This window comes from Vibrio sp. AK197 (genome assembly GCF_053903115.1).
Window position 1 is genome coordinate 979,014 of record NZ_CP096430.1, and the last position, 114,733, is coordinate 1,093,746.

Genomic DNA, 114,733 nt, shown 5'->3' on the forward strand with positions numbered 1-114,733 from the left:
AAAGGACAATTCACGACTGGATACGAACCACTTTTAGAAAGCGCTTGGGATAGCCACTGTTGTAGTAATCGGTTTCGGTGACGCCAAAGTGGCGCTTGGATGACGAGCTATGAATAAAGTGCAGTTTGCCTTTGCCTACTTGGGTAATAATGCCCGCGTGACCAGGACGGCGAGTACTAGGGTCAGTGCCTGTAAAAACGATTAAATCGCCGACTTTCGCTTGAGTAATCGGCACCGCTTGATCGAACATGGTTGGGTAGGAGGCTGTGGTTCGTGGCACATCAATATCAAAATGACGATAGACATATTGAATATAACCAGAGCAATCAAAGCCTTTGGGAGAGGTACCTCCCCACACATAACGGGTGCCTAGATATTGACGAGCATACGACACTAACGCGCGTTGTTGCTGTGATTGAGGCGATGCGTATAAAGATAACGTTTGAGGCGCTTGCGCAGTGGTGTTACTGGCAGAGCTACAGGCTGACAGTAAGCACAGCGATGAAAGCAGCAGTGTTGAGTGTTTCATAGTTGTCTGGTGTGTTTTATAAAATCGAATTCAATGTAACATGTCGTTCTGTAACTGGCTAACCTGAGTGTTAAATTTGACACAGCCTTTACTCAGTAAGGCCTAATGTGTGACTGGTCACTCACTACAATGTGAATCGCTCCCTAGCTACTGACAAAAAAGAGGGAAGCGCATGCTTCCCTCTTGAGTCGGTTAGGTGGACTTAATAATTTAATGAATGACGTTTTTCAAACACGGCCACAGACCACGCGGGAACATTGACGAAACCGGATGCCGAAACACTGGCTTGAGCGCCGTTGTAGGCAATCGAATCACTGCCGGCAGCGCTTTGAATGCTGGATAGCTGGTAATCGCTGGCATCAAAGCCGGCAAAATCCTCCAAAGCGTCAGGGCTGGCATTTAGTACCACCAATACACCATCGCGCTCCGCATCAATGTTTGCGTCGTACAAAGCCGCACTATTATCAATACTCATCACGATAAGTCCGGGTGTTTGCTCACTGCCGGTATTGTGAAATTGAACCCGCTCAATGATGTCACTCCCATAACCGAGCGTGAACAAACCTGAGCTACTGCGTAGCGCGACGAGCTCTTGGAAATAGTGATCCATTGCATCAATGTCGGCAGCTTGCGGCGTGGCGTTTTCACCCGCTTGCGTCAGGATATTTTCAATCAGTGCCCAGTTCGCACTGTCCTTATCTTCTCGAGGAAGGCCGACATTCCAGTTATTGGTCTGCTTGGTGAAGTCGACATAGTTATACCAATCACCGGAATCGTAAGAGTCACGCTGCATGGATTTAGAACGGAGTAATTCACTCCCCATGTGGATAAAAGGCACGCCTTGACCCAGTAATGAGGTGGCTAAAGAGACCGCTTGCATACGAACACGAGTTTCTATCGATTGCTCGTAACCAATCTTATATTGGTTATTATCCCAAAGGGTTTGATTATCGTGCTTTGACACGTAGTTTTGAATTTCCCAAGCATCCTCAGCATAGCCTGCGGGTTGCCCGTTATAGTCGAGCTCTTGGCCCGTAATATGGGTATCAGTGCTATCTATCATTGGGAAGGCTTTGAGGTTACCAGCCATACCAAGACGTACGAGATCGGCGGAATGAAGCGCACTTGCTTTAACACTATCACTTTGCGTATTGAGATCATTGACGGCCACATACGCACCGTTACCAAAGCCCTGGTTTTGACGGATGGTGTCACCTTCATCAAATGGGCCGCCGCCACGTACGGCATCGCGTAAACGGTCAGAGAAGGAACCAATACCTGTACCGCCAAGGTTCGCTTGAGTGGCTTGTACGAACATACGGTCGTTTTCTACCTCACCAAAGTTCCAGCCTTCACCGTAGAAATACACGCTTGGGTTTTCGGCTTGAGCTGCCGCGAGAGTATGTTGAATTTGCGTCAGTGGATGGTGGCCCATTAAGTCCCAGCGGAACGCATCAATTTTGTAATCACGCGTCCAGGTAGCAATAGAGTCATCAATCAACTTGGCAAACATTTTATGCTCAGGGGCGGTGTTCGAACAGCAGGTCGAGTTTTCTACCACACCGGAGATTTCATTTAAGCGTTGATAGTACCAAGGCACAATGCGATCAAGTACTGATTTATCTGCCACGCCCGCTTCATTGGTGTGGTTATAAACCACATCCATAACCACATTCATGCCGATGTCCTGCTTAATGGACATCACCATCTGGCGGAACTCGCGAATTCGCGTCATGCTGTCGGCATCGCTGGCATAAGAACCTTCTGGTACCGTGTAATGGTAAGGGTCGTAACCCCAGTTATAACCATCGACATCGCGAACATAGCCGTTAAGGCGTTGAATAATCGCGTTACTGGAACTGTCTTGCGCTTTGAGGCTGGCAAATACCTCTGCCAGCGTATCGGCGCTTGAGCAGTAATTGCCAAGGTCGCTGTCACTGCTGACATCGCTATTGAGTTCACACAGCTTGCTAAATGGCGCATCAATATTGGCGACTTGGTCCGGATCTTCATTGATGGTGGCGATATCGAACGCTGGCAACAGATGTAAGTGCGTCACACCAGCGGTGGAAAGTGCTTTGAGATGTTCTACTGGCACACTGTCAGTTTGGCTAAAGGCGGCGTATTTGCCACGAGCTGCGGGAGCGGTAGATTCATCACGTGACGAAAAATCGCGAATATGCGCTTCGTAAATCACCATTTTGGCTGGATTATCTTGGCTGTGTGGTGCACTGACATTATCCCAATTCGCGGGTTTAAGTTCTGCGCGAGACAGATCTACCACTTGGCTCAATTCCGAGTTCATTGACAGACTCAGAGAGTAAGGGTCGGTGACTTGATAGGTTTCTAGTTTATCAGTGGCTGGGTGATATACCGTGACTTGGTAACGGTAGTAATCTCCATGTACCAAGGCGGTATTCTCGACCACCCAGCTACCCGACGCGCTATCAAAGTTCATGGCAATCGGGGTCATGGCATTTTTGTCGCTATCAAATGGGATTAAACTTACCGATTGCGCAGTGGGTGCCCATAAACGAAAGCTCGTGGTGTCATCACCATTGATGATTGCGCCGTAGCTGAGCGTGGTCGCGACGTCTGCATATAACGCGTCGAGTGCACTGGCCGTTTGCACTTCGGTGGCCAGTATTGTCCCCGAGGCATCACTGGCCACGGCAATCAGTTGGCCTTTCAAGAGATCATTTAAACTCATGGTTGAGTTAGCAAAGTCAAAATCAAAACCTATAAAATCACTACTAAGCTGAGGTTTTTCTGTTTGCCAGTTGGCTGCGGTTTGCTGCGTTGAACGAATGGAAAAATCTGCGTTTTCGACTTGTTTGGTTTGTGGGTTAAACGCCAGCATCGCGTCGGGTGAATAGTATAAGGTTACCGATGTCGCGTCTTTGCTATTTATCAGCAATACGTTGTCATCGGCAAAGATGGCACTGGCGCCAGAGAGTTCCACTTGGTTACTTGGCTTATGGGCGAGAGGTTGGTAATACACTTTATCAGTGCCCTTAAAAACGAAACCGATATTGCCGATGGCGGTTGTGTTGTCGAATTCAAATTTTAGGTCAGCGGTTTGATAATCGCCATTACTGCTATTCGTGGCGATCATGTTAACGCAGTTATCGGTGCCATTGACCGGAATATCCCAGTACAGACCGTAAGTCTCGCTTTGTCCCGTTGGCGCAATGCCTGGCCATGAGGTGTCTGTGTCCGCAAAGTTATCGCAGGTCTCGTTGTTCCAAATATGCAGAGTGAAAAATGCGTCATCACCATCAGGAGTATTGAAATAGACACGCGCTGTATTGGCGGGAATGTCACTGGTGGCGATAAGTTCTGGATAGACGGCTTGTACTCCCTCTTGGGTATAGACCGAATTGTCGTCGCCTACTTGAGTTAGGTCGAGGCGCGCATCGTAGTCACCAAGTGGCTTTTCTTGATCGATTCTCGGAATGAAATTAATGCATTGTGTTGCTTCATCGGCGTACTCAAGCTCCCAATAAGCACCAAATTGACTGTCAATCCCGTCAGGCGTAAGCCCAGTCGACCAGTCTGAAGCATTAGGGTCATCACCGACATACGCCGCGCAGTTGTCATTATTCCAGACATAAAGGGAGGCGCCATTATAGGCACCGCTGCCATTGTCACGCGCTGCAATGTCACCATTGGCTTTGTAATACACCTTTACGCTGGCAGTGGTCGTTGGTGGTTGAAGTGTTTCATTGTCATCAGTATCGGAATTACAGCCAAGCAGCAAAAGCGGCGTCATCAAAGGGATTAAGGCTTTGGCGGTGGCAGATAAATAAAATGGTCTCACGTCGATTTTCCTTATCGTGTTGTTATCAAGTTTATTGTTTTGAATGTGCTACAAACGGAAATCGTTATGTTCAAGCCTGAAGGCTTAACGCAAAAATACTAATCAGGATGGAGGCTGACAGATTGTGAGAGGTTTCATTAAAGATTTTTCACTCTGTTAAAAAACGCTTAAGAGCTAGGCGTGTCACGTTCTGTAGGGGAAGACGGAAGAGGACGCTGTTACAAAAATAATAATCACTGAAAACTTTGTTTTGAAAAGGATAATTCTAGCTGATGGTTGGGCAGAGGGACGCTGTCGTGGGGTCTACAATTAACGGGTCAGATCACAGGCTTTATTTCTATCGAAAATTAAGGTGAGTATTCAGGTCGAATCTCGGTCACAATTTGACCGAGATGTTAGATGAGATCTTATGATAACGGCACGTTATGCGGCGCTAAACAACTGCTGGTGGAGGCGCTGTGCATGGATGTCGGTCATGGCAGCGATGTAGTCGCAGATAATTCGCATGCGTTGAGATTCACTGTCCGCTGCTCGCCATTTCAGACGAGGTTGTTCTGGTAGCAAACGTTCGGCATTAGAGCTTAACGCGTCAAATAAATCCATAATGATTTGTTGTCCGCGATATTCGACAACTTGAATCTCAGGAATTTGAATCACTTTCTGACTTACAAATTGTTTGAACACTTCGAGGGCGTCAGCCATATGTGGCTCTAAATATGCGTTGAAAGCCAGTAAATCACTATCAAAAGGGGCATCGACCGGTTTTACGCTAATGCTGGTCAATAGGGCATTGACGATTCCGCCAATGGCATCCTTACGTTGGTGATGTTTACCGGAAAACAACATGTCACTGATCGAGTCGATATGCTGTTCAAACCATGGGGCTCCGATATCGACTAACTTAGCCGCGCCGTGCTCTTGCCATTGCCCACGGTTAACGAGGCCCATAACTATTGCGTCTTCCAAATCATGTACGCCATAAGCAATATCATCCGCTAATTCCATGATTGAGCAGTCGAGTGATTTAAACCGAGTGCTACTATGAGCCGTTGAGGCCAGTGGGTTGGGGAGCAGCTCGCTGATGCGCTGTTTATCGCCATCAGTTAAAGGTTCGAGAACCCAGTCAAATACTTGCCTATCAATATCATACAAACCTTTCGCTGGGGCCCATTGCTGCGGGTTTAAATGGCGTTGGTGAGCGAGGGCTTGAGGTTGAATTTCAGCGCGGGTTTGACTCAGTAGCGCGGGGTATTTGATTAACCCAAGCAGTGAGCGCCGAGTTAGATTCATACCGTGATGTTCAGTATAGGGCTCAAGCAACGTGACGATGCGAAAAGTCTGCGCATTACCTTCAAAACCGCCATGTTCGCGCATCATATAGTTGAGGGCGATTTCTCCCCCGTGACCATAAGGCGGATGCCCAATATCGTGGGCCAAACACAAAGAATCAATCAAGCTATCGCTTGGCAGCAACGTACGAAACTCTGGCTGCTTCTTCTTTATTTGAGCCACAATCCCGGTGCCAAGTTGTGATGCCTCGAGAGAGTGGGTTAAACGAGTTCGGTGAAAGTCGCTATCTGCAGCCCCATGGACTTGAGTTTTCGATTGCAGGCGACGAAAGGCAGCCGAGTGCAGAATACGCGCTCGGTCACGGTGATAAGGACTACGGTGATCATCGCGGCGAATTTTATGTTCATCATCGTGGCGTGATTGCCATAAAGGGTTAATCTCGAACGTCACTCAATTCTCCTTATGTGATGGGCTCAATGCTTAACTGATCTCATCAAGTGATAACTCAAAGCTTGGGGCAAAGGTATTGAGAAAGTAATCCATCTCATCACTCCAACGCTCTTTTAATGTTACATCCAAGCGCTTTTTCGCTAGAGCATATTCATGATTGCCCGCGCTCAGTTCTTCTAAACATTTCAAATACGCACATATGGTGTCGGCTTGTTTGACGATGTCTGCGTCCTGAGGGTCAGCTTGCTTCGCGATTAAAAACGGCGCAAAGTCATCTTGAAACTCTTGAGGCAACATTGAGAGCAATTTGTGCTCGGCTGCCGCTTCAATCTTTTTGTATTCTTTGGCGATGTCGGGATTATAGTATTTCACAGGCGTCGGCAGATCGCCGGTCAGTACTTCGCTGCTATCATGGTACATCGCCAAAATAGCAATGCGCTCAGGGTTGAGTTCACCGTTAAACTTTTTGTTCTTAATCAGCGCCAGTGCATGGGCAACAAAAGCGACCTGCAAACTGTGTTCTGAGACATTTTCTTTGGAAATTGAGCGCATCAAGGGCCAGCGTTGAATCAGTTTCATACGGGCAAGGTGAGCAAAAAAATGACTTTCTTTCATGATAATCGGCGTCCTTGAAATTGAATGCATCATAGTGACAACAGCCGTTTCGGCATCAATGGTCATTTTGTTCTAAACGAAAATGGGCGCATCAGGTTATAACCAAGATGCGCCCATTTAGCCTAACACGTTAAGTTACTGACGATAAGTCGCTAAAAAGCGCTCAAAGCGGCTTATCGCGACTTCAAGATCTTCGACGTGCGGCAAGGTGACGATGCGGAAGTGATCCGGTTTGGGCCAGTTAAAGCCTGTACCTTGCACCAACAGCACTTTCTCCTGAACTAAGAAGTCGAATACCATCTTTTGGTCATCAACAATGTTGTATTTCTTGGTATCAATTTTTGGGAATAGATACATCGCCCCTTTGGGTTTAACACAGGAGACGCCCGGGATCTGATTAATCATTTCCCATGCTTTGTCACGCTGTTCTAACAGACGACCGCCCGGCAGAATTAATTCATTGATGCTTTGATACCCTCCAAGGGCGGTTTGAATCGCATGCTGCATGGGCACATTGGCACAAAGACGCATTGACGCCAAAATATCGAGCCCCGCAATGTACTTTTGTGCCAGATGTTTTGGCCCAGTTAAGAACATCCATCCGCTGCGAAAGCCGCAAACACGGTAGGCTTTTGATAGACCGTTAAAGGTCATGACCAACACATCTTCAGTCAATGACGCAAGTGGTGTGTGGGTAGCGCCATCGTAGAGAATTTTATCGTAGATTTCGTCGGCAAAAATGATCAAGTTATGCTGACGAGCAATTTCGATGACGTCCAATAAGAAGTCTCGGCTGTATACTGCGCCTGTGGGGTTATTCGGGTTGATTAAGACAATGCCACGTGTGTTTGGAGTAATCTTCTTTTTAATGTCATCAAGATCAGGATACCAATCCGATTCTTCATCACACATGTAATGCACCGCATTGCCCCCAGATAACGCGACCGAAGCGGTCCACAGAGGGTAGTCAGGAGCAGGGACCAGCATTTCGTCGCCGTTATTGAGTAGGGCTTGCATCGCCATGACGATCAACTCAGAAACGCCATTACCGACATAAACATCTTCTACATCTAACGAACGTATCCCTTTACGTTGATAGTGTTGAACGACAGCTTTACGCGCAGAGTAAATGCCTTTTGAGTCAACATATCCTTGTGAGGTTGGAAAATTACGGATGACGTCGACCAAGATTTCGTCCGGGGCGTCAAAACCAAATGGGGCGGGATTCCCGATATTCAGTTTTAGTATTTTATGCCCTTCCTCTTCCATACGTTTAGCATGTTTGAGTACAGGTCCTCTAATGTCATAGCAGACATTATCGAGTTTTGACGACATCCCGATATTTTGCATTGCTCTACCTGTTATATTGCTGAATTTACTTTATTAAGCTACACCAAAAAGAGTATTTTTAGAATAAAAATCTGAATCAAGTCATTATTTTTTAGAATATAAATGGTTTTATTATCTAGGTGGTAAATAAAACCTGCGTAATAGCCTTGATTTGCAAAGGGTCTATTAATAGAGTAATCATCTTATCTTGTTAAAGTGCAAAGCATACGAGGTTGACTTGCCTTACTTTTATCAAGCGGTCAGTGCACTGATTCAGCGAATTGAACGAGCCAGTGTTGGCGCCAATCGCCTAATTCAAAACATTGAACAGACGCCAGATTTCTCATTTATTGATTGGCTCGATGCCCAACCCATCTTTCCTAAATTTTATTGGCAGTCGCGTGATGGTCGAGAAACTGTTGCAGCATTAGGTCAGTTACATACCTTCACCACGCCGTTACCCGCTTATGCCATTTTGGCGGAAGGGCAGCGTGTTTGGGGAGGACGATCGTTTGATGGGCAAACCGAAAAAAACCGCCGCTGCATGGCCTCATTTTTCTTTTTACCTCAGATAGAATTAATCAGCCGTGATGGTGAATGCTTTTTGGCCGTCAACTTAACTTCGGATTTTGAACGGACACTAGATGGCCTACGTCAATTAAGGTTTGAGCTGAGTTCAGCGCCATTACAAGCCAGTGAAGTGCTCAGTGTCACTCATATTCCAAACCAACCGCAATGGCGTGAACTCGTCGGGCAAGTACTGGATGGCATAGAGCAGCAACAATTTAAAAAAGTTGTGCTAGCGAGAAAAACCAGTCTAGAACTCAAATCACCGATTCGTGCGGCGCAGTTGCTTAAAGCGAGCATAGAAAGAAATCGTGACAGCTTTCATTTTTTAATGGCGCTGGACGATAAATTGAGCTTCCTTGGTTCTACGCCAGAGCGTTTATACCAGCGGCAAGGAACAGAGCTCTATACCGAAGCGTTAGCGGGAACCATTGGTCGCGATGCCGATCTGGAGCGCGATACACAACTGGCGAATTGGCTCACTCAAGACAGTAAAAATGTCAATGAAAACCAGTACGTGGTGGATGACATTATTGAACGCTTAACGCCTCATGCCATTGATATCGATGTTGAGTCGCAACTGCAGTTGGTTAAACTGCGTCAAGTTCAACATCTTAAACGTAACATTCATGCGACGTTAAAGCATGGCGTAAACGGCGTACAACTGCTTAGTGCATTGCAGCCTACCGCTGCTGTGGCGGGTTTGCCGCGTGACGCTTCTATGGCGTTTATTCACCAGCATGAGCCTTTTGCTCGTGGCTGGTACGCAGGTTCCATGGGCTACATTAGTCACACTGAAGCGCAGCTTTGTGTGGCGATTCGTAGCGCATTAGTGGTGGATAACCAAGTGCAGTTATTTGCTGGCGCAGGCATTGTTCCCGGCTCGGTAGCCGAACATGAATGGCAGGAGCTCGATAATAAAACATCAACGTTGCTGTCATTGATTACAGAGCCTGACTATGTTGGAGAGCCTTCATGAGTGGAGAGCAAGCGACTTTAAATCGAATTTGGGCCAAGACGTTATTGGAAGAGTTGGCACGTTCGGGCGTTCGTGATGTTTGCTTGGCGCCAGGATCACGTTCAACCCCCCTAGCACTGGAAGCCAATGCCAACCCTAAGCTGACGTTGCATACGCATTTTGATGAGCGCGGTCTGGGCTTTTTAGCTCTGGGTTTGGCGAAGAGTGCGCAGCAAGCTGTGGCGGTGATTGTCACATCCGGAACCGCAGTAGCCAACTTATTGCCAGCGGTCGCCGAATCCGGATTAACGCGCGAAAAGCTCGTATTATTGACTTCAGACAGACCCGTTGAGTTGGTCGGCTGTGGCGCCAACCAAGCCATTAATCAGACCGATATATTTTCGTCACATGTCACCGGCGCTTTATGTCTTCCAAGCCCGACCACACAAGTCAGCCTCAATTGGTTACTGACGTCGGTTGATGACCTGGTGCATCGTCAGTCTCGAGAAGGCGGTGCTATCCATATTAATTGCCCTTATCCCGAGCCATTATATTCTCGCCATGAGCAGGAGTACTTTAGTGATTATGTAAAGGCGGTCGAGCGTTGGCAGCAAAGCGGAGCTGCTTATAGTTGCCAACAGATCGCCGCAGCAAAGGCGCCGCAATGGTCGAGTGATTACGTCCACCGCCGCGGCGTGATAGTTGTCGGCAGTGTGACGTTGACGCAAGGCATACAGGCGTGCGAACTGGCGAAAAAACTCGGCTGGCCAATACTTTGTGACCCGCAAAGTGGCGTTGGTAGTGAGTGGGGGCATTTTGATTTGTGGCTACAACACGCTCACGCTCGCCAGCAGTTGAGTGAGGCGGAAGTGGTGTTACAACTGGGTAGTCGCATCGTCTCTAAGCGCCTAACGCATTGGCTCGCCGAGCAAATGACGCAGCGTCACTGTGAGTACATATATGTCGCGCCAGAACTAGAACGCAATAACCCCTCTCACTTAGCGCAAGCGCATATCGTTGCTAACATTGAACCGTGGATTAAACAGGCCATTTTGGCACTTTCACGTTATGAAAAACCGGTTCAGCAAGGGTGGGCCGATGAGCTGAAATCCCTTTCCCATGATATTGGACATATGGCGCGTTTGTCGCTGTGTACTGAGCGTGAACTCAGTGAAATTGCGGTGGCTTTAAAAGCCACAGAGCTTGAAAAAGACACCTTAGTGTTTGTCGGTAACAGCCTCTTTGTCCGTTTACTTGATATGTTTACGGTTTGGCCTGGCATGTCGGTATACAGCAATCGCGGCGCATCGGGGATTGATGGTTTGATTGCTACAGCAGCGGGTGTTCAGCGTCACCAAAAACAGCCTATGGTGATGTTTGTGGGTGATACGTCGCTGCTTTACGATCTGAATTCATTGGCACTAATGCGCCACCCTCCACAACCCGTCGTCGTGGTGGTGCTTAACAATGATGGCGGCGCGATATTTGATTTGTTGCCAGTGCCTGATGAGCAGCGCCAAGCGCTATATCAAATGCCGCATGGGATGACATTTGAGCATGCCGCTCAGCAATTTGGTTTAGCTTATTGTCGCCCTGAAACGGTCTCTCATTATCAAAGTGCTGTGGATAGGCATCTTTACCACGGAGAGGGCACGTTATTGCTTGAGGTGATGACTCCGCCTCAACAAGCTGCACAGCAGATACACCAACTGATGAGCCAGATTGATGCTTTATAGTCATTTTCAATGCGCTCAACCCGGGCAGCCTGTTGCCGTATTTCTACATGGCCTCTTAGGGAGTAGTGACGATTGGCAAACGAGCCTTAACCAGTTGGCAACGACCAATAAATTAACGATTGATCTTCCCGGTCATGGACAGAGCCAAGCGGTTGCGTGCGAGGGTTTTGACCACTGTTGTCAATTGATACAACAAGCGATTTTGCAACATGTTTCGCCGCAAACACCCGTTGCGCTCGTTGGGTATTCTTTGGGCGCTCGTCTTGTGATGTATGGCGTGGCATTTGAGCGTTTTTCGCGCTTAAACCTTCAGCTTTTACTTTTAGAAGGGGGCAACTTCGGGCTCAAAACTGATCAGCAGCGAGAGGAACGCTGGCGCAATGACAAAGCGTGGGCTAAGCGTTTTGAAGGCGAACCCATTGAACAGGTTTTAAACGACTGGTACCAGCAACCGGTATTTAGTTCATTAAACCATGAGCAAAGACAAATCTTGGTTGCGAAACGGAGTGCTAACCTAGGCGTCTGTATTGCAAACATGCTTTGTTGTACCTCATTAGCGAAACAACCGAATTTATTGACACAACTGCAAAGCATTTCTATTGCAGCACATTATATTTGTGGCATAAAAGACAAGAAATTCTCTGCAATGGCAGAGCAAAGTGGTCTGTCTTATAGCCAAGTGGCGAACGCTGGCCATAATGTTCATCAAGAACAACCTCGTGCGTTTGCCCATCTGATTTTTCAACATCTTCAAGCTATTTCTTCATCGAGCTTGAACCAGACAAGAGAATAACCATGGCACAAACAGTCGGTATCACAGAAGAAGAACTTTACGCGCCCGTTGAATGGGTTGATCATAGCTCAGATTATCAAGATATTTATTTTCACAAGTCGCCTGACGGTATTGCCAAAATCACCATTGCTCGTCCTCAAGTCCGTAACGCTTTCCGTCCTCAAACAGTGAAAGAGATGATTCAAGCTTTGGCGGATGCGCGCTATGATGAACAGGTTGGTGCGATTATTTTAACCGGACTGGGTGAAGATGCGTTTTGTTCTGGTGGTGATCAGAAAATTCGCGGTGACTACGGCGGTTACCAAGATGATTCGGGCACCCATCATCTAAATGTCCTCGATTTTCAGCGTCAGATTCGTACGTGCCCTAAACCTGTGATTGCTTCCGTAGCTGGTTGGGCGGTTGGTGGCGGGCATGTATTACACATGATGTGTGATTTGACCATCGCAGCAGAGAACGCAAAATTTGGTCAAACAGGGCCAAAGGTCGGGTCGTTTGATGGCGGCTGGGGCGCGTCTTATATGGCGCGCATTGTTGGTCAAAAGAAAGCGCGTGAGATTTGGTTCCTATGCCGCTTTTATGACGCCAAAGAAGCTCTTGAAATGGGCTTGGTCAACACGGTTGTCGCACTGGAAGATTTAGAGAAAGAAACGGTACGTTGGTGCCGTGAAACATTGCAACATAGCCCAATGGCGATTCGCTGTTTGAAAGCGGCATTGAACGCAGATTGTGATGGACAGGCAGGGTTACAAGAACTCGCAGGGAATGCGACGATGATGTTCTATATGACCGATGAAGGCCAAGAAGGGCGCAATGCCTTTAATGAGAAACGTCGTCCAGATTTCAATAAGTTCCCTCGTAACCCTTAAGCTAGGTAGACACAAACCTTTACAACCATAAATTGAACCGTGACCGCTTTGTTGCTCTAATCAACTTACAAGGGAAACGGTTCGTTTAACGGGTAGGAACAGAGATGAAATCAGCTAAACTCTACCGTTATCGATTACCGATGGATAGCGGAGTGATTCTTCGAGACACACGGCTCGAGGAACGTGTCGGTTACGTTGTTGAATTGACACAAGATGGCGATGTCGGCCGAGGTGAAATAGCGCCTTTACCGGGGTTTAGCCAAGAAAGCTTAGAGCAAGCGGGTATTCAGGCCCAAGAGATGGCAGAGCTTTGGGTACGAGGTGATGACTTAGATTTAGAGTCAATGCACCCTAGTGTGGCGTTTGGGTTGTCGATGGCGATGCTTGAGTTGGAACAAGGGCTGCCGCTTGATGGCAGCTATCGCAGTGCGCCATTGTGTTATGGTGATGCCGATGACTTAATACCGGTACTGAGTACGCTGTCAGGGGAGTGCGTCGCTAAGATTAAAGTGGGGCTTTACGAACCTATTCGTGACGGTATGTTAGTCAATGTGCTGCTTGAGGCGGTGCCTAAGTTGATGCTGCGCCTTGATGCGAATCGAGCATGGACGCTAGAAAAAGCGCAAAAATTTGCCAGTTACATCACGCCTTCACGTCGTCAACGTATTGCGTTTATCGAAGAGCCGTGTAAAAGCCCAGGAGATAGCTTAAGTTTCGCTATAAATACCGGCATTGCGATCGCTTGGGATGAAACCCTGCAGGAAGCGGTACGTGATGAAGAGTTTAGCTTAGAAGATCTCACCGGCGTAAAAACGATTGTTATCAAACCGACGCTGATTGGTTCGGTACTGCGTTGTATCACTTTAATAAAACGTTCGCGTGATTTAGGCATTCAGCCCATCATTAGCTCTAGCCTTGAATCCAGCTTGGGCTTGAACCAACTCGCTCGCTTGTCGAAATGGTTATTGCCTAATGTCACTCCGGGGCTGGATACCGCGCAGCTGTTTCAGGCTCAGCTTGAGGTGCCGTGGCCTAATAGCCCACTCCCAGTTTGTGCGCTCAATGAACAAGAGTTACTTTGGCAATCTTAATGCAACCTCAGCAAAATCCTTTCGAATTTTGGGCATCACAACGTGGTGATGCCTGCGCATTAGTGACGCCCAATGAGCGCATCAGTTGGCAGCAGTTAGCTGGGCATGTAAGCAGTATTGCCAGGCAACTAGCAGAGCAAGGTGTCACAGCAGGCAGTGTGGTGACCTTAGTCGGGAAAGACTCACAGCAAATGCTGTGGTATTTACTTGGCGCTATGCATCTTGGCGCGATTACGGCGCTCACCATGCCCCAACCTAAGTCACTACTAAAGGATAAACTCGACGCTTTGTATAAGCATGACCAGGCGCAGTGGCGCTGGTTAGATGCCAACGCAGAACGTGAGGCGCAGCTGTGTTCCACATTACAGCCATTGCTATGGACGGACTCATTACCTCACGTGACGTCTAATTATTGTCTTGATGCACTCGCTACGATCGTCTTTACGTCAGGCTCTACGGGGCGTCCGAAAGCGGTGGCGCACAGTCACGCTCAGCATTTTGCGTCCGCCAACGGTCTATTGCAAAAGTTTGCTTTTACCTGCGATGATACTTGGCTACTCAGTTTACCGATTTACCACGTCTCGGGTTTGTCGATCATTTATCGTTGGCTGGCAGCAGGGGGCTGCCTGAAATTAGCTTCAGGCGACTTACATCAAGATATTCAGGATGCGACGCACGCCTCTTTGGTTCCCACCCAGCTTCAGCGCTTACTGACAAGCTCAACCCCTCTCAAGTTAACCCATGTTTTGCTTGGTGGCGGGCATATACCAACAGAGCTGGCTGAGCGGGCGAATGCATTGGGCGTTCAAACTTGGATAGGGTACGGCATGACAGAGGCGGCCTCGACCATCAGTGCAAAAGCGGTGGATGGGCAAACGGGTGTTGGTGATGTGCTGCCAAATCGCCAAGTGAAAATTGAGGGTAATCATATCTTTATCGGTGGTGATACGTTAGCCAGCGGCTACTATTTCCAAGGCACGCTCCGCTCACTTCGTTCAGACAGCGGTTGGTTTGCCAGCGGCGACCTCGGAAAGTGGCAAGCAAATCAGCTGCATATTATTGGTCGCGCCGATAATCTGTTTATCTCTGGCGGCGAGAATATACATTGTGAGGAAGTTGAAGCCGCGCTGGTTGGGTTTCCCAAGGTGTTGCAAGCTTTTGTTGTTCCAATTGAAAGTGAAGAGTTTGGAGCGCGCCCGGTTGCGATTCTTGATGCGGCATCATTACCACCGCGAGATAAACTTGAAGCGTGGTTACATCATCATTTGGTAAAATTTAAATGGCCGGACCATTACTTTTTGATGCCAGAGGCTCTGAAGCAAAGTGGCATTAAGGTTTCTCGTCAGGCGCTTAAGCAGTGGCTTAACGAAACAACCGAGTTTGAAGTTATTTCTTAGTTCAAAAATGAATTTGTACCAATATAACTTGTATTCATAATAAGCGTATATATTAGCTTGTTATGGGTATAAGAAATGAAATGGGCGATAGTCACTGCGATCGTATTACAACTTGTCTTAGCCAGTTTGACGCAAGGCTTACCGCGTTCTTTGGCTGAGCTAAGTGGGTTTGTATTACTTTTAGCCATCGTACTTGAGCGCCAGTTTTCAGGTAAAACAGCCCGTTAATTTTAACGGCTCAACCGAGCATAATCCAAGCCAGTGAACTGAGCGATACACTGACCCATAGCCCCACTCCGAGCACTAGAGGCTTAACGCCCGCGCCCCGCATCTTTTCCACCGAAATACCACAGCCAATCAAAAACAAGCAGATGATCAACGCGCGTTTTGAAACGGAAAATATACTTTGATACAACGTTGAGAATTGTGGCCATTGATCACTTACGATGATCGCCAGCGCATAAAAAGCGATAAAGTATGGGAGCACCCATTTTTTTCTATGGCTTCGAAATAACACGGCACTGATCAGAGCCACTGGGATGATCCACAGGGCGCGTGTCAGCTTTAATGTCGTCGCTGTGGTTAGGGCTTGCTCGCCATAAGCTGATGCGGCGCCGACGACGGAAGAGGTATCGTGAATGGCGACTGCAGCCCAAGTGCCAAATTCAAGTTGAGACATGCCTAAAGCATGACCGATGACCGGGAATACAAACAGCGCGACAGAATTGAGAATAAACACCGTCGCTAAGGCCAGCCCCATTTGATCGTCCTTCGCATTGATGGCAGGGGCGACGGCTGCGATAGCGCTCCCTCCACAAATCGCCGTACCCGCAGAGATAAGGTAGCCTGTCCGTGATTCTAACTTAAGCCATTGGCTCATAAAGTAACCGAGAATCAGTGTGCCTGTGATAGAGATGAGAATTAAGCCAATACTGTCAGTGGTAACCGTTAGAGCTTGCTGCAAGGGAACGCCAAAGCCTAGCCCAATGATTGAGTAACTAAGCAGCTTTTTGGTAATAGCGGTGACGGGAATACGCGCTGGTACTTGCTGGGTTACAGAGAGTAAAAAACCGATTAATAGTGCAGATGGCGAACTGGCGTAGGGCGTGAGGCAATAGGCTAACGCTAAGAGAAAAGGAATGAATTTAATATTATTCGCCATAAGTGACACTCGCATCAAAGAGGAAGTAAGTGTAACAATGTGGCGTTAATATAAAATCTGATAATTCTGAACCAGCGTTCAGATAAACTGAACGCTGGTGTTGTTCTACAATCAGTGACTTTATCGCCAGTCACCACGCAAGGCCGCAACCTTGTACTGCATGACGCTGGTGGTCGCCTGACTAGAATCGACTGGCTGACCGGCCTCGATTTCAACTTGTGAACGGCGAAGCCTTGGGCAACCGCAACAAGCAGAGCCGTTTTTACGGCTAAAGTAGCTACCCCATAACCCTTTGATGGCGATTGGAATTACTGGTACTGGGCTGCGTTTAAGAATGATATCCATGCCGCGCATAAAGGGATGAACCTCGCCATCAGGCGTCAGTCGACCCTCTGGGAAAATACACACAATATGACCTTGATGGAGTGCTTCTTCGACTTGGGAAAACGCTCGGCGAATCGAACTTTGGCGCTTGGCCGAAATTGGAATAACGCCAGCACGTTTTAAGAAACGGCGAATCGGGGGATAATTGGCGTAATCCTCTTCCATCACAAAACGAATCAGACGCGGGCAAACGGCACTCAACATCAGCGCATCCATATAACTGACATGATTACACACCAGCAGCGCACCGCCTTTTTCTGGAAGGTGATGCAGGTTTTTGTGTTTTACCCGGTAGAGGGTATGAGTTAACACCCACACCAGCAAGCGAACGACAAACATTGGGACGCTAAAAAAGAGCAGAGCGGTGACCACCAAATTCAGCCCGGCAAGTAACAAGAAGAGCTGTGGAATAGATAACCCAATGACACTCAAGCAGAGAATGCCAAATACCGCGCTCATCACCATAAACAGCGAGTTATAAATATTTAAAGCCGCCACGACTTGCGCGCGTTCGGTTTCTTTCGAGCGATACTGCATCAGCGCGTATAAAGGAACGATGAAAACGCCCCCAGATGCTCCGAGTAGCAATAAGTAGGCAAACACAGGCCACAATGTGCTGTCACTAATAAACTGCGCAAAACTTGTGTAACTGGGTACATGTTCGGGAACGGATGCCGCCATCAACCCACCGAATAAGGTTATACCAAGGCTTCCAAGCGGTACGACGCCGATTTCAATTCGGTGATTGGAAATTTTATCACAGGCCAAAGACCCGACGGCGACGCCAACGGAGAACAGGGCAAGCAAAAACGAAACCGCGCTTTCACTGCCATGCAGATACAATTTAGTAAAGTTTGGAAATTGGGTTAAATAGGTCGCACCAAGAAACCAAAACCAACTGATTGCCATCAATGACCAAAAGACTGCTCGGTCTGATTTTGCAATGCTCAAGGTTTGACGCGTTTGCGCGATAGGACGCCATTTAAAGTCAATGTCAGGTGCACTGGCTGGCGCTTTTGGGATCTGTCGACTGGCGATATAACCAAGCAGCGAAAACAAAACCACCGCGCCTGCGGCAATATATTGTGCATAGTGCGCCGAAGCAATAACCCCAGCCCCAAGCGTCCCTAGCAGTATCGCGAGAAATGTGCCTGTCTCGACAAGTGCATTACCGGGAACCAGTTCCTTTTCTCCTAACTGTTGAGGGAGAAGGGCATACTTAACCGGGCCAAAAAAGGCGGATTGGGTTCCCATCAAAAAGAGTAAGAGAAGCAAAATGACATAGCTTTCGGTTAAAAAGCCAATGGCACCAAGCAGCATAATTCCAATCTCTGCGAGCTTAACTTTTCGAATAAATCCGGATTTTTCGTATTTGTCTGCCAGTACACCTGCAGACGCTGAAAACAAAAAGAATGGCAGGATAAATAACCCAGCTGCAAGATTGATAAATAGGTTACTGGACATCGACAAAGCCTCTGCGCTTGCAAAGGCAACGAAAAGAAGTAAAACGTTTTTAAAAATATTGTCGTTAAAGGCACCAAGAAACTGAGTAATAAAATACGGCAGAAAGCGGCGCTGGGTAAGAAGAGAGGGTTTTGATTCCGCCATGATGCGTTACCAATGTCGCAGGTAGTTAGACAGCAAATTTTCGATTAGCTCTTTGCCATTAATTGGCTCAGCCGCAAAAAATTTATCATCAACGCTGAGTAGCGTAATTCCATGAACACCAGACCATAGCACGCGACTCGCTTTGAGTACTTCTTGCTCTGAGTGCGACGGACCGAGCATACGTAACAAGCCTTCCAACATATTGGTCATATTTTCAATGCGATTTGCTTGCCACTCTGGCAATTGATCACCATTCATATTGTGTTCAAAAATCAGTTGCCAACGGTAGGGGTGCTTTTTCGCGAAATCATGGTAACAATAAGCGAGTTCATATAAAGCAACGCTTGGGTCGGTTTGCTTTGAGGTGACTTTTTGGGCTTCCTTGGCTAATTCGTCGACAGTTTGTGCAACAACATGTAACAACAACAAGTTGTAATTCCCAAATACATTAACCAAAGTGCTGGGGACGTAGCCAATCATATTTGCTACTTTACGCAGACTCAGTTCGTGGTAGGAGTGAGAATTCAAAAAAGTTTTTACCGTATTAAGTGTCAGAGCGATCAACTCTTCCCTTGTGTGATCGTTTCTTCTAGCCATGATCCCAAGTCATTAATGAACAATGTTCAATATAGTAAAGAGCAGCGGATACAAGCGTCAACCAATTCGCTTTATTATTTGCAATATTCTGATACATCTATCTAAGAATCCCCGGTTTTATTCCATCAACTAACTGGCTATGATGTCGATGAACCTGCTCTATTCTGAAGGAATTACATGAAACGTCTTTTTTCTTTTGTCGCACTGCTTATGATTGCAGTGGTATCTGTCCCACATGCTGAAGCAAGGAAACTTGGTGGTGGGAAAAGCTTTGGTAAAGCGTTTAAAACCGCGCCTGCACCTAAGCAGTCTGCGCAAAATACCAGTACTTTAGGTAACAATAAAGCGGCTACAAATTCAACATCAGGGAAGAGAGGTCTGATGGGCGGTCTGCTTGGCGGCTTATTAGCAGGTGGTTTGTTGGCTGCGTTCTTTGGCGGCGCATTTGAAGGTATTCAGTTTATGGATATCCTTATCATCGGTTTGATCGCGTTCTTCATCTTCAGAATGATGCGAGGCACATTAGCGGCGAAGCAGAGCAGTATGAATCAGCAGCAGCCTGCTTTTGGTGGTGCGCAGCGTCAATATGAGCAGCCAAATGTGCACAATTTTGAGCAACCTGCAGGTTCTGCAAGCACAGGCTTTGGCGCACAAACCGATGTTCCCCACAACTACCCACCAGGGTTTGATCAAGCGGCTTTTATCAATGGGTCTCGCGAACACTACCGAATTTTGCAGGGAGCGTGGAACTACAATCAGCTTGAGACACTAGAAGAATATATGTCGCCAAGTCTGTTTGAAGAACTGAAACAAGAGCGAGCAAAATTGGATGGTGAGCAGCACACTGACGTTATGTATGTGGACGCAGAAATTGTCCGTGCAGATTATGACGCGAATAAAGCGCAGTTAAGCTTGCAATTTACCGGACGTTACGCTGATAAAGTCGAAGGTATTGAAGAAGATATCACCGATGTGTGGCATTTAGAGCGTGATTTAACCGTGCCAAATGCACCATGGTTGATTGTTGGCATTCAAGGCTAATCGCGCAAGGCCTAACGTTTATAAAGCCTCGCTGATGCGAGGCTTTTTTATGTTCCAGACTACCGATGGCGGTGTTCAACCGTTATGATGGAATGATAAATACATCATCAAAAGGAAGTAACGTGCCTGACTTTAAATATCAACAACTATCTCAACAGCAGCAGGACCAACTCGACGCAGCGGTATTTCGCCGTTTACTCGCGCATCTTGATGACAATAAGGATGTACAAAACATAGACTTAATGATCTTGGCGGGTTTCTGCCGAAATTGCTTCAGCAAGTGGTATCAAGCGGAAGCGGAGAGTCAAGGTCTCGGCCTCGACCTTGATGACGCACGAGAGCGCGTGTACGGCATGACTTACGACGAGTGGAAACAAAACCATCAGCCGCCAGCAACCCCTGAGCAGTTAGCGGCCTACGAAGCAAAACAAAACCGATAGTCACTGTCGCTGGCGAAAGATATTGGCATTGATGATTTCCAATATATCATCAATGCCAAAATAAAAATCATAACGCAATTTATATCTTAGTTAGTTTTATATTATATAATGCATATAAAAGTTTAATTAATTAATATTTCTTCCTTCCTCCTTTATTATTGTTTTATATTCTTTGCGTAGTTGATGTTCCTTATATTATGAATTAGATGTAAACGAATGTTCATTTCCCATTTTCTTCACCTCTAAACGATATCTTTTTGAATGTTGGGATATAGTTGGACCAATACTTAAATGTGTAGGCCTCTATAAGAAAAAGCGTGTTGAGGGTTGTTAGGCCCTAAGGGGTATAGCCGATAGTGGTCATACTCATAAAGTCTTGCTTGGGGTTAATAATATATAGCTAAATTAAACTAGACGCTTGGATAAGCTCTGGTTAACTATTGAATTTATATTAATGTATTTTATTTTTGTTCGTTTTGAAAATTAATTCTTAATATCTGGAATATCGTTCTAATTGAATTTGTCGTGTTTTAAATTTAATTTATAAATGCTGTGATGGTTAATTATTGTATTTTATTGGCCAGCATGTTTATGAATAAAAGAAATATAAAAGTCGATACGCTAAGAGGTTTGGCGTGTATATTATTAGTTGCGTTTCATGTCATTGGAAGTGATGCGAGTAATGGTTTGAGGGTCGACACCGGATGGTACCGAGAAATCAACGATACCTTTGCCTATATACGTATGCCTCTTTTTACTTTCATCTCAGGGGTTGTGTATGCATATCGCCCTTTCAATGGAGATTTTGGGCGTTTCTTAAGCGGCAAGTTTAAGCGCGTGTTGGTTCCGATGCTGACACTGGGGACTCTGTTTGCCATTGTCCAATCTGCAACACCTGGTACCAATGGCGGCTATTTTAACTGGAAGCTTTTGCATATTATTCCAGTGGCACACTTTTGGTTTGTTGAAGCGATTTTCATCATTTTTGCGATTGTCTCTGTATTGGAGTATCTGCGCTTGCTCTCTAAACCAGTGACTTTTTTTCTGGTATTCCTCGCGGCGGCAGCGGTATTTTTATCTCATGTCACGATCTCATATTTCTCCTTACAAGGCGTCGCTTATCTCATGCCGTATTTTTTAACTGGCCTTGCGGTGCAGCGTTTTGGGATTCTTAGTAAAATTCCACCGCTGATGGGTGGTGTAATGGCTCTGGCTGTTGTGCTGTATTTAGTCTCAATCATGCTCGGTTACTTTGAGCTTGAAGGCCGATTGTCGTTGCAGGCGCTCATCTGTGGCATGGTGTTTTGTGTGGGGGCTCTGACTTTAGGCGCTGAAAATACGGCGCTGGCGAGAATTGGTTATTTCTCCTTTACCATTTATCTACTGCACGTGTTCTTTACGTCTGCCGTTCGAATTCTGATGCATAAGTTGGGAATCTATAATCTTGATTTGGTGTTTTTACTGGCCCTATTCGCAGGCGTGTTTGGACCAATTATTGCGGAATTAGTACTCGATGGGACGAACGTTACGCGCCAATACTTGCTCGGCAAACGTAAGGTCGAGCAGCAACAGTTGTGGTTCAGTTCTCGGTTTTTGTCGAAATCCTAATTATTTACTCGATTTGAATGAGAGGCTTTAGCGGTGATAAGTCAATCAAAGGTTGGTGCATCATCGCTTTTTTATTGCCAAACAAACGTAAGTTAAACTCAGATTGAGTGATCAAGGTGTGGATGTCGATTAATCGAGTGAGCGCATAAAAGCGACTAACGTATTGTTGTGACTCGATCGGCAGAGGTAAGCGTGCAAACTGGCGAGTGTTACTTTGGCCGATGGCACGCATCACTCGACCTTCTCCCGCGTTATAAGCGGCGAGAGTCAGAGATAAATCTTGGTCGAACTTACGATACAAGAAACGTAAATAGCTTAAAGCCGCTTTTGTACTGAGTTCTGGGTCGAGCCGCTGGTCGTGGGTTGGGGTCACCTTTAGGCCAAAGCGTTTGGCGGTCGCTGGCATTAATTGCCATAAGCCGGCGGCTTGCGCATGAGACACTGCATTCCTGTTTAGGGAGGATTCGAGCATCGGCAGCAGCAGTAACTCTTGGGGCAAAGATTGCGCTTTTAGCTGGTGTGAGACGCGGGTTAAAAAGGGCGAGTACTGGCGCAACCGCTGAGTAATTTGCGTGTGGTAAGGCAGGAATCGCTGATAGGCACGTTCTATATCTGGTGACGAAGGGAAGTTTGCCGCGTGTGCCCAAGGAGAGAGCAGAGTCATGACGACCCAAAACCATTTTAACGCGGCGTTAGGCTTAATTACCAAATATTGTGCTCTTGATAAGTATGCTGCTCGGGCTGAAAGATCGGCTTTATCAGTTCGTGAAATGACGCCGAACTTTGGCCATTTTCATAGTTAAGTTGCTGACAGCGCTTGACCAAGCTTTGTAATTTCGCCCATTGCTTGAGAATACCCGGCTTAATAGGGGCGGGCAGTGCGTGCAGCAAGCGGTTAGCACCTTGCTCGTTGGCAGGTAAATGCAGCTGCTTCATGCATTGAGTGCGAGTATTCGCCGATTGGCCCAAAGCATCAAGAATAGGGTTAACTTGGCGAAGGTTAGTATCCAACGCTTCGCCATTAAATTGCAGGTATAAAGGTTTTTGAGCTTCAAGCAATTGTGCGAGCTGCTGATAGCGCTCGATATCTGCTCTGATCGTTCCGACAAACTGCTGCGCAAGACGTGTTTTACTTGAGTTCATGGTCGTCTCCATTACCTTTGTACCAATTGGAATTATGATTCGTGACCAGTGTGAAATTGCATGATGGCGTGAGATAACGCCTTAGTGTCTAACTTGAGTTCACCTTTCACCAACGCATCTTTCACTTTTTCAACTTTCGCCATATCCACATCGGGGAGCGAGGCCATTGCGGCTTGCGCGCGATCGATCGCTGCAGTATTTACATTCATCGCCGATTGCGGAGCTGACTTCGCTTCTGGCGTACTTTGTACGTTTGATCGCGACTGGTTGAAACTGGTTTGAGGGACGTGACCGCCCGAAACTTTGTCAATTTTCATGTGTCGTCTTACTTAATTTAGCCATTGTTACCATTAATAAACGACTTAGGTATTAACAATATTAAATGGGATCGAGGATTTTGATGCGAAAGTTGTTTATTTTTATTAATACACGACTCAAGCATCGAATGACGACCCATAAAAATCAAAAATGATACCTTCAGTCAAATTTTTAATTTTGACATCAGAACTGGGTATGGACTTCATTGATACCTGTGACCACGGCACGGATAACCTTTTGTGAACGGCTATTTTGCACGTCGATTTGGTCGCCTTCTCGTCCTTCTTCCAGTGCAACGCCTTTGGTGCTTGCCTGAAATCCATCTTGCGCAGCAATAATCACCACTTCATTGCCTTTTTCCACCCATGCTGGGGCGACGATAAAGCGTGGGCTTAGAATTTGCCCAGTACGAACTTGGCGATGGGCTTCTTTACCTGCGGCTTGTTCAAGATGAGTAAACACCGATGTTTCTCGAGTCAAAGTCTGAGTTTTAAGCTGTAACGAATTGATATTAACCGTCTCTCCGCGGCGAATCACACTTTTGGCAACCACCACCGGCATGGTAATCGCGGCTTTGATCGTCACATTAATTTTCCACGAGGAAGGCGATTGCTCGCAACTGACTAGGCGCTTGAGGCGGCCGACCGGCATGCTCTGATTATCTCTGCCTGTGACTTGCAGTGGTACTGTGCATTTGGGGAGGTGCTTAGCGGCGCCCGGTATCCAAAAATCAAACTCAGTACGATAGCGCGGCCAGTCGCGAAACTCCGCCATTTCAGCCACTTCTTGGTTTAATGACTCACGCACAGCTTGTTCGATGGCGCTTTCTGTCATGTGAGGCTGAGCGTATACCTGCCATGTCATCAAACTCAAACCCGTGGCAAGCCCCCAGCTTAACCATGTGGAAATTGGCGCTTTCCTCTTCACATTTTTTGCTTCCGTAATGCGGAAGTTTGGTTTCCCTATTTGTTTGTAAAGCATTGAATATAAAGCCTTTTATTTATGGCATGTATCTTGTTTGTCTTGTTTAGTCTTGACGCCGAATGATAAAGGAACAACCGAATGGCGATTAATTTTGAAAATGCGTTGGGTGTCCATCCCGAAGCTCTAAACTTTCGTGTTCAGCGTACCAAAGTCTTAGCCGGTAACCTAGCGAATGTGGATACTCCGGGATACTTAGCCAAAGATTTGAGCTTTGACACTGTGATGAACCAAATGGCGACTCATGGCGTGAATCCACCGGTGCCCAAGCTTGATGTATCAGCCAAATACTCGGTTCCTTATCAAAACAGCAAGACCGGAAACACCGTGGAATTGGGCGTTGAACAAGCTAAGTTCACTCAAAACAACATGGACTTTCAAACTAGCCTGACATTTCTCAATATGAAATTCAACGGCTTATCTAAAGCGATTGAAGGACGTTAATCATGCCTTTTACTGACATATATTCGACCGCCGGATCCGCGATGACCGCGCAAACTGTCCGCTTAAATACCGTGGCCAGTAACTTGGCGAATGCGGACTCTGTTGCCGCCAATCCGGACGATGCCTATCGCGCACTCAAGCCTGTATTCGCGACGGTGTATAACAAAACCAAACTTGCCGCTGGCGACAACTTGTACCCGGGCGCGGAAGTTCGAGTGCTTGACGTGGTGCAATCTAAGGGCCCTGCGGAAAAGCGCTTTGAACCTGGAAACCCGCTTGCAGATAACGATGGCTACGTTTACTACCCAGACATTGACGTGGTGGCAGAAATGGCAGACATGATGTCTGCCACGCGCAGTTTTGAAACTAACGCAGAAGTGCTATCAAACGTGAAAAGCATGCAGCAAGGCCTGCTTCGACTAGGCCAAGGAAGTTAACCATGATTGACCAACTTAGTCCGTCAATGACGGATGCGACGGAAGCCAACACCCAAGCCGCGCAACAGCAAGTAAAAGCGAACGGTGCCGACGATAAAAACAGCAAAGAGTCGATGAAGAACGAATTCATCAGCTTGATGGTTGCTCAGATTCAAAATCAAGATCCTCTGAACCCGATGGACGGTACTCAATACGTCAGCCAACTTGCTCAGTTCTCTCAAGTTGAAAGCATGGAAAACATGGCGTCGATGATGCAAAACAGCAATGTTCGCCTCGATAACATGCAAGTGCTTTCTACTGCTGGCTTGGTGGGGCAAACCGTTTATGTCAACAGTAATGAATTCGAGCTTGGCTCTGACCCTCAAAAGGGCAAAGTCGAGTTGGAACAAGATGCCAGTCAACTTAATTTGCTGGTCACGGACCAATTCGGTCAAACCAGCAAAGTCGCGCTCGGCCCAAATAAGGCCGGCGACGTAGCGTTCAGTATTGATCCTCAAAAACTGGGTCTAAGCCCAGGTCAGTATCAGGTCAGTGTTGAAGTGGCAGAAAATCAGCCACAACCGGCCATTATGCTGGCTGGCAAGGTTGATCAAGTTCAAGTGCCAAGCAGCGGCACCAACGCAGGATCAACTTTGGTCAATATTCAAGGTGTAGGAAGCGTTCCTTTCTACAACATCGCCCAATTCGGTGCTTAATCGTTAAGGAAATCAGAGGTTAATTATGAGTTTTAACATTGCTCTCAGTGGATTGGACGCAACCAACACTGAACTAAATACCATCAGTCACAACATTGCGAACTCGGCAACCACAGGTTATCGCGGTGCGCGTACCGAATTCTCCGCGGTGTATAACGGCTTTCAACCCGGTGGTGTGGAAGTGTCTGGTATTACACAAAACTTTGACAAGACAGGGTCCATTACCGGAACTGGGCGTTCGTTGGATGTTGCGATTAACGGCAAAGGCTTCTTTGTTACTAAAAGCAGCTCTGGTGAAGTGTTGTATTCACGCTCTGGCGCGCTTAACAAAGATAAAGATAATTTCATTGTCAATGATACTGGCGCGCGTATGCAAGGTTACAACGTCGATGGTGACAACACCTTGCAAACAGGGGCCGTCACTGATTTGCGTTTGAATACCGGGTCTTTGGCGGCGAGGGCGACAGACCGTATCGGTTTTGTGGCTAACTTTGATGCCAGCGCCAATGAAGTCAATCAGCTAGCAAACCCGTTTGACCCCAATGATCCAAATTCCTTTAACTCTTCTTATACCTCGCAAGTGTATGACTCGCTCGGTAATACCCACACTGTGACCCAGTACTTTACCAAGACGGCTCCCAACACGTGGGAAGTCAATGTTCAAGTCGATGGCTCGGTGGATCCAGTCGCGACTCAAGAAGTGGAATTCAATGAAGATGGTACGTTAGCCGCACCACAAGGCGCGTATGCAATCAGCTTTCCTGCTGCGGGTGCTGAAGACATGAATATTGATATCAGCATTGATGGTAGTACCCAGTTTGGCGCTGAATTTGGTGTCAGTACCAACAACCCAAATGGTTATACCGCAGGTGATTTGGCCGGTATTCGTATCGAAGGTAACGGCATGCTCTACGCCACTTACACCAATGGTGAATCCCAGCTTCAGGGTCAGGTCGTGTTAGCAAACTTTGCCAACCCTCAAGGTCTTGGCAAAGTCAGCGGCACCGCTTGGACTCAGAGCTACTCGTCGGGGGCACCGATTGTTGGCGCGCCAAGCACGGGGACATTGGGTGATTTAACTCCTGGTGCACTTGAAAGCTCAAACGTTGATTTGACCAGCGAGTTGGTCAGTCTAATGACCACGCAGCGTAACTATCAAGCCAACGCCAAGTCAATCTCGACCGAAGACAAGCTGACTCAAGCTTTGTTTAACGCGATTTAACGAGTTGAGTTATGGATAGCTTTTTATACACAGCAACCTCTGGAGCCAGTCGCGTACTTAAAGCGCAGCAAGTGCACTCAAACAACTTATCAAATGCGGATACCGCCGGTTTTCGCGCTGATATGGAAAGGCTAAACAGTGTGCCATTGCAAGGGTCTGGATTTGACGGACGCACCATGGTTGTCACCAACTCGGCAGCCACTCGCTACGATTCTGGGGACATTACGAAAACGGGGCGTCCATTGGATGTGGCGATTCTTGGCGAAGGTTTCTTCGCCGTAGAAACACCCAATGGGGAAGAGGCATATACCCGCGCAGGGAATATCGCGGTTGATGTTAACGGCGCGTTGAGCATTAACGGTTTTGCGCTGATTGGTGAAAACGGCCCTATGGTGCTTCCGGAATATCAGAAAGTGGAAGTCAGCGAGCGTGGGGTTATCTCCATCACGCCTCCGGGCGGCGGGGCTGAAGTGCAAGTTGGTGCGATGAAACTGGTTCGCCCTGAACCTAATGAGTTGCAAAAGCAGAGTGACAGTTTGTTGCACACGGTCAATGGTGGCGTGCTAGACGCTGACGAAACGGTGCAGATTGCCTCTGAACACGTTGAAGGCAGTAACGTGTCAGCCATTGATGAACTGCTCAATGTGATGTCGTTGACACGCAACTTTGAAATGCAAGTCCGGATGATGAAAGCCGCAGAAACGTTGGCGCAAGCCGGTAACAAAATGATGAGCGCGAGATAAGCGACCGCTTACTAAAGGAGTAACACATGCACTCAGCACTTTGGGTCAGTAAAACGGGGATGGCCGCTCAAGATTCAAAAATGACGGCAATCTCAAATAACTTAGCAAACGTGAATACGGTCGGCTTTAAGCGTGACCGAGTCATGTTTGAAGACTTGTTCTACAGCATTCAGCGCCAGCCAGGCGCCCAGGTCGATCAGGTCAATCAATTGCCATCCGGCGTTCAGCTAGGTAGTGGTGTACGCGTGGTTGGCACAGAGAAAGTCTTCACGCAGGGCAACACACAAAATACCAGTCAAAACTTGGATCTCGCAGTAATGGGGCAAGGTTTTTTCCAAATCGAAAACTCCGATGGGCAAATTATGTACAGCCGTAATGGCCAGTTTCAGGTCAACGCAGAAGGCTTGATGGTCAATGCGCAGGGCCTACCTTTACAACCGCAGATTCAAATCCCAGACGATGCACACTCTGTTTCCATCGGCAGCGACGGCACCGTGAGTATCACCACGGCAGACGACCCTGCGCCGCAGCAAATTGGTCAAATCACGTTGGCGCGCTTTATCAACCCAGCGGGCTTGGAAGCGCTTGGGGGTAACTTGTTCCGCGAGTCGGCGGCGAGTGGACCTGCCGACGAATTGATTGCGGGAACGGACGGCGCAGGCACCATTAAGCAAGGCACACTGGAAGGCTCCAACGTTCAAGTCGTTGAAGAGATGGTGGATATGATCACCACTCAGCGTGCTTATGAGATGAATGCGAAAGTCGTTTCAGCGGCAGATGACATGCTCAAGTTTGTCGCTCAGTCAATGTAAGGATAGTCATGTTCAAAAAGGATAGAAGTCTGCACTGGCTCACAAGAGGATGGGTTGTTGCATCATTACTCGTCACCTTAACTGGGTGTATTGGGCGTCCGCCGTTTTTTCCGCCGGAAGCTACGCACCGTACCCAGCCAAAAGCGACGCTTCTAAATGGAACCAACCCAGAGCCTAAGCTTGCGTCAACTGACGAAGAGGCTTTGCCGTATCCTGGTGACCCGCGTTTTGCACCGCCAGACCTGACTTTACAAGTGCCACAGGCGAAGTCAGGTAGCCTTTATCGTCCTAAATACAACATGACTTTATTTCAAGATCGCCGCGCGTATCGCGTTGGCGATATGTTGACGGTGAAATTGGTGGAAGAGAGCCAAGCGAGCAAAAATGCCAACCGTCAACTGGATAAATCGGTCAATCTTGATATCGGTGAGCCGGATTTTATCGGCAAAACCTTAGATAAAATGGCGGCCTCAGCAGACGGTAGCGTCAGCACTGGAGGCACTGAAAGCAGTACTCAAAGTGCATCGATTGATGCGGTGATTACGGTCACCGTGCATGAGGTATTACCGAACGGACTGCTGCGCATCAATGGTGAGAAATGGATGCACCTCACGCAAGGCGATGAATACCTTCGCTTAACTGGATACGTTCGCCCCGAAGATATAGACCGCCAAAACCAAGTGCCATCACAGCGTGTTGGCGATGCTCGCATTACCTATTCAGGTCGTGGCGGCATTGCTGAACGTAACTCCAATGGATGGATGACTCAATTCTTCAAGAGCCGATGGATGCCTTTCTAATGAAACCAATACACTCTTTTTATTCAACATTGCTTTTGCTGCTCTCGGCGTGTTTTCTTCACACCGCCAAAGCGGAAGTAGAAATTCCTATTATGGACCTGGTCGATGTACAAGGTATTCGTGAAAACCAACTGGTGGGCTATGGCTTAGTCGTTGGCCTGGCCGGTAATGGTGACCGTAACCAAGTGAGCTTTACCTCACAGTCAGTAACTAACATGTTGCGCCAGTTTGGGGTTCAGCTTGATGGTAACTCAGACCCCAAATTGCGTAACGTTGCTTCGGTCAGTGTGACGGCAACCGTCGACCCGATGGCGGGTCTTGGTCAAAAAATTGATGTGGTTGTCTCCTCCATTGGTGATGCCAAGAGCCTACGTGGTGGTACGCTGCTGTTGACTCCGCTGCGCGGTATTGATGGTGAAGTTTATGCGGTCGCACAAGGCAATGTGGTGGTTGGCGGTGTGTCGGCGCAAGGGCAAAGTGGCTCTAGCGTTTCAATTAACGTGACCACCGCAGGCCGTGTGCCTGGCGGGGCGACATTAGAAAAAGAAATTGCCTCAGATTTTAACCAACAGCCGACCATTACTTTAAATCTGCGCAAGCCAAGTTTCACGACCGCGAAGAACATTTCACGAATAATCAACAATACGTTTGGCCCAGAAGTGGCGACCGCCATCAACCAATCTCGGGTTGAAATGCGCGCACCGGAAGACACTCAGCAGCGCGTTGTCATGATGTCGATGCTAGAAGAGATGTCAGTGGTCGAAGGACGCAAACCTGCCCGTGTGGTCTTTAACGCCCGCACTGGCACGATTGTGATAGGTAAAAATGTCAAAATTGGCGAAGCCGCTGTCAGCCACGGTAACTTAACCGTACGAATTACAGAAACGCCGCAAGTCAGCCAGCCAAACCCCATGAGCGGCGGACAAACCACGGTTGTGCCACGTACTGAAATTGGCATTGAAGAGGAACAAGCAAAAATGATGGTATGGCCGTTGGGCACTGAGCTCGACACCATCGTCAGTGCCGTGAACAGCTTAGGCGCAACGCCCACCGATTTAATGTCTATCTTGCAAGCGTTGCATCAAGCGGGTGCACTCAATGCCGAGTTGGTGGTTATTTAAGGAGACGAGGATGAATTTAGACAGCGTAAACAATCAAGCTCAATTAACCTCGCTTCTCTATCAAGACAGCAAAGGGTTAGAGAACATTAAGCACGCAGCAGATCAGCGCGAAGCTTTGAAAACGGTGTCCGGCCAGTTTGAAGCCATGTTTTTACAACTGGTATTGCGTCGTATGCGTGCGGGCAGCGATGCTATTGCCGATAAAGACAGTCCATTTTCCAGCCAGCAACAAGGCGTATTTCGCGATATGTATGATGGCCAATTGGCGATGGAAATGTCGAAAAAGCAAGGCTCTGGTATTGCTGAAATGTTAGTTAAACAACTGAGTCCAGCGGTTCAAGATCCCAACCTTGAGCAAGCGAGCAATGTGATTTCGGCGCAAGATCTGTTTAATTCAACGTCTGTGGAACCCGTATCACATCCTGACGACTTGGCGGCAAACCGAGTTAACGCCAGCGGTGAAGTGGTCACCTTATCTAAAAAGGCTACCGGCGCGTTGCATAACAATGCGTTTGCTCAGCCACTGATTAGGAAAATGGAGCTGTAACTGAGATGAATTTGGTAAATATTGGACTATCTGGCCTCAATGCGAACCGCGTCGCGTTAGATGTGACCGCGCAAAACGTCTCGAACGTCAACACTCCGGGATATACGCGCCAGCAAGCAATGATGGCAACAGTCGGTGGTGTGAAAGATAATAATCTCGATCCGGGAGCGGGGGTGGAAGTGACCAACATACGCCGAGTGACAGACCAATTTCTGGTCAAACAGATGTGGTCAACCAACAGTAATGCGTCCTATGCATCGCACTACACCACCAACATGAGTCAGATGGAAAACACGCTTGGCGCGGACGGTTTTAGTATTTCTTCCGGCCTAGACTCTTTGTATGCCGCGCTGCATGACGCCACCTCCAAACCTGAGTCGATTCCACTGCGTCAACAGATTCGTAATGAAGCCGAAGCGATTTCTCGCCGCTTTAATACACTCAACCAAGCTTTGTATAGCCAGCATAAAGACATGCATGATCAGCGTAACGCGGCGGTCGCGAACGCGAATACATTGCTTGTGAATATTGCCGATATCAACAAGCAGATCGCCGAATCAAGTGGTACTGGGGGCAACCCTGCTCAACTTCTTGATAAGCGTGATGAATTGATTAACCAACTGTCAGAGTTGATTGAAATTAAAACCTCGGATCAGCACGACGGCACCACACAGGTGACTCTGGTTTCAGGCCAACCGTTAGTGATTGGCGGAGAATACGGAACGATTCGCGCGGTTCCTCGTGACGATGACTCCTATTTAGCACAGATGGAAGTCGATTTTGATAAACAAACCTTTGCGGTGACCAGTGCCTTAGGCGGCTCGTTAGGCGCGATCAACGATTATCAAAATGAAGTGCTCAAACCGTATATGGTTGCGCTCGATGATATGGCGGCTGGGTTAGCCGACATGTTCAATGGCGAGCTTGCCAAAGGTATCGACTTAAATGGTCAGCCTGGGCAAGCACTGTTTCGTTATGACCCCGAACACCCGGCATCAAGCCTAGACATCACCACGATTACACCGGAGCAACTGGCGTTATCCGGTGATGGAAACCCAGGTAACAGTGATGTGTTGGCGAACCTGATCAGCTTAAGTAACCGCCCGGTGAGTGTTGGGCGTTTTGGCAACGTATCAATCAATGACGCTTTTACTGCGATTGTCGGTGAAACGGCAATAAAAGGGCGTCAGGCGGAATCGGACTATCAAGCGAAAACGGCGATGAGCGAGCAAGCTGTCGCAGCGCGCGATAACATTGCGGCGGTTAATAGTGATGAAGAAGCGTCAAATTTGATGACGTTTTCTAACGCGCACAACGCCAACATGAAAGTGATCAGCACTGCCAACAATCTTTTCGACACTGTACTGCAGCTATTTTAAGGAAGATAAATGAGAATTAGCGACACTCAATTTAGTAAGACCATGCTGCAAAGCCTAGACCACAACAACGCCGGTTTAGGGAAAGTGATGCAAGAGATGGCCACTGGCGATCGTTTGACAAAATTGTCTGACGACCCAATGGCGACCATCAAACTCCTCAACCTTGATCGAGAAGGCAGCGCCATTACCCAATACAAAACCAATATCGCGAATGTGAAAACGACGCTATCGAGTCAAGAAGTGTATTTGGATTCGGTAAACGAAAGTTTAAAGCATATGCGTGAATTGGTGCTGTGGGGCTCAAACGGCACAATGAACGAAGATGATCGCCAAGGTATCGTGACTGAACTCTACAGCTTACGTGATGCGATGGCGTCGTCGTTTAATGCGCAAGATGAAGAAGGGCACTATCTGTTTTCGGGCACCAAAAGTAATGAACCGCCCTTAGTGATTCAAAATGGCAAGTATGTCGTGCAGGGGAACAATGATAAGCGCGTGGTCACGGTTGCCAAAGGTGTCACTATGGAGTCAAACATGACGGCTCAAGACGTGTTAGATCTCAATGGAACCAGCGATGTTTTCAATATGGTTGATGGACTAATTGCTGAATTTCAAAACCCGAGTCCAAATTTTAGACCCAAAGTCGAGCAAGCATTGCACAGCGTTGATGGAACAATGAATAATGTGTTGGCAGCAATAACAGAAATGGGTGGCCGCCACAACAACCTCGATTTGATGGACAGCGCCCACGCCGACAATAAATTGTTTGTCGATAAGATCACCAGCGATATCTCCGCTTTGGATTATGGTGAAGCCTCGGTGCGACTGAATAACTTCATGGCCGCGCTGCAAGCGACCCAAGCAAGCTATGTGAAAATCGACGATCTGTCTCTGTTTGACCGTCTATAACGAACGGGCTGCGCGTGACGTAGCCGTTCGTTTTTATCATTAAAGGAACTTTTCATATGGCATTGAGCACGGTTGAAGTCAGACCGCATAGTATAAAACTGACTGGCCAGGAACAGCCGGTCATCACTTCCGCTCGTTCTTCCGATTCTGCAATTCGTCCCGCACCAACTCAAGGGCAAGGTAAAGCTGCGCCGCCGTCATCTTATTCTGTATCTAGCATCATGCTCTCTCAAGGGCAGCAAAATGCGACGGCAGTACAAATTGCCAACAAATCGCTGCAGTTTGTGGGTAAAGAGCTAGGGCATATCAAGCGCGCGCTTTCTCAAGCGTTAACCCAAGGAGACGTGCCAGTTGCAGAGCTCGGCGAACGTTTAGAACAATCAAAGAAACGCATTATTAACGAACTTGATGGCGCTCGCTACGATGGCAAACGGGTGATCGATAATGAACTTCAAGTCAAGTTAGACAGCGCCGATATGCGTCGCTTTATTGTCCCTGGCTTAAATGTGAACCGCTTAAGTGAGCGTCCAGAAGAGATTCGGCTGGATTTTCCTCAGGGCCGTTCCGTCATGATTCAGTTTGATGGTCAATCGGATGGCCAGCGTTTGGTCAAGCAGATCGATCGCATCTTAATTCCACTGGGTATGCGCGCTTCACTTCATGATGATGGGTCGGTCGTCTTTGAAACCGATGAGCGCACCTATAAGCAGATGCAAAATAAGGTCATGGTGACTGGAGAAGGCCATCGCTTTCCTGCGGGGCAGGCCAACCTGTTTACCGTTAAACCGCAGCCAGAAGGTATTTCAGAGCTAGGCTTTAACCTTGCCTCACGAGATGGCATTAAGCGCACCATCGCTCGGGTCAATCAGCATCTGCAGCAAGTACAAAAAAGCCTCGAACACGCACGAGAATTCAGCAGTGACTTAACGGTTAAAATGGATTCCATCCAAAACCAAGGCAAAGTGCTGTCAACGGATGAGGTTAACCAAGCGCTTGATACGTTTGTTGATTCCTCGGGTGAGTTTACTTCAACGTACAAAGCGTTGAATGCTCAGGCGAACTTACGTCGTCACTCGGTGGTGGCATTGCTGAAGTAACGTTAGTTGTTGGTGACCACCATGATCGAAACGCTCTTGACCACAAGGGCGTTTTTTTTGCTTTTTGGTTGTAGACTCCGCCGAGTAAGTAATTGCTCACTTTAAAGGGGGCACGAACGGGTTACGGAAGCTGCACTAAGCGGTATTTCAGTTCATCAATTTGCGGCGCGTTACCATTCGCGTCAAGCAGCGTCAGTTCATTGTTACCGACAAAGTATCGGTTCTGTTCACTCTTTTCTGCAAGCAGTTCTATCACGTTGCCATCGTTGCTCCATTCGATGGTGCCACTGGAGATAATAGGCGATTTGTCACTGCCGACATACACCTTTTGAATGACGTAGGTATCGTTTGGATTGACGGTTAATGTGGTTTCTACGCCATTGCAGTCTACACACGGTAAGATGCCTTCATACACGCCATGCGTTGCAGTCGGCAGCAAAGCCGCGTGATTGGCTTTTTGTGACTCTATGGTATTGGTTGTAGGTTCAGGCGGAAGTTTATATTGATCCTCTTCGACTTGAGGCGAAGGTGGGAGTGTACGTTCATGCTCATCTTGTCCTAAGTCGCATCCAACGAGTACCAGGGCTAAGGCAGAGACAGCAAACAGTGATTGATTCATAGAGATTCCCTCTTTTGGTGATTGATTCCGATTCACTTCAAACAAAATTAGTATTAACCAAACTAATGGATGAACCGTCAGTAGTAAGTAAGGGGAATGGCTGTCGCTGTCAGAGCTTTGTTAGTTATGATTGGTTAGAGATATGGATACAAAAAAACGCCAGCATTGGCTGACGTTTTTGTAGATAAGGCCGACTTTTGTGTCTTTTCGCGCCTTTTTATTGCTTTTTAAGCTGGTAGGCACTGGCGAGAGAACCTTCAATCACTTGGCCGTTGGCATCAAGCTGTCGCACACTGGACTCGGTAATTGCAAAGCGGTTGGGCGCGTCTTCTAGATTAGTGAGGCTAATGATATTACTGTCACTTTTCCAGTTTATATCGCCTTGGGTAACGGTCGCCGCTGCGTCTTTACCTTGATATATTTGCTTCAGGGTGTACGAACTATCGGCGTGTAACGTCAATGTCGTTTCAATCCCTTGGCAGTCAGCGCAGGGCAATACACCATGATATTGCCCTGGCCAATTTAGGCTTTCTCGAGGGGCAGTGATTACTTTCCCTCAGCCGCAGCCTTAACGTCATCGGACATTTCTGCTGCACTGTCAGAAGCGTCATCAAGCATGTCGCTGGTTGCGTTAGCGGCATCATCGGCGGTGTCATTCATCGCATCACCTGCATCTGACGCGGTATCGCTGATAGCATCGCCAGCATCCGACGCGGCATCTTTAGTGGCGTCATACGCATCAGACGCGCCGTCCGCGATAGAGTCACCGGCGTCGCTGGCGGCTTGTTTGGTATCATCGTAAGCATCAGAAACAGCGTTGCTTGCATCGCTCGCCATTTGTTTGCTGTTTGCGACGGCATTATCAGTCGCATCACTGATGTCTTGACCCATCTCTTGAGCTGATTGCTTCACTGAGTCGGTTGCATCAGATGCCATGGTTGCCAAGTCTTCAGTCTCTTTCTCGACTTTCTGTGCTGCATTTTCTGCTGCCGCTTTGACATCGTTAGCTTGTTGATTGTTATCACAGCCACTTAAAACGAGCGCTGCTGCAAGGGCTGATAGCGTGAAAATGTGCTTCTTCATAAATTGTTCCTTTCAATGTGAAACGAATCACGGTGTTCTTATGGTCTTATTATCGGTGGGATTTTACGACCCATCGTCAAAAAGATGTCATTGTTCACCGTCGGGTGTCAGGTATGTGTTATTAATTGAAAGGAAAAGGCTTTATTGACTCTATACCAAAAAGAAAAAGTACAAAAAGCAGATGAACGCCAATAAAGTGGCGGAAAGTGTCGGGTAAATGATGTAGGACTCGCGGCGTGATGTACGTTGAAAGCACAGAAAGCTCAGCAGAATGTTGTAAAACAGTACAAGACCACTAACGATGGTGCCCGCATTGAGTGACAAACTGGATAGACGAAACAAAAACAGTCCAAGGATCAAGTAATCAATCACGATAAGCCATAAAAAAGCTTTCTTAAGAATGTCATCTTGGCTATTAACGGAATAAGGCTGTGAAAAAGGCATGGCAAGCTCATCACTGTCTGGACAAAGGAAATAGGCCACCCACTTTGGAGTGGCACATCATAAAATTATCGTTGTACGTCTTATAAGATAATTAATTAACAGCGGGCTCTTCAGTCAGTGACTGTCGAATCACAGGCTGATTAAACTCAGCTTGCTGTTTCGCTTTAACCAACTCACTGTCTTGCTGGTTTCCAAACAAGTTTTCGAGCATTGTGGCGGCAGGGGTAGTGAGAACGAAAAGTTCAATTCGTCGGTTTTCACTCCCATCTGGGTCATCGGGATTAAGCAACGCTTTGTCCGACATACCTGTAACTTGTAATACGCGGTCCTCAGGCATTCCCCCATCGACTAAGGTTTTCCTCGCAACGTTAGCGCGATTGGTGGAAAGGTCCCAGTTTGAACGGAGGCTACGCTCGCGATTAAACGGCGTTGAATCTGTATGTCCACTCACAATCATTGGATTGTCGATATGGCTAAAAATGGGTGCCAACGCCAGCAGTAAATCTTCAAAGAAAGGCGTTAGCTCCGTACCTCCACGGCTAAACATGTGCTGCTTGTAGTCATCTTGCAGCACAATACGCAGCCCTTGTGGGGTCACCGTCACGTGGACATTATCTTGAGCGCTTATCTGTTTCATAACCTCATCAATCAATCTGGCAAGGGCGACAAGCTGTTCTTGAGTATCGAAACTGCCTGGAATCAACGAATCACTTTCAGGGCCCTCACCATTGCCGTTAAAAAATGAGGTTACAACATGAGAAGAGTCATCACGGCTCTGAACAGAAGATTGAGAGGCGAGATCAATGGGCGTAATGCTAGGCGAAGAATCAAAAGGATTGCCGTGGCTACTGTCAAACACACTGGCACTGTATAAGTTGGCCATGATTGCTTCACGCTCTTCTTTATTCACCACTTGCATAATCCACAGCACTAAGAAAAGGGCCATCAGTGCGATCATAAAATCCGCAAAGGCCACTTTCCAAGCGCCGCCGTGGTGCGACTCTTCGTGCTTCTTACTTGAGCGCTTAAAAACAACATGTTCTTGCTTTTGCATTAGGACTCCTGATCAGCTAACCATCTTTCCATTTCATCGAAGGTCGGCTTGATGTCGAGCTGGATGTGTTTACGTCCGGCATCGATAGAGAGCAGCGTTGGCTTCTTGGCAACATAGGCAACCAGCGTTGCACGCACACATTCATACGCACTCATATTACGTTTCACCCGTTGAGCCATGGCATTACTTGCGGGATCTAAACAGCAGTAACAACCAAAAATACCGATAAACGTGCCGACTAATGCCGCTGCAACGTGATAACCAATCAAGGCAATCGAGCCATCAATGGCTTGCATGGTGATGATGATCCCACCTACCGCGGCCAAAATACCAAAACCAGGAAGCGCTTCTGCCGTGCGTTGCATGGATTGTGATGGCAACATCAAGTCAGATTGAATGGCTTCGATCTCTTGCTCAAGCAAACCTTCAAGTTCATGAGGCGACATCTGGCCCATTGCCATTAAACGCAAATTATCGGCCACGAATGACACTAAACGAGGGTCGTCTTTAATCAGAGGGTAGCGTGCGAACACAGGGCTTTGGTCTGGATCTTCGATATGACGGTCAAGCGACTTAAAACCACCGCTACGAACGGTTTCTAACAGCACTTGCATCAAGCCCATCAGCTCCATGTAGTACTCTTTTTCGTTTTTCGGCTGAGACATCATCGCGCGCAGTTGACCGCGCATCTCTTTTAATACTTGAGGTGGGTTACCAATGATCAGCGAACCGATGGCCGCACCACCGATGATTAAGATTTCCGCAGGTTGCCAAATGGCGGCGAGCTTACCACCTGCCCACATGTAACCACCGAATACACACATTAATACGATGATAACACCGAGAAACTTTTGCATGAAAATAGCTCCTAAGAGGATAGATATTGATTAAGTTGTTTAAGGGCTTGCTTATGCAACTGACAAATTCGCGGCGGCGTGAGATCCAGCACCATCGCGATTTCATGAAGATTTAGTTCATGCTGATAGAACAGCGTAATAAGCAGTTGATCGCGCTTTGAAAGCTTATTGAGTGCCTTTTCGAGACTGCGTCGAATCGATTCGTGATTAATGCCATCGTATTGACCATCAACATGAGTCTCAGAGCCATTTTCAATCATCTGATCAAGGCTTTGCATGTCGCCGGCTAATGACGCTTTAAGACGCGAATAATAGTCTTGCTGATCGGTGCCTAGAGCTTCGATAATCTCGCTGTCATTGGGCTGACGCCCTAGCTTTCGAGTCAGATCACGAGTGATATCGTTGAGTTCATGAGCCTGCTGACGTGTTTTACGCGAACGCCAGTCAAGGCGGCGCAGCTCATCCAAAATAGACCCACGAATACGGCACACCGCGAAGGCAGGGAAGTTAGGATCTTCCACATTGCCATAGCGACGTCCCGCTTCCAGCAAACCAATTAAGCCGATTTGTTGCATGTCCGCGACGCTGCAGTGAGTTGTGGCATGAGCTCGAAGTTGGTTGACAACCCGTTTTACTAATTTTTGGTGCTGCATGAGCAGCTTATTTTCATCGATCGGCACAGAAGGAGACTGTATTTCCGTCTCCACGTCATAGCCTTCCTGATAGTGAATATCCAACATATGAGCCATTCCTTTTGATTACTGAACCACGTATTTGGTCAGCAAAACGTCATCAATCTCTCGAACGATGTCGGTTTTTTCAAATGCGAGTAAAACGGTCTGTTTTACTTCGTTTTCCAGTTCTTTAACCGCGCCTTCACGGTTGAGTGATTCGTAAGTTTTATTGTTGAATAGACGAAGTAATGCGTTACGAATCAATGGGGTGTAGTTATCCAAGTTCTCGATACGTTCTGGGTAGCGAGTTTCGATTGCCAGCTCAATCATCACAAAATGATTTTGTTTTTTGCCTTTAACACTCAGGACAACTTTGTCGAGAGGCAGGAACGCAGGGTCCTTACTTGGCTGAGAACTGCTGCTAAAGAATGAAGGCATCAACGAGCCGCCGTCGGCGCCATCCGATGATGCAGAATTCTTTAAGTACCAAGCACCGCCAAAAATGGTGCCTGCCGAGACCAGTAGGCTGGTAATGATCATCGCGGCAAACATGGCGATAAGTTGCTGTTTAGTCATGCCTTTTCCTCGTTATGCATTAAGCTTGCGTGTTGAGCCAGTGCTCAGAATAATTAGGGGAGAATGGATCGGACGCGTTGTCATTCTCACGCCGTGCGGCAAAAATGGTGGCGTCTTCTTCCTGTTGTGAAGGTTGACTGTTACCGCCCTCACCAGAGCTGACATTGACGTCGACATGCATAAAGTTTTGATCTTGCAATTCGCTTCGTAAGCGATCGGAAATTTGCATCAACGCTTCGCGTGTGACCGCCGTGTTACTGTGGATTTGCACGCTGAGTCGGTCACCTTCAACCCGCACCATCAAGTCCAATTTGCCAAGTTCTGGTGGGTCGAGACGAATCTTCGCCTCTTGCAAATTTTGTTGGGCTTGTAAGGTCACGCGGTCTTGAAGAACCTGCAGCATTTGCTCGCCCCATTTACCCGCTTGGGTATCGATGCGCATGCTGGCCCATTCGGTTCCCGTGGTCATGGCCGCTGGGTTTGCATTGCTCGCGCCATGAGACGGCGCAGCAGGCGAGCCGGTCCCAAGCGCAGCAGACAATGCTGACGCGGCGTTACTGCTTAGTGCATTGCCTTCAACACTGGCGGAGGCTAGTTTAATCAGGTTACTGTCAACCGGACTTGCATCGAGTTTGCTGTTGGCTTGAAGCTGGGCCATCAGCTGGCTATTGGCTAACGCACCCTCGTTTAACGATGAGCTTGCGGCGCCGTAGCTTGCAAGAGGGTTTGTTTGGCTCGCTTGCAATTTGGCGAGTGGGTCAAATTTCCCACCACTCAGTTCTTGCATCGCAAGGCTATTTGAACCTGACGCTTTTAGCGGTTGCTGCGCAGCGTCATGATTGGCGGCTAATTGAGCGATGAGTGCGACCAGTTCTTCGGCGCTTTGCGACTGTTGCGGTGTGTCTGACGCGTCATTTTGCGCGTGAGTACTGCCGTCATTAACGCTTTGCGCTGATGCGTCACCGTCGGTTTTATTTTCTTTATTAAGCGCGAACTTATCGTGTTTGTCAGACGACTTATCGACGTTGCTGCTGCGTGCGTCATGAACCTTCGCGGTCTGTTGTGAATCGGACGCCGACTTAGCAGGCGGCGTCGCGAGTGATGCGGCTTGAACCATCTTAATACCCCATGGTCGTCGCAAGTTGGTAAGCTAAAGCACGTTCTTGCTGCGCGCTGACCAACTCGAGTTCGCCCTTAAGTTCTGCGGTGGCACTGGCGAGGTAGCGGTATGCTGCTTCGTGTACGGCCTTAGTGCGAGAAATCTCAGGGGCTAACAGTGGATCATCTAGGAACATTTGGTGGCTTTCGAGTAGCTCACGAAGTTCCATATCGTAGCGTTGCAATGCTTTCCAATCTTGCAATTTTGTTGCTACCTGTATCCGCCTTGAAAGGTGGCGGAATCGCTCTGGCGATACCTTGTTATGCATAGCTGCCAAAATTCATCCATCCTTCTCTTATGTTGGTCATCACACGTTCCACGTTGGTCAAACGTTCATCACTGTTCTGAACGCTCGCTTGGTACAGTTCAACCTGGCAAAACTCATAAAGCTGATGGAGACTTTCGGCAATTTCTCCGCCGTTCTCTTCATCTAGCGCGCTGTCGAGACCAATCAAAATATTCATACATTTATTGATGGCGGCGCCTTTTTCTGCCAAACGTCCTGCACTCATGTGTCCACGAATGCGCTCAATTTCGTCGAGCAGGCCGTTGATGAGCATAACGACAAGTTGATGTGGGTTAGCTGCGGCCGCTTGGGCATCAAGATCGACTTGCTGATAAGAGTCGTAGCCTGAATCCATTAACATAATGCTTCTCCTTGGGGTCGATTAAGCGAACAGGGTCTGGGTCTTTTCCATCTGTTTGCTTAACTTGTCCATTTGGGTAAATTGTTTAAGGTAGCGATCGTAGACAAGGTCATATTTACGCTCGAGGCCGGCCTGTTTTTGATCTATGCGACTGATGTTTTGTTGCAGGGCGTCTTTACGCGACTTGAACAGACCATCAGAAAACTGCAAATAAGGTTTAACCAGTGATTCCACAGAATCGAGTAGGGCGCCGTGACCGTTAAACATCGCTTCAACTTGAGCGCTGTTATTACGTTGGGCTTCCAAGAATTTGTTGCTATCGAGCTGCATGGTGCCGCTTCGATTGATGCTGATCCCGACTTCAGTGAGGAGTCGACCGTTGTATTGATTGCGCACCACACGGTTTAGTTGGCTTTCAAATGACTGCAGGGTTGGATCACTGGCCAGCGCCCCGCGTTTTACTTCTTCGCCATCGCCGACGGCTGTGCTTTTGTCGATGGTCGACATTAAGCTGTTGTAGGCATCCACAAACCCTTGAACTTGCTCCGTTGTTGCTTCTTCATCTGGAGAGACATTAATCACGAGTGGGCGGTCTGTAGGCTTTTGCGCCTGAGAAACGGTTAAGTCGACGCCTTGAATTGCATCAGTAAACGTGTTGGTGTCACTGGTGAGCTTGAGCCCGCTGTTTTTAGCGCCAAGCCAAATCACCGCGTCAGAGGGGGTCGACAGTTCTTGAGTTTGAGCGAACGCTTGATTAAACCAAGGCTGTTGTACACCACTGGTTGTAAGTGAAATTTTGCTGTCAGCACCAGTGTCGGTGCTGGATAGCATAAAATGGGTTTCTCCGTTAGAGCGCAATAATGTTGCGTTGATACCCGGGTTATCGCTGCTGTTGTTGATTTTAGAAATCAGTTCAGAGAGGCTCGCTTGGCCGGTTTGATCTTTATTCAGTGACGCTAAATCCAGTGTCATGGTCTTTTCGCCAACAGTAAGGTTTAATTGACCGGCAACGGGAATCTGGGTTTGCGGGTCAATATCTTTCGGCATATTGACGGCTAACTGATGTCCGGACGCGATGCTTTCGACAAACACTTGATAATTGCCCGTAGCCGCACCTGGGTTAGTGCTTGCGGAAACAAAGCCTTCTTGCGAAACCGTAGTACCATTTTTGACGATACTGTTATTCATCCCGTTCATATTGTTAACGGTCTGTCTAAATTCGCGAATTTTACCTTCCACATCCCCCAATTCATTTAATTGAGTTTTATACGAATCGGCTTGAGTTTTATAACGGTCTTGAAATGGCTTTACATCATAGGTAGCCATTTGTTGCGCCATTGAAGTTGGGTCTATTGAACTCATCCGTTCGCTCCTGTGAATAATCAGTGTTTCGCATGATTACGATTGAATATTCAAATTAGCAACTTATATGCCATTTAAATAAACATTAAAAATCATTAAGTTATGGTGTTTTTGAATGCAAAGAGGAAGTGTTGTTTCCTCTGTTTTTTATTCCGCTTTCCTCGCGAAAAATACAGACACCATCAACTAAATAAAGCGACAAATAATAGGAGTAATTAAGTGAATGAAATACGATGAAGGGACTTGTTAAAGCCAATGTGATGATGATTCAAAAAAAGAACTGAGCGTGGTAGAAAAGATATTTCTTCGTTGATTTATGTTTGCTTAAAATAAAAAAACCGAGTGTCAAAGGCGAACACTCGGGCTTTAAATTGTCTCTGGTAAAAATAACAGACCATTTGAAATCAAATGATCTGTTGATTGTCAGCAGGAGACAAAAATATGCAAGATAGAGATTGTTATCTTCAATACCACTTAGCGAAGTAGAGAGATAGCCATTGATGGAATCTGGTTGGTTTGAGTTAAAACCGTAGTACCAGCTTGCATCAACATTTGGTTCTTTGTCATGTTTGAAGACTCTACTGCGAAGTCAGCATCCGTGATACGGCCTTTCGCTGCAGCAGTGTTTTCAGAGATGTTCGCCAAGTTATTGATAGTGTGTTCTAGACGGTTCATGTTTGCACCGAGTTTAGAACGTACTGTGTTCACTGTGTCGAACAGACCGTTGATAACGTCAACTTGGCCGTTTGCTGCTTCGTTTGAATCCAACTCACCAACGGTAGAGAAGTCAACACCACCTAGCTGGTCAGAAAGGTCGAACGTCAACGTTTCGTTTGCAGAGGTACCGATTTGGAAGTCGATAGCATCGTCAAGTTTACCGTCTTTCAACAGTTTCATGCCCGCACCGTAAGACGTTTCTTCTAGGATACGAGTCGCTTCTTTCGCTAGCTCTTGGTATTCAGAGTCTAGTGCTTTAAGTTCTGCTTCACCGTTTGTTCCGTTCGCTGCTTGCGTAGCAAGGTCTTTCATACGGTAAGAAACGTTGGTTAGCTCTTCGAGTGCACCATCGGCAGTTTGAAGCATTGAGATTGCATCTTGAGAGTTGCGCATTGCAACAGACATACTGCGGTTTTGAGCTTCAAGTTTGTTCGAGATAGTCAAGCCAGCAGCGTCATCCTTTGAAGAGTTGATGCGTAGACCGGTACTCAAACGTTCCATTGCTGTATCGAGTTTGCCGTTTGTGTTGTTCAGAGTGTTTTGAGTAACTAGCGAAGCGTAGTTAGTGTGCATTGATAAAGCCATTCAAGTCTCCTTGGTTTTCACTATACAGGCTCTGGGATAAACCCTTTGTTCACTAACTAGAGGCGGTTGCGGTTTGAAAATGATTAATAAAAATTTGAGTTTTTTTTAAAATGCCCGTTTTTTGTGGTTTAGATTCCATAAAAAGCGGGCATTTGGTCGTTTATTGGCAAAATTAACATTACCAAACTTCGTTATCTTCATCGCTGAATGCTTTAAAAGACATTGAGGTTGGAATATCACTGAAGTAGCCAAAATAGTAACTTGCGCCTAAAAGTCGATATTGGTTCAATTCGGCTTGGGTACCCACGCGGCTTGCGACCCATGGGAAGTGGTAGCGTTTAAAAAAGCGAATAAGCGGTAGGAGTGCTGCGCGGTCTTCTTTATTTTCTAAGGTGCCGGAGAGTTTTAAGGCGTGAGGTTTGTAGTAAGTGATGAGGGTGTAGTCTTTGTCTTTCGAAGAGATTTCAAACCAAACGGCGTACGCTCTCTCTTTGAAATCCTCTATGAGCTTATCAATAAAGCCCGTTCGTGCCATCGACATTGGAATTTGTAGCGATGGTACTAAATGGCTAAAGGCATGAGCGCTAAACCTCATCACATGGTCGATAAATACCTGACCATGCTCCCAGAGCAGGGCATCAAGTCGTATGGGCACCACCACGTTACTGATTAAGTCTGGATGGAACGTCTCGAGCTGGAACTGAGTTTGACGCAGTGCCAGGTATAAGCTGTAAAGATCAAGGCAGTATGACATCTCATCAGAGAGATCAAATTGATACACACTCTGTTCGTTCTGGCTACCAAAGCGTAAGGTCAGGTGTTGAAATTCCACCTCACCACTTTGTGTTGCACGGATCGCTTGGCAAGCATGACGAATATCATTTTTTTCAAAAGCATCAAACACAAGCTGATCATCATCAGTGACGATGTACTCCTCCATCAGCTTGTGAATCTTTTGATACAAAGATCGGTAATTTGATAAATTATCCAAGGTTACCCACCACGTTTATCTGTTTGTTTTCTGGTATTTCGTTATAGGACAGCACCGCCAATCCTTGGGCAAAGGTTCTTGAGTAGCGGGCCAGTAACGGTCGAAGCTGAGGCATGACCAATAAAATCGGTGCAAAACCACGCTGTTTAAGCTGCTGCTTAATCAAAGGCAGGTTTTGCTGCAATTGGCTTAATATGTTCGGCTCGATCGGGAAACTATCCAAAGACACGTTACCATTACTTTGGGCTTGCTGCAGCGACGCCATTAACATTTGTTCTAAATCGTCTGCCAAAGCATAGACATTTAGTTCATCTCGTTGCCCTGCGATTAGGTTAACGATGGTTCTGCGAAGCGCACAGCGTACGTCTGCGGCAATTAAAATTGGGTCCTTGGAACGTTCGGTGGACTCTAGCATGGTATTGGCAATGGTGCGAATATCTTTGAGAGGAACTTGGTCAATCAAAAGTTGACGATAGACCTTGAGCTGCTGCGAAGCATTGAGCGCTGCGCCCAGCGCTTCAGAGAGTTTCGGTGCTTGCTGCGCCAAGCGTTGATTCATCGCATCAACGTCATCGTGGTTAAACAGTTCCGACAGATTGGTTTTCATTACTTTGCTTATGTGAGTGCTCACTACGGTGGCATCATCGACCACTTGATAGCCCATATTCAGCGCCTTGGCTTTATCTTGGTATTGAATCCATACCGCAGGTAATTGATACGCAGGGTCACTTCCTAAAATCCCGTCAATTTCACCATAAGTTTCGCCGACGGCGATCGCCATCAAACGTTCAGGCTCGATAAACCCATGTTCGATGACTTCACCGTTGAGCGCGATGGTGTACTGATTTGGCTTGAGATTTAAGTTATCGTTAATGCGCACTTCTGGTAATAGAAAGCCAACTTGTTCAGACAAGTTTCGTCTTAAGCCGCGGATACGTTGGCTCAATGGTGCACCTTGGTCTTTGTTCACCAAGTGAACCAATCGATAACCCAGTGACAACGCAAGGCTGTGGACATGAGGTAGGTCATCCCAGCTTAGCGGAGTATTGTCATCGTGTTGCATTGCGTGGCTAAGCGCTTCCACTTCATCCAGCTGGGGATCTTGAGCCACTTTCTTATTTTGCCGCCAACCTGCAAACCCGAGTGCAGCTGCAAAGGCAAAAAACGCCAAATGTGGCATGCCAGGAACCAGACCAATCACCAGCATGATGACCGCAACTGTAAACAGAGTAGCCGGCGTGGCAAGCAGCTGCTTATGCATGGTTTCCGACATACCGCTATCGGTATCATTGATACGAGTCACGATAATCGCAGCGGCTGTTGCCAACAACAGTGAAGGAATCTGCGCGACTAAGCCGTCACCAATGGTTAATAGAGCGTAGGTTTTAAACGCTTCTGATGCTGGTAAGCCATGGGAAAATACGCCAATGGAAATACCGCCGAGAATGTTGATGAACAGAATCATCAAACCGGCGACGGCGTCACCGCGTACAAACTTGGAAGCACCGTCCATGGAGCCGTGAAAGTCTGCTTCATTGGCGACTTCTTTACGGCGCTGTCGTGCGCTCTCTTGATCAATCAGGCCCGCGTTTAAGTCCGCATCGATCGCCATCTGTTTACCTGGTAAGGCATCAAGAGTGAAACGCGCTGATACTTCCGAAATGCGCTCGCCACCTTTGGTGATCACCACGAAGTTAATGATCATTAAGATGACAAACACCACCATACCGACCACATAGTTTCCGCCGATCACCACTTCACCGAAGGCTTGAATCACTTTACCCGCGGAGTCACCGCCATTATGACCTTCCAGCAATACAATACGTGTTGAGGCAACGTTAAGCGTTAACCGTAGTAGGGTAGCAACCAAGAGAATGGTTGGGAAAATTGAAAAATCGAGTGGGCGTTTGGCGGTGGTACTGACGAGCAGCACTAAAATCGCCAAAACAATGTTAAAGGTGAATAACGCATCCAATAACAGAGGTGGCAATGGCAAAATAACCATCGCTAATACCATCAATAGCACTAATGGTATGCCAAGATAGCCTTTACCCGATGACTGGAGTTGTTTAAACCAATTCAGCATGATGTATGTCCGTCCTTCGTGTCGTGCTGTGCAAAATTAATGTTGCAAATTTTTCGGAATCTTGAAGCTTGGCAAAGGCATTGGGCGCTTTGCTTTGCCAATACGAAAATCTTTAAGTTGGATGATGTAAGTTAGAATGTGCGCCACCGCGATATACAACTGACTTGGAATCGCCTGCTCAATGGCGGTGGTGTGGTAAATGGCACGAGTTAGCGGTGGTGACGTGACAACTTCAACTCCACTTTGCCGTGCAATACGCTGAATGTGCATCGCGGTTTCATCCACACCTTTGGCGACCACAAACGGCGCCTCTGAGAGTTCAGGGTCATATTTAAGCGCCACTGCATAGTGGGTCGGGTTGGTGATCACCACGTCTGCTTTAGGGACCATTTTCTCTATTTTACGCCGCGCAAATTGCTGTTGAATCTGGCGTACGCGCTGCTTGATTTCTGGACGACCTTCATTATTTTTGTGCTCTTCTTTGACCTCTTGTTTGGTCATTTTGAGCTCTTTAAGGTGCTCCCAACGCTGATAAGGAATATCGATAAAACCAAACAGCAGCAATGCCAATCCCATCAGCAATAGACCTTCAAATAGAATTTTTAATACCACATAGACGCCTTGACTAAGGGGCAGACGCTGCATGCCTAATAGTGGTTGAAGGTGGTTGTTGAGGTAGCCGTATAACACGCCACACACGACGGCAATTTTGAGCGAGGATTTGATCAGTTCAACCAGTGATCGTGTGGAGAAAATTCGCTTGATACCGCTAATAGGATTGAGCTTATTGAATTTTGGTTGAACATTCGCCGGACGAAAAATCCAACCGCCGATGACCAACGTACTGGCGATGGTGACAATCACAATCACAATAAACAGCGGCAAGAGCGTTTCCATCATAATGCCCAAACTGTTACCGAGGTGTTCAATCATCATGTTGGGTTGTGATAGCTCTTGCTTGGTGAGCGCCATGTTGAATTGAAATACCCCCTTAATATTGCCCCACACCAGTTGAAACTGGCTGTAGAAAAAAACCGCCACACCGAGGAAAATCACCGCTGTCGTGAAGTCTTTGGCGCGAGGCACTTGCCCCTCCTGACGCGCTTTGCGGATTTTCTGGGGGGTGGCCTGCTCGGTTTTATCCTGAGAAGAACTCTGTTCGCTCATACGCCTCCCAATATAAAGGTGTTGAGGTAATTTAATGCGTCGTGAACCAGCATGGTGTAGCGGGCGGGCACACCAGAAATCGAAATCAGCACAGCAAATAAACCGAGCAGCATGGTCATCGGAAAACCCAGGGCGTAAACGTTCAAGCTTGGCGCGGCGCGGTTCATGATCCCGAAACTAATGTTGGTTAACAGCATGGAAACAATTGCTGGTAGAGCCAGCGCCAATGAGGAACTAAACATCCAGCCAAAGATCGACAAGATACCCTTAAACGAGAGTTCACTAAGCCCAGACCCCACAGGCCACGCGCGAAAGCTTTGTACGATGATGTCGATCACCAGCAGGTGACCTTCCAATGAAAGAAACAGTAAGGTGGCAAAAATCAGAAAGATACGTCCTAAAATCGCCACAGACATGCCGTTCACCGGGTCATTCATCATTGCCATACCCAGGCCCATCTGCAAAGAGACAATCTGGCCGAGCATGGTGAAAATGGTAAACAACATGTGAATGATGAGACCGAACATCAAGCCCCAAATGATTTGCTCAAATGCCAAAAACAGCGAGCTCAGAGAAAATAGGTCGACGGCTGGCATCACTGGCATCAGCGGCGCTGCAACCACGGCGAGTGAAAATGCCAGAAGCGTACGAACCCAGAGTGGAATTAAAGAGTCACCAAAAAAAGGCATTGATAAGAATACGGCACCAATGCGAAAAAAAGGCCACCAATATTGGCCAAGCCAACTTGATAGCTGCGCAAAGGTGACCTCCATCAGCCAATCATCCCGGGAATGTTGTAAAACAGGTAAGCAAAGAGATCCATGATCTTCTCAAGCATCCAGTGTCCGGCGAAAATGACCATCAACAGGGTCACAAGCAGACGGGGAAGAAAGCTCAGTGTTTGTTCATTGATTTGAGTGGCAGCTTGGAATACTGCGATACCGAGGCCCACAATCAGGCCCGGCACCACCAATACCGCCACAATCGAAATAATCAGCCACACGGCGTTAGAAAACAGGGTGACGGTCATCTCTGGGGTCATAAAGCGCTCCTTGCTTATCCGAAACTGGCGGTTAGAGTACCGACGGTCATTGCCCAGCCATCAACTAAGACGAACACCACCAGTTTGAAAGGCAGTGATACAATCAGTGGTGAGAGCATCATCATCCCCATTGCCATGAGCACGCTGGCGACCACCAAGTCGATGATCAGAAAAGGAATAAACAACATAAATCCAATCTGAAAGGCGGTTTTGAGTTCGCTGATGACAAATGCAGGAAGAATCACCGCGAACGAAATATCGTCGACGTTTTGGTCGACCGGTTCGTTAGCGATGCGCAGCATCTGCTCAAGTGAGGTTTGGTGGGTTTGTGCCAACATGAATTCACGCATCGGTTTTTCAGCGATGGAAAACGCGTCCATCAACGTAATCTCACCATTGTCATAAGGAACGAATGCATGTTCGTAAATATCTGACCAAACTGGTCGCATTATGAGAAGTGAGAGCGTTAAAGCGATGCCCACTAACACGCGGTTCGGTGGGCTCGATTGCAAGCCAAGTGCTTGGCGCAAAATCGCCAAAACGACAATAATACGCGTGAAACTGGTGGCCATTAACACAAAGGCTGGAATGAAACTCAGCGCGGTCATTAACAGCAAAATTTGCAACTTCACGCTGTACTCTTGATCGGAACTTCCGTCAGAGACGGTAAACAGCGTTAAGCCTCCGTCATCAGCCCAAGAGGCGGCAGAAAACAGGACAGAAAGGAGCAGCGCTGGCAATAGCCAGCTTAACGAGCGCGCGCGTTTGGTCATAACAATACTCGCTACTCGCCCATCGACGTCAATGCAGAATCTAATACATCAATTAAACGCAGCCCGTATTTATCATTGACTACCACCACTTCTGCGTGGCCCATCAAAGAACCGTTGACTTTGACGTCCAATGGCTCGCCGTTCAGTTTATCCAATTCAATCACGCTGCCTTCGCCCGCTTTCATCAGATCGCCAAGTGGGATCTCTTTGCTGGCTACTTCGAGCGTCACCGTGACTGGAATATGTTTGAAAAAGCTGAGATCGCGCTCTGGAATTGTTGGCTCAATCTCTTTTTCTTCAATCGGCGGGGTGCTGTCTTGCTCTTCAAAATCTTCAAGATCAAAATCATCGAAATTTAACGCATCGCTTTCAAAGGGAACATCCGATTTAAATTCCGCTGCTGATTCTGGTGTTGCTTCTGCAGCCATTTCTGGAGTCGTTTCATTTGCCATGGTGTTTTCAGCTTGCTCCGGTGTGTCACTCATCACTGAGAATCCTTATCGTCGTTGAAAATCAAAACTAATTGCCCGTCCTGATCCGCGACGCGGCCAGAGAATAGGTGTTGAGTCCCGATACTAACTGGCGCTTTGGCAAGCAGCTCGATCGGTAAAATATCGTTAGGTTGCAGCGTTAACACATCACTTAACGCTAAGGTTTTTTTACTAAGTAGTACGTTGACTTTGACAGGGGTTGCCGTCAGAGATCTATTGAACAGTGCGCCAAGATCTTTTCTCGGTTGCAACTCCAACTCTTCGACCAAGGTGTGGACGAACAGACTGTCGAGCTCGACATAAAACTCATAGTATTTTTCATCCAGCGTCAGCGTTAAAACCGTTTTAATGCCAACGCCATGGCTTGGTTCAAAGTGGGTGGTTTTCCAGGTTTTTTCTGGTGCTACCCAGCCACTGATGTATTTGCCAAGACGTTCTTGAAATCGAAAATCACTGCTGGTTAGGGGAACGTCGGCGCGATCCACACTTGCACCATAGAAACGGTCGGACAGTTTTAGCAATAACTCAGGTGCCGTATACACATAGATGTGCCCGCCAGCGTCATGACGTAGCGTCGAGGTTTTATTTTGAGCTAACTCACTGGATGCAAGCATGTGTAAATTCATTTGCTGCAGTGTCACGTTTACTTGGTCTGTCTTTAACCAATTCTGTAATTGGTGAGTCAGCCCATGACACATATCCATCATGATAGCTTCTAATTTTTCTCGAATTACATTAATCGGCTTACCAAGAAGCTCGACGTTTAGTGCTTGTAATTCTTGCTCTGATTGATCCGACGTTGGATGAGTTATTGGCATTTATATTTTACCGTTTCTTTGTAATACGAAACTAATTAAACAATTTGGACTCTAGTCTATACAGAGATTAATGATTGTTTTTAGCTTCTGTTTTTAAGTTTGTGAAGTTAGTTCGAATGTTGGTTTTAATATATATTGGGGGCTTCAAAAGAATTTAGAAACGGAGTAGCTTCGAGTCAGAATTATTATTAATAGAAGAGTATTTGCTTTTCTTTTTGATATAAAAATGACCAGTTTTGAACAAAGAGTGATATTGATTCTAAAATGTATATGTTGTTTTTTATCAGGTAGTTACTTTGGGTGTTGTCCTTAAGTTGTCTATTTTGGTCAGTTCGCTTTGAATGAAGGTTGCAATATGATTATGTATGCCAACAAAGTTACTTTCATGGCATATTTTTATAGCTCAGTAATGTCAGTGAAAAGTAAAAAAAAGAAATTTGAACCAAGGTTTAATTTTTATTTTTCTGCCATTTTTATGCTTTTGCCTATTTTTTCTTCATTGGCTCGAGCAGATAATGTGATTCAGGTTCCAATGGATTTGGCTGAATGGGATTTTAGACAAGAACATTTGGAATGCACGCTCTTTCATAAAGAAGAGTCGGTCGGGGAAATCTATTTTCATGCAATTACAAACCGTCAAGTTACTTTAGAGTTGGACGTGAATAATAAAGCCATTTTTGGAAACAACGCCCAATTATTTAAATTGGCTCCCCCTTGGATGCCAAGTAAGAAAGATTTTATTTCTGAAGGCTTTCTTGAACCAAGATCGAATAAAATTAAATTTCGACGCGGAGTAGGAGAATTAATTCATTCTGTCGAAAGGGGGAACTGGATTAATATCGAGTTGAGCAATGACCCCGCACTTCCTTTAGCTGATATTCGGCTACCTGCGATTCGCTTTAAACCAAGCTACGACCAATTCACGCGGTGTCAGTCCGCTTTGCCTGATATCTCTTATGCGCAAGCGCGAGATACACGATTGTATTTCGATATCGGTCAAGAAGATCTGACAGAGAAACAACGTCAAAACCTCAAGGCTCTCTCCAGTTTTATTCAAGCCGATGACACGGTCACCAAAGTGTTGGTGGACGGTCATACCGATAATGTCGGTGCCAGTGTGACCAATTTACAAGTGTCACGTGTTCGCGCCCAAGCTGTAGAGAAGATGCTGAATGATTATGGTGTACCCGAACAAATGATAGAAGTTCGTGCTCACGGCTCGCGCTACCCAATCGCCAATAACAACAGTTCGATCGGCAAGGCGCAGAATCGACGAGTCAGCATTCGACTGGTAAGAAACAATGAGCCAGTGGTTTTTGAGCAATCCATCGAAGATAACACAGGGAAGGTTCAATAATGGCTAGTACAGATATCCTTTTGGTCGAACCCAATGAACATCATGCAGAGACGATCAAATCGATCTTAATCCAGGCGGGTTATCGTGTCCGTCATGCTCGTACTGGGCGTAGTGCGCTGCTTGAAGCAAAAGCGGCGATCACGCTCGTCAGTTCAACATTACCCGATATGGGAATGCGTGAGTGGGTGGCGTGTCATCATCGTCAAGGACAAAAGAGCTCAACCATTGCCATTGTTGACCAAGAAGAAGGCATTTTGGCTGCCGATACAATGAAATCGGGCGCAACAGACTACTTAGTTCGACCTTTTGAAGCCAAACAGTTACTCAATTTAATTCGCCGTGTTGAAGCGCTCGATAAGCCGATGGCGAATTTTGTTGCCGAGTCTTGGCGCAGTAAACAAGTCCTGCAACTGGCCCACCGCGCGGCGTGCACTAACGCGAGTGTACTTATCACTGGCGAGTCCGGCACCGGCAAAGAGGTACTGGCACGCTACGTTCATGAACAATCCCCTCGTCATGACGGGCCGTTTGTGGCAGTAAACTGTGCGGCGATTCCTGAAACCATGTTGGAAGCTGTGTTGTTTGGGCATGTGAAAGGGGCCTTTACTGGCGCGACGTCTTCGCAAAGCGGTAAGTTTGAAGAAGCCAATGGGGGCACGATTCTGCTTGATGAAATTGGCGAGATGTCACCGGGCGTACAAGCCAAATTATTGCGTGTCCTTCAAGAACGAGAAGTGGAGCGTGTGGGAAGCCATAAAGCGATTAAGCTCGATATTCGAGTGATTGCTGCCACCAACAAAGATCTACGAGTGGAAGTGCAAAAAGGCCAATTTCGTGAAGATCTTTACTACCGCTTGGATGTGCTGCCGCTGCATTGGCCGCCATTGCGAGAACGTAAAGAAGACATTCTCCCGATCAGTCACTTCTTCATCGAAAAATATCAAGACAAAAGCCAGTGTCACCTGTCGCAAGATGCGCAAGTTGCGCTTAGCCAATATAACTGGCCAGGCAACATTCGCGAGTTAGAGAACGTGATTCAACGAGCGTTAGTGATGCGCCATGGCGACTACATCACCGCGCAAGATTTGATGCTACCTATTGAAATCCAAAGCCCTGCAATGGAAGTCAAAAGCCATGAAAGCTTTGGGCATGTCGAAGCCAAGAAACAAGCTGAGTTCAACTTCATTCTCGACAAGCTTCGCCAATACGGTGGTAACCGCACAAAAACGGCGAACGCGCTCGGCGTATCAACACGCGCACTGCGCTATAAGTTGGCCGCGATGCGTGAACAAGGTATCGATTTACAGTCAGTCCTAGGCTCAGCCGCCTAAAGGAGAGAAACACTATGGATAATTTTAATACAAACCCACTCTCAGCTGAGCAGCTGATGTTGGCAAAAATGGACGCGATGAGCGTACGTGCCACACCAGAATTTATGGTGAGCCAAAACCCGTTAGACGTGCAGGAAGTGAAACTGAATCAACCGATGACATTTTCAAACGCATTAACCAGCGTGCTTAACGTGGTCAATGAACACCAGTCCATCGCTAGTACGGCGATGACCGATGTTGAAACCGGTAAAAGTGACGATTTGGTTGGGGCGATGGTCGCGAGCCAAAAAGCGAGCCTGTCTTTTGATGCTTTGCTGCAAGTTCGCAACAAAGTCGTGGGCGCATTTGACGATATCATGAAGATGCCGGTGTAAAACATGTCTGACTTATCTACTCAAATTACAACCACCCCGTTACCTGCGACACCTACCCCTGTTTCACCGAATTTGGGCTCTGAGTCGATGACTCAGGTGACCAACAAAATTAAACAGCTGTGGTCGAGTAGCCAGCGTAACTTAGTGCTTTCTGCGGTGATGGCGGCGATCGTTGCCGCGATTATTGTTGTCGTGCTGTGGAGCTCTTCGCAAAGCTATCGTCCACTGTATGGTCAGCAAGAACGTTTCGATATCGGCGAAGTCGTATCGGTGTTGGAGACCGAAGGCGTTCGTTACCGTTTGCAGGAACAAAATGGCCAAGTACTGGTTCCGGAAGGTGAAGTTGCACGCATTCGTATGCTATTGGCTGCGAAAGGCGTCAAGGCTAAGCTTCCTACAGGTTTAGATTCTCTGGGCGAAGACAGCTCGCTAGGTACCAGCCAATTTATGGAGACTGCACGCTATCGACACGGCTTAGAAGGGGAGTTAGTCCGTACTATCATTTCACTTAATGCAGTGACGAATGCTCGTGTGCATCTTGCGATTCCACGCCAGACCTTATTTGTACGTCAAAATGGCGAACGCCCATCGGCATCAGTCATGCTTGAGCTTAAGCCAGGGCAAGATCTTAAACCAGATCAAGTGGAAGCGATCATCAACTTGGTGGTCGGAAGCGTGACCGGAATGGCCGTTGAGCACGTGTCAGTGGTTGACCAATACGGGCGTTTGCTCAGTGCCGATGTTGGCTCAGAAACATCAGGTAAAGTGAATGCCAAGTTCTTGGAATACCAAAAAGATGTTGAGAAACAAATCATTCAGCGCGCTGCAGATATGCTGACGCCGATTGTCGGCCCGAGTAACTTTCGCGTTCAGGTTGCCGCAGATCTTGATTTTAGCCGCGTTGAAGAGACCCAAGAAGTGGTTGATAACAACCCAGTGGTACGTAACGAACACACGATTCAGAACAACTCCGTTGACCAAATTGCCCTTGGCGTTCCTGGTTCATTAAGTAATGAGCCGCCAGTGACGGGTGAGCGCCCAACCGATGACAGCGAAAACACCAACTCGCGTAACGAAGTAAATCGTCAATACGCAGTGGGCAGCAGTATTCGTAAAACTCAATACCAGCAAGGCCAGATCCGTAAGATCAACGTTTCTGTGTTGCTAAACCGTGAAGCGGCGCCAAACGGTGACGCGTGGACAGATGCTGAACGTACCGAGATTCAAACGATGCTCAGTGACGCGGTCGGCATTAACGCCGAGCGTGGCGATAGCATCAGCTTGATGAGCTTTAACTTCACGCCGGTAGAAATCGAAGCGCCGATGGAAATTCCATGGTGGCAAGATCCAACCGTGCAGCAGCCGTTGCGTTACGTTATTGGTGGTCTGCTTGGATTGGCGATGATCTTCTTTGTTCTGCGTCCACTGATCATGCACCTGACAGGCGCGGATCGCCGAGAGCAAGAGCTCGAAGCACAAGAAGATATCGATCAAGAAGATTACGAATTGCAAACTCGTGAAGAGCGCGAACGTGAGGAAAACCTTAACCGGCGCTTGTCAGAGAAGGGCATCAGTTCCTCGACATCTGGATTGGATGTCAGTAATGAAATGCTGCCTGCACCAGGCTCTCCACTCGAAATTCAATTGAAACACCTCACACTCATTGCGGACGAAGAGCCAGAGCGCGTCGCCGAAGTATTGAAACAATGGGTGAATGTAAACGAGCACAGCGAAGAAGACGGACAAACAGATGCAGAATCAGACGCTTAAACCAGTAGAGCAAACCGCACTCGTCTTGCTTGGCATGGGCGAAGATGCCGCGGCGAAAGTATTACGTCACTTTAGCCGTGATGAAACCCAGCGCGTAACCAAAGCGATGGCAAAATTAAACGGCATTAAAAGTGACAATGCCAAAGTGGTGATTCAGCGCTTTTTTGAAGACTTTAGTGAGCAAAGTGGTATTCGTGGTGCATCGAAGAATTACCTGCGAAACACATTGCGTAAAGCGCTGGGCAACGATCTCGCCAAAGGGTTACTTAACGACCTTTATGGTGATGAAATTCGCAATAATATGCAGCGACTTCAATGGGTTGATGCTGAGATGTTGGCGAAATTTATCAGTCAGGAACACCCGCAAATGCAGGCGATTTTTCTCGCTTATTTGCCGTCAGAAACCTCATCGTTGGTCCTTAAGCAATTGCCTTCTGACTATCACGATGAGTTGTTGTTCCGAATCGCGCGCTTACAGGATATTGATCACCAAGTCGCCACTGACCTCAATGATTTGATTGAGCGCTGCATTGAAAATATCTCGATTACCCAAAGCGCACCCGTTTCAGGTGTTAAACAAGTGGCTGATATTATCAACCGCTATGACGGTGACCGCGCAATGCTGATGGAAATGCTGCGTCTACAAGACGAGGAAATTGTCGGTCAAATCGAGCAGAACATGTTTGACTTTATGGTTCTCGGTCGCCAGCGCGAAGAAACGATGGACCGCTTGGTGCAGCAAGTACCGCTCGAACTGTGGGCCGTTGCGCTTAAAGGCGCAGAAATTTCGCTACAGCAAGCGATTAAACGCTCTATGCCACAACGTATGGTTAAGTCGTTGGAAGATGACATGCAGCTGCGCGGTGCGGTGGCACTTAGCCGCGTTGAGCAGGCTCGCCAAGAGATCATGCAGATTGTCCGCGAACTGTCTGATGCGGGTGAAATCGAATTGCTGCTCTATCAAGAGCCGACTGTGGAGTAATCGCCATGGGGGAGAAGAATTTGCGATTACCCAATAGTGGATATCGAATACATCGCTTTCCACCGCTAGCCCAGCCAAGTGTGGAAGAGCAAGCGGCGGAAGTCGTTAACGGAAAAGAGACTCAAGCTAATATTCAGCGTCAGCTGGAAGCGGGTTTTAAACAGGGGTTGAATCAAGGCCATGAAGAAGGTTTGCGTCAAGGTATGGCGCAAGGTATGCAACAAGGCCTAGCCGAAGGGCAAAAAGAGGGGTTCCAAAAAGGGTTTATGTCTGGCGAGCAGTCCGGCAAGCAGACTTTTTTGGACGCTACGAAGCCAGTTAACGAGCTGTTTCAAACCTTATCTCGCTGGCAAAAAGAGCGTGAACAGCAGCAACGCCACATTATCTGCGAGTTGGTTCAGAAAGTGGCCCAGCAGGTTATTCGCGCCGAGTTGACCTTGATGCCCCAGCAGATCCTATCTCTGGTTGACGAAACCTTGCACGCAATGCCCGGTAAATCTGAACAAGTGACGGTGCACTTAAACCCACAAGATTTGGATCGTATTCGCCAAGTGAATGCAGAGTTGCCGAAAGAGTGGCGTTTAGTGCCGAACCCAGACTTACCCGTGGGGGGATGTCATTTGGAAACCGAACACGCCGAAGCCGATGCGAGCTGTGACTCGCGGTTAGAAGCGTGCATGGATAATGTGAAACAGCATCTATTGGATGAAACGACCGTGCCTTCTGTCACCGACCCAGAGATGACGTCACAAGTGGATATTGACGCTGAGGCGCAGCCTCAGGTGACACAGCAGGAGGTGTCTGAGTGAGCCAGGATGGCATGAATTCTCAATTAACTGACCGCTTAAACGATGCATTAGCTTCACTGGATTCTGTCCCCGTTGCGCGAGTAACGGGGCGTCTTGTTAAAGTGAACGGGTTAATGCTTCAGGCGGTCGGTTGCCGTTTTAAGCTCGAACAACGTTGCCTGGTCGAAACCGCGGAAGGCGACATGATTGAAGCGCAGGTGGTAGGTTTTGACCACACCATCGCTTATTTAATGCCGATTCGCCGTCTTGGCGGGCTGTTCGCCGGGGCCAAAGTGGTGCCACTTGATGGTGACAGCACGGTGCTTATTAGTCATCAATGGCTCGGACGCGTCGTCAATGGACTCGGTGAACCGTTTGATGACGGCCCTGCCTTTAAAGGTGGCGATCGCGTTTCGCTCGAACCTCGTGCCATCAACCCTCTAAAGCGCCGCCCGGTCGATACACCGTTAGATGTTGGAGTGCGCGCCATTAATGGCTTGCTCACCGTCGGAAAAGGCCAACGCATTGGCCTGATGGCCGGCAGTGGAGTAGGTAAAAGTATTTTGATGGGAATGATCACGCAAAATACCGAAGCGGATGTTATTGTGGTGGGGCTAATTGGTGAACGTGGGCGAGAAGTGCGCGAATTTGTTGAGCGTAATTTATCGCCCGAGGCACGCAAAAAAGCGATTATGATCGTTGCGCCAGCCGATGAATCGCCACTGATGCGTCTGCGTGCAACGCTACTTTGTCACCGTGTGGCCGAGTATTTCCGTGATCAAGGCAAAGACGTATTGCTGCTTATGGACTCGCTGACCCGCTACGCCATGGCGCAGCGTGAAATTGCCTTGTCGTTAGGCGAGCCGCCAGCTTCTCGTGGTTACCCGCCATCCGTGTTCAGTATTTTACCTCAGTTACTTGAACGTGCCGGAAACAGCGACAACCAACAAGGCAGCCTGACGGCGATTTATACCGTGTTAGCGGAAGGCGATGACCAACAAGACCCAGTGGTTGACTCGGCGCGCGCGATTTTAGATGGGCATGTGGTGCTGTCTCGCCAATTAGCGGAACAAGGTCATTATCCGGCGATTGACATCAATGCCTCAATAAGCCGCTGTATGTCGGCGTGTACCCAAGAGGTGCATACCACGGTGTCCAATCAGTTTCGTCAACTGTATTCGAACTACTTGCAGGTCAAGGAGTTGCTGCCATTGGGTGGGTATCAGCCAGGGCAAGATCCAGAGCTAGATCGCTCAGTACAAATGTACCCGCAGATGAAAGCCTTTCTCCAGCAGTCGGCAAATGAAGCGGTCGATTATCGAACCAGTCTGACTGAGCTCGCTCAGCTTTTTCAAACGCTTTAGGATATCAACCGAATGGACTCAAAAATTCAAGCTGTGGGTAAATTGCATCAGGTAGAAGAAAAGCGTCGTGATGATGTTGGGCTTCAGCTAGACGCGATGCGTAAGCAAAACCAACATCTTCAGCATCAAATGCAAATGCTCAATGACCTTAAACTGCATACTGGAGAATCGGCTTTTCGCACTCCAGTGTTAAACAGTGCCGCGTTGATGAACTTAAACCATGTTGACGAGATGCTGCAAAAGTTATTGGTGCATCACCGCCAGGAGCAGGCGGTGATGGAAGCCGAATGTCTCTCGGTGCAAAAACAATTAGAAGATAAGCACGCTCGCGTTAAAGGTTTAGAAAGTGTGCTTGAACGTTGGCAAAAAAAACAAAATTACGAGCGCGCCAAGCGAGAGCAGAAGCTGATTGAAGATATTATCAACTCCCGTCTTAAACAGCGCGACGTGCTGTGATGGGATGAATTACCCCAATGCATTGAGCGTTGCTGTGCGCTGAAAATCATCTAACTGCTGGCGATAAGGCTCAATATCACCAATGTGGCTCGCAACCCATTCGGGGTTAAAGTAAGTATCAAGATAACGCTCACCGCTGTCACACAGCAAGGTGACAATAGAGCCGCGCTCGCCGCGCTTCGCCATCTCGCTGGCCAGTTGTAGCGCGCCATAAACGTTGGTGCCCGTTGATGCGCCAACCTTACGCCCCAGTAATTGTTCTAACCAATAAACGGTGGCGATACTGGCTCTGTCTTCAACGGTTCGCATCTCATCAACCACACTCGCAATAAAACTAGGTTCCACACGTGGTCGACCGATTCCTTCAATTTTACTGCCGCTATTTAAGGTTAGGCGAGCATCTCCGCTACGATAAAAATCATGGAACACCGAGTTGAGAGGATCAACCACACATAGCTTACTGGCATGTTTTTGATAACGAATAAAGCGGCCAATGGTCGCGGAGGTTCCTCCCGTACCGGCGCTCATCACAACCCAACTTGGTACAGGGAAACGCTCAAGTTGCATCTGGTCAAAAATCGCATTGGCGATATTGTTATTGCCGCGCCAATCTGTGGCACGTTCGGCATAAGTAAACTGGTCCATATAATGACCACCAAGTTCGCGCGCCAAGCGATGAGACTCGGCATAAATTTGATCGCCATGTTCGACCAAATGTGCTTTTCCGCCATAAAATTCAATTTGTTCAATTTTTTTACGTGCCGTACAGCTTGGCATTACGGCAATAAACGGTAAGCCAAGTAAGCGCGCAAAATAGGCCTCTGAAATGGCAGTGCTGCCCGAAGATGATTCGATAATGGGCGTATTCGGACCAATCCAGCCGTTGCAAATGGCATACAAAAACAGCGAACGTGCCAGGCGATGTTTGAGTGAGCCGGTTGGGTGAGTACTCTCATCTTTTAGATAAATATCGATATCAGGCAAGCAAGGCAAATCTAGTTTTAATAAGTGAGTATCTGCCGAGCGTTGGTAATCGGCTTCAATGGTTTGAACGGCATCATTCATCCATTTATGGTCACGGCACATGATCTTTCCTCGATTCGATTTGAAACATGACGATAGAAATAATGTATCTGTGAATGAAGAGAAAAGCTTTGCAAAAATACCTATTATTACGCTTAAATGGAGAAAATTATTCTCCTAATGTTAGGTTTAGAAGAAATGGAAGTAGAGCGTTTATCATTGGATGCCACTGACCGAGCACTGCTCGCACTGCTGCAGCAAGATGGCACGTTATCACTCAGTGATTTGGCTGAGAAAGTGAATCTGACGACAACCCCATGCTGGAAGCGCTTAAAGAAGCTTGAAGAGAGCGGCGTGATAGAGAAGCGCGTTGCACTGCTGAGCCCTGAAAAAGTGGATCTTGCGTTTACTGCATTCGTCATGATTAAAACCTGTGATCATTCACATGATTGGTATCACCATTTTGTTGAGGTAGTGAGTGAGTTTCCCGAGGTGATGGAGTTCTATCGTATGGCAGGGGAGTTTGACTATATGATGAAAGTCCAAGTCAAAGATATGGCGTGTTTTGATCTGTTTTACAAAAAGTTGGTTAACTCAGTCCAAGGTTTATCTGATGTGACTTCAACTTTTGCCATGGAACCTCTCAAATACACCACAGCATTGCCATTGGTGCCTTAATCCGTGGCTCAGCACAATCGCTGAGCCAGACTCTTGGAGTGTTATGATTTAAAGCGCATCACACCTTCTTGAACAGCGGTTGCGACTAAATCGCCCTGACGGTTGTATATTTCACCGCGTACTAAACCACGCGTATTGCTGGCGGTCGGGCTTTCAATCACGTACAGCAGCCAGTCATCCATCTTAAATGGGCGATGGAACCAAATGGAGTGGTCAATGGTCGCAACTTGGAATTTTGGCGTCATTAAGGTCACTTGGTGTGGATGCAGTGCGGTGACTAAGAAGCCCCAATCTGAGGCATAGCCCAGTAAGTATTGATGAATTAACTGGTCATCAGGCATTTCACCGTTGGCGCGAATCCACAAATATTGCTTTGGCTCTGCTTTCTCTGGCTTGAGAGGATTGACCACGGTGACAGGCCGCATTTCAATTGGCTTCTCACCACAGAATATTTTTCTTACTGCATCGGGGAGAAGGTGAGCAATTTGCTCTGCAAGCTGAGATTCAGAAGCAAAATTTTCAGGGCCTGGAATGTCTGGCATGGTGTTTTGGTGTTCAAATCCAGGGGCATCACCGTGATAGGAGGCGGTTAAGTAGAAAATCGGGCGACCGTTTTGTATCGCTTTCACGCGGCGTGTGCTGAAACTTTTCCCATCACGTAAGTTTTCAACGTCATAAATAATCGGTTTTTCAGGGTCACCTGGATATAAAAAGTAACTATGGAAAGAATGCACAGTGCGATCGTCTGCGACGGTATAACGTGCCGCAGAAAGGGCTTGACCGATAACTTGACCACCGTATACCTGAGGTAAACCAAGGTTTTCACTCTGTCCACGAAACAGGCCTTTTTCCAGTCTTTCTAACTGCAACAGGTTCAATAAGTCGTCTAACGGCTTACCCATAATTGTTCCTCACTGATTTTCTGACATTTAACGTGCTGAGGTTAACATAAATCGCTGGAAACGCTATGCAAAGTCAAGATTGTGTTGGGAGGTTAAATTACTGTCAAACCCTTGCTGCGTCTCATGACAATGACTCAGGAGCTTCATATACTGCTTTTTAATGATTAAGAATTAGAGAGGCGTTATGAAAAAGACGTTCAAAGCAGTTATATCAATTGTGCTAGGCTTGACCCTGATTGGTTGTCAAACTTCCGATAGTGAAACCGCCATGAATAAAGTGGAAAGTATTAATGGTAGCTTAATGTACCGCGAGCGTTTCGCGCTGCCTGATGATGCGGTCGTCACCGTAACTTTATCAGACGTCTCTTTAGCAGATGCGCCGGCCAAAATTCTCACCTCCCAACAGTTTGAAACGCGTGGTGCGCAAGTGCCTTTTAATTTTGAGCTTTTGTATGATCAAAGCCAAATTGATAGCCGCCACACGTATACCGTCAGTGCGCGGATTGAGGTGAACGGACGCTTACGTTTTATTACCGATACTCGCTACCCGGTGATTACCGATGATCGAGAAACCGAAAAAGTGAATTTGCAACTGATCGGTGTTAAAGGTTAATCGTAACGATACCGAACGGAATAATGAAACGGGACTCATTCGTTGGTTTATCTATTCGATGTCAGGATTTTCCGAATTTTCCCGTCCTCCAATAAAGAATGAGTGACTATTTCTTTGTCATCATGATTTAAAATGCCCTGTGCACGTAATGTGGCGCAGGGCATTTTTGTTTGTGGCTTACCGCTAGCGCTAGGCGCAGAGACAAAACCATGCGCTAAGGATGCCACCGGTAGGTGGTTAAATTCACTTTACCACTTGCGCTTACCGCAACCCCATCGGCGAGCAGTTCTCGGCGCTGGCGTATTAAATCTTCTCCCTTTAACGAAATTTTCCCTTGGCTATTGAGCACTCGAAACCAAGGTAATTTGCTGCCCTCAGGCAAGTTGCCCAGAGCCTTTCCCACCTGCCTTGCGTAGCCTGGATACCCGGCCAATTTGGCCACTTCACCATAAGTGATGACTTTACCGGATGGGATTTGTTGAATAACAGCAAAGATTTGCGCCAAAAATTGATCCATACTTAAAACGTCCTAATTCATTTTTACCAAGGAACGGATGCTTCCATTCACTCGGTACGCTGCGCGATAGGCGGTGGAGATTCACTCTAGGTTGAATGAATCTTAACACCCTAAGTTGAGACACAGAATACCCATCGACGCAACGGATAGCGTCTGAGTGAAGTAAGAGCAAATAAAAGAGGGAAGGGCATGCTACTATCCACGTTTCAATTTATCGTCACTGCGCTATTGGCCATCGCTTGTGCGCGCTCGTTTAGTTTAAGTGAGGGAGAGGTGCCGCTGTTGGCGCTGATGATCCCGGCGCTATGGTTATTACCTAAAGCGAAAGTATCAGGGTTTGCTCTGCTTGGGGCGATGGGGGTGTTTGCGTTGACGCTGCCTGACCAGCCAGTCACCTTATCCGTGGTGGTATGGAGTGTTTTTCCGCTACTAATGGTGATGTTTTCAGCGCGCAGTAATACGGTTGTGGTGGTGGTTTCCTCCATGGTGGTAATGACGCTTTGGATTGGCGTAATGGCGACTCAAGCAAACGGTAAGTTGGAAGGTAGCGCGTTACTTTCTCTCATTCAGCTTTTTTGTGTGGTGGTCGCTTGGTGGTCTTCTCGCCACTGGCAACCAACCCAAAACCGTCGCTGGTGGGCGCTTCTTTTACTTCTGCCTCTGTGGGTATCTCAGTGGTATTACGCGGTGGTTCTGGCTTTATCGATTACTGTGATGTTTGCTGTGATGGAGCTTTTAAGCCGTGCCAAAAGTGAGCAGGTTGATTGGGGCAGTTTAATGTGTTGGACACTGCCAACGGTAGCTTTTGCATCCTTGATGGTGATTCCTGATACCGAGGTGCCTGATCCCGTGTTTGTCATTTGGCTGTGCCTGCTCGCGACGGCGTGGATGACAGACTATCTGATCTCAGAAGATGAAGAGAGTGATGAGTATTAGCTCGGTTTGTTTAAATGCTAATCAGTTGGGCAGAGTTCGAGTAATTTATTGCGCTCACCCCTTGCAATGCGAAGTGGGATAATGAATAATCCTCCCACTCTTTGGCGTTAAGCGCTTAAGAAACAGAATCTATGGAGGCCCTGGTCCTCCCGCAACAATAGCATGTGAACTCGGTCAGGTCCGGAAGGAAGCAGCCGCAGCGTGTGACTTGTGTGCCGGGATGTGGCTGGGGTCTCCACCCCTTCAAAGCCTACAATTTATTGTAGGCTTTTTTATTCCTTTTATTTTTATATCACTCTATTCGCTAATAGCGTTGTTAGGCTAGCGATATCTTTAATTCACGATGACATATTTAAGATTGTGTTTTTAATGTTTACTGATGGAATAACAAGCTCAACATCTGAGTGGGGTTATCTTTAAATGTTTATTGGTAACCCTATGATTGATAACGCAATAAAATATAATCAAGAAATGAATATCTATTGTGGGTATATCGTGTATAGTAGCGATAGCTCAAGCAATGAGTTATTGATTAAATATTTAGTTCAAGATCTTCTCAGTTTTTCGATTTAATTCCTTCATCTTTATCCTGTGATAGCTTTTTCTTTATTCCTTATTTAGTCACTTTATTTAGGCCTAATTAAGCGAATAAGATATATGTCAAATACAAAAATTGCTTTAGTAACATACATTAATAAAAAGCTTTGGACTTAAAAATCTCGGGCTGGCTACGAAGAACCGTTTGTTTTCTCGCTATCAATCGTGAAGGCTTCAAAACATCCGTGAAAGGTCAGAAATGCCCTCAGGACAAAGCTCGCTATCATGGCTCATCGTTAAATACCACCTTTATCTCCTCCAGTTCAGTTGTCACCTTTAACACATGGCGAAGGTTTCATGCGTGAAAACTATCTTCTCTCCAATGCCATCGACATGGCCTCATTTTTAGCTTTATCAGTGCAGACTGCTTAGTGAAATGAAAAGCGATGGAGAAAGAGTTTGGAGGCGGTACATCTCTTGAGTAAGAGTGAAGGAAAGGGCGGGTATATTTTTGAGCACAAGAAAAAACTGCGTATAAGGTTCAGATAGAAATGAGAAAACCAGTAAGAAAATCGAATAAAAAAATACAAAAAAATAACTTTGAAGAGCGATTTGCTCTTATGGTAGCAGAGTACCATAAAGCGAAAGAAGTTCTTGATTCAATGGAAGAAGGCTCTTCAGAGTATCTTATGCAGAAAAAAGTATGTGATAAGCTATTTGCGAATGCAGAACGGTATATTAACAAAAAGTAATATCGACACTGGTTTACGTCACTTTGATAAAAATCCCCTAGCGACATTGTGTTCTCTAGGGGATTTTTTTGGTGCTGATTCACTCAGTTTAAAAACTGTAATTGATGGTAAGTTGGGCGCTCATTGGTTCACCGTAGCGGACGGATTTCCAGATGAGCCAGGTGTCTATGGGATGAATACGTTTCTTGGCGCACTACTGCAAAAATCTAGCGAACTTGGTGACGAGAGTTATCCATCAACTTATATGTCGCATTTAGTGGCGCTGTTAGGCTATGAGATCGCGAGTTTAGAAGAACTCCCTCTAGGGTTACCGTTACCGTTAGACCGCCGGGCTCGCAATATTGCCGATCAACTAATGAAATGCCCATCAAGCGAGTTAACCCAAGAACAGTTAGCCTCTCACTGGGGAGTCAGTGTTCGAACCTTAAGTCGCATTTTTATTAAACAGACGGGGATGACATTCAGTCAATGGCGTCAGCAATCGAAAATCATTACATCGTTAAAGTTGATTCAAGAAGGTTTAACGATTGCTGAAGTGGCAGAACGTAGCGGCTACAGCAACGTCAGCGCCTATATTGAAGCGTTTCGTCAGCGGTTTGGTGAAACGCCAGGCAAGTTCCAATCTAAAGCGTTGTAACGTTGGTGTAAGTTTTAAGTTTGATACTGTGGGTGGTTGAATAGGGCGGTCAGTCCGTGAGCCAGAGTTACCCGCCAGCTAAAATAGTCATGTCCGCACGCCACTTCTTCAAACGTGACTCGGTAGCCGCGTGTTTTCAGCGCGCTGAACAGTTTTCGATTGGTTTCAAGAATTTCATAAGATTTTGGCTTTATTTCAAATAGACCTGCATTCATGTAGATGTCTATCGGCTGTGTCGGCTCTTGTATGATGATATCCGCAAACCAGTGCTCCGGTTTGGTGGCTGCTTGAGGTGACGTTTGTGGCGCCCACCAAAAAGACCCAGACTGGCTAAGCACTTTGCCAAACTGTTCGGGGTATTTATACGCGATGTATAACGAGGCTAAGCCGCCAAAGCTTGAGCCGGACAAAATCGTATTTTTCGCATCCGGGCGGATATTAAGGCTTTCGCACAGCCATGGTTTAAATTCGGTGGCGAGGAAGTTGGCAAACGCGGCATTGGGCGTCAGTTCTTGAGCGCGCAACTTGGGGCTTGGCGTATCGATAAACACGGCCCGCATCGGTGGAATTCGCCCCTGTGCAATTAAGTTATCCAAAATGACAGGAGTCGGTACTTTACTGAGATATTCACTGCCATCAAATGAAATCAGCAACGGTGAGCTTGCATCGAGGGGGTATTTAGTGTGTGGCTGATACAAATGCACAGTGCGAGTATTATTTAACTGCTGACTGTAGTATTGAAGCTCTTTGACGCTGCCTTTGGGGGCGCGATGTTCTTCAATTGTCGAATCACTGGGGGCTTGGGATAAGGCTAATGTCGACGCAGAGCCAAACAAAGCGTCACCGTGGTTAAATTGAGGCTGGTGGTTTTTGGGGTCAACCTTAATGGTCGAAAAGGCCGCGAGATACTGCTCCGTCCAATTATTGTCGGCTAGCTGAGGTACATTCACCGCAATGCGGTATGAAAAGCGGCTGCTATTTGGTATCTCATAACTCTTAAACCAGATATTACTATTTGGAATTTGTGCCAATTGTACTTGGCCATCATATGGCGCTCCCAAAACCAGCACATTTTTCGTCGAGGTGTCACCTTGATAGAGAAACGTGACAATGGTGTTATTGCCATCGCTTTCTTCAATTAGTGGGGTGCCACGTTTATCCATCAGGGTCCAAAACGTTGTCTCGGCGATGGCATCATGTTGGGCGATCCGCTGCGCGGTACGAAACAGTAGTGGGCTAATGATCGTGTGCTTGGGAGATAGGTATTGGTCATTTTTGAGTGGTACTGCGTGCAAGGCAATGGTCACACAAGTGTGGACTTCAGGCTGCGGTACGAGATGAAAGATATAATGATCAGCATGGTCAAGATACAAAAAAACTTCAGCTTCTTGTTCACCATTTTGTATTAATTGGCGAACCGTACTGCCGGAACTATCAGTGACGTAAATCGCTTGGATAGGGTTATCACTCACAATCGACCCACGGAAATAGCTAGGAGCATCGATGTATTGTTTCCATTGAGAATGCGTTGTGATCGTGAAGTGTTGATGCATTTCTACCGCCGTTATCCAATAAGAGCTATCACAGAACAAACCGTGAGTCAGAAAGTGGTGCGTTTATCCAAAGAGCCGCCATTATCAAGAAAATACCGATGGTTGTCATTGATAACTGCCGTTTGGGGCCTATCGACGACAAAACCTTCGGCATCGATTGCTATCGAAGACGACATGGCTCAGGCCAAGCCACACTAGGTATTGCTTGTTGAATACCAGACGGCAGTTTCTCGCGATAAGAGACCGACTCATTTAGATCTATACGACACAAATGCTCAATTCAATAAGCGTTGAGCACGCGGTTATTGTGTTGGTCACTCTGACATTAGTGGACCTCACAGGTGGCAGAGACCGAGTTTACGGCACTGTGGCACGAAAAAATTCGTGTAAGTTAGCACGAGGAAAGCGCCCTTGAATCTCGATGGTTCTGTTAAAAATTAACCTGTTTTTCAATTAAGAAAACTTATATTTTTCTCGAATTTATTGACTAAACTCAATGAATGCGTTTAGCTCCTTACTCCTGATAACAAAAAACAAACACAGGATCTTATTTATCGTGATATCGGTGAAGATGAAAACGTCATTCTAGCCGCTTACCCCCGCATAGGAATGACGCTTAGTTACCCCATTTTTGGTCGATATCCAATTCACTATTATTACGGAGATATTCTTCTATGGAATATACAGCATTAAGCAACAACCTTAAGATGCCTATGGCTGGCTTTGGTGTTTTTCAGGTAACCGACAAAGAAGAGTGTAAAGAATCCGTCCTTGCAGCGATTCGCACTGGTTACCGTCTAATTGATACCGCGGCAGTGTATGGCAACGAAGATGCCGTTGGTGAAGCTGTACGTGAAGCGATTGAAGAGGGGCTTTGTACTCGTGAAGAGTTGTTTATTACGTCAAAACTCTGGGTGCAAGATATGGCTAATTACGATATGGCCAAAGCGGCGATTGATGCATCTTTGAAAAAATCAGGATTAGAGTATTTTGATCTTTACCTATTGCACCAAGCGATGAAAGATTACTTCAGTGCGTGGCGTGCTCTTGAGGATGCTTACGAAGAAGGCAAACTTAAAGCGATTGGTGTCTCAAACTTCTATGCGCATGTATTGGCGAATTTCTGTGAAACCGTCAGAATTACTCCAATGGTTAACCAAGTAGAATTGCATCCTTACTTTGCTCAGCCTGCTGCGCTTGAGACCATGAAGCACTATAACGTTCAACCGGAAGCATGGGCGCCACTGGGTGGCGGTCGTTATCAACCTTTTGAAGATGAAATGCTTCAAGGCATTGCCGCAGCACATGGTAAAAGTGTGGCGCAAGTGATTCTTCGTTGGAACGTACAACGCGGTGTGACTGTAATTCCTAAGTCAACCAAACAGCATCGAATTGAAGAAAACTATGCGATTTGGGACTTCTCTTTAACGGATGAAGAGATGGAACAGATCACCTCTCTAGATCTAGGCTACGTAGGCCCAGCGGTTAAGCACTTTGACCCAGAGTTTGTTCGTGGTTGCCTCAGCGTTAAAATTCACGAATAACCTTGCTGTTGATTTGATGCGTTGATCAAATCTCTTTCGCCCCTAGCTAAGCCTAGGGGCGATCGACCTCTTCTCTATTTTCCTTTATCAGAACCACTCAACTCAGTTTTAGTTTTCCACCTTGGTAATGAAATGCTGAAATAATCATCATTTTTGTCAATTAAAACAACTATATCAGCAATGTCAGAGAGCGATGATATTCACGCTTTTCAACAAGCAATTTGTCAGTTTTAGTTAAACTGAATTTTTGCTCCCAATCATTGTTTGTTTCTCTGGGCATTTGGTTTCATTCATTCTAATTATTTGTGTTGTCAATCTTTTATAAGAAATTTATAGCATATGGTGTATCTATAAATTAATCGCAAAGAAAACACAAATAGGTAAAAGGAATGAAGACACTAAATCAACGAACTATGAAGTCATTAGCGCTTGCCGTTTCAATGATGGCTGGCAGCGCCATGGCGAGTGTTCCAGCACTCAGCGTCAGTGGGAATCAGATTCTTAGTGGTGGTGAAGTCACCAGTTTTGCTGGTAACAGCTTTTTCTGGAGTAATACAGGATGGGAACAGGAGAAAATGTACAACGCCAATGTGGTGAAGTGGCTAAAGGATGATTGGAAGTCTTCCATTGTTCGAGTTGCGATTGGCGCTGATAACAACGGTTCTTACCTCGAAGATCCTAATGGTAACTTAGCGCGCGCATACACGGTGATTGATGCGGCGATTGAAAATGATATGTATGTGATTATCGATTTTCATACCCACCATGGCGAAGATAAAAAAGCCTCAGCTATCGCATTTTTTGAGCAGATGGCAACCCGCTATGGTGATAATAACAACGTTATCTATGAGATTTATAATGAACCACTGGCGGTGAGTTGGTCAAACGTCATTAAGCCGTACGCTCAAGATGTGATCTCGGCTATTCGTGCCATTGACCCTGATAACTTGATTGTTGTGGGTACGCCAAACTGGTCACAAGACGTTGATGTCGCCTCGCAAGATCCTATCAGCGGAACAAACATCGCGTATTCTCTGCATTTCTATGCGGGTACGCATGGTCAATTTTTGCGTGATAAAGCGGCAACGGCCCTTAATAATGGTATTCCGTTGATGGTGACGGAGTGGGGCGCGGTGAATGCTGACGGAAATGGCGGCGTGGCACAAAACAGCGTTGATCAGTGGGTTGAGTTCTTAAAAACCAACAACATCACCAACCTCAACTGGGCGGTGAGCGACAAAAATGAAGGCGCGTCAATCATCAAGCCTGGGGTTAATCCGCAAGGTAATTGGTCAGCCAGTGACCTCACCGCGTCAGGGAGTTACGTCAAGAACATTATTGCCAACTGGGGAACTGAAGTTGAAGCCGGCGATGATGATACTGGCGCAGACACAGGGGAAGATTCATCGAATGATGGCTCTTCAGATTCCGGCTCAAATGATGACAGCGGCTCGAATACGCCGAGCTCCGTCACTTGTGAGCACGTGATTACGTCCAGTTGGCCAGGAGGTTTCCAAGGCGCCATTCGTATTACCAACCATGGAAACAACCCGATCAATGGCTGGAATGTAAACTGGTCTTACGGCGACGGCACAACCATTACACAGAGTTGGGGCTCAAACTTATCTGGTTCATATCACGCGAGTAATTTAGTATGGAACGCGACCATTGCGCCTGAGCAAAGCGTTGAAGTCGGCTTTATTGGCAACGGAAACGGTGATGCTTCCGCCGTGACTGGGGATGTGTGTCAGTAAGCTTCAATTGACGTAATAAAGCCGCGCAAGTCGCGGCTTTTTCGTGGTTGTTGCTATATTCGCTTCGGCGCTTCTCTTGGTGGCGACTTGCGGAGTACAAGCCTTATTTGTGGCCAACAATCAACATGCTAATAAAGCGTGAACCAATCAAAGTTCGGATTGCCGACGGTGATGTCTATGCTCAAGGAGTGAAGCCCCGCCGGTAGAAAGAGGCGAGATTGGCGCTGCGTCCAGTAATATGAGCAACCCGTCGCCCACAGTGGGATCGTCATTTGTTGCTCTCCATCGACTGATACCGTGATTTCTGAATACTCTTTGCCAGAGTAACTAAAGAGTAGAGAGTAATCTTCTGAATGTTCGGTATTAATTTGGAATGTGAGCTGCTTTTTGGTCGCTTGAATATCAGAAAATAGCTGGGTTTCAACCACAGGGCCCGTTGAGCTTACACGATGCTTAAAACCTCGTAGTGAGCGAGCATATTCAGCTTGTAATACACTGGGCAGCAGGGTGTAGTCATCGTGATGTTGAATACCTTGATATAGCTTTCCTAACGTTGACCAATAACCGGGCGCATCCAGCAGATCAACATAGGGCCAAGCCGATGAACTGTGAGTGCTACGCCCGACAAACCATGCGTATCGAAAGACTTGTTGGCTATTATCCATCCAGCGTACGATATCAGCCATGTAATCCATTTGCTGCTCTAAGGTTTCAGTTTGCCCTGGAGCATCGAAATTCCATTCTGTTATCCATACCGGCTTACCATAACGCTGATAAAAGTGATTAATATACTGTTTGAGTGCGTCAGGGTCAGCCATATAAGCATGAACGGCGATGTAATCAACTTGGCAATCTGAGCACGCTTCAAAGAAAGCATCGAGATATTCAAATGGGTTACCATCATCGTCGGTGTTGGGAATATCAACGTCACCAGGGCTGTAGTTCACGGCGGGGCTGACAAGTTGTAAGCCATAATCGCTGGCGATCGTTTCAAGTCGAGGCCATAAATCAGCGGCTTGCTGGGGCGTTAAGTTAGCTTGATCGACAAAGTTTGGCTCATTAAACCCCAGTAGATATTGCACACTTGGATGTCCATCGAGGTAGTTTCTTAACCATGCTTCATTGAAATCGCCGTTCAGCGCCATAGGAACAAATTCAACCCCTTGGTTACTTGGCGCGCGATCTTTGATATACGTCGGTTCGCTACTCCAGTTATACCACCATGAAATTCGATGTTTCATGATGCTCAAATCTTCTTCAAATAGCTGTGTTGTGGCGATGCCGCGTTTAATTGTCTGGCTATAAGCCGGTGTGATATGGACAAAAGCCACGCTGATCATCAGTACTAAATAAGTTAATATTTTCATTATTACCTACATTAAATGTACTGTTATAGCATGATGCTTTTTTGTTATGTGATGGTGGTGTAAGCAAACTTTATATTTGACGTTTTGTTCAGGATTGGTGATCAATTTTTGGATCGAAATCTAAATTTGTATTGCCTATAACACGTGTGATGGATGACCACTTTTTAGTTATAAGGTTTGAGCACGCTTTTTAATTAATCTGTCAATGGGGCTTATTGCTGATAATAATCCTGATATTTTGATCTGATTTATTATTTATCAGCCTTTGTTTGTAAAATTAATGTCAATTTTTAGAAAGTTTAGTGTCGATTTGAGCCAATAAAATCCCTTTCTTATTGATTTTGTTATTAATTTTATGGGTTTTGTTTCATATTTATTCTGAGGTTGCTTGGTTTTAACTTTATGTTTTTATTGAGGTTTATTTTAATTTAGTGCGGGCTTGTTGCTAATTTGAACAGCGGAGTGGTTAATGTTTTACCACTGTCAATTACCTACCATCTCGATATAGCATAATAAACAGCTCATTATTTAGAATGAGTTATTTTTAAAGTTTATCATGTTTTAAAATGACGCAATTGAGGTAACAAAGTGACTAGGTTTTCTTTATCTTTGTCTGTATTAAGTACTGCGTTGTTGGGGATGTCGCCCTATATTTCTCAGGCTGCAACTAGCAATGAACAAAATACAATCGATGCTCGCAAGCAATATGAGCAAAACAAAGAGCAAATAACACACGCCAGTGAATATATTAATCGCAATCAGTCGCAGGGAGAGCGCCAAACTTTGCTTCAAGTAGAATCAAAGCACAGCGATGCGATAAACGTAAAAGTGGAGGGAAACAATGACAAATAAGTTGGTGTTAAGCGGTAGCGTCGCCGCTTTGAGTCTATTAACTGCTTCCGTTTCTGCAGCATCTTCCCAAGAGTCTTCCGGTTATTATCAGGGGCGCTCTTGGGCAGATGTTGAAGCGAAAGTGAGTTCGATTCTCGATAACATGTCCCAATCGGAAAAATATCAATTTATCCGCGTTGATGACGGGCACATGATTCCGACGAATCATCGCTTCGGTATTGAAGGCACGGTTGCTTATGACTCGACGATGGGCGTATATGTCAATAAGGAAATTTTTGGTGCTAGTTACCCTTCGCAAACGATGCTGGCTGCCACATGGAATATTCAGCGTGCTAAGCAGTTGGGTAAAGCGCTCGGGTATGAAACGCGGATAGCTGGTGGTGAGCAATTGCTATCACCTGTGGTGAATTTATATCGTACGCCGCTTAATGGCCGCGCGGCAGAGTCGGTGTGTGGTGAAGATCCTTATTTATGTTCGGTTATGGCGCCTGCGATCACCAACGGTATTCAAGTTCAAGGTGTTCAGGCGGGTGCGAAACACTTGGTAGCCAATGAGCAGGATGCAAACAGACAAAACCTAGATGTGCGGGTAGATGAACGCACTTTGCGTGAAATGTATCTCGTTCCTTTTGAGTCTTTGGTTAAAAACGCTGATATTGCTGCGTTGATGTGCGGGTTTAACAAAGTGAATGGTGATTACGCCTGTGAGAACCACCATGTCATTACCGATATCGTCAAAGGTGAATGGGGCTATCAGGGTTTTGTATTGTCCGACTTCAACTCAGTAAAAAATAGTTTTGAAGGTGCATGGGCGGGGACGGATCTCGATATGCCATCGGGTCTCAAATTCACCGAGAATGAACTTCAACCTTACGTTAATAGCGGTCAACTGCATCAAGATGTGATTGATGACAAAGTGAAGCGTAATTTACGCGCCTTAGTGCGTTATGGGTTTGATGAAAGAACCTTCTACGCTCAATCGCTTGATCACCCAGAATATGGGCAAGAAGCGGCGCTGCAAACCGCGCGAGAAGGTATTGTATTGCTGAAAAACCACTCTCGTTACCAAGGGCAAATTTTACCTTTGGATAAATCTGCGCGGATCGCGGTCGTTGGTAATGCGGCGCAACAAGCACCAAGTTCGCCGTTTGGTACAGCCAACTCAGATGCGAAAAATGGTTATGTTTCAGAACTGGCAGGATTAAAACAGCTCAACGTAAATCCTGACAATGTGACCTTTATTGATAGCATGTCGCTGAATCCGAGCAAAGTGCAGTTCCTGCAGCCTTCTTGTATGAGCGATGATACTGATTGTGCCCCCGGTGTGACGGTTGAATATTACAACAATAACGATTTTGCTGGTACTCCAAGCCTGATTCGTCGTGAACTTGGCGTCAACTTCAATTGGGCAACGATGACCAATGACGTGACAAACCCTTGTACACAAGCGGGTTTTGAGGCAACGGGTATTGATTGTAGCGCCGTTCCTGAAGATGCCGCTGATGGCTCACGCCAGCTGACTGAGATTAACCCACAAAACGGTGCGTTTTCCGTTCGCGTTGTCGGTTCAATTCGTCCGGTTACCACGGGGCCACAAGTACTTAAAGTCCGGGCTGATGGTGCATTTAAAGTGTTCCTTGATGATCAGTTGATGATGGAAAGTGACGGCGTCCCTCGCGCTCAAGATGTACCGAATGCGGTGCCTGTGACCGTTAAAACACCGCGCCTAAAAGCCGGTAAGCTTTACAACGTTCGAGTTGAGTACCAGCGTCAGAACCGTTTCCAAGTTGACCTTGGCGGTTTGAATGGGCTTCAGTTCAGTTGGGCGGCGTTAAATCCACCTCAAGATATTGATCAATATGATGCGGTTATCGCGGTTGTCGGTCGTAACTATGAGTACGAAGGCGAAGGTATGGATCCAAGCTACGACTTGCCGGATCAGCAGCAAGTTATGTTGAAAAAACTGACCAAAGCCAATGCCAATACGGTGGTTGTGATGCACGGCGGCGGTGGCATGAATATGATGCCATGGAACAAGAAAGCGGCGGGTGTATTGCATGCTTTCTATAGCGGTCAATTTGGTGGTCAAGCGCTGGCTGAAATCCTGTACGGTGATGTGAATCCATCGGGTCGATTACCCATTTCGTTGGATAAAAAGTTCAAATTTAACCCAAGCTACCCGTCATATCATGATCGTGATGCGTACGTCGGTGATGATGCAAAAACCTCAATGACTTACTCAGAAGGGTTATTCTTGGGTTATCGAGGTTATCTAGAGAGTAAGCATAAACCATTGTATCCATTCGGTTTCGGCCTCTCATACACTGACTTTAACTATTCGGGTTTGACGCTTAGTGACCGTAACGTGAAAGAAGGCACCATGTATGCGACGTTTTCAGTGACCAACACCGGAACAAGAGCTGGATACGCGGTACCTCAGTTATACATCGCTCCTAAGAATGCTCAGGTTGAACGTCCTAAGCGTGAGTTGAAAGGTTTTGATAAAGTGTATTTAGAGGCTGGCGAAACCAAGCAAGTGACGATTGCGCTCAATGCTCGCTCGTTTGCTCACTACGTGCAAAAAACCGATAGCTGGGACGTCGACAAAGGTAATTATAAGATCTTGATTGGCGATAGTGCTCAGAACATGTTGCTGCGTAAAACGATGCATGCCAAGCATGAAATTGTGATGAGAACCAGTGATTCCAACCCGCTCGCGAAACCGGTTCAAGATGCGGTTAAAGTCGCTAAATCGGAATCCTACTTCTTTTAACCTTTTGGCTCGATGTTTATTTGAGTCGAACATGTAGGAAACCAAAAAGCCTAACTCTTAATGAGTTAGGCTTTTTTATTCGTAGTGAGCTGCGCTTTGGGTTTGCTGTAACTAGGTTTTATGTAGTTAAGTTTGCTGTAACACTGGCGAAAGTCGCAAGTTCAGATCCCCAAAGTGTTTCGAGGATTAATCACGGTCAATCGCAAAAGCAGACCATGCTTGACGTGTTGGCATGACTTCAACACGGTTGATGTTGATGTGATCCGGCAGCGTGGCGATATAAAACATCTGCTCAGCGATATCTTCGGCACTGAGCGGTGTGGTGCCGTTGTACAGGTTGTCTGAGGCCTGTTGGTCACCTTTGGTGCGAACCAAAGTGAACTCGGTTTCAGCAATGCCAGGGGCAAGGTCGGTGACGCGAACGCCAGTGCCTTGCAAATCACAGCGCAGGTTATAGCTGAACTGTTTGACAAAGGCCTTACTCGCACCGTAGACATGGCTGCCAGGATAGGGCCATTGACCAGCAATCGAACCGACGTTCAGAATCGTGGCGCCAGCTCCGGTTTCAATTAAACGTGGCAACAGTGCGTGAGTAACATTCACCAACCCTTTGATGTTGGTATCAATCATCGTGTGCCAATCTTTGAGCTCAACCTGCGGGGCACCTTGAGGCGCGAGCGCGAGGCCTGCGTTATTGAGCAGAAGTTTGACTTGGGCAAACTCAGCAGGTAACTCTGCAACCGCTTGTTGTACAGCCTCTTCATCACGTACGTCCAGCTGAATGATATGCACCGGGACATCAGTCAGCTCTTCTTTAAGTTCGATAAGACGCTCCATACGGCGCCCTGATAGAACCAATGACCAACCATCTTGAGCAAAGCGACGCGCAGCCGCTCGACCAAAGCCTGAGGTCGCACCAGTAATAAAAGCGATGTTGTTCTTCATCATAAGTTCCTTCTATCTATCAAATCTATACGCACTGATGCCGCAGCGATAAGCGTATTCATCAGTGGTGAAAGGGGAAATTCGATCACTGCCGCCGTTTCTCTAGGATGACCAAAGTAGCAGAGATCGCAGTCAGTACATAACGCCCATATTTGCATATTAATTGCTGTTAAACAAAGTAAACCTATTAATGAAATCAATAGGCTGGCGCTAAAACGGCCAATCAACGCAAGTGATAAGTGTCGATGAGCAGATGGAAATAGGGGTACTTTAATCGACCCGCGTTATCTCCCCATAGAGCCAGTTCCCGCTTGGTCATGAGTCAGATAAGCTGACACATCGCTTTTCTCAAACTGACTCTATCACCTTGAGGTTGTTTATCGTCAAGATGGCGCTATCAGCTTTGCACTGACGGTTTTAGAGTTATTCAAGGAGAGCAATATGGGCGAGTTATCGCAAAGTGGCATCAAACCGATTCTTAACCAAGATGTGATTGATTTGGATAAATCAGTCTTCCATTCATGGTCGATCCAAGAGTCAGCACAACCGGTGGTGATTGCGGGTGGACTTGGGTCAATAATGTGGGATTTTGAAGGTAAAGAATATATCGATTTTAGTAGCCAATTAGTGAATACCAACATTGGCCATCAACATCCTAAAGTGATTGATGCATTAAAAGCGCAGGCTGAAACTCTGGTGACGGTTGCGCCAGCAACGGCGAACTACACACGAGGCCTCGCTGCGCAGCGTATTTTGTCCCATGCCCCTGATAAATTTACCAAGGTGTTCTTTACCAACGCGGGTGCGGATGCCAATGAAAATGCGATTCGAATGGCGAGACAGTTTACTGGACGTGACAAAGTGCTTTCTGCTTACCGTTCTTATCATGGCAATACCGGTACGGCGATCGCGGCCACCGGTGACTTTCGTCGCATGCCAAATGAGTACAGTCGTGGTCATGTGCATTTCTTTAATCCTTATCTTTACCGCACTGAATTTGATGCCAACACGGAGGAGGAAGAGTGCCAGCGAGCTCTTTCGCATCTTAAACGCACTATTGAATGCGAAGGTTCTCACACGATTGCGGCCATCATCTTGGAAACCATTCCCGGAACAGCTGGGTTGTTGATCCCGCCCAAAGGCTATCTGCAAGGCGTACGTGAATTGGCGACGAAGTATGGTATTCAACTGATCTTTGATGAAGTGATGATGGGCTTTGGGCGTACAGGCCGTTGGTTTGCCTTTGAGCATTTTGACGTTGTACCGGATTTAGTCACTTTTGCCAAAGGTGTGAACTCAGGTTACGTGCCAGTAGGTGGTGTGCTGGTCAACAGTGACATCGTGGAGTATTTCAAACATCATATGTTTATGGGCGGTTTGACCTATTCTGGGCACCCACTGGCCATGGCAACGATAGTTGCAGCGATTGATGCGATGGAAGAAGAAGGCATTATTGGCCATGCCGACCGAGTGGGAAATCAAGTTCTTGGCCCGATGTTATTAAAACTCAAAGAGCAGCATTCGGTGATAGGTGAGATTCGCGGCTTAGGTATGTTCTGGGCTTTGGAATTAGTTGAAGATGCTGAAAGCCGGGAGCCTCTGTGTGATAGCAAGATGGCCAAGCTTAAGACAAGTTTGATTGAGAAGGGGCTGCTGTCGTTTATTGTCAATAATCGCCTTCACGTGGTGCCCCCTTTGGTGATACGCGCTGACGAAATAGAGCGAGGTGTGGCGATCATTGAAGAGTGTTTAACTCTGATCGACTAACCGACGATGGGGGAACTCGACGCCCAAGATTCACGTTTGGATCTTGGGCGTTTTTGATCGGCAAGGCGTTATTCCTGCGCCATGGCTTTGGCTAATTGAGCGATTCCGGGTTCAATGAGATCTTTATCAATGGCGTGAAAGCCTAAGCGAAAGTAGTGGTTAGGATGCACCGATAAGCTGTTATCTGGGTCAGGCATAAAGTGGGAGTATCCAGTTTCAATTAACACGCCAAATTGCGCAGCGCGTGAGGCCAGATGTTGGCTATTCATACCTTGTGGTGTTTGTAACCACAGCGCATTCGCAAGCTCTTTTTTGGCTAAGCGCTGGCAGTGCGGAATATAGCGCTGCGCCGCTTGGTCGATCAACTGCCAACGCTGACGAGTTTGTTCACGAAACTTACGTAGATAGCTGTCATAGTAACCTTGAGTGATAAAGTGGGTCATCTCCATTTGCACGCGGCTCGGTGGATGGCGATACATAAGACGACGCAGAGACCGAAGTTCATAGATAAGCTCTTCTGGGGCAACGATGTACCCAAGACGAAGACCAGGTGCCAGCAGCTTAGAAAAACTGCTGACGTATATCACTCGGTTGTTTTTATCCAGAGCTTTAAGCGCCGCTTTAGGATGCGGCTCAAAGTTACTCTCAGAATCGTAGTCATCTTCAATAATGATCGCGTCTTGTTGCTGTGCCCGTTGCAGTAACTGATGACGTCGTTGATCGCTCATGGTGACACCGGTAGGCGCTTGATGGCTCGGCGTGACATAAAAATAGTCACAAAGCCGAGAAAGGGGGTTAAGCATCATGCCATCGGTATCGACTTGATGCGGATGAAGTACCGCACCGGCGAGGTCAAAAATGTTATTGGCCTCTTTATACCCTGGGTTTTCAACGCCAACTCGGGATTGCTTGTCCATGAGTAGTTGCGCCAACATAAACAGCGCATTTTGTGAGCCAAGTGTAATCATAATTTCATCGCTACTGACGTGAATGCCCCGCTGGGGCAAAACGCGAGTGCGAATTTGCTCGATTAACTGCTCATCGTCTTTATCTACTTTGTCACACAACCAACGGTGATCATGGGGGTCAGCCATCACTTTACGTGAGGCTTCTCGCCACTGACTCAATGGGAAGTCGTTAATATAGGGCTGACCATAAATAAATGGGTATTGGTAGCCACTCCAATGGGATGGTTTCACCACCCTCTGATATTGGCTGGTGTGTATTTTTAATTTTTCGCCCCAATTTGGTGCGCCTGATGATACGGTGTGGGGAGTTTCTTGTTTGAAATCTTGTGGGACAAGATGTGAGTCAAATGGATGATTTGCGTCGTGATACTTTTCTGCCAAGTAGTAACCGCTGCGCGGTTTACTGATGAGATAGCCATTATCAAGCAAGCTTTCATAAACCAGTGAGACAGTATTGCGAGAAACCTTTAATTGGCTGGACAGTTTTCGGCATGAGGGAAGCGCTTGGTCTGGAGGAAAAATGCCATCAAGAATGGCTTTGACAAGGTACTCTCTTACTTGCTCTTGAAGGCTGCGTTTATCATCAAATTCAATAAAGCAGTTGTGATTGATCGTCATTTCCCTTAGTGCTCCCTTTGCGTTTATCTATCCGTGATGTGGCAAATTGCATACAAACAAATGCATAAAGCACGCCATTTCAATAGCTTCCATAAACATGAGTGGTAAAGCTGTCCCATCGAGTAATTTAAATTGGCTCTACGCAGTTTTTCGGCGGGTCTCTAAAGTAAAACCTGTTATTCATCAGTCAAAGGATAAGACTATGCAACGCAAACTTACGATCAAGAAATGGGTGATGTCATTAACTGCAACAGCAGTCGTGAGCTTGTCTGGCTTGGCTCAAGCCGAAAATTTAGCCGAGATAGAACAGAAAGGGTTTATGACCGTTGCCACTGAGGACAACTATTCCCCCTTTAACTTCATTGCAAAAGGTCAGCCTGAAGGCATCAATAAGGATTTGCTGGAAGAGCTACGCCAATACGCTGAGTTTGACGTCAAGCAGGAGATCTTGCCTTGGACTGGGCTGTTAGCCGCTGTGTCTGCGGGTCAATATGATATTGCTTTGACGGGAGCCATCATTACCGATGGTCGCCTAAACAGCTTTGATTTCACGCCACCGGTTGCCTCGGCGCAGCACTTTTTTGTCACCAGAGCTGGCGACGACAGCATCAAAACCATCGCTGATTTGGACGGAAAAACGGTCGGTTTGCAAGCGGGGAGTGCATTACTTGAACGTTTGCCGGAGCTGAAAACCATGCTTGAAGAGCAGGGCAAGTCACTGGGGAAAGTGGTGCAATACCAATCTTACCCAGAAGCGTATGCAGATTTGGCCAATGGCCGCGTTGATTACGTGATCAATAGCGTGGTGTCCGTCAATGAGATTGTGAAATCGAAACCTAATGTGTTTAAAAAAGGATTGGCGGTTTCAGGGCCAGGGTTTGTCAGCTGGCCTGTACCGAAAGGCAACACAGAGCTGCTTGAGTTTCTGACCGGATTCTTCCAACACTTAAAAGACACCGGGCGTATGGCGCAGCTGCAACAGAAGTGGTTTGGTGAATCGTTTGACCAACTGCCAACAGAAGCCATCATCTCTGTGAAGCAGTACCATCAACTTACGGCGGTGAAATAACGTCAATCGCTTGATGGGTAATCGCTGTGGTTGCCCATCGAGCGGTGCTTAGGAGTGTACAGAGATAACACCTACCAAGGATGGTCAAAGAATATGGATTCTTACGCATGGATACAGTTAGCTGAAGGGGCCTGGGCAACGGCTTGGATTTCTCTGGTGTCGATAGCGCTAGGCGTTTCAATTGGGTTGGTGATTGCGATCGTACGAATGCTAAAGCTACCTGTGATTGACTCGCTATTAGGAGTGTATGTCAGTTGGGCTCGGGCGACCCCTTTGGTAACGCTCGCACTGTTTATTTTCCTGTCTTTTCCTTCATTTGGCATTCAACTGGATAAAAATCTTTCTGCGATTTTAGCGCTCACGCTTAATACTGCTGCGTTTAACGCTGAAATTTGGCGTAACGCGTTTTTAAACTTCTCACGCGGTCAACTTGAAGCTGCAGAAGCGATGGGGATGCGACGGTTTACGTATTTTCGCCGCATTATGTTTCCACAAATGGTGATGGTGAGTTTGCCTGCTCTGATTAATGAGATGTCGTTTTTGATCAAAGGCAGCCCTGCAATCGCGGTGATTGGTGTCGTCGATTTAACTCGTGTTACCAACCGTATTTCGGCGGTAACGTATGAGCCGCTCACGCCAATCTTATGCGCAGCGGTTATCTATATGTTGATCATCGGTTTGCTGGTGAAAGCACAGACTTACGCTGAGCGTAAGGTCCAATACCTGAAATAACGTCGGTGAGTCTCGGCGTTCGAAAGCAGGATGAACGTGCGAACTGGCTGAAAAACAAGGATGAACTATGTCAGAGTGGGAAATAATTTGGCAGCAAAAAGAGGTCTTTCTCTCAGGGTTTACTAGCACGGCATCGCTGTTTTTAGTGTCATCGACCATCGCGATTATCTTGGGCGTTGGTTTACTGTATCTTCTTGAAAATACGCAGCGAGGCATCAGTGCGACGTTACGTGCGGTGATTAACATGATGCGCGCGTTACCGTTTTTGATTTTGGCGTATTTACTGTATTACGGTTTACCTCAACTGGGTATCCGTATGGAAGCGATGACCGTGGGTTTTGTGTCACTCAGCCTTTATCACGGCGCGTATTTTTGTGAGATATTTCGAGGGTCGCGCAATGGGTTAGAGCATGGTTTGGTGGAAGCCGCGCAGGCATGCGGCTTTACGCGCTACAAAACGTTTACTCGCATCATCATGCCGAACGTGTTTCTAAAGTCGGTTCCTTTGATGGCCAACCAACTGATTATCTGCCTCAAAGATACCGCCTTTTTGAGCATCATTACGGTGCTTGATATTACGGCGGCGGCCAATAGTGTGCAGTCAATGTACTTCATCCCACTCAAAGCCTTTGTGATTGCGATTGGCTTATATTGGCTGATTAGTATTGCCATTGAGCGGTTATCTCATTACTTAATGATCAAAGTTGAACGAAGAGGGCTGAGTCATGCTTAATCCATCCCCCGAGCACATTATTAAAATCGATCGTTTGTCGAAGCAGTTCGACGGTATTGAAGTTCTACGCGATATTAATCTCACGATTAAAAAGGGTGAAGTCGTGAGTATTCTAGGGTCTTCTGGCTCTGGGAAGTCGACCTTATTACGCTGCATGAATTGGCTTGAGCAACCTGAGCGTGGCGTGATTTATCTAGGGGAAGACCGTATTGATAAAAACCCATTGACCAATAAACCCCTTAAACATAAAGAGCTTGCCAAGCTGCGAGAACGCATCGGTATGGTTTTTCAAAGCTTCAATTTGTGGCCACATTTAACCGTGCTACAAAATGTAATGGAATCTCTAGTCCATGTGAAGAAGATGGCAAAAGCGGAGGCGAGAACCATCGCCGAGAAGCAATTAGAGAAAGTGGGAATGTCCCACAAGCTCAATGTCTATCCCAATATGCTGTCTGGTGGTCAAAAACAACGCGTCGCCATTGCTCGCTCTTTGGCTATGGAGCCAGAAGTCATTTTATTTGATGAGCCGACCTCGGCTTTAGACCCTGAGCTGGTGGAAGAAGTGTTGACGGTGATGCAAACCTTGTCGAAAGAGGGCTATACCATGGTGGTGGTGACGCATGAGATGGAGTTTGCTCGAATGGTCTCGGATCAAGTGGTGTTTTTGGAAAAAGGCATCTTGATTGAAAAGAGTGATCCAGAGAAATTTTTCACCAACCCAGATTCGCCAAGAGTTCGTCAGTTTTTAAATATTAGTGAGTAAGCTTGAACGGATAGGCATGAACTTCGCGCTGGCGGAAACCGCAATATGTTGGTCTACCTCAAGGCTTGCTGACATAAAGTAAACGCTTCGCCTTTTTTCTATGAGTTCGCCACGAATGGCGATTCGATCACCAACCATAATGGGCGAGTGGTAGCGCGTGTTGAGCTCTGCCGTGAAGGCAGGGAGTTGCCGACGCAGCAAGCAGTGCGTCATGGCGGCATCGAGCAACGTACTGGCTAACCCGCCATGGAGTAAGCCATTGTAACCTTGATGATGCTTTGCAACGATAAACTCGCCGGAGACAACACCGCTTTGTTCATTCAGGCTAAACTCAACGGCCAAGCCCCACGGATTGCTTAAGCTGCATGCAAAGCAATGCTCATGCAGCTTAAGCATTGCGTTATCTTGCTCTAATGATGATCGCATCCATGCTTTCCTTGGTGGTGATGGGCCTCGCATGACTGACGGTGACAGCTAGATGAAGCGGTATGACTGCAACACTCACCTTGGCTTTGCTTTGTTTGATACTGAATGGATGGTCTTCCCTGTGAGCGTTCACTGAGTACAGGGTAGTGGGCAAGCTGATTTAATAACTCTGAAATCGCCTGGTTTCGCTGGTTTACCTGTTTAATGTTGATACCATTTTCAAGCAATTTTCCAAGCATTCTCTCCCCAATATTTTTCACCAGTATCGTCGCCACTTTGTATTCGGTGAACCGTTCGACCAGTTGATGTTTGCCGCTGCAGCCAGACTCAATAGCGGGGTTGTCAAATTGAGTGATGAGGTCACCAAACTCATCGTAGATTGCAAAGTAAGACGCTTTGGTAAAGTGACTGGCTAAGTTGGAATCCTGTAGTGGTAAGGCAATGCGCATAGATATCTCCATAAACTTTATTGGCATATGCTAAATATATGCTCATTTATAGCATATGCCAATAATTGAGAGTGGCGCAAATTAGGTTAAATGCCGTCCATTTGACTTGGGTCAAGCGAAACTGAATTTAATCCTGAGTATGGAGCATGAGAGCTTTGCCATGAATCAGGCAGTCACTCACTTTGTGGCGTGCGGATTTCACTAGGTTGGCTAAGGTTTGTCTTGAGATACCCATTATCGCCGCTGCTTGCAGTTGCTGCATCCCTTGATGATCAACGAGACGTAGCGCTTCAAACTCATCGAGCTCTAAAAAAACTTGTTCAAGCTGCTTCATGGGTATGCCGTTGGGCTTAAAGCAGCTGTCTGCTGGTGTGCCACAGATAACACGTGGAATTTTTGGGCGTCCCAAAGTCACTCCTTGAGTATTTTTGGTTGAAGGTTTGCGACAAAATGACCAGCGCTGAATTTAGCACATATCCACAGAGAAATCTGTGTGGGATAGGAAGCGTAAAAAGAGCCACCGAATGGTGGCTCTTCAAGATGGGTTATTGTTACCAAGCGTAGCTGACGGAGGCGTTAAATGAGCGGCCTGGGTTGTAAAAATCAGCTGTACCTGAGCCAACAACATGTTGCTCATCGGTAAGGTTATGTACGTTAACCGATAGGCTGGCATCTTTGGTAAAGCGGTAAGCAAAGGCGGCATCTAGTAAGGTTGCGGCTTCGCTCTTTTTAGTATTTTCAGCATTAAAATAGTAGCTGCCGATATAACGCGCGCCTAGGCCGACATCCATGGTTTTATTCGGTAGTGTGTAGTAACCCCATAGTGATGCACTGTGATTTGGCGTTTCGGTAAATTCGTTGTCTTCAATTGAGACGACCGTTGCCGCTGGCGTGTATTGAGTAATACTACCACTGACCACTTCTGACTCCATGTAAGCGTAGTTACCTGTTAGGTTAAAGTCTTCAGTGAGTTCGGCTTTGAATTCTAAATCGAGACCGCGAACCCGCGTTTTACCGACGGTTTCTTGCTCAATATCGCCATTACTTTTAACCACCGCCATGGTGACATCATCTTTTTTAAGGTCGTAAACGGCAGCAGAAAACAGGCCATTGAAACTGGTTGGGGCGTATTTCACGCCGAATTCTAACTGCTCACCGCGCTCAGGTGTTACACCAATGGTTGGCGGTGCAACGGATTCCACTTGGCTGATATAGGTCGACCACTCGTCGCTCACCTTGTACGTCAATGCCGCGCGAAATGAGGTTTCGGAGAAATCATCGCTGCTCCTTGCGCTAGATAGAATATTATTATCAGAGAGATCTAGATAATCATGACGCACGCCGAAGGTTAAAATATAACGGTCATCGAGCGAAAGGTTCTGCTGCAAAAAGATAGACGTTGTCTTGTAGTCGCGGTCATTGTTGGCATAAGCCGGTACTGAAAGACTTCCTGTGCTGTTGACTGGGTTAGCAACATCAATCGGCGAGACTCCGCCACTTCCATCAGTGTATAAAGAAGACGTTTGGGTAGAGGCATCACGGTATTCCAAGCCGACTAGGGTACTGCTATCTACACGCTCAAAACTGGTGTCGTATTGCAGTACGGTATTGCCAATCAGTTCTTCTGCTGAAGTTTCACTACCAAGGTAGGCACGATCAACAACGGTACCTGTGCGACCTTCATTGTCACTAATATACAGATAGCCATAGTCATCATCTAAATCGCTGTAACGGACATTGGCGCTGAGCTTCAACCCATTTTCAAAGTAGTGGGCCAGCTGCGCGCTGATATTGGTACGTTCCACATCATGTTGGTTGTGGTTTGGATCGCCAAAGTAGTCGCTTCGGTCGTACTCTTTGTCAAACGGATAACCACCACTGTTTGCGGTGCCATCACGGTTAAGGTAATCAACAAGCAGTGTCGCTGTGGTATCTAATGACGGCTGCCAAGTCAGGCCAGCAAGAATCATATGCGCGTCATTTTTTGAATGGTCATACTCTAAATCACTGTCTTGGACTTTTGCAGTGAGGCGGTAGGCGAAAGTTTCATCTTGATTTAATGTGTCACCGAAATCGACTCCCAGCTGTTTGTGATCGAACGAGCCGTAAGAGACATAACTGTTACCAAAACGCTCGAACTTTGGTTTCTTACTAACGAAATTCACTGAACCGCCGGGTTCTGCTGGGCCAAATAGGGTCGAGTTACCGCCGCGAATGACTTCGACACGCTCATAAGCGTATGGGTCTTCGCGCACGCTGCGCATCGAACCAAGCGTCATGCCATCACGATAGGTTGTGGCGTTGTAACCACGAATTTTAAAGTAATCATTGCGATCATCCGTGCCGTAATAATCGGTTAGGATGCCTGCAGAATACTGCAGCACTTCTTCGGTGGTGGTGGCATTACGTTGGGCGATCTCTTTCTCTGTCATCACAGAGATTAAGGCTGGCGTATCTGCAACACTGGTGGCGACTTTACCGCCGACCCAAAGCTCTTTGGCGACAGTGGTATCGGCATCGTTAGCATAATTTTGGCCGTAAACGGTGATCGCGTTGACGCGATACGAATCGTTTTGGTCGCTGGTGGTTTGGTCTTGTGAATAAGCGAGCCCTGAATAGGCCAAAATGGGTAGGCACCAAAGCAACTTGTGGGCTGTACTTTCAGATGTGTTGACGCGAGACGCGTCGCTGCGGAAATTATCCATGTTAATCAATCCTACACTGCAAAATTTATTGTGGTTCATATCGAACGCAAAGATTTAGTTATCTATCTGATTTTCTTATTGATATAAGTTGGTGCTGATTAGCAACCTGTTTCATTGGTTGACCATTTTGAGCATAAACGTAAGTAAGCTTTTGTGCGTGACGAACGGACATAAAGTACTAACTGCGGTATTATGATGATTGTTTGCTGCGCAGTGTGTTTAATGTGCCGCCTCTTAGAGGACGAGAAAGCGGGTTACGCTGATTTTGTCCTCCAATAAACTTTTATAAAGTCTAACCTTGAAACGAAACGATAATGCTTCGTATTTGTAGTTAATTAAATTGATATATAGTTATCAACCGATGCCTATTGAGTACTAATCCTATGGAGTTACGTCATTTAAAGTATTTTTTAGCGGTCGCTGAAACGCAAAATATTCGTTCAGCCGCGCAAAAAGTACATGTCACTCAACCTGCTATTTCACGAAAAATCAAAGAATTAGAAAGTGAGTTGGGTGTGCAGCTGTTTGATCGCTTACCCAAAGGGCTGTGTCTTAACCGCGCCGGTAAGGTTTACCAAAAGCAGCTTGGTGCGATTATTCGTCAAATTGAAGATGCGAACGCAAAAGTACGCCAGTTCGCGCAAACTGAGTATGGGACGTTAGCGCTGGGCTCGCCGGATTTTGTTTTATTAGAAGGCCCCGCGGCACACGCTCTTCAGCAGTTTCGCCGCGACAACAGCGACATTGACCTTGAGGTTTTTTCCGATACGCCAATGGTGTTGCTGAAGCGATTAGAATTAGAGCAGGTTGATGGGGTATTTGGTTACTTTATGCCACCACTAGAAGACCAGTACGCTGTTGAGGCGGTGACACAAGACAAATTGGTTGTCGCGTTTCCAAAACGCTGGCGCGACAAGTTATCGAAGACGATGACCATCGACCAGCTCAATCAATTGCCTGCGGTTCGTTTAACCAAAAGTGCTGATCCCCATTATTTTGAATGGCAGGAAGCGCTATTCCACGATATTGGTTGGGCGCCCAAACGTACCCAATGGGCTCATGGTGAGAGCACGGTGCTTGGATTAGTCGCGGCCGAAAGTGGCATTGCGATCGTCAATGAACGCCATTTTCTACGCCAATCTGACAGCATTGATTATATGCCGCTTGATATACTGCCAAACGATATCACGCTTAATTTTATCTATAAACAGCATTCAGATAACCCGGCATTAAACCTGTTTTTACAATGTCTTAGCCAGCCAGTGCCATAAGCTACGAACGGAAACTCGTGTTTACCGCTGAACGCCGCCACTTTGTTCCTTATTTCAAACACACGGCAACGTTCATGAAGGATTAATCTGAGCGAGGCAGCAAACTACGATTTTCTCCGACCACCTGCATAATCACATTGACCAGTTCTTGAGCGGCCTTCGATAGCGGCCGCTTTTGGGCAACCATCAAGCCAATATCACGAAACAGACGCTCTTTAATCGGAATCAAACACACATCATTGCGTTCAAACATTAATTTCATGGAGGACGGAACTACGCTGACGCCCAGATCACAAGCCACCATCCCGAGAATGGTTGATTGATAGATCGCGGTTTGAACGGGCTCCATGGGAACCGACGTCATTGAAAAGCCTTGCTCCATCAAATTGCGCATACTGGTGCCGGTTTTCATGGCGATAAACGGGCTTTGTACGATTTCATGCCAACTGACTTCACTGTATTCGGCGAGAGGGTGACGAGGCGAGCAGACAAAGTACAGGTAATCTTTGTAAATCGGCGAGAAGATAATGTCCTCGACTTGGCGGGGCATGGCACCAATGCCAAAGTCAATATCACCATTGATCACTTGCTGGTAGATCGGCTCATCACTCTCTTCTAAATACTCTAATGTGACTTTAGGATGTTGGCGCTGGAACTCGGCCATAGCCGCCGGAATCAAGCTTGCTCCGACTGTCAGGAGCGCAGCAAAACTCACACGGCCGGTGTGACCATCGGCCAAACTATGCATATCACGTAGTGCACTTTCTAATCGCGTCAAAATGCGTTCGGCGGCGGGCAAAAAGGTTTGACCTGCCTCGGTTAACACGACCCGTCTTGTGGTTCTTTCAAACAGCTTGATGCGCAAAGTATGTTCAAGCTGACGAATCTGATGACTCAACGAAGGTTGGGTCATATGCAACAATTCTGCGGCTTCAGTAAAGCTTCCCAGTTGAGCTACTCGTATAAACGATTGAATTTGGCGAGCATTTATATTCATAAATAATCTCTATAAATGGATAGGTTATTCAAATTTATCTTATCAATAGTGTGAGCTAGTATCATCACACTTTAGTCGTTTATTTTAGGGAATGAGAGATGTTGAAGCAGGTAATGGATTTATATGAATTGCTGGATAGCCCAAGCGCGAGTGGCGAAGTGGTTAAAAACTACTTGTGTGAGCAAGGCGCCAAGGCGGAGCAGATCGAAATCCATCGTCTAACCTCTGATAAAGGGGCGAGTGATTTTGTTAAAGTTCGTATTCCTGGAACTCAAGGAAAAACCGTGGGAGGCACAGCGCCAACACTGGGCATCATTGGCCGTTTAGGCGGGATCGGTGCGCGTCCTGAGTTAACAGGCTTTGTCTCTGATGGTGATGGCGCACTCGCGGCAATGGCCGCTGCGGCAAAAATTGCACGTATGGCGAACCTGGGTGATCAATTACCTGGCGACGTGATCATTACCACGCACATCTGCCCGGATGCCCCTACGCGTGAACATCATCCAGTCCCTTTCATGGATTCGCCGATAACGATGGAAGATACATGGGAGCACGAAGTGGATGCTGACATGGATGCGATTCTTTCCATTGATACCACCAAGGGTAACCGAATTATGAATTACCGTGGTGTCGCCATCTCTCCAACTGTATGCCAAGGCTATATTCTTAAAGTGAGCGAAACCGCAGTCAATGTACTAGAGCGTGTGACTGGACAAGCGGCTCATGTATTTCCTTTAAGCCAGCAAGATATTACGCCTTATGGCAATACGCTGTATCACATTAACAGCATTCTACAGCCAAGCGTGGTGACTGATGCGCCAGTAATTGGTGTCGCGTTATCGACCGCAGTACCTGTTGCTGGCTGTGCCACGGGCGCAAGTCACGAAGTGGACATTGAACAAGCGGCACGCTTTTCAATTGAAGTGGCAAAAGACCTCGGGAATGGGTTATGCCAGTTTGTTGATGCTGAGGAGTTTGTGGAAATCAAACAGCGCTATGGCAACTTGCAACACTTCCAAACGCAAGGTCAAACCGCATGAGTATTTTAAGGCCAACCCTTGGGATTGTGACCATAGGTCAAGCACCGAGAGTGGACTTGCACGATGACTTGAGCGTGTTGCTCGGTGATGGCGTAAGGCTTTCAGAGATGGGGGCCCTTGATGGCCTCACTCTCGAGATGATTGAACAGCGCTATCCGATTATGCCTGGCGACTATGTTCTGGTGTCAAGAATGCAAGATGGTCAACAGGTGCGTATTGGTGAGTCATCGTTAACCCCGCTACTTGTCGCAGCGGTTGAGCGAATGAAGCGCCAAAAGCCAGATCTCATCGTGGTGCTATGCACTGGCGATTTACCTGAGTTTAGTCATGATTCCTCCATTTTAGTGCTATCGCCAAAGCGGATGGTACAGCACTTCTTTTCCAGTTTAGGTGATGAACTGGATCTGACGGTTATGTCGCCCGATGAAGCGCAAGTGGAACAAACCAAAGCCCGGTGGAGAGACAACGGCTACCAGGTTAACTGCGTGGTGGGGTCTCCCTATTTAGAGGATGGCAGCCGAGCGACGGGGGCTATGCAGGCGCGTGAGCTGAAAGGTTCACTCATGTATCTCGATTGCATGGGATACAGCTTAGCGCAGTGTAAGCAAGTCTCTGAAATATCAGGCAAGAATGTCATCACGCCAAGACAAATTATTTTCAACACCGTGAAATTGCTGCTCAGCCAAAACAGCTAGTTTCACCCAAGGACAATGTCGATAAGGATTATTATGCAAAGTAATGCTAAACCTGCTCAAAATCAGGCACCGCCGAAGAGCCCACACCCGAAGTTTTTTGTACCCACTCAGTTGATTTTTAACGTTGTGATCGCTGTACTGGGTGCGATTATTGGTATGGAGTTAATTACACGTATCGGTATCACACCCAATACATCGATCATTGGTGCGCTGATTGCGATTTTGCTCTCCTACATTCCTCTTAAATTGTTTAATCGTTTTAAACGACTAGAGAGCCAAACGCTGGTTCAAACCTCGATTTCTGGTGCTACGTTCTCTGCCGCGAATGGGTTACTTCTACCCTTAGCAATTCCGTTTTTGATGGGGCAAAGTGACATGCTCACGCCGATGCTGATTGGTGCGGCGCTCGCTGTTGTCACAGACGCTTCGATTCTTTATTTCTCTTTTGACAGCAAACTGTTTAGTGCGCGTGGTGCGTGGCCTCCTGGTTTTGCGACGGCTGAGGCATTAAAGGCCGCCGCGAGCAAAGGGAAAAATACGGTCTTGCTGCTGGTTGGTATGGTGAGCGGTGCGGTTGGTAAAAGCTTCGGTATTCCGATGGACATGCTGGGTATTACCTGGATTTCAAATGCGTTTGCGTTAGCCGCCTTGGGTGTTGGACTTTTACTACGTGGTTATTCTGTGGATCTTTTTGGTATTGATATCAATGAGATGTACATTCCTCACGGTATTATGATCGGGGCCGGTATGATGGCGCTTATTCAGATCATCACCCTGATCCGTAGTGACAAGAACACATCACAACAGGTGGATAGTGAGCAAGGTGATGACGCGTCAGAACCTTCAAAAGCTCAGCGTCCCACACGTTCAGCGTTACAAATGAAAGTGGCAATGATCAGTGGTTTCACCGTTTACCTTTCTATTAGCCTAGTGCTGGCATTGGCGACGGGAATTTATACCGATATGGGTATTGGTATGCTCATCGGCTGGTTGGTGTTTGCCGCTGTCGCCGCGATGGCTTCAGAGCTCATTGTCGGTATTGCGGCCATGCATTCAGGCTGGTTCCCCTCGTTTGCCACTGGTCTTATTTTCTTAGTACTTGGCATGTTGATTGGCTTTCCAAATGAAGCACTGGGTATCTTAGTCGCCTTTACGGTATCCACTGGGCCTGCATTTGCTGATATGGCTTATGACTTGAAATCGGGCTGGGTTATTCGTGATAACGGTCAAGATGAAGAGTATGAACTGGAAGGTCGTCGTCAACAGTACTTCGCGGAATTGTTTAGCTTTGGTGTGGCGATTCTGGTGGTTGCGTTTGCTTACCAGTACTACTTTAACCAAGATCTCGTTCCGCCAGTTGCGCGTGTTTATGTTGCCACGATTGAAGCGGGAACAGACCATAATGTTGCCTTGTTGCTGGTAATTTGGGCATTGGTTGGCGGCGTCATTCAGTTCCTCGGTGGCATCTCACGTCAAATTGGCGTATTACTCGCAACCGGGTTGTTGATTACTTCACCAACCGCTGGAATTATGATTTTCGTCGGCCTGGCAATTCGCTATTTGGTGGTTAAACGCTATGGCCAAGAAGGGTTAAAGCCGCTGTATGTGTTAGGTGCGGGGGCGATTTCCGGTTCAGCGCTGTATAGCTTCTTCTCATCGACACTCAAGCTGGGTTCGAAAAACTAATTGGAGATAACGATGAAACTACTGTTGTGTAGCAGTTCAAGCTACAAAGACACGGGGTATCTGACGCATACCGAAGATACGATGCGCCAGTTTATAAGCCGTATAGAACCTAGCATTACCCAAGCGTTATTTATTCCTTACGCTGGAGTGACGAACAGTTACGATCAATATTTACAGCGAGTGACTCCGCATTTCGCTGGGTTAGGGATTGATCTGCTGGGTCTTCATCAGGTGGACGACCCACGTCAAGCGTTAGCCGATGCACAGCTGATCATTGTAGGCGGAGGTAATACCTTCGCTCTATTGAGCCGTCTTCAGCAGCAGGGGTTGCTTGAAGTGATTAGAGAGCAAGTGGCAGCGGGTACACCTTATATTGGTTGGAGTGCAGGTTCAAACCTAGCAGGAATGCGCATCAGCACCACCAATGATATGCCAATTGTTGAACCTCAAGACTTCAACGCCCTTGGCTTGGTGCCGTTTTTGATCAACCCGCATTTTATTAGTGGGCAGATTGCGGGTCATAATGGCGAAAGCCGTGAGCAACGTTTGGCCGAATTTATGATTATGAACCCGACAGATTCAGTCGTTGCGATACATGAAGGAAGTGCCCTTATTCGTGATGGTGACACCTTGTCTCTGCTGGGCGACGATGATGGGCATTTATTTTTGGGCGGCGAGCAATCGAGTATTGCGCGCGGGCGATGTGATGCCCTATTAGGAGCTAAATAACCATGGTTTCTAAAGTAGGGGTATTACGTGTCGTAAGCTCTGAAGACCAAGACTTTTTGGAGTGTCACCAGCGGTTGATGGAACAAGTGTGCCCCGGAAAACAGTGGGAGTCTCGCTGTCTTCCTGAGCAACCCAATGGCATTCATGATCCCCAAACATTTGCTGAGGCGCTGCCGAAGATTCTATTTCTAGGGACCACTTGGCAACGTGATATTGATGTTCTAGTGGTGAGCTGTGCCGCAGACCCTGGGGTTGGAAAGTTGAGGGAACTGCTTAATATTCCGGTGATCGGCGCAGGAGAAGCTTGCTGCAAAATGGCTCGCCAATATGGCAATGTGATTGGCATATTGGGTATCGAACCCGAGCAGCCTGTGACGTTCACTCGAGCGCTTCAAGGATGTAAAACCTTATATCTTCGTCCGGATAACGTGCATTGCACTCACGATATTCATAGTGATCAAGGGCGAGCATCAATCGTTGCCGCCGCACTTGAGTTACAGCGAAAAGGCGCTCAAGTAATCGCTCTGGCTTGCACTGGCATGGCGACGACAGATGTGGTTAGTTTATTAGCTCCGCATTGTGAATTGCCCGTCATTAACCCGGTAATGGCAGCGGGAGAGCTATTGGCGCTACGATACCCTAACTAAATGTAGAGCCATCTTGAATTGAAGCGCCCATTTTGATGGGCGTTTTTCTGTGTCTCAAAATTGTGACATCGCTTCAGCTTTGTCATGATCTTTATATTAAATGATAAAACCATCAAAAGTAGTATAAATCTGTTGAATCAATTGCTATAAAAGGGCTAGGTTTGTCAAAGTGCTGAACAATTGCATTAAAAAGTTGAGTTGTCGTTAGGGTTATTGCGAGCCTAAGTTAATGCGAAAACAGTGCATAGATGTGAATCATTCTCTGTGGGTACCTCAATATGCGCTTGCGCAGTTTACTATTGCTGATCGTCGTTATTCTCTCTCTTCCCTGGGCCGCGGTTGGGGTTACTTCTGCGGCTCAATCGATATACCTTTCCGATGTGAGCTACTTTCGAGAGTCACTTAAAACGCCTTTGTCGATGTTACAAGCCTATGAGCGTTTTGAGCACCAGAAAAACGTGAACACCACGCAGCATCGACTGCTTACGTTTGGTATTAATGATGACGCGATTTGGGTACGGCTTAAGATTAATAATCTCAATCCACACCCTGAGATGCGGCGATTAATTGCTGCGCAAACATGGACCGACTACCTCGACGTGTATCTGATAAGCCCGCAGCAACCAATAGAGCATTGGTATGTGGGTGACCGCCAAGAGGCGGGGCCCCATTTACTGCCTGAAGTCGGCTATGTGTTTAATTTCCACGTGCCACCCGGACAAACAGAGCTGCTGATTCGCGCGCAAAGCAAGGATCCTCTGGTTCTGCCTCTTGAGCTAGAAAGCGTACAACACGCAAGGCAATCTGACGCTATCGACCATGTGATGTCAGGATTGTTGTTTGGAGTGTTGATGACCTTAGTCGGCTACAACATCATACTTTACTTGACGCTAAAGCAATTGGATTCACTGTTTTATAGTTTGTACATCAGCTGCTTTGTGATCTTGAATTTTGCTTATAGTGGTTACGCGTTTGCTTGGGTTTATCCACATTTACCGCTAGTCCAAAATTATTCGATCCTTTTATTCATGGTTCTTCATGGTGTATTTGGGCTTATTTTTGTCTCTCAGTTTTTACAGCTTCCTTCTCGTAGGCCACTATTAGCCAGTATTATTCGCGTTTATAATAGTGTCGGTGTGATTGCGATTGCTGGTTTCATCATGGCACGAATGCAACTTTATAGCGCACTGCTGGCTTTTTGTTTCTTATCGCTCACTTCGATATTGATGATCGTGGTGGGTATTTGGAACTTGGGTAAAGTCAGAGATTCACAATACTTTCTATTGGCGGTGCTGTGCAGCATGATTGGTGTGCTGATTACTGCGATGTCAGTGTGGGGTGTCATTCCGTTTACCTATTATAGCTATCATGCGGCAACGTATGGTGTGGTGTGTGAAGCGGCGATTTTAGCCGTGGTGCTGGCCAATAGATTAAAACGCATTGAACGCGAGCGGATCGCAACCAAGTATTTATCCTCTTATGACCCATTGACTAAGCTGCTCAATCGCCGTGGTTTTGTCGAGAAAAGCAATAAGATTCTTGAGCATAAAGTGTTTGCGACTCAGCCGTTAAGCCTTGCGATCATTGATGTTGATTATTTTAAAGTCATCAATGATACCCACGGGCATCAAATTGGAGATTTAGCCCTGTCGCATCTATCGCAGTTACTTAAACGTCACACTGAAGCGCAAGATGTGGTCGCGCGCTGGGGCGGTGAAGAGTTTGTGGTGCTATTTCCAAACACGGATTTTGCCCAGACTTATACCGACGCGGAGCATTTGCGTGCTGTGATTGAAACCTCACCGCTAATCTTAGATGACAGAAGTGTTTCAATGACGGCAAGTTTCGGCTTAGCGACTCGCGACCCGCATGAAAGCATAGAGTCTTTGTTGGCCCGCGCTGATCAGCATCTGTACGCTGCGAAAAGTCAGGGCCGCAACTGTGTGCAGCCACAGCCCAGTATGCATACAGCGCCACTTATTGATTAATGTTGGGTGAGTGCGACACCATTTCTTCCGTGGTCAATAATGGTACTCGTGTCGACAGCGCGTTCAGCGCAATGTTATGCAGCATTTCATCGACGGTGGTGCAGCACTCTTTGAGAATGGACATTTGATATTTTTCCGCGGTTTTTGAAAGCGCCGTATGAGTAATACAATTCTGCGTCATCATCCCAGCAACAAAGACGCTTTGCACTTCTAATTGAGTGAGCACCGCATCTAACTCTGTTTGCCAAAAACTATCCGCCGAGTGTTTTGTAATAATAACCGAGTCAGGGCTTACCGCTAATAAGCGAGAATGGAGCTTAACGCCTTCACTATTAGCCACAAAAAACGGGGCATGCTCACTTTGTGCGATATGTTGAACCACAATCACCTCCATTGCGTTTTGCTGAGCTGTCTCGATAGCCTGCAGGATATTGTTTAACGTTGCATCGCTATTCCAAAGTGGATAGTTGCCGTTTGGGAAGTAGTCATTTTGAATATCAATGACGATCAGTGCCTGTTTTGTCATATTGTAATCCTCTTGTTTGTTCGCTGCTTAGTATCGAGGGTTGGACGGAAGTTTTTTAGAGGCTAAAATGACATAAAAGAAGCCAAAAACGACAAGGTGGTCAATTTGTCACACGTCATTAACGTCGCGATTGTCAGTTGTAGCAATGCATTAAAGTCAGCGGTTTTTGGCTTAGAAGAGATGTTTTTGTTAGCCAATCGAATGCTCAACGATTTAGGCAACGAAGTGGTTTTTCAGCCAAAAATTATCAGTGAAACCGAGCTGGCGTCTTCTCGGTTTCACGTGATCATATTACCGCCGAGTGTGAATGTACCAAGTGAAGAGCAACAAACGGCGATAGGGTCTTCTCTCAGGCAGCAATATCAATCCGGTGCGATCATTACAGCGGCTTGCGCCGGGGTATTTCTGTTGGCGGCAAGTGGGTTGGCTGGGAATCGCGAAGTAACGACTCATTGGGCGCTAGCGGAGATTTTCAAACGCCAATTCCCAACCACGAAACTCAATACCAACAAGATTGTGATAAACCACCAAGACGTGATGACCGCTGGCGGAATGATGTCGTGGTTGGATTTGGGGTTTGAGATCATTGCCAAGTACACGTCAAGTCAGGTGGTAAGGCAACTGGGGAAGACTTTAGTGGTCGATACTGCGCCCCGCAAGCAAAGCTTTTATCAGCAATTTGTACCCGATAAATCCCATGGAGATGAAGCGATTTTGAATATTCAACAGTATATTAATCTTCGTTATCATGAGCCGTTAGAGGTTAGGGCGCTGGCTCAATATGCCAATATGACGGAACGTACTATGCAGCGCCGGTTTCTTAAAGCAACGGGGTACTCTCCCAATCAGTACCTGCAACGATTGAGAATTCAAAAAGTATGTGAGTTGTTGGAATCCACACAAAGCGCCTTTGAGTCAATTGTGTATCAAGTGGGATATACGGATATTAGCGCTTGCCGAAAAGTGTTTATTAAAGTGATGGGATTAACGCCAAGAGAGTTTCGTCAGCGCTTTAGTGAATGACTGGCTAAAACACTAAAAAGCCACTCTGTTGAGTGGCTTTTTTTAAACTAAGCGATTTTCTGGATTTCAAATTGGTTACTTGGGGTGACAATCTCATCTTGACCAGCAATGGTCATCAGTTCCCAAGAGCCACGTTGCTGCGTGACTTTTAATACGCCATAAACGGCGTTATTGGTGTGCTGAAAGGCCTCCACGGCAGACATCCCTTTCACTAAACACGCAGTGAAGATCGCGCTGATCAAATCACCGACGCCGACAGGGGCACGCTCAAACTCGATCTCCGGTCTTTGCAGCAAGTAACAGCCATTTTCTGTGGCTAAAATCGTGGTGAATACGCCATCTGAGACTGAGTGAAGGTGTTTCACTAATACGACTTTAGGGCCGAGTGTCATGGCTTTTTGGCATGCGGTAATGGCTTGTTCCACGTTGTTGATTTCTATCCCAGTGAACTGGGTTAGCTCAAATTGATTGGGTACGATGACATCGGCAACGGGCATCAGGTTCTCAATTAACTGCTCAGCGACACCATCAGAAACGATACAGCCTTTTTTGGGATCCCCCATGACTGGGTCACAAACATACAAACAAGATGGGCTTTCTACCTTGATTTGGTTAACCGCTTCAGCGACCGCAAGGCATTGCTCTGCACTTCCTTGGTAACCAGAAATCACCGCCTGACAGTGCGCCAATTGATCAATATTCGCTAAGCCTTTAATCAAGGTACGGATATCTTCTGAGTCAAACGCCTTGCCAGTAAAACCTTGGGTGTATTGGGTATGATTAGAAAATTGAACCGTGTGGATCGGCCAAGCTTCAATTCCCATTCTTTGAATAGGAAATACGGCGGAGCTGTTTCCAGCATGTCCGAATACAACGTGACTTTGGATAGATAGAATTCCGTTCATGACTGTCTCTATAGGTAATACGATAAACTGATGATCTAAAGGGCGTAAGGCGCGGCTTGAGGTCACTTAAAATACAGGCAAACGCTAGGGTGTCAAACACTATCTTAAAACACGCAATATGCTTAATGAACATTAAGGGACATAGAAGCGGATGATTGTGGTGTTGCTATGAAAGTCGTCAGCGCGTTGCTCATCCTATTCTAACTTTTTCCTTTGCTATCGTCATGCCACTTCCTCGGATGACATTAAACAACGGCGCTTGAAATATAAATGACACGTTTACTCGATAACGTATGCGTGCGAATAGTGAGAGTCCAAGCGTTAGGGTGCAAAGCAGCGAGTATGACGAAGTATAAAAATCCGTTGGATAGCCGAATTATAAAAATGCTACAAAATCATGGCTTGATTAAAAAAGAGGCGCAGGCCTATCTAAAACAGCATATTTATAAGCTTGAGCCAAATGAGATAGCAAAAATCAAAAACTACTCGACACATTTTGGTCTAAACGCAAAACAAAAATTGGTGGACGAAATCCTAGAACTGCGGCGAGAAGTACTGATTTCTAAACTTAATCACTATGAAGTAAATCACTCATAATTCTGTCATTTTTATATTGTAGCTTGGTGATGAGCAGAAAGTTTGAGGCAAACTATCGCCCCAAATTTCTACTGTCCTTGTACATGTGCATATTCGTTTGCGCCTAATTCATTAGGCGCTTTTTTTATTCAGCCATGTCGCGACATCTAATCAATTCGTTTTTGGCGCAGAGAATGGAGAGTGAGTAGTGTTGTCACTGCCATCACGGCGCCTGTCGCCCACATATTTGAACGAATACCGAGGTGGTCAATGAAGGTTCCACTGAATGACGCGCCAACGATAGCTGCAATTTGCAGGGATGCGGAATACAGCCCGCCAGCACTTTCAGCAGCGTCCGGTAGGGCCCGGGTAATCCATGTTGACCATATAATTGGCAGTACCGCACCAAAAAAGCCCCAACAGGCAATCAAGAGATAAGCCAGCATCGGATAGTGGGGGCCTCCCAGTAAAGCCAGTGCGACGATAACCATGGCGACAGGCATACCAACCATAATCTGCTTGAGCGCGCGCTGCGCTAGCACACCGGCAAATGTCGCGCCCATAAAGCTAGCAATACCAAACAACACCCAAGAGATAGAAATTTGCTCAATGTTAAAGTTCAAGTAGGTTTCCATGTATGGACGCATGTAAATATAGAGCATTTGGTTACCGGTAAAACTGAGCAGCATGGCGATAAACGCAAGCTTAATCCCCGGACGAGCAAGGATTTTACGCATTCCGTTATTATGCGTTTGTCCTTCACTGGCCACTGAGGGCAGGGTTATCCATTGCAGTAGCAGCACCAAGATTGCCATCGCGCCTACGGCGATGAACACGATACGCCAACCAAATTTATCACCCAGAAAGCTGCCGAGTGGCGCGGCGGCGACCAGTGCGAGCGAGACGCCAGAGAAGATAATCGAAAACGCTGACGCGACGCGGTGAGCGGGGACGAGCTTCATGGTCACGGCGGTCAGAATGGCCCAAAAGCCACCAATCGCCACGCCGAGTAAAACTCGCGCAAGTAATAAAAACCAAAAGGACGTCGCCGAGGCGGTGACAAAACACGAGAGGATCAGAAGGCTTGAAAAGCCGAGAATCAGTGTTCGGCGATCACTGTTTTTTAATAGCGAGGGGACAACTAACCCTGAGAACATGGCTAACGCAGCAGTTGTTGAGATCATTTGTCCGGCAACGCCAGTCGATATATTTAACTCCTGAGCCATTTGGGTCAGTAAGCTGACAGGCAAAAGCTCTGCTGAAATCAGTGATGCCACTCCGAGCATCATGGCGAAAATAGCCCACCAATTGGTTTGATTTGCTGACTCAGGCGTTTGTTCTATGGATTGCTCACTGGACACACTCATTGAATAAAAATCACTCCGTTGTGATAGGTTAAAAATATCAACGTAGAGCATTATTCTAATGAGATTTTTGTGGTCTATGTTTGCCTAATATTGCGTGTTGTTTACCCCTTTGTGCTTTTTAAACTTGTGAAGCGTTTAGTGATTGACTGAAAAAGAGGAAGAAAGAGTTTGCGATTGTTCAGTAACACACTGAGAGCTCATGAGCGAGTAAGGCGTCGAAAATGCCTTGGGAATCCCCAAAAAGACTAACGCCAGCAATAAGCACCAATACAGAATCAATAATGAATGCCGAGAAATTACCATAATACCTCCTAGGCGTGTGTAATAGCCCCTTTGCTGTTTAATTTAGGCGTGCCTTTAGCGGATAGAGCGTGATGTAGGTAGCTTGCCGAACAATTTCATACTAACGATTAGCGTAACTAGGTAAGGGGAGGGTAACACGCCGGCTTGGCTGGGGCGGCGTGTTGCTTAACTCTTTATTTGTGCTTCCTAACTAACCATTTGTAGACATCTGAGTTGGCGTAAGCCGTTTCCCATGAGGCATCATGATCGCCGCCTTCAATTTCCGTGTAACGAAGGAGCGCTGTTGAGCCGCCTGAGCGAATAATGGCATCGACCATATCTCGGCTATATTGCACATCGGTCACTGGGTCGGAATCACCAGCAAATACCCAAGTTGGAATTTGATTGATGATTTTGGCTTGAGAGGGATCAGCGCTACCGGCAATGGGTAAGGCAGCAGCGAAAAACATCGGACGCTGCATCATTGCATTCCAAACGCCTTGCCCACCACGAGAGAGCCCAGTGATATAGATTCGTTTTGGGTCGATATGTTGGTTTTGCTCGAGCATGTGGTCGATCAAGTGGAGCAGAGCGGTCATCGAAGGTGTTGAGGGCGTGGATGGAAAGTCGTAAGGCTCAAGCGTTGTCGAAGCCCAGCGCATTGGTTTTGGCGTTTGCGGAGCAAGCACCATAGCGGGTTGAATGGCTTGGTTCTTTGAACTGGCAAAGTATTGAGGACCAAAACCAGTACCTTGATACATTTGCGCTTGATTATCGGTTCCAGCTTCACCGCTACCATGCAGGTGAATAATTAATGGAAGTGCTCCTTTCGAGTCTGGGGTATACAGCTGGTAGGGTAAACTGAAGTTGCCGTCGTCGTAGTGGCCTTGAGTCCAATTGGCGATAGCAAAAGGGGAAGCCAGAACTAGGGTGGCAGACGTGAACAGTAACGGAAAAGTTTTCATAGCTTAACTCTTTGTATTTATTATTAAATGACACGAATTGCAAACCCTAGCATAATGAGTGAAACCCAAGCGAGTTCACGCTCACAACTCACTGGTTTTTGACGGTTTATTGGCACTTAAACATTCTGGTGACGCGGCGCCTAAGGATAAACGCGTTCCGTTTAGTACAATAGTTTCGAAAAAATAAGTGCTTATCCATAAAACTAACTATTTACTGCTATTCTGTTTATTAACGAGAGCTTAATACAGAAGACGAAATGCTGCTGACGCGGAACTTTCCAAAACTCATCTTAATCCTCATTTCTTTTGGCATAGTCATTCTTGTCACCGATTTCCTGACGCAAAAATATCTGTTTTCTAATCAAGTGGAGACGGTGGCGCTCAGCAATGCCGTTAAACGTAGCCAAGAACGTGAAGGAATGCTACTCACTTTCTTTGAGCGCTCAGCCAATACGCTTAATGCGATAAGACAAAGCAATAGCTTTAAACAATTTTTTATCGGCCAACCATCGTCTAAGCAAGCAGTCGAAGGGATGATGTTGGCCATCGCTCGCAGTCAAAATGACATTATGAAAGCGCGTTATATTGACGAAAATGGGCGTGAAGTGGTGCGTATTGAGCGTGAAAATCTGGGAAGACCAGCACAAGTGGTCAATGACGCTCAGCTGCAGGAAAAAGATCATCGTTACTTTTTTTATGAATCAATCAATCGCCCTGCAAACCAAATTTGGTTTTCAGATATTGACTTAAATATGGAACATGGCGCTATCGAGCAGCCGTACAAACCGACGTTTCGCGCTGTGCTACCTCTGAACATTGACGGGCAATTTAAAGGCATATTGATCATCAATTATTTTATGCAGCCTTTGCTCGATACGTTTGCCAACACCTCGCTATACCATATCATTTTGGCGGATATCGCTGGTGAAACCCTCATTCATTATGATTCAGCTCGTAATTGGAGCCGTTTTTCAGGAGGGGAAAAACTGAAGAAAGATTTCGCCGAGTGGGACGCGATAACACAGAAAACTGAGTACAAATCGCAACGCTTTTTTGCTCGTCACCTCGATTTGCCGATGGAACAAAAGCTGATTCTGATTATGTCACTGAACAGTGAATACTTGGCCTATCAAGAAACACTGTTCTCTAGAGGATTAGTGTACGCCACAGGCGTTACTTTATTAATCACCGCACTGTTTGGGTTGGTGTTTGCCCAGATATTGAATAAGTTTTTTGTCAATTATGAAACTCAGTCCGAGTATATCGAAGCACTTACTGGCCTGAACAATCAGATTCATTCGTTGCTTGAAAAAAACTCACTGTATATGGAAATGGCCAGTGATGGGATTCATATATTGAATCAGCAGGGGGACGTCGTGGTATGTAGCCAAGCGTTTGCCGATATGCTTGGCTATAGCCGCGAAGAGGCGCTTAAGCTTAATGTTCGTGATTGGGAAGTCCAGCTTGGCCCAGATGATATTGATATGGCGATGAAGTCATTCACAGAAGAACCGAAAAGCTTTGAAACACAACATCGCCGTAAGGATGGCGTTATCATTGATGTTGAAGTGAATGTGAAGTGGTTTAAAGCTGGGGATGGCGACTTATTCTATGCTTCTTCCCGAGACATTACCCAGCGTAAGGCGATGGAAATCGAGCTGCACAGATTGGCGACCACGGATTTCCTCACTGAGCTACCAACGCGGCGCATTTTCTTTGAGCAACTTGGCATTGAGCTTGAGCGGTATCATCGTTACCGGCACCCTGTCTCGGTGGTGATGCTCGATTTAGACCACTTTAAAACCATTAATGATAGCTACGGACACGGCGTCGGGGATGAAGTGCTGAAACAGCTTGCTCAGGTTTTGTTTCAAGAAATCCGCAAAGTGGACATTGCCGCCCGTATTGGTGGCGAAGAGTTTGCGCTCATACTCACTGGCGCAGATAAAGATAAAGCCATGGTTTGCCTAGAGAGAATTCAGAGCCGTATCGCGCAAAGTCATGTAGCAGTAGGTAACAAGCGTGTTACCTATACCATCAGCCTCGGAATCACTGAAGTTCATGATCAAGACAGCGATGTTGACCAAATTGTTGAGCGGGCAGATAAAGCGCTCTATCAAGCCAAACGACTGGGACGAAACCGTGTTGAAGTCGATCAATCAGAGCGGATTAGCTAAGTCATCATGTTATTACGGACAGATTAATCTTGTTGCATGTGATGCTTTTCAACCAGTGACGCAAAAATGCCGTTGTCTTTAATTATCGCAAGGCCGCGGTTGAAATCTTCGACGAGCTTTCCGTGGTTGGGGTTGTGTTGGCCAAAGGCAACGTGTAATGGATAGCTTTTGTAGGCTGGTTTTAGCAGCTTAGTAGCGTGAGACGGTAATGTTTCTTTGATGGTTTGATAATTATAATTGAACACTTCTTTTGGCGTAATGATCGCATCGAGCCGTTTTGCATACAGCTTGCGAATATTTTGAGCTTCGTTGGTGACTGGCGATACCCGCACTCCATCTTGACGTAAATCTTCGGCAGACAGTGATCCACGGAGTACTCCGACCGTCAGATTGTTTAAGTGATGGATGTCCTGAGAAGATTGCATTGGATGTTCTGCTAAGGTAATCAACATCTCTTTTACTTCCCATACGAGATGAGAAAACGTCAGATACTGTTCGCGTTCTGTGTTTTTATAAATCGCAATCACACCATCGACTTTCCCTTCTTTGGCTTCTTGCAAGGCGCGAAGCCAAGGTCGAAACCGAATCGTCACGTCATACCCCATATGAGAGAACGCTTGGCTTGTGACTTCAGACATAAACCCTAGCTCAGGTAAATGTCGCCCCGTATACGGCGCCCACTCCAGAGTCGAGAGTTCAATCGATGGTTGGTTCGATAGTGCGCGGCTTGGCAGCAGAAGACCCACGACCAGTAACCACAAAAGGCTATGCTGACGAATAGACATAACGTATTGACTCGCTTTGAATTTATTTCACGCTTTATGAGTATAGGTGCGCTTTCAATAACCAGCGAGTCAAACGAGGTGATTAGGCCAGCCGAGCGCCATTGGCTAATGGCTTGTCAACGCTGGCTAATACCACAGAGCCATCGGCTTGGTGTAACCCTGTCACTAAGCATTCCGACATAAAGGGCCCTATCTGCTTGGGTGGGAAGTTGACCACGGCCAATACTTGTTTACCGACCAAGTCTTGAGGGCCATAAAGATCGGTAATTTGGGCACTGGTCTTTTTAATCCCAATTTGAGGGCCAAAGTCGACGTGCAGTTTGTACGCCGGACGCCGAGCTTCGGGAAACGGCTGCGCCTGAACAATCGTTCCTGCACGAATATCGACTTTCTGAAAGTCGCTCCACTGTAATGAATTCATGTTGTGTCCTAAGTAAGTTAAAGGTTGTTATTGTTGGCCGTAGAGCGGATATTGACCTCGTTCAACCGCCTCGTTATGGTAAGTGCTTTTCGCTCTACCAAAAGGGGCTACCAAAAGGAATTCACATTGCGCCCACGTATCACCATTCGTAGCTATCAACCTGTTTCGAAAGGTCATGAACACAATCACCATCAGGTTTTAATCCCTTTGCAAGGGGAAATCGCGCTCACCGTGGCCAAGCGTTATTTTGTCGCCAAATATGGCGACTGTGTGTTGATTCCCGCAGGTTGCCATCATCAGTTTCAAGCTCGCCAAGACTTTCGATTTTTAGTGATTGATAGCCCTGAATTACCGCATCCGTTGCTTGATCACATTGACGCTGCGATCAAACTGGATGCGCCAGCGCTTCATTACATTGCTTATATTGAAACGCAGCTTGGGACGCAAATTGCGCCAACTATCGAGCAAAATATTGTGTCTCTTCTTTTCGCTTTGCTTGAAAACCAAAAGCCGAGTAACAAGCTCGATAATCGCATCGCGAAAGTCCTCTCTGCACTTGAGCAAGAGATTGCCCAATCGCATTCGATAGAACATTTAGCCCGCATTGCTTGTTTAAGTAGCACCCAATTTAAATGGCTATTCAAACAGCAGTTGGCGATGACACCGATGCAATACCTCACCAAAATTCGCATGCAGCAGGCGAAGGTATTGCTGACCAATACGGATTTGCCCATCACACTGGTGGCTGAACGTGTCGGCTATGCAAGTTCGAGCGCATTTACAAGGCGTTTCCTGACGTATTATGGGCAAGCACCAAAACATTACCGCCATCGACAAAACCAGACTATAACCTGAGCTGGACGGTAAAAGTTGACCGAAAAGGCGTACTTATTGCCTGAAAAGACGGAGACTTAGCGCTAGTTAATAACCAATTGCACTTGATAGTAATTATCATTATTATCAGCGACGTTGGTATTTAATGGATAAAAAGGTATGTCGGTGTGCGAGTCTTGAAACACAAAATGCTCCGTTGTTTGGCTGGGATTTCTCTTATGCTTATTTCGCTGATGAGCCAAGCCACTTCTCTGCAGGTCTCGCATGCCATGGGGCAAACAAACCTCGATAAGCCCGCTCAGCGAGTTGTGACTCTGTTTCAAGGGGCGACCGATTCGCTGGTGGCACTGGGGATTCAACCCGTGGGAGTGGTTGACTCTTGGACCGAAAAGCCGACGTATCATTACTTGCGACCTTCACTTGAAGGTGTGACTCACCTCGGGTTAGAAACTCAGCCGAATCTTGAAGATATTGCCGCACTCAAACCTGATGTGATTATCGGCGCTCGCGCTCGACATGAAAAAATCTACGCCCAATTGAAGAAAATTGCGCCAACGGTGATGACAGACAATGTATACGATTTTGAGCAGACGCTGTCTTTAGCGGCAAAAGTGACGGCAACTGAGGCTAAAGCTCAACAGCTTTGGCAAACTTGGCAGCAGAGGGTGGCAGACTTTCGTCAACAGATTAAACACAAAAGCAACGGCTGGCCGCTGTCTGCTTCCATTCTTGATGTTCGTGCTGACCATCTTCGAATTTATTTAAACAACAGCTTTGCGGGCTCGGTATTGGGTTCGATTGGCTTCCAGTTTCCCATTCGTCATAACGACACATGGGGCATGAAAATTAAGACCAAAGAGTCGTTACCTAGCATCAATGCGGACGTCTTTTTCGTGATAAGCCACGGTAATCAGCCGGCGGTGCAACAAAATTATCGAGCTTGGCGCAGCCATCCCCTTTGGCAGGTACTTAAAGCGCCGCGAACCCAACAAGTTTATGAGGTTAACCAAGTCGCTTGGTTACTGTCTGGTGGGATTTTGGGGGCGAACTTAATGCTTGATGAACTCACCGAGATTTATCAGCTGCCGAAAGGTGAGCAATAATGGCTGCGATGCATGCCCAACTTTTTATCCGTTACGGCGTATTGGTGTTATCAGTACTGATTTGTGTTGGCGCCTTTGTTACTAGCCTCGCCTTGGGTCAGTATTCAGTATCATTGCAAGATGTGTGGCTAGCATTTTGGCACCCAGACCCAAGCGCCATAGAGCACGTGATAGTCACCACTATACGCTTATCACGTTCTGTGGTTGCCGTTTCGGTGGGCGCCGCGCTTGCCGTAGCAGGGGTGTTAATGCAAACCTTGACGCGCAATCCATTAGCATCCCCAGCGATTTTTGGTGTCAATGCCGGCGCCGTATTTTTTATCGTCCTCGCGTCGCAGTGGTTTGCGATGAGCGCCATGAGTGACTTAGTGTGGATTGCGTTTTTAGGTGCAGCAGTGGCGGGAGCCTTGGTTTATACCTTGGGTAATATGGGGCGCGACGCTCAATCGCCAGTGCGAATGGTCTTGGCGGGCGCTGCTGTCACGGCGTTATTTATGGCATTTACTCAAGGACTCCTGGTTGTTGGTCAAGAGGGGGTTGATAGTGTTTTATTTTGGGTTGCTGGGTCCGTCTCGGGGCGTGAATTAGACGTTATTACGCCTGTGTTGCCGTACCTTTTGGGAGTGATGCTCGCTGCGCTGTTTTTAGCCCCTCACATGAATATCTTGCTCTCGGGCGATGATGTCGCCACCGGTTTGGGAGTGAACACCACTTTGCTGAAGGCGGCATTAAGTGTGTTGGTGATCATATTGGCCGGCGCTTCCATCAGTATGGCGGGAAATATTGGGTTTATTGGTTTGGTGGTTCCGCATATGGCGCGAGCCGTTGTCGGCAATGATCACAAATGGTTGCTGCTACTTAGCGCGATATGGGGGGCGAGTTTACTCTTGATCGCGGATGTGGCTGGGCGACTGATGATTGCGCCGCAAGAAGTACCGATCGGCGTTATGACCGCGTTAATTGGCACGCCATTTTTTATCTATCTCGCCAGAAAAGGAAAGCGTGATGCCTAAACAATGGATATATCGCAGCCGTTTGGGATCGTTTAGTCTGCCAGTGTCATCACTGCTGATGCTCATGGGATTATTAATCCTCACCGCGCTCATCAGCATGCTGTCGTTATCGGCGGGATCCACTTGGTTGCTGCCGAGTGAAGTGATCAATGCTTTGATGCATTCTTCCTCACAGGCGCAATCGCTGGTGGTGGAAACGCTGCGCTTACCTCGGGTGATTATGGGCCTGATGGTTGGAGCGGGTCTAGGTTGTTCTGGGCTTATATTGCAGTCGGTGATTCGCAATCCGCTGGCTTCACCGGATGTCGTGGGAATTACTTCTGGCGCCTCCGCCGCGGCGGTGTGTTTCTTGAGCTTTTTCCAATTGAGTTTGAGTATGGCCTGGTTGCCGCTGTTTGCTATTATCGGCGCCGTCTTTGCTGCAAGCTTGGTGTATCTTTTGGCTTGGCGTGGCGGCGTGACGCCAATGCGCATGATTTTGGTCGGTATTGGTATCTCAGCAGCGATGAGTGCGGTGACCACTTTTATGTTGGCTACGGGTTCGGTGTCTGGCAGTTTGGCTGCGTACATTTGGCTCACAGGCAGTATTTATGGAGCGAATTGGCAAGATGTTCAAGCCCTGCTGCCATGGCTACTGGTTTCCTTGCCTTGCGCTTTACTGTTTACGCGCAGCATTAACGCGCAGGAACTTGGCGATAACATCGCTACCGGACTGGGGATCTCAATCCAAAAGCTGCGCATGATATTGGTTGCTCTCAGTGTATTACTGGCGGCACCCGTCGTTGCTTACGCGGGTGCAGTTGGGTTTGTTGGGCTTATTGCGCCGCATATTGCGCGGCGTTTAGTTACTCGCGGTTTTGGACTATTGATGCCAGCCAGTGCATTGGTTGGAGGAATTCTGGTTGTACTCGCTGATTTATGCGCTCGTATGTTGTTTCAGCCTTTGGATATTCCTGCTGGGGTCTTTGTTTCTGCCATTGGCGCGCCATTTTTCCTTTATTTACTGTTTCGTCAACGCTTTTAAATATGGTCATCATTAAGGGATATTCATCATGACAACCAAACCTTCGAGCCCACTGGCGACCAAAGAACTGGTGCTGGGATACCAGCAAACGACCATCATTCAGTCTCTGGATTTAAATATCGAACCCAACCAAATTACGGTCTTGGTGGGCGCCAATGGGTGTGGTAAGTCGACGTTATTGAAATCGATGGCAAGGCTGCTGACGCCACTTTCTGGCGATATCTTTCTCAATCAACAAAACTTGCACCAAATCCCAGGTAAACAGGTTGCACGCCAACTGGCGATCTTGCCGCAAGGGCCGATTGCCCCCGAAGGGTTGAGCGTTGAACAGTTGGTTCGTCAAGGGCGCTATCCTCATCAAAGTTGGTTACAAAGTTGGACAGAACATGACGAGCAGTTAGTGCAGCAGGCATTAAAAGCAACCAACATGCTGGCGCTTTCTCATCGCGCTGTAGAAACGTTGTCAGGTGGTCAGCGACAACGCGCTTGGATCGCCATGGCGCTTGCTCAGCAAACCGACGTTTTGCTATTGGATGAGCCTACCACATATCTCGATCTGACCCACCAAATCGAAATTTTAGACTTGCTGTTTGAGCTCAATCGCACCCAGAAGACCACTATTGTCATGGTGCTCCACGATCTTAATTTGGCGTGTCGCTATGCTCATCAAATGGTTGCGGTGAAAGACGGAGAAGTGTTTCGTCAAGGCCCGCCCGAAGAGATTTTAGATGTCGATATGGTCAAAGCAGTATTCGATATGGACTGTCATTTAACGCAAGATCCTTTGTTTGGAACGCCAATGTGCGTACCCAAAGGCAAAGGCCGCAAGCTCAGCCACGTCTAATATGATGCACCAATTCACACGAGACGAATGGCAAAAGCTTTCAACCTTTGGCCTTAAGCCATGGCAAGCGCGTGATGCGCGGTGGTCGACGCATGCTTCGCACCTATTGAATTCGCAACATGCGCTGGAGATTTTAGAATCGATTTGTCCTGAATTAGGGGCGCCGACATTGGCGGTCACCGCATCGCTGGTGATTAAGCGCAGCGCGTTTTTATTGCTCGCGCCGACACTGTATGCAATGTCGGTATTCAATAAAGGCATTAATGGTCATATTGAGAACTGCAGTTTTGAGTATCAACTGCAACACCGGCTTTGGCGCTCCGGCTTACCTATCTTGGAGACGGCGATATTCCCCTTGCAAGGATGTCGCCGCCAATGGCGCGAGGCGCTATTAAAACAGGTGTTTGCTCACCATTTGACGCCATTAGTGACTCACTTTCATCGCTTAACAGGGATTTCCACGCGTATTTTATGGGAAAACGTCGCGGTGAGAGTCTTTAGCATCTATGAGCGGCGCATTTTGCCGGCGGTTGATGGGCATGATCGCGATCAGGCTGAAGCGGATTTCGCGTTTATTGTCGATGCGCACAATCACACTATTTTTGGGCTTGAAGAAAACCCACTGACGCGTTTTTATCGGCCAAAGCGCCAGTACATTGAGCATGCTGAGCCTGTACGCATGCGACGCACATGTTGCTATTATTACCAAGCGACGCAACCTGCCGAGTACTGTTCTACTTGTCCGCTGCTTTTGAAGAAAAATCCGAAAGGCTGACATAAAAAACGCACGGTCATGGCCGTGCGTTTTACGCCTGGTTCCAGTGAACCGATTAGAAGTTGAGGCTATACGCCAAGCTTACCGTGCGTCCGCGACCTTTAAAGTAGAAGTCGTCGTTCTTGTAGGCACTTTGCGAATAGTAAGTGAAGTAATCTTCGTTGAGCAGGTTAGCGATGGAGACGCTTAGCTTACCGACGGGTAATTGATAACCGACTGAAGCGTCAACTAAGGTGTAACCATCAAACTCAAGTTCTTCATCATCAAAGCTTCGGTCAAAGGCATGATTGGCTTGCAACATAGAAGACAGCGTTTCGTTCCATCGCGCTGTCCACGCAACACGTAGACGGTTTGGTGGAATGGAAGCGCCAGACAGTTTGGTATCGACAGAGCCATCACCATCAGTATCCGATTTCCCTTGAATGTATGAGTAGCCGATATCCATTGTGTGGGCAGGATTGATACGCCACGCCAGGGATGTTTCAACACCATGAATCTCTTTCTTCTCGCGCTTAACGGTATACAGCCCATTATTTTCTTCAATGCGGCTGCCTAAATCAGAATTGGATTCATAGTAACTGATTTCAAAATCAACACTTTGGTTATTAAAGCGCAAACCGCCTTCGTAGTTGTCTGTTACAATCGGTGAGAGGTCGATCAGATCATCAACATCTTCGCCTGTGGTGCTCACGCCACGAAGTACGCGACCTACGTCAGGCATGCCAAAACCTTGAGAATAGTTGGCAAACACGCTGACTTCAGGTGTTAAGTGATAAACGGCGCCGGCGTTATACACGGTTTCATCGAAATCCGGTTTTCCACCTTGTACGGTCACGCCATTACGCGCCGCGACGGTTTGGTACGTATCGATATCCAGCACTGCGTGTTCATAACGTACTCCCGCTTGAAGAGAAAGTGATTCAATGGGTGTCAACTCAAGCTGCAGAAACGGCGCGTAGTTATCGTACGTGGTTTCTGGTACATAGCTGCGATTGGTTAAAATCAATTGTTGGCTGGTGGTATCTCGCAATAAATCTAGCCCAGTTGAGACTTTGAGTTTGTCATCAAACAATCCGCTTTTCGACAGCAACAACTTCGCGCCAAACTTCTCGGACTCGTTTTGTGATTGGTCGTAGATGGTGTCCGGTGTGCTAGGGTACTGAAAGCTTGAGGACGTTGTGGCGCCATAGCGACCCGTAAAATCTTGGTAGAAGGTTTGCACGTTGAGCTTCATGCCTGCGAGATCGCGGTCGGTGTACACCAGATTGACAGTTTGAACCTTATTATAGGGGGCTTTTCCCTCAGGAGCCCCTTTGACTGAAGAGGTGGCAATGCCATTGTCTCGGTCACCGCTGACACTCACAAAGTTTTGTTGGCCTTTGAGCTGGTAACGATTGTAAGAGAATTGAAGGTCACGGTCGTCATCAAGCCAGTAACCTAACTTAACAAATGCATCGTAGCTTTTTGAGTCCATAATATCGCCGCGAACGGTCGCCGCACCGATGTAGTCGCCATCAGAGTCAAGGTATACGCCTTGTTGTTCGCCGACGAACCCCACGAGATAATCGAAATCGTCGGTTGCGCCTTGAGCTTGATAGTTGATCTTATACGACATGGTATCGCTGTCGATGTTCTCTGTCGCCGAGGTTGTCTGCAGGCTAATATGTTGCTTTAAAGGTTGGGCGCTGCTGTTGGATTTGGTAATAAAGTTGATGATGCCGCCTGTCGCCCCTAAGCCGTGAATGGCACTGGCACCGTGAATCACCTCAATACGTTCCACCATTGAGAGATCAATGGTATGTGCAGAACGACTGCCTTCACGTAACGGGTTAGATTGAGGCACGCCATCAATCATATAAAGTACCGAGCGACCACGAAATGTTTGGCTGCTGTTATTGAGTTTTTGAGTATTCGGCGAATAGCTTGGCAGCAGGTTGGATAAAACTTGTGAACTATCCGTAGTAAAGGCCAGTTGCTGCTCAATTTGTTCACGAGAAATCACGGTAACAACTTGAGGTGTGTTGGCTTTAATTGAATCGGTTCGGCTTGATGCGATCACGACGATATCGGCATCATCGTCTTCAGCGATGGCAAATGGCGACGCAACAGCACAAGCCAGTGGCGTTAAAATAAATAAACGAGCGGCAGATTTTGAAAGTGACATTAGACTCTCCTTGTAAATTTATGTAAATGATAATGTAAACGATAACTAATATCATCAATAGATTTTAACAAGACGAAACTAAACACTTATAACTAAGAACATTTATGAATACTGGAAGACGAGTGCAAAGCGTATTGATACACCAAGACACCCAGCTTAGGGGGAGAGAAATACTAGGGCTTGGCAGGAGCGAGCAGAATCATCAGCTCTTCGTTGTTTTCGACAAGTGATAGAATAGAACATTCGTCTAACTCACTGAGAAACGCCACTTTCGCTTGTTCGATTTTATTTTTTAGTCGGCAGGCTGAGGTGATGCTACAAAACTCTGGAGAGCAATTAATCAAATTCAGTGGCTCAATGTCGCGCATCAGTTTACCCACATAAATCTGTTCTGCGGGCATTTTAAGTCGTATTCCACCATGACGCCCGCGAATGGTTTCTAAGTAATCAAGCTGAGCCAGTTTGTTGACGATTTTCATCATATGACTGCGTTGAACACCAAGCAACTCAGTAATTTCGCTGATATTGGTCAGCCGTTCATCATTAAGAGAAGCGACATAAATCAGCGTTCGGAGTGCGTAGTCAGTAAAACTTGTCAGTTGCATAATGAAACCTATCGCGCAAAGAACATGAGTGTAATTCATAACGCCATATTAAGGTACAATTTGCCAAATTAAGGTTGTAAAACTATGGCACAGGTTGCGCATATCGTACTGATAACACTCGGCATTTTCATGCTGTTGTTGCAAGGTCAGAGACGCAGAAAGATAAAAAGAGCGCCTTG

At 46.9% G+C, this 114,733-nt stretch carries 114 protein-coding genes and 1 other RNA gene; 62 read left to right on the forward strand and 53 right to left on the reverse strand.

Features of this window, described 5'->3' with window-relative positions; genetic code table 11:
* Positions 1-10 precede the first annotated feature (10 nt).
* From M1D72_RS11800 to M1D72_RS11820, 5 genes are all read right to left on the reverse strand, one after another.
* The gene (locus tag M1D72_RS11800) at positions 11-529 is read right to left on the reverse strand and encodes a C40 family peptidase (protein ID WP_456296985.1); all 519 of its coding nucleotides are present in this window, start codon (positions 527-529) and stop codon (positions 11-13) included.
* A 202-nt stretch (positions 530-731) separates the two neighbouring features.
* Entirely contained in the window at positions 732-4,301 is a 3,570-nt protein-coding gene (pulA, locus tag M1D72_RS11805; protein WP_456297388.1) for a pullulanase-type alpha-1,6-glucosidase, read from the reverse strand.
* Between the two features lie 471 nt (positions 4,302-4,772).
* On the reverse strand, positions 4,773-6,089 hold the full coding sequence (locus M1D72_RS11810; RefSeq protein ID WP_456296986.1) for an anti-phage deoxyguanosine triphosphatase: 1,317 nt from the start codon (positions 6,087-6,089) through the stop codon (positions 4,773-4,775).
* A 30-nt stretch (positions 6,090-6,119) separates the two neighbouring features.
* Positions 6,120-6,704: a 5'-deoxynucleotidase gene (gene yfbR, locus M1D72_RS11815; RefSeq protein ID WP_390190774.1), complete on the reverse strand. Its 585-nt coding sequence runs from the start codon at positions 6,702-6,704 to the stop codon at positions 6,120-6,122.
* A gap of 135 nt (positions 6,705-6,839) precedes the next feature.
* Positions 6,840-8,054, reverse strand: a complete 1,215-nt coding sequence (locus M1D72_RS11820; protein WP_390190772.1) for a pyridoxal phosphate-dependent aminotransferase — start codon at positions 8,052-8,054, stop codon at positions 6,840-6,842.
* 217 nt (positions 8,055-8,271) lie between these two features.
* Here M1D72_RS11820 and M1D72_RS11825 point away from each other — a divergent pair, with 217 nt between their 5' ends.
* From M1D72_RS11825 to M1D72_RS11855, 7 genes are all read left to right on the forward strand, one after another.
* Complete coding sequence (locus M1D72_RS11825; protein WP_456296987.1) at positions 8,272-9,579, forward strand: isochorismate synthase; 1,308 nt, start codon at positions 8,272-8,274, stop codon at positions 9,577-9,579.
* Positions 9,576-11,294, forward strand: coding sequence for a 2-succinyl-5-enolpyruvyl-6-hydroxy-3-cyclohexene-1-carboxylic-acid synthase (menD, locus tag M1D72_RS11830; RefSeq protein WP_456296988.1), 1,719 nt, complete (start codon positions 9,576-9,578; stop codon positions 11,292-11,294). Before M1D72_RS11825 ends, menD begins: the two co-directional genes overlap by 4 nt.
* A complete protein-coding gene (gene menH, locus M1D72_RS11835; RefSeq protein ID WP_456296989.1) occupies positions 11,284-12,087 on the forward strand; it encodes a 2-succinyl-6-hydroxy-2,4-cyclohexadiene-1-carboxylate synthase in 804 nt (267 codons plus the stop codon). The genes menD and menH overlap by 11 nt, the downstream gene beginning before the upstream one ends.
* Positions 12,088-12,089: 2 nt before the next feature.
* Positions 12,090-12,956 carry a 1,4-dihydroxy-2-naphthoyl-CoA synthase gene (menB, locus tag M1D72_RS11840; RefSeq protein WP_390190764.1) on the forward strand — a complete coding sequence of 289 codons (867 nt, stop codon included), beginning with the start codon at positions 12,090-12,092 and terminating at the stop codon, positions 12,954-12,956.
* Between the two features lie 104 nt (positions 12,957-13,060).
* Positions 13,061-14,047, forward strand: a complete 987-nt coding sequence (menC, locus tag M1D72_RS11845; protein WP_390190763.1) for an o-succinylbenzoate synthase — start codon at positions 13,061-13,063, stop codon at positions 14,045-14,047.
* Entirely contained in the window at positions 14,047-15,444 is a 1,398-nt protein-coding gene (menE, locus tag M1D72_RS11850) for an o-succinylbenzoate--CoA ligase (RefSeq protein WP_456296990.1), read from the forward strand. Before menC ends, menE begins: the two co-directional genes overlap by 1 nt.
* A gap of 75 nt (positions 15,445-15,519) precedes the next feature.
* On the forward strand, positions 15,520-15,672 hold the full coding sequence (locus tag M1D72_RS11855) for a hypothetical protein (protein ID WP_390190760.1): 153 nt from the start codon (positions 15,520-15,522) through the stop codon (positions 15,670-15,672).
* A 10-nt stretch (positions 15,673-15,682) separates the two neighbouring features.
* Here the strand turns inward: M1D72_RS11855 and M1D72_RS11860 are convergent, their stop codons facing one another.
* The 3 genes from M1D72_RS11860 to M1D72_RS11870 all read right to left on the reverse strand — a co-directional run bounded on the left by M1D72_RS11860 (position 15,683) and on the right by M1D72_RS11870 (position 19,195).
* The gene (locus tag M1D72_RS11860; RefSeq protein ID WP_456296991.1) at positions 15,683-16,606 is read right to left on the reverse strand and encodes a YeiH family protein; all 924 of its coding nucleotides are present in this window, start codon (positions 16,604-16,606) and stop codon (positions 15,683-15,685) included.
* A 120-nt stretch (positions 16,607-16,726) separates the two neighbouring features.
* Positions 16,727-18,598, reverse strand: a complete 1,872-nt coding sequence (locus M1D72_RS11865; RefSeq protein ID WP_456296992.1) for an MFS transporter — start codon at positions 18,596-18,598, stop codon at positions 16,727-16,729.
* 6 nt (positions 18,599-18,604) lie between these two features.
* Positions 18,605-19,195: a TetR/AcrR family transcriptional regulator gene (locus tag M1D72_RS11870; protein ID WP_456296993.1), complete on the reverse strand. Its 591-nt coding sequence runs from the start codon at positions 19,193-19,195 to the stop codon at positions 18,605-18,607.
* Between the two features lie 177 nt (positions 19,196-19,372).
* Between M1D72_RS11870 and M1D72_RS11875 the strand changes: the two genes are divergently transcribed.
* The 3 genes from M1D72_RS11875 (at position 19,373) to M1D72_RS11885 (ending at position 22,284) form a co-directional block, all read left to right on the forward strand.
* Positions 19,373-20,236 carry a Tim44 domain-containing protein gene (locus M1D72_RS11875; protein ID WP_456296994.1) on the forward strand — a complete coding sequence of 288 codons (864 nt, stop codon included), beginning with the start codon at positions 19,373-19,375 and terminating at the stop codon, positions 20,234-20,236.
* A 122-nt stretch (positions 20,237-20,358) separates the two neighbouring features.
* On the forward strand, positions 20,359-20,676 hold the full coding sequence (locus tag M1D72_RS11880) for a DUF1244 domain-containing protein (RefSeq protein ID WP_390190755.1): 318 nt from the start codon (positions 20,359-20,361) through the stop codon (positions 20,674-20,676).
* A 591-nt stretch (positions 20,677-21,267) separates the two neighbouring features.
* Positions 21,268-22,284: an acyltransferase family protein gene (locus M1D72_RS11885; RefSeq protein WP_456296995.1), complete on the forward strand. Its 1,017-nt coding sequence runs from the start codon at positions 21,268-21,270 to the stop codon at positions 22,282-22,284.
* A gap of 4 nt (positions 22,285-22,288) precedes the next feature.
* On the opposite strand, the gene M1D72_RS11890 is transcribed toward M1D72_RS11885, so the two are convergent.
* The 4 genes from M1D72_RS11890 to flgA all read right to left on the reverse strand — a co-directional run bounded on the left by M1D72_RS11890 (position 22,289) and on the right by flgA (position 24,726).
* The gene (locus tag M1D72_RS11890; RefSeq protein ID WP_456296996.1) at positions 22,289-22,948 is read right to left on the reverse strand and encodes a lytic transglycosylase domain-containing protein; all 660 of its coding nucleotides are present in this window, start codon (positions 22,946-22,948) and stop codon (positions 22,289-22,291) included.
* Between the two features lie 38 nt (positions 22,949-22,986).
* Entirely contained in the window at positions 22,987-23,427 is a 441-nt protein-coding gene (flgN, locus tag M1D72_RS11895; protein WP_390190752.1) for a flagellar export chaperone FlgN, read from the reverse strand.
* Positions 23,428-23,459: 32 nt separating this feature from the next.
* Complete coding sequence (gene flgM, locus M1D72_RS11900; RefSeq protein ID WP_390190751.1) at positions 23,460-23,744, reverse strand: flagellar biosynthesis anti-sigma factor FlgM; 285 nt, start codon at positions 23,742-23,744, stop codon at positions 23,460-23,462.
* Positions 23,745-23,928: 184 nt separating this feature from the next.
* On the reverse strand, positions 23,929-24,726 hold the full coding sequence (gene flgA, locus M1D72_RS11905; protein WP_456296997.1) for a flagellar basal body P-ring formation chaperone FlgA: 798 nt from the start codon (positions 24,724-24,726) through the stop codon (positions 23,929-23,931).
* A gap of 81 nt (positions 24,727-24,807) precedes the next feature.
* Here flgA and flgB point away from each other — a divergent pair, with 81 nt between their 5' ends.
* The 12 genes from flgB to M1D72_RS11965 are packed head-to-tail and all read left to right on the forward strand — an operon-like array spanning position 24,808 to position 34,932.
* Positions 24,808-25,170 (forward strand): flagellar basal body rod protein FlgB, encoded by a 363-nt coding sequence (gene flgB / locus M1D72_RS11910; protein ID WP_390190749.1) that lies wholly within the window; start codon positions 24,808-24,810, stop codon positions 25,168-25,170.
* Positions 25,171-25,172: 2 nt separating this feature from the next.
* Complete coding sequence (gene flgC / locus M1D72_RS11915; RefSeq protein WP_390190748.1) at positions 25,173-25,607, forward strand: flagellar basal body rod protein FlgC; 435 nt, start codon at positions 25,173-25,175, stop codon at positions 25,605-25,607.
* A 2-nt stretch (positions 25,608-25,609) separates the two neighbouring features.
* Entirely contained in the window at positions 25,610-26,302 is a 693-nt protein-coding gene (gene flgD, locus M1D72_RS11920; protein WP_456296998.1) for a flagellar hook assembly protein FlgD, read from the forward strand.
* A gap of 25 nt (positions 26,303-26,327) precedes the next feature.
* A complete protein-coding gene (gene flgE, locus M1D72_RS11925) occupies positions 26,328-27,524 on the forward strand; it encodes a flagellar hook protein FlgE (protein ID WP_390190746.1) in 1,197 nt (398 codons plus the stop codon).
* 11 nt (positions 27,525-27,535) lie between these two features.
* A complete protein-coding gene (gene flgF, locus M1D72_RS11930) occupies positions 27,536-28,267 on the forward strand; it encodes a flagellar basal-body rod protein FlgF (protein WP_456296999.1) in 732 nt (243 codons plus the stop codon).
* A gap of 26 nt (positions 28,268-28,293) precedes the next feature.
* Complete coding sequence (gene flgG, locus M1D72_RS11935) at positions 28,294-29,079, forward strand: flagellar basal-body rod protein FlgG (protein ID WP_390190744.1); 786 nt, start codon at positions 28,294-28,296, stop codon at positions 29,077-29,079.
* Positions 29,080-29,087: 8 nt separating this feature from the next.
* Positions 29,088-29,879 (forward strand): flagellar basal body L-ring protein FlgH, encoded by a 792-nt coding sequence (flgH, locus tag M1D72_RS11940; RefSeq protein WP_390190743.1) that lies wholly within the window; start codon positions 29,088-29,090, stop codon positions 29,877-29,879.
* Positions 29,879-31,000 carry a flagellar basal body P-ring protein FlgI gene (locus tag M1D72_RS11945; RefSeq protein WP_390190742.1) on the forward strand — a complete coding sequence of 374 codons (1,122 nt, stop codon included), beginning with the start codon at positions 29,879-29,881 and terminating at the stop codon, positions 30,998-31,000. The genes flgH and M1D72_RS11945 overlap by 1 nt, the downstream gene beginning before the upstream one ends.
* Before the next feature lie 10 nt (positions 31,001-31,010).
* Complete coding sequence (locus tag M1D72_RS11950; RefSeq protein ID WP_456297000.1) at positions 31,011-31,547, forward strand: rod-binding protein; 537 nt, start codon at positions 31,011-31,013, stop codon at positions 31,545-31,547.
* Between the two features lie 5 nt (positions 31,548-31,552).
* Positions 31,553-32,926, forward strand: a complete 1,374-nt coding sequence (gene flgK, locus M1D72_RS11955) for a flagellar hook-associated protein FlgK (RefSeq protein ID WP_456297001.1) — start codon at positions 31,553-31,555, stop codon at positions 32,924-32,926.
* Between the two features lie 9 nt (positions 32,927-32,935).
* Entirely contained in the window at positions 32,936-33,835 is a 900-nt protein-coding gene (gene flgL / locus M1D72_RS11960) for a flagellar hook-associated protein FlgL (protein WP_390190739.1), read from the forward strand.
* 56 nt (positions 33,836-33,891) lie between these two features.
* The gene (locus tag M1D72_RS11965) at positions 33,892-34,932 is read left to right on the forward strand and encodes a flagellin (protein ID WP_390190738.1); all 1,041 of its coding nucleotides are present in this window, start codon (positions 33,892-33,894) and stop codon (positions 34,930-34,932) included.
* 121 nt (positions 34,933-35,053) lie between these two features.
* On the opposite strand, the gene M1D72_RS11970 is transcribed toward M1D72_RS11965, so the two are convergent.
* From M1D72_RS11970 to M1D72_RS12070, 21 genes are all read right to left on the reverse strand, one after another.
* Complete coding sequence (locus M1D72_RS11970; RefSeq protein WP_456297002.1) at positions 35,054-35,551, reverse strand: copper resistance protein NlpE; 498 nt, start codon at positions 35,549-35,551, stop codon at positions 35,054-35,056.
* 217 nt (positions 35,552-35,768) lie between these two features.
* Positions 35,769-36,011 carry a copper resistance protein NlpE N-terminal domain-containing protein gene (locus tag M1D72_RS11975; RefSeq protein WP_456297003.1) on the reverse strand — a complete coding sequence of 81 codons (243 nt, stop codon included), beginning with the start codon at positions 36,009-36,011 and terminating at the stop codon, positions 35,769-35,771.
* 86 nt (positions 36,012-36,097) lie between these two features.
* On the reverse strand, positions 36,098-36,634 hold the full coding sequence (locus M1D72_RS11980) for a prolipoprotein diacylglyceryl transferase (RefSeq protein ID WP_390190735.1): 537 nt from the start codon (positions 36,632-36,634) through the stop codon (positions 36,098-36,100).
* Positions 36,635-36,784: 150 nt separating this feature from the next.
* On the reverse strand, positions 36,785-37,078 hold the full coding sequence (locus M1D72_RS11985) for a hypothetical protein (protein WP_390190734.1): 294 nt from the start codon (positions 37,076-37,078) through the stop codon (positions 36,785-36,787).
* A 91-nt stretch (positions 37,079-37,169) separates the two neighbouring features.
* Entirely contained in the window at positions 37,170-38,132 is a 963-nt protein-coding gene (locus M1D72_RS11990) for a flagellar motor protein MotB (RefSeq protein ID WP_456297004.1), read from the reverse strand.
* Positions 38,132-38,989, reverse strand: a complete 858-nt coding sequence (motA, locus tag M1D72_RS11995; RefSeq protein WP_390190732.1) for a flagellar motor stator protein MotA — start codon at positions 38,987-38,989, stop codon at positions 38,132-38,134. The genes M1D72_RS11990 and motA overlap by 1 nt, the downstream gene beginning before the upstream one ends.
* Before the next feature lie 11 nt (positions 38,990-39,000).
* Positions 39,001-39,729, reverse strand: a complete 729-nt coding sequence (locus tag M1D72_RS12000; protein WP_390190730.1) for a FliA/WhiG family RNA polymerase sigma factor — start codon at positions 39,727-39,729, stop codon at positions 39,001-39,003.
* 18 nt (positions 39,730-39,747) lie between these two features.
* On the reverse strand, positions 39,748-40,239 hold the full coding sequence (locus tag M1D72_RS12005; protein ID WP_390190728.1) for a flagellar basal body-associated FliL family protein: 492 nt from the start codon (positions 40,237-40,239) through the stop codon (positions 39,748-39,750).
* 19 nt (positions 40,240-40,258) lie between these two features.
* Positions 40,259-41,356, reverse strand: a complete 1,098-nt coding sequence (locus tag M1D72_RS12010) for a flagellar hook-length control protein FliK (protein ID WP_456297005.1) — start codon at positions 41,354-41,356, stop codon at positions 40,259-40,261.
* Position 41,357: 1 nt separating this feature from the next.
* The gene (locus M1D72_RS12015; RefSeq protein ID WP_456297006.1) at positions 41,358-41,666 is read right to left on the reverse strand and encodes a LafD; all 309 of its coding nucleotides are present in this window, start codon (positions 41,664-41,666) and stop codon (positions 41,358-41,360) included.
* The gene (fliS, locus tag M1D72_RS12020; protein WP_390190724.1) at positions 41,659-42,045 is read right to left on the reverse strand and encodes a flagellar export chaperone FliS; all 387 of its coding nucleotides are present in this window, start codon (positions 42,043-42,045) and stop codon (positions 41,659-41,661) included. Before fliS ends, M1D72_RS12015 begins: the two co-directional genes overlap by 8 nt.
* 21 nt (positions 42,046-42,066) lie before the next feature.
* Positions 42,067-43,407 carry a flagellar filament capping protein FliD gene (fliD, locus tag M1D72_RS12025; RefSeq protein ID WP_456297007.1) on the reverse strand — a complete coding sequence of 447 codons (1,341 nt, stop codon included), beginning with the start codon at positions 43,405-43,407 and terminating at the stop codon, positions 42,067-42,069.
* Positions 43,408-43,881: 474 nt separating this feature from the next.
* Positions 43,882-44,709 (reverse strand): lateral flagellin LafA, encoded by an 828-nt coding sequence (gene lafA, locus M1D72_RS12030; protein WP_390190721.1) that lies wholly within the window; start codon positions 44,707-44,709, stop codon positions 43,882-43,884.
* 178 nt (positions 44,710-44,887) lie between these two features.
* Positions 44,888-45,700: a diguanylate phosphodiesterase gene (locus tag M1D72_RS12035; protein WP_390190720.1), complete on the reverse strand. Its 813-nt coding sequence runs from the start codon at positions 45,698-45,700 to the stop codon at positions 44,888-44,890.
* Positions 45,693-47,786 (reverse strand): flagellar biosynthesis protein FlhA, encoded by a 2,094-nt coding sequence (locus M1D72_RS12040; RefSeq protein WP_456297008.1) that lies wholly within the window; start codon positions 47,784-47,786, stop codon positions 45,693-45,695. Before M1D72_RS12040 ends, M1D72_RS12035 begins: the two co-directional genes overlap by 8 nt.
* Positions 47,787-47,822: 36 nt before the next feature.
* Positions 47,823-48,953 (reverse strand): flagellar biosynthesis protein FlhB, encoded by a 1,131-nt coding sequence (gene flhB, locus M1D72_RS12045; protein WP_390190717.1) that lies wholly within the window; start codon positions 48,951-48,953, stop codon positions 47,823-47,825.
* Positions 48,950-49,726: a flagellar biosynthetic protein FliR gene (fliR, locus tag M1D72_RS12050; RefSeq protein ID WP_456297009.1), complete on the reverse strand. Its 777-nt coding sequence runs from the start codon at positions 49,724-49,726 to the stop codon at positions 48,950-48,952. The genes flhB and fliR overlap by 4 nt, the downstream gene beginning before the upstream one ends.
* Positions 49,726-49,995 (reverse strand): flagellar biosynthesis protein FliQ, encoded by a 270-nt coding sequence (gene fliQ, locus M1D72_RS12055; RefSeq protein WP_390190714.1) that lies wholly within the window; start codon positions 49,993-49,995, stop codon positions 49,726-49,728. Before fliQ ends, fliR begins: the two co-directional genes overlap by 1 nt.
* 14 nt (positions 49,996-50,009) lie before the next feature.
* Positions 50,010-50,768, reverse strand: coding sequence for a flagellar type III secretion system pore protein FliP (gene fliP / locus M1D72_RS12060; protein WP_456297010.1), 759 nt, complete (start codon positions 50,766-50,768; stop codon positions 50,010-50,012).
* Positions 50,769-50,779: 11 nt separating this feature from the next.
* Positions 50,780-51,196 (reverse strand): flagellar motor switch protein FliN, encoded by a 417-nt coding sequence (gene fliN, locus M1D72_RS12065; RefSeq protein ID WP_456297389.1) that lies wholly within the window; start codon positions 51,194-51,196, stop codon positions 50,780-50,782.
* A 56-nt stretch (positions 51,197-51,252) separates the two neighbouring features.
* Entirely contained in the window at positions 51,253-52,077 is an 825-nt protein-coding gene (locus M1D72_RS12070; RefSeq protein WP_456297011.1) for a FliM/FliN family flagellar motor switch protein, read from the reverse strand.
* A 415-nt stretch (positions 52,078-52,492) separates the two neighbouring features.
* On the opposite strand from M1D72_RS12070, the gene M1D72_RS12075 reads away from it, so the two are divergent.
* Genes M1D72_RS12075 through fliJ form a run of 8 tightly spaced genes read left to right on the forward strand, consistent with a single transcriptional unit; the run spans position 52,493 to position 60,499 of the window.
* A complete protein-coding gene (locus M1D72_RS12075; protein WP_456297012.1) occupies positions 52,493-53,434 on the forward strand; it encodes an OmpA family protein in 942 nt (313 codons plus the stop codon).
* Positions 53,434-54,765: a sigma-54-dependent transcriptional regulator gene (locus M1D72_RS12080; protein WP_456297013.1), complete on the forward strand. Its 1,332-nt coding sequence runs from the start codon at positions 53,434-53,436 to the stop codon at positions 54,763-54,765. The genes M1D72_RS12075 and M1D72_RS12080 overlap by 1 nt, the downstream gene beginning before the upstream one ends.
* Positions 54,766-54,779: 14 nt before the next feature.
* Positions 54,780-55,139, forward strand: coding sequence for a flagellar hook-basal body complex protein FliE (fliE, locus tag M1D72_RS12085; RefSeq protein ID WP_390190707.1), 360 nt, complete (start codon positions 54,780-54,782; stop codon positions 55,137-55,139).
* Between the two features lie 3 nt (positions 55,140-55,142).
* A complete protein-coding gene (fliF, locus tag M1D72_RS12090) occupies positions 55,143-56,909 on the forward strand; it encodes a flagellar basal-body MS-ring/collar protein FliF (protein WP_456297014.1) in 1,767 nt (588 codons plus the stop codon).
* Positions 56,890-57,891 (forward strand): flagellar motor switch protein FliG, encoded by a 1,002-nt coding sequence (locus M1D72_RS12095; RefSeq protein ID WP_390190705.1) that lies wholly within the window; start codon positions 56,890-56,892, stop codon positions 57,889-57,891. The genes fliF and M1D72_RS12095 overlap by 20 nt, the downstream gene beginning before the upstream one ends.
* Before the next feature lie 5 nt (positions 57,892-57,896).
* Entirely contained in the window at positions 57,897-58,700 is an 804-nt protein-coding gene (gene fliH / locus M1D72_RS12100) for a flagellar assembly protein FliH (protein WP_390190703.1), read from the forward strand.
* Positions 58,701-58,711: 11 nt separating this feature from the next.
* A complete protein-coding gene (fliI, locus tag M1D72_RS12105) occupies positions 58,712-60,043 on the forward strand; it encodes a flagellar protein export ATPase FliI (RefSeq protein ID WP_390190702.1) in 1,332 nt (443 codons plus the stop codon).
* A gap of 12 nt (positions 60,044-60,055) precedes the next feature.
* A complete protein-coding gene (gene fliJ / locus M1D72_RS12110) occupies positions 60,056-60,499 on the forward strand; it encodes a flagellar export protein FliJ (protein WP_390190701.1) in 444 nt (147 codons plus the stop codon).
* Between the two features lie 9 nt (positions 60,500-60,508).
* Here fliJ and M1D72_RS12115 read toward each other — a convergent pair whose 3' ends face one another.
* Positions 60,509-61,585 carry a PLP-dependent cysteine synthase family protein gene (locus M1D72_RS12115; RefSeq protein WP_456297015.1) on the reverse strand — a complete coding sequence of 359 codons (1,077 nt, stop codon included), beginning with the start codon at positions 61,583-61,585 and terminating at the stop codon, positions 60,509-60,511.
* 135 nt (positions 61,586-61,720) lie between these two features.
* Between M1D72_RS12115 and M1D72_RS12120 the strand changes: the two genes are divergently transcribed.
* Positions 61,721-62,200 (forward strand): Lrp/AsnC family transcriptional regulator, encoded by a 480-nt coding sequence (locus M1D72_RS12120; RefSeq protein WP_390191872.1) that lies wholly within the window; start codon positions 61,721-61,723, stop codon positions 62,198-62,200.
* Between the two features lie 41 nt (positions 62,201-62,241).
* Here the strand turns inward: M1D72_RS12120 and tesB are convergent, their stop codons facing one another.
* Complete coding sequence (gene tesB, locus M1D72_RS12125; protein WP_456297016.1) at positions 62,242-63,102, reverse strand: acyl-CoA thioesterase II; 861 nt, start codon at positions 63,100-63,102, stop codon at positions 62,242-62,244.
* 184 nt (positions 63,103-63,286) lie between these two features.
* Between tesB and M1D72_RS12130 the strand changes: the two genes are divergently transcribed.
* Positions 63,287-63,715, forward strand: a complete 429-nt coding sequence (locus tag M1D72_RS12130) for a YbaY family lipoprotein (protein ID WP_390190698.1) — start codon at positions 63,287-63,289, stop codon at positions 63,713-63,715.
* 214 nt (positions 63,716-63,929) lie between these two features.
* Here M1D72_RS12130 and M1D72_RS12135 read toward each other — a convergent pair whose 3' ends face one another.
* Positions 63,930-64,232: an MGMT family protein gene (locus M1D72_RS12135; RefSeq protein ID WP_456297017.1), complete on the reverse strand. Its 303-nt coding sequence runs from the start codon at positions 64,230-64,232 to the stop codon at positions 63,930-63,932.
* Positions 64,233-64,421: 189 nt separating this feature from the next.
* Here M1D72_RS12135 and M1D72_RS12140 point away from each other — a divergent pair, with 189 nt between their 5' ends.
* The 4 genes from M1D72_RS12140 (at position 64,422) to M1D72_RS12155 (ending at position 67,094) form a co-directional block, all read left to right on the forward strand.
* Positions 64,422-65,168, forward strand: a complete 747-nt coding sequence (locus M1D72_RS12140; RefSeq protein ID WP_456297018.1) for a VP0952 family biofilm-associated protein — start codon at positions 64,422-64,424, stop codon at positions 65,166-65,168.
* A gap of 138 nt (positions 65,169-65,306) precedes the next feature.
* Positions 65,307-65,403, forward strand: an RNA gene (gene ffs / locus M1D72_RS12145) — signal recognition particle sRNA small type.
* An 853-nt stretch (positions 65,404-66,256) separates the two neighbouring features.
* Complete coding sequence (locus M1D72_RS12150; RefSeq protein ID WP_390190694.1) at positions 66,257-66,457, forward strand: hypothetical protein; 201 nt, start codon at positions 66,257-66,259, stop codon at positions 66,455-66,457.
* Positions 66,429-67,094 (forward strand): helix-turn-helix transcriptional regulator, encoded by a 666-nt coding sequence (locus M1D72_RS12155; protein ID WP_456297019.1) that lies wholly within the window; start codon positions 66,429-66,431, stop codon positions 67,092-67,094. The genes M1D72_RS12150 and M1D72_RS12155 overlap by 29 nt, the downstream gene beginning before the upstream one ends.
* A gap of 14 nt (positions 67,095-67,108) precedes the next feature.
* Here M1D72_RS12155 and M1D72_RS12160 read toward each other — a convergent pair whose 3' ends face one another.
* Complete coding sequence (locus M1D72_RS12160; RefSeq protein WP_456297020.1) at positions 67,109-68,647, reverse strand: alpha/beta hydrolase-fold protein; 1,539 nt, start codon at positions 68,645-68,647, stop codon at positions 67,109-67,111.
* 42 nt (positions 68,648-68,689) lie between these two features.
* Between M1D72_RS12160 and M1D72_RS12165 the strand changes: the two genes are divergently transcribed.
* From M1D72_RS12165 to M1D72_RS12175, 3 genes are all read left to right on the forward strand, one after another.
* Entirely contained in the window at positions 68,690-68,845 is a 156-nt protein-coding gene (locus M1D72_RS12165) for a hypothetical protein (protein ID WP_456297021.1), read from the forward strand.
* A gap of 476 nt (positions 68,846-69,321) precedes the next feature.
* A complete protein-coding gene (locus M1D72_RS12170; protein ID WP_390190687.1) occupies positions 69,322-70,191 on the forward strand; it encodes an aldo/keto reductase in 870 nt (289 codons plus the stop codon).
* A 389-nt stretch (positions 70,192-70,580) separates the two neighbouring features.
* A complete protein-coding gene (locus tag M1D72_RS12175; RefSeq protein ID WP_456297022.1) occupies positions 70,581-71,945 on the forward strand; it encodes a cellulase family glycosylhydrolase in 1,365 nt (454 codons plus the stop codon).
* A 128-nt stretch (positions 71,946-72,073) separates the two neighbouring features.
* Here M1D72_RS12175 and M1D72_RS12180 read toward each other — a convergent pair whose 3' ends face one another.
* Positions 72,074-73,312: a glycosyl hydrolase gene (locus M1D72_RS12180; RefSeq protein WP_456297023.1), complete on the reverse strand. Its 1,239-nt coding sequence runs from the start codon at positions 73,310-73,312 to the stop codon at positions 72,074-72,076.
* A 609-nt stretch (positions 73,313-73,921) separates the two neighbouring features.
* Here M1D72_RS12180 and M1D72_RS12185 point away from each other — a divergent pair.
* Positions 73,922-74,164: a hypothetical protein gene (locus tag M1D72_RS12185; RefSeq protein WP_456297024.1), complete on the forward strand. Its 243-nt coding sequence runs from the start codon at positions 73,922-73,924 to the stop codon at positions 74,162-74,164.
* A complete protein-coding gene (locus M1D72_RS12190) occupies positions 74,154-76,937 on the forward strand; it encodes a glycoside hydrolase family 3 protein (protein ID WP_456297025.1) in 2,784 nt (927 codons plus the stop codon). Before M1D72_RS12185 ends, M1D72_RS12190 begins: the two co-directional genes overlap by 11 nt.
* Positions 76,938-77,123: 186 nt before the next feature.
* On the opposite strand, the gene M1D72_RS12195 is transcribed toward M1D72_RS12190, so the two are convergent.
* Positions 77,124-77,885 (reverse strand): SDR family NAD(P)-dependent oxidoreductase, encoded by a 762-nt coding sequence (locus tag M1D72_RS12195; protein WP_390190679.1) that lies wholly within the window; start codon positions 77,883-77,885, stop codon positions 77,124-77,126.
* Positions 77,886-78,323: 438 nt separating this feature from the next.
* On the opposite strand from M1D72_RS12195, the gene M1D72_RS12200 reads away from it, so the two are divergent.
* On the forward strand, positions 78,324-79,649 hold the full coding sequence (locus M1D72_RS12200) for an aspartate aminotransferase family protein (RefSeq protein ID WP_390190678.1): 1,326 nt from the start codon (positions 78,324-78,326) through the stop codon (positions 79,647-79,649).
* A gap of 68 nt (positions 79,650-79,717) precedes the next feature.
* Here the strand turns inward: M1D72_RS12200 and pdxR are convergent, their stop codons facing one another.
* Entirely contained in the window at positions 79,718-81,235 is a 1,518-nt protein-coding gene (gene pdxR / locus M1D72_RS12205; protein WP_456297026.1) for a MocR-like pyridoxine biosynthesis transcription factor PdxR, read from the reverse strand.
* A gap of 202 nt (positions 81,236-81,437) precedes the next feature.
* Between pdxR and M1D72_RS12210 the strand changes: the two genes are divergently transcribed.
* The 4 genes from M1D72_RS12210 to M1D72_RS12225 all read left to right on the forward strand — a co-directional run bounded on the left by M1D72_RS12210 (position 81,438) and on the right by M1D72_RS12225 (position 84,532).
* Positions 81,438-82,304: a transporter substrate-binding domain-containing protein gene (locus M1D72_RS12210; RefSeq protein WP_456297027.1), complete on the forward strand. Its 867-nt coding sequence runs from the start codon at positions 81,438-81,440 to the stop codon at positions 82,302-82,304.
* Positions 82,305-82,397: 93 nt separating this feature from the next.
* Positions 82,398-83,036, forward strand: coding sequence for an amino acid ABC transporter permease (locus M1D72_RS12215; RefSeq protein ID WP_456297028.1), 639 nt, complete (start codon positions 82,398-82,400; stop codon positions 83,034-83,036).
* A gap of 67 nt (positions 83,037-83,103) precedes the next feature.
* Complete coding sequence (locus tag M1D72_RS12220) at positions 83,104-83,769, forward strand: amino acid ABC transporter permease (protein WP_456297029.1); 666 nt, start codon at positions 83,104-83,106, stop codon at positions 83,767-83,769.
* A complete protein-coding gene (locus tag M1D72_RS12225; protein ID WP_390190670.1) occupies positions 83,762-84,532 on the forward strand; it encodes an amino acid ABC transporter ATP-binding protein in 771 nt (256 codons plus the stop codon). Before M1D72_RS12220 ends, M1D72_RS12225 begins: the two co-directional genes overlap by 8 nt.
* Here M1D72_RS12225 and M1D72_RS12230 read toward each other — a convergent pair.
* From M1D72_RS12230 to M1D72_RS12245, 4 genes are all read right to left on the reverse strand, one after another.
* Positions 84,515-84,958, reverse strand: a complete 444-nt coding sequence (locus tag M1D72_RS12230; RefSeq protein ID WP_456297030.1) for a PaaI family thioesterase — start codon at positions 84,956-84,958, stop codon at positions 84,515-84,517. The genes M1D72_RS12225 and M1D72_RS12230 overlap by 18 nt on opposite strands.
* On the reverse strand, positions 84,943-85,407 hold the full coding sequence (locus M1D72_RS12235) for a NifB/NifX family molybdenum-iron cluster-binding protein (RefSeq protein ID WP_456297031.1): 465 nt from the start codon (positions 85,405-85,407) through the stop codon (positions 84,943-84,945). The genes M1D72_RS12230 and M1D72_RS12235 overlap by 16 nt, the downstream gene beginning before the upstream one ends.
* 127 nt (positions 85,408-85,534) lie before the next feature.
* The gene (locus tag M1D72_RS12240; protein ID WP_456297032.1) at positions 85,535-85,816 is read right to left on the reverse strand and encodes a DUF134 domain-containing protein; all 282 of its coding nucleotides are present in this window, start codon (positions 85,814-85,816) and stop codon (positions 85,535-85,537) included.
* 142 nt (positions 85,817-85,958) lie between these two features.
* Positions 85,959-88,112 carry a TonB-dependent siderophore receptor gene (locus tag M1D72_RS12245; protein WP_456297033.1) on the reverse strand — a complete coding sequence of 718 codons (2,154 nt, stop codon included), beginning with the start codon at positions 88,110-88,112 and terminating at the stop codon, positions 85,959-85,961.
* 383 nt (positions 88,113-88,495) lie between these two features.
* Between M1D72_RS12245 and M1D72_RS12250 the strand changes: the two genes are divergently transcribed.
* Positions 88,496-89,383, forward strand: coding sequence for a LysR family transcriptional regulator (locus M1D72_RS12250; RefSeq protein ID WP_456297034.1), 888 nt, complete (start codon positions 88,496-88,498; stop codon positions 89,381-89,383).
* Positions 89,384-89,465: 82 nt separating this feature from the next.
* Here M1D72_RS12250 and M1D72_RS12255 read toward each other — a convergent pair whose 3' ends face one another.
* Positions 89,466-90,380 carry a LysR family transcriptional regulator gene (locus M1D72_RS12255; protein WP_456297035.1) on the reverse strand — a complete coding sequence of 305 codons (915 nt, stop codon included), beginning with the start codon at positions 90,378-90,380 and terminating at the stop codon, positions 89,466-89,468.
* Positions 90,381-90,478: 98 nt separating this feature from the next.
* On the opposite strand from M1D72_RS12255, the gene M1D72_RS12260 reads away from it, so the two are divergent.
* From M1D72_RS12260 to M1D72_RS12285, 6 genes are all read left to right on the forward strand, one after another.
* Entirely contained in the window at positions 90,479-91,420 is a 942-nt protein-coding gene (locus M1D72_RS12260; protein WP_456297036.1) for a DUF1177 domain-containing protein, read from the forward strand.
* Entirely contained in the window at positions 91,417-92,115 is a 699-nt protein-coding gene (locus tag M1D72_RS12265) for an AroM family protein (RefSeq protein WP_390190656.1), read from the forward strand. The genes M1D72_RS12260 and M1D72_RS12265 overlap by 4 nt, the downstream gene beginning before the upstream one ends.
* Before the next feature lie 33 nt (positions 92,116-92,148).
* Positions 92,149-93,801, forward strand: coding sequence for an OPT/YSL family transporter (locus M1D72_RS12270; RefSeq protein ID WP_456297037.1), 1,653 nt, complete (start codon positions 92,149-92,151; stop codon positions 93,799-93,801).
* A 12-nt stretch (positions 93,802-93,813) separates the two neighbouring features.
* On the forward strand, positions 93,814-94,530 hold the full coding sequence (gene pepE, locus M1D72_RS12275) for a dipeptidase PepE (RefSeq protein ID WP_456297038.1): 717 nt from the start codon (positions 93,814-93,816) through the stop codon (positions 94,528-94,530).
* Positions 94,531-94,532: 2 nt separating this feature from the next.
* Positions 94,533-95,177, forward strand: a complete 645-nt coding sequence (locus M1D72_RS12280; protein ID WP_456297039.1) for an aspartate/glutamate racemase family protein — start codon at positions 94,533-94,535, stop codon at positions 95,175-95,177.
* A 278-nt stretch (positions 95,178-95,455) separates the two neighbouring features.
* Entirely contained in the window at positions 95,456-97,165 is a 1,710-nt protein-coding gene (locus tag M1D72_RS12285) for a diguanylate cyclase (RefSeq protein ID WP_456297040.1), read from the forward strand.
* Here the strand turns inward: M1D72_RS12285 and M1D72_RS12290 are convergent.
* Positions 97,155-97,691, reverse strand: a complete 537-nt coding sequence (locus M1D72_RS12290) for a cysteine hydrolase family protein (RefSeq protein ID WP_456297041.1) — start codon at positions 97,689-97,691, stop codon at positions 97,155-97,157. The two genes, M1D72_RS12285 and M1D72_RS12290, sit on opposite strands and share 11 nt — an antisense overlap.
* 105 nt (positions 97,692-97,796) lie before the next feature.
* On the opposite strand from M1D72_RS12290, the gene M1D72_RS12295 reads away from it, so the two are divergent.
* On the forward strand, positions 97,797-98,714 hold the full coding sequence (locus M1D72_RS12295; RefSeq protein ID WP_456297042.1) for a GlxA family transcriptional regulator: 918 nt from the start codon (positions 97,797-97,799) through the stop codon (positions 98,712-98,714).
* Between the two features lie 47 nt (positions 98,715-98,761).
* Here M1D72_RS12295 and pdxY read toward each other — a convergent pair whose 3' ends face one another.
* Positions 98,762-99,619 carry a pyridoxal kinase PdxY gene (gene pdxY / locus M1D72_RS12300; protein WP_456297043.1) on the reverse strand — a complete coding sequence of 286 codons (858 nt, stop codon included), beginning with the start codon at positions 99,617-99,619 and terminating at the stop codon, positions 98,762-98,764.
* Positions 99,620-99,961: 342 nt separating this feature from the next.
* Between pdxY and M1D72_RS12305 the strand changes: the two genes are divergently transcribed.
* The gene (locus M1D72_RS12305) at positions 99,962-100,216 is read left to right on the forward strand and encodes a hypothetical protein (RefSeq protein ID WP_456297044.1); all 255 of its coding nucleotides are present in this window, start codon (positions 99,962-99,964) and stop codon (positions 100,214-100,216) included.
* 146 nt (positions 100,217-100,362) lie between these two features.
* Here the strand turns inward: M1D72_RS12305 and M1D72_RS12310 are convergent, their stop codons facing one another.
* On the reverse strand, positions 100,363-101,562 hold the full coding sequence (locus M1D72_RS12310) for an MFS transporter (RefSeq protein WP_456297045.1): 1,200 nt from the start codon (positions 101,560-101,562) through the stop codon (positions 100,363-100,365).
* Positions 101,563-102,038: 476 nt separating this feature from the next.
* The gene (locus M1D72_RS12315; protein ID WP_456297046.1) at positions 102,039-102,809 is read right to left on the reverse strand and encodes a carboxylesterase family protein; all 771 of its coding nucleotides are present in this window, start codon (positions 102,807-102,809) and stop codon (positions 102,039-102,041) included.
* Positions 102,810-103,066: 257 nt separating this feature from the next.
* On the opposite strand from M1D72_RS12315, the gene M1D72_RS12320 reads away from it, so the two are divergent.
* Positions 103,067-104,986 carry a sensor domain-containing diguanylate cyclase gene (locus M1D72_RS12320; protein ID WP_456297047.1) on the forward strand — a complete coding sequence of 640 codons (1,920 nt, stop codon included), beginning with the start codon at positions 103,067-103,069 and terminating at the stop codon, positions 104,984-104,986.
* Between the two features lie 23 nt (positions 104,987-105,009).
* On the opposite strand, the gene M1D72_RS12325 is transcribed toward M1D72_RS12320, so the two are convergent.
* A complete protein-coding gene (locus M1D72_RS12325; protein WP_456297048.1) occupies positions 105,010-105,771 on the reverse strand; it encodes a substrate-binding periplasmic protein in 762 nt (253 codons plus the stop codon).
* A gap of 82 nt (positions 105,772-105,853) precedes the next feature.
* Entirely contained in the window at positions 105,854-106,192 is a 339-nt protein-coding gene (locus M1D72_RS12330; protein WP_456297049.1) for a tRNA-binding protein, read from the reverse strand.
* 126 nt (positions 106,193-106,318) lie between these two features.
* Between M1D72_RS12330 and M1D72_RS12335 the strand changes: the two genes are divergently transcribed.
* The 6 genes from M1D72_RS12335 to M1D72_RS12360 all read left to right on the forward strand — a co-directional run bounded on the left by M1D72_RS12335 (position 106,319) and on the right by M1D72_RS12360 (position 111,785).
* Positions 106,319-107,047, forward strand: a complete 729-nt coding sequence (locus M1D72_RS12335) for a helix-turn-helix domain-containing protein (protein WP_456297050.1) — start codon at positions 106,319-106,321, stop codon at positions 107,045-107,047.
* Between the two features lie 197 nt (positions 107,048-107,244).
* Positions 107,245-108,129, forward strand: a complete 885-nt coding sequence (locus tag M1D72_RS12340) for an ABC transporter substrate-binding protein (protein ID WP_456297051.1) — start codon at positions 107,245-107,247, stop codon at positions 108,127-108,129.
* Complete coding sequence (locus M1D72_RS12345) at positions 108,129-109,142, forward strand: FecCD family ABC transporter permease (RefSeq protein ID WP_456297052.1); 1,014 nt, start codon at positions 108,129-108,131, stop codon at positions 109,140-109,142. The genes M1D72_RS12340 and M1D72_RS12345 overlap by 1 nt, the downstream gene beginning before the upstream one ends.
* On the forward strand, positions 109,135-110,166 hold the full coding sequence (locus M1D72_RS12350; RefSeq protein WP_456297053.1) for a FecCD family ABC transporter permease: 1,032 nt from the start codon (positions 109,135-109,137) through the stop codon (positions 110,164-110,166). The genes M1D72_RS12345 and M1D72_RS12350 overlap by 8 nt, the downstream gene beginning before the upstream one ends.
* A gap of 28 nt (positions 110,167-110,194) precedes the next feature.
* Complete coding sequence (locus M1D72_RS12355; protein WP_456297054.1) at positions 110,195-111,010, forward strand: ABC transporter ATP-binding protein; 816 nt, start codon at positions 110,195-110,197, stop codon at positions 111,008-111,010.
* A gap of 1 nt (position 111,011) precedes the next feature.
* Entirely contained in the window at positions 111,012-111,785 is a 774-nt protein-coding gene (locus M1D72_RS12360) for an IucA/IucC family C-terminal-domain containing protein (RefSeq protein WP_456297055.1), read from the forward strand.
* Between the two features lie 55 nt (positions 111,786-111,840).
* On the opposite strand, the gene M1D72_RS12365 is transcribed toward M1D72_RS12360, so the two are convergent.
* Together M1D72_RS12365 and nsrR are read right to left on the reverse strand one after the other, a co-directional pair.
* Positions 111,841-113,949 (reverse strand): TonB-dependent receptor, encoded by a 2,109-nt coding sequence (locus M1D72_RS12365; RefSeq protein ID WP_456297056.1) that lies wholly within the window; start codon positions 113,947-113,949, stop codon positions 111,841-111,843.
* A 173-nt stretch (positions 113,950-114,122) separates the two neighbouring features.
* Positions 114,123-114,554: a nitric oxide-sensing transcriptional repressor NsrR gene (gene nsrR, locus M1D72_RS12370; RefSeq protein WP_390190624.1), complete on the reverse strand. Its 432-nt coding sequence runs from the start codon at positions 114,552-114,554 to the stop codon at positions 114,123-114,125.
* Positions 114,555-114,733 lie beyond the last annotated feature (179 nt).

What these genes read in the sequence shown, in the direction of transcription:
- nsrR (WP_390190624.1), bottom strand. Translation starts at nt 114,554, where the DNA reads ATGCAACTGACAAGTTTTACTGACTACGCACTCCGAACGCTGATTTAT.
- M1D72_RS12270 (WP_456297037.1), top strand. Translation starts at nt 92,149, where the DNA reads ATGCAAAGTAATGCTAAACCTGCTCAAAATCAGGCACCGCCGAAGAGC.
- M1D72_RS12150 (WP_390190694.1), top strand. Translation starts at nt 66,257, where the DNA reads ATGAGAAAACCAGTAAGAAAATCGAATAAAAAAATACAAAAAAATAAC.
- M1D72_RS12135 (WP_456297017.1), bottom strand. Translation starts at nt 64,232, where the DNA reads ATGGATCAATTTTTGGCGCAAATCTTTGCTGTTATTCAACAAATCCCA.
- M1D72_RS11985 (WP_390190734.1), bottom strand. Translation starts at nt 37,078, where the DNA reads ATGCCTTTTTCACAGCCTTATTCCGTTAATAGCCAAGATGACATTCTT.
- pulA (WP_456297388.1), bottom strand. Translation starts at nt 4,301, where the DNA reads ATGACGCCGCTTTTGCTGCTTGGCTGTAATTCCGATACTGATGACAAT.
- flgK (WP_456297001.1), top strand. Translation starts at nt 31,553, where the DNA reads ATGAATTTGGTAAATATTGGACTATCTGGCCTCAATGCGAACCGCGTC.
- pdxY (WP_456297043.1), bottom strand. Translation starts at nt 99,619, where the DNA reads ATGAACGGAATTCTATCTATCCAAAGTCACGTTGTATTCGGACATGCT.
- fliQ (WP_390190714.1), bottom strand. Translation starts at nt 49,995, where the DNA reads ATGACCCCAGAGATGACCGTCACCCTGTTTTCTAACGCCGTGTGGCTG.
- M1D72_RS11950 (WP_456297000.1), top strand. Translation starts at nt 31,011, where the DNA reads ATGAATTTAGACAGCGTAAACAATCAAGCTCAATTAACCTCGCTTCTC.
- flgM (WP_390190751.1), bottom strand. Translation starts at nt 23,744, where the DNA reads ATGAAAATTGACAAAGTTTCGGGCGGTCACGTCCCTCAAACCAGTTTC.
- M1D72_RS11870 (WP_456296993.1), bottom strand. Translation starts at nt 19,195, where the DNA reads ATGGCTAGAAGAAACGATCACACAAGGGAAGAGTTGATCGCTCTGACA.
- M1D72_RS11800 (WP_456296985.1), bottom strand. Translation starts at nt 529, where the DNA reads ATGAAACACTCAACACTGCTGCTTTCATCGCTGTGCTTACTGTCAGCC.
- fliF (WP_456297014.1), top strand. Translation starts at nt 55,143, where the DNA reads ATGTCTGACTTATCTACTCAAATTACAACCACCCCGTTACCTGCGACA.
- lafA (WP_390190721.1), bottom strand. Translation starts at nt 44,709, where the DNA reads ATGGCTTTATCAATGCACACTAACTACGCTTCGCTAGTTACTCAAAAC.
- fliE (WP_390190707.1), top strand. Translation starts at nt 54,780, where the DNA reads ATGGATAATTTTAATACAAACCCACTCTCAGCTGAGCAGCTGATGTTG.
- M1D72_RS11945 (WP_390190742.1), top strand. Translation starts at nt 29,879, where the DNA reads ATGAAACCAATACACTCTTTTTATTCAACATTGCTTTTGCTGCTCTCG.
- M1D72_RS12360 (WP_456297055.1), top strand. Translation starts at nt 111,012, where the DNA reads ATGATGCACCAATTCACACGAGACGAATGGCAAAAGCTTTCAACCTTT.
- M1D72_RS12330 (WP_456297049.1), bottom strand. Translation starts at nt 106,192, where the DNA reads ATGAATTCATTACAGTGGAGCGACTTTCAGAAAGTCGATATTCGTGCA.
- M1D72_RS12130 (WP_390190698.1), top strand. Translation starts at nt 63,287, where the DNA reads ATGAAAAAGACGTTCAAAGCAGTTATATCAATTGTGCTAGGCTTGACC.
- yfbR (WP_390190774.1), bottom strand. Translation starts at nt 6,704, where the DNA reads ATGAAAGAAAGTCATTTTTTTGCTCACCTTGCCCGTATGAAACTGATT.
- fliH (WP_390190703.1), top strand. Translation starts at nt 57,897, where the DNA reads ATGGGGGAGAAGAATTTGCGATTACCCAATAGTGGATATCGAATACAT.
- motA (WP_390190732.1), bottom strand. Translation starts at nt 38,989, where the DNA reads ATGCAAAAGTTTCTCGGTGTTATCATCGTATTAATGTGTGTATTCGGT.
- M1D72_RS12160 (WP_456297020.1), bottom strand. Translation starts at nt 68,647, where the DNA reads ATGCATCAACACTTCACGATCACAACGCATTCTCAATGGAAACAATAC.
- M1D72_RS12305 (WP_456297044.1), top strand. Translation starts at nt 99,962, where the DNA reads ATGACGAAGTATAAAAATCCGTTGGATAGCCGAATTATAAAAATGCTA.
- flgD (WP_456296998.1), top strand. Translation starts at nt 25,610, where the DNA reads ATGATTGACCAACTTAGTCCGTCAATGACGGATGCGACGGAAGCCAAC.
- fliP (WP_456297010.1), bottom strand. Translation starts at nt 50,768, where the DNA reads ATGACCAAACGCGCGCGCTCGTTAAGCTGGCTATTGCCAGCGCTGCTC.
- flgB (WP_390190749.1), top strand. Translation starts at nt 24,808, where the DNA reads ATGGCGATTAATTTTGAAAATGCGTTGGGTGTCCATCCCGAAGCTCTA.
- menE (WP_456296990.1), top strand. Translation starts at nt 14,047, where the DNA reads ATGCAACCTCAGCAAAATCCTTTCGAATTTTGGGCATCACAACGTGGT.
- flgA (WP_456296997.1), bottom strand. Translation starts at nt 24,726, where the DNA reads ATGCTTTACAAACAAATAGGGAAACCAAACTTCCGCATTACGGAAGCA.
- M1D72_RS12155 (WP_456297019.1), top strand. Translation starts at nt 66,429, where the DNA reads ATGCAGAACGGTATATTAACAAAAAGTAATATCGACACTGGTTTACGT.
- M1D72_RS12175 (WP_456297022.1), top strand. Translation starts at nt 70,581, where the DNA reads ATGAAGACACTAAATCAACGAACTATGAAGTCATTAGCGCTTGCCGTT.
- M1D72_RS12320 (WP_456297047.1), top strand. Translation starts at nt 103,067, where the DNA reads ATGCTGCTGACGCGGAACTTTCCAAAACTCATCTTAATCCTCATTTCT.
- M1D72_RS12345 (WP_456297052.1), top strand. Translation starts at nt 108,129, where the DNA reads ATGGCTGCGATGCATGCCCAACTTTTTATCCGTTACGGCGTATTGGTG.
- flgG (WP_390190744.1), top strand. Translation starts at nt 28,294, where the DNA reads ATGCACTCAGCACTTTGGGTCAGTAAAACGGGGATGGCCGCTCAAGAT.
- fliS (WP_390190724.1), bottom strand. Translation starts at nt 42,045, where the DNA reads ATGTTAATGGATTCAGGCTACGACTCTTATCAGCAAGTCGATCTTGAT.
- M1D72_RS12195 (WP_390190679.1), bottom strand. Translation starts at nt 77,885, where the DNA reads ATGATGAAGAACAACATCGCTTTTATTACTGGTGCGACCTCAGGCTTT.
- pdxR (WP_456297026.1), bottom strand. Translation starts at nt 81,235, where the DNA reads ATGACGATCAATCACAACTGCTTTATTGAATTTGATGATAAACGCAGC.
- M1D72_RS12220 (WP_456297029.1), top strand. Translation starts at nt 83,104, where the DNA reads ATGTCAGAGTGGGAAATAATTTGGCAGCAAAAAGAGGTCTTTCTCTCA.
- M1D72_RS12340 (WP_456297051.1), top strand. Translation starts at nt 107,245, where the DNA reads ATGCTTATTTCGCTGATGAGCCAAGCCACTTCTCTGCAGGTCTCGCAT.
- fliN (WP_456297389.1), bottom strand. Translation starts at nt 51,196, where the DNA reads ATGGCTGCAGAAGCAACACCAGAATCAGCAGCGGAATTTAAATCGGAT.
- M1D72_RS12255 (WP_456297035.1), bottom strand. Translation starts at nt 90,380, where the DNA reads ATGAATATAAATGCTCGCCAAATTCAATCGTTTATACGAGTAGCTCAA.
- menH (WP_456296989.1), top strand. Translation starts at nt 11,284, where the DNA reads ATGCTTTATAGTCATTTTCAATGCGCTCAACCCGGGCAGCCTGTTGCC.
- M1D72_RS11865 (WP_456296992.1), bottom strand. Translation starts at nt 18,598, where the DNA reads ATGGCGGAATCAAAACCCTCTCTTCTTACCCAGCGCCGCTTTCTGCCG.
- menB (WP_390190764.1), top strand. Translation starts at nt 12,090, where the DNA reads ATGGCACAAACAGTCGGTATCACAGAAGAAGAACTTTACGCGCCCGTT.
- M1D72_RS12315 (WP_456297046.1), bottom strand. Translation starts at nt 102,809, where the DNA reads ATGAAAACTTTTCCGTTACTGTTCACGTCTGCCACCCTAGTTCTGGCT.
- fliD (WP_456297007.1), bottom strand. Translation starts at nt 43,407, where the DNA reads ATGAGTTCAATAGACCCAACTTCAATGGCGCAACAAATGGCTACCTAT.
- flgN (WP_390190752.1), bottom strand. Translation starts at nt 23,427, where the DNA reads ATGAACTCAAGTAAAACACGTCTTGCGCAGCAGTTTGTCGGAACGATC.
- flgH (WP_390190743.1), top strand. Translation starts at nt 29,088, where the DNA reads ATGTTCAAAAAGGATAGAAGTCTGCACTGGCTCACAAGAGGATGGGTT.
- pepE (WP_456297038.1), top strand. Translation starts at nt 93,814, where the DNA reads ATGAAACTACTGTTGTGTAGCAGTTCAAGCTACAAAGACACGGGGTAT.
- M1D72_RS11820 (WP_390190772.1), bottom strand. Translation starts at nt 8,054, where the DNA reads ATGCAAAATATCGGGATGTCGTCAAAACTCGATAATGTCTGCTATGAC.
- tesB (WP_456297016.1), bottom strand. Translation starts at nt 63,102, where the DNA reads ATGGGTAAGCCGTTAGACGACTTATTGAACCTGTTGCAGTTAGAAAGA.
- M1D72_RS12120 (WP_390191872.1), top strand. Translation starts at nt 61,721, where the DNA reads ATGGAAGTAGAGCGTTTATCATTGGATGCCACTGACCGAGCACTGCTC.
- M1D72_RS11990 (WP_456297004.1), bottom strand. Translation starts at nt 38,132, where the DNA reads ATGCAAAAGCAAGAACATGTTGTTTTTAAGCGCTCAAGTAAGAAGCAC.
- M1D72_RS12230 (WP_456297030.1), bottom strand. Translation starts at nt 84,958, where the DNA reads ATGCGATCATCATTAGAGCAAGATAACGCAATGCTTAAGCTGCATGAG.
- flgF (WP_456296999.1), top strand. Translation starts at nt 27,536, where the DNA reads ATGGATAGCTTTTTATACACAGCAACCTCTGGAGCCAGTCGCGTACTT.
- M1D72_RS12070 (WP_456297011.1), bottom strand. Translation starts at nt 52,077, where the DNA reads ATGCCAATAACTCATCCAACGTCGGATCAATCAGAGCAAGAATTACAA.
- fliR (WP_456297009.1), bottom strand. Translation starts at nt 49,726, where the DNA reads ATGGAGGTCACCTTTGCGCAGCTATCAAGTTGGCTTGGCCAATATTGG.
- M1D72_RS12215 (WP_456297028.1), top strand. Translation starts at nt 82,398, where the DNA reads ATGGATTCTTACGCATGGATACAGTTAGCTGAAGGGGCCTGGGCAACG.
- M1D72_RS11860 (WP_456296991.1), bottom strand. Translation starts at nt 16,606, where the DNA reads ATGGCGAATAATATTAAATTCATTCCTTTTCTCTTAGCGTTAGCCTAT.
- M1D72_RS11970 (WP_456297002.1), bottom strand. Translation starts at nt 35,551, where the DNA reads ATGAATCAATCACTGTTTGCTGTCTCTGCCTTAGCCCTGGTACTCGTT.
- flgL (WP_390190739.1), top strand. Translation starts at nt 32,936, where the DNA reads ATGAGAATTAGCGACACTCAATTTAGTAAGACCATGCTGCAAAGCCTA.
- M1D72_RS11885 (WP_456296995.1), top strand. Translation starts at nt 21,268, where the DNA reads ATGAATAAAAGAAATATAAAAGTCGATACGCTAAGAGGTTTGGCGTGT.
- flgC (WP_390190748.1), top strand. Translation starts at nt 25,173, where the DNA reads ATGCCTTTTACTGACATATATTCGACCGCCGGATCCGCGATGACCGCG.
- M1D72_RS12210 (WP_456297027.1), top strand. Translation starts at nt 81,438, where the DNA reads ATGCAACGCAAACTTACGATCAAGAAATGGGTGATGTCATTAACTGCA.
- M1D72_RS12170 (WP_390190687.1), top strand. Translation starts at nt 69,322, where the DNA reads ATGGAATATACAGCATTAAGCAACAACCTTAAGATGCCTATGGCTGGC.
- M1D72_RS12140 (WP_456297018.1), top strand. Translation starts at nt 64,422, where the DNA reads ATGCTACTATCCACGTTTCAATTTATCGTCACTGCGCTATTGGCCATC.
- M1D72_RS12190 (WP_456297025.1), top strand. Translation starts at nt 74,154, where the DNA reads ATGACAAATAAGTTGGTGTTAAGCGGTAGCGTCGCCGCTTTGAGTCTA.
- M1D72_RS12245 (WP_456297033.1), bottom strand. Translation starts at nt 88,112, where the DNA reads ATGGATAATTTCCGCAGCGACGCGTCTCGCGTCAACACATCTGAAAGT.
- fliJ (WP_390190701.1), top strand. Translation starts at nt 60,056, where the DNA reads ATGGACTCAAAAATTCAAGCTGTGGGTAAATTGCATCAGGTAGAAGAA.
- M1D72_RS12265 (WP_390190656.1), top strand. Translation starts at nt 91,417, where the DNA reads ATGAGTATTTTAAGGCCAACCCTTGGGATTGTGACCATAGGTCAAGCA.
- M1D72_RS12260 (WP_456297036.1), top strand. Translation starts at nt 90,479, where the DNA reads ATGTTGAAGCAGGTAATGGATTTATATGAATTGCTGGATAGCCCAAGC.
- M1D72_RS11890 (WP_456296996.1), bottom strand. Translation starts at nt 22,948, where the DNA reads ATGACTCTGCTCTCTCCTTGGGCACACGCGGCAAACTTCCCTTCGTCA.
- M1D72_RS12285 (WP_456297040.1), top strand. Translation starts at nt 95,456, where the DNA reads ATGCGCTTGCGCAGTTTACTATTGCTGATCGTCGTTATTCTCTCTCTT.
- M1D72_RS12365 (WP_456297056.1), bottom strand. Translation starts at nt 113,949, where the DNA reads ATGTCACTTTCAAAATCTGCCGCTCGTTTATTTATTTTAACGCCACTG.
- M1D72_RS11965 (WP_390190738.1), top strand. Translation starts at nt 33,892, where the DNA reads ATGGCATTGAGCACGGTTGAAGTCAGACCGCATAGTATAAAACTGACT.
- M1D72_RS12015 (WP_456297006.1), bottom strand. Translation starts at nt 41,666, where the DNA reads ATGCATAACAAGGTATCGCCAGAGCGATTCCGCCACCTTTCAAGGCGG.
- M1D72_RS11875 (WP_456296994.1), top strand. Translation starts at nt 19,373, where the DNA reads ATGAAACGTCTTTTTTCTTTTGTCGCACTGCTTATGATTGCAGTGGTA.
- fliI (WP_390190702.1), top strand. Translation starts at nt 58,712, where the DNA reads ATGAATTCTCAATTAACTGACCGCTTAAACGATGCATTAGCTTCACTG.
- M1D72_RS12355 (WP_456297054.1), top strand. Translation starts at nt 110,195, where the DNA reads ATGACAACCAAACCTTCGAGCCCACTGGCGACCAAAGAACTGGTGCTG.
- M1D72_RS12010 (WP_456297005.1), bottom strand. Translation starts at nt 41,356, where the DNA reads ATGGTTCAAGCCGCATCACTCGCGACGCCGCCTGCTAAGTCGGCGTCC.
- M1D72_RS12005 (WP_390190728.1), bottom strand. Translation starts at nt 40,239, where the DNA reads ATGACTAAACAGCAACTTATCGCCATGTTTGCCGCGATGATCATTACC.
- M1D72_RS12115 (WP_456297015.1), bottom strand. Translation starts at nt 61,585, where the DNA reads ATGTGCCGTGACCATAAATGGATGAATGATGCCGTTCAAACCATTGAA.
- M1D72_RS12225 (WP_390190670.1), top strand. Translation starts at nt 83,762, where the DNA reads ATGCTTAATCCATCCCCCGAGCACATTATTAAAATCGATCGTTTGTCG.
- M1D72_RS12350 (WP_456297053.1), top strand. Translation starts at nt 109,135, where the DNA reads ATGCCTAAACAATGGATATATCGCAGCCGTTTGGGATCGTTTAGTCTG.
- M1D72_RS12095 (WP_390190705.1), top strand. Translation starts at nt 56,890, where the DNA reads ATGCAGAATCAGACGCTTAAACCAGTAGAGCAAACCGCACTCGTCTTG.
- M1D72_RS12200 (WP_390190678.1), top strand. Translation starts at nt 78,324, where the DNA reads ATGGGCGAGTTATCGCAAAGTGGCATCAAACCGATTCTTAACCAAGAT.
- M1D72_RS12325 (WP_456297048.1), bottom strand. Translation starts at nt 105,771, where the DNA reads ATGTCTATTCGTCAGCATAGCCTTTTGTGGTTACTGGTCGTGGGTCTT.
- flgE (WP_390190746.1), top strand. Translation starts at nt 26,328, where the DNA reads ATGAGTTTTAACATTGCTCTCAGTGGATTGGACGCAACCAACACTGAA.
- M1D72_RS12180 (WP_456297023.1), bottom strand. Translation starts at nt 73,312, where the DNA reads ATGAAAATATTAACTTATTTAGTACTGATGATCAGCGTGGCTTTTGTC.
- M1D72_RS11980 (WP_390190735.1), bottom strand. Translation starts at nt 36,634, where the DNA reads ATGAAGAAGCACATTTTCACGCTATCAGCCCTTGCAGCAGCGCTCGTT.
- M1D72_RS12080 (WP_456297013.1), top strand. Translation starts at nt 53,434, where the DNA reads ATGGCTAGTACAGATATCCTTTTGGTCGAACCCAATGAACATCATGCA.
- M1D72_RS11855 (WP_390190760.1), top strand. Translation starts at nt 15,520, where the DNA reads ATGAAATGGGCGATAGTCACTGCGATCGTATTACAACTTGTCTTAGCC.
- M1D72_RS12290 (WP_456297041.1), bottom strand. Translation starts at nt 97,691, where the DNA reads ATGACAAAACAGGCACTGATCGTCATTGATATTCAAAATGACTACTTC.
- M1D72_RS12000 (WP_390190730.1), bottom strand. Translation starts at nt 39,729, where the DNA reads ATGTTGGATATTCACTATCAGGAAGGCTATGACGTGGAGACGGAAATA.
- M1D72_RS12040 (WP_456297008.1), bottom strand. Translation starts at nt 47,786, where the DNA reads ATGCTGAATTGGTTTAAACAACTCCAGTCATCGGGTAAAGGCTATCTT.
- menD (WP_456296988.1), top strand. Translation starts at nt 9,576, where the DNA reads ATGAGTGGAGAGCAAGCGACTTTAAATCGAATTTGGGCCAAGACGTTA.
- menC (WP_390190763.1), top strand. Translation starts at nt 13,061, where the DNA reads ATGAAATCAGCTAAACTCTACCGTTATCGATTACCGATGGATAGCGGA.
- M1D72_RS12250 (WP_456297034.1), top strand. Translation starts at nt 88,496, where the DNA reads ATGGAGTTACGTCATTTAAAGTATTTTTTAGCGGTCGCTGAAACGCAA.
- M1D72_RS12235 (WP_456297031.1), bottom strand. Translation starts at nt 85,407, where the DNA reads ATGCGCATTGCCTTACCACTACAGGATTCCAACTTAGCCAGTCACTTT.
- M1D72_RS12310 (WP_456297045.1), bottom strand. Translation starts at nt 101,562, where the DNA reads ATGAGTGTGTCCAGTGAGCAATCCATAGAACAAACGCCTGAGTCAGCA.
- flhB (WP_390190717.1), bottom strand. Translation starts at nt 48,953, where the DNA reads ATGAGCGAACAGAGTTCTTCTCAGGATAAAACCGAGCAGGCCACCCCC.
- M1D72_RS12280 (WP_456297039.1), top strand. Translation starts at nt 94,533, where the DNA reads ATGGTTTCTAAAGTAGGGGTATTACGTGTCGTAAGCTCTGAAGACCAA.